Origin of the sequence: Pseudomonas sp. FSL R10-2964 (assembly GCF_009600035.1) — a bacterium.
In the GTDB taxonomy this organism is placed as follows: Bacteria; Pseudomonadota; Gammaproteobacteria; order Pseudomonadales; family Pseudomonadaceae; genus Aquipseudomonas; species Aquipseudomonas bubulae.
Genome location: NZ_WIWH01000012.1, coordinates 1 through 115343 on the forward strand (window position 1 = coordinate 1; position 115343 = coordinate 115343).

The 115343-nt window shown below is 57.8% G+C and carries 101 protein-coding genes, 4 tRNA genes, 1 pseudogene and 1 riboswitch (1 of these 107 running past the window's edge); of the genes and pseudogenes, 49 read left to right on the top strand and 57 right to left on the bottom strand.

Annotation, left to right across the window (positions count from 1 at the left end; genetic code table 11):
- Positions 1-17: 17 nt before the first annotated feature.
- The 8 genes from GHN92_RS08585 to ltaE all read right to left on the bottom strand — a co-directional run bounded on the left by GHN92_RS08585 (position 18) and on the right by ltaE (position 6112).
- Positions 18-94: transfer RNA gene (locus GHN92_RS08585), tRNA-Arg, on the bottom strand.
- Positions 95-165: 71 nt separating this feature from the next.
- A tRNA-Arg gene (locus GHN92_RS08590) sits at positions 166-242 on the bottom strand.
- Positions 243-313: 71 nt separating this feature from the next.
- Positions 314-390, bottom strand: a tRNA-Arg gene (locus tag GHN92_RS08595).
- 108 nt (positions 391-498) lie between these two features.
- Positions 499-589: transfer RNA gene (locus GHN92_RS08600), tRNA-Ser, on the bottom strand.
- 61 nt (positions 590-650) lie between these two features.
- The gene (gene csrA / locus GHN92_RS08605; protein WP_095003370.1) at positions 651-839 is read right to left on the bottom strand and encodes a carbon storage regulator CsrA; all 189 of its coding nucleotides are present in this window, start codon (positions 837-839) and stop codon (positions 651-653) included.
- A gap of 184 nt (positions 840-1023) precedes the next feature.
- The gene (locus tag GHN92_RS08610; protein ID WP_095003369.1) at positions 1024-2259 is read right to left on the bottom strand and encodes an aspartate kinase; all 1236 of its coding nucleotides are present in this window, start codon (positions 2257-2259) and stop codon (positions 1024-1026) included.
- An 83-nt stretch (positions 2260-2342) separates the two neighbouring features.
- The gene (gene alaS / locus GHN92_RS08615; RefSeq protein WP_095019219.1) at positions 2343-4961 is read right to left on the bottom strand and encodes an alanine--tRNA ligase; all 2619 of its coding nucleotides are present in this window, start codon (positions 4959-4961) and stop codon (positions 2343-2345) included.
- 146 nt (positions 4962-5107) lie between these two features.
- Positions 5108-6112, bottom strand: coding sequence for a low-specificity L-threonine aldolase (ltaE, locus tag GHN92_RS08620; RefSeq protein WP_133144243.1), 1005 nt, complete (start codon positions 6110-6112; stop codon positions 5108-5110).
- 215 nt (positions 6113-6327) lie between these two features.
- Positions 6328-6498: riboswitch (FMN riboswitch) on the top strand.
- A gap of 131 nt (positions 6499-6629) precedes the next feature.
- On the opposite strand from ltaE, the gene GHN92_RS08625 reads away from it, so the two are divergent.
- Both GHN92_RS08625 and GHN92_RS08630 read left to right on the top strand, forming a co-directional pair.
- Positions 6630-7124: a 6,7-dimethyl-8-ribityllumazine synthase gene (locus GHN92_RS08625; RefSeq protein WP_095003366.1), complete on the top strand. Its 495-nt coding sequence runs from the start codon at positions 6630-6632 to the stop codon at positions 7122-7124.
- A gap of 152 nt (positions 7125-7276) precedes the next feature.
- Positions 7277-8758: a M91 family zinc metallopeptidase gene (locus tag GHN92_RS08630; protein ID WP_133144244.1), complete on the top strand. Its 1482-nt coding sequence runs from the start codon at positions 7277-7279 to the stop codon at positions 8756-8758.
- On the opposite strand, the gene astE is transcribed toward GHN92_RS08630, so the two are convergent.
- The 7 genes from astE to GHN92_RS08665 all read right to left on the bottom strand — a co-directional run bounded on the left by astE (position 8755) and on the right by GHN92_RS08665 (position 16636).
- Complete coding sequence (gene astE, locus GHN92_RS08635; protein WP_095003229.1) at positions 8755-9765, bottom strand: succinylglutamate desuccinylase; 1011 nt, start codon at positions 9763-9765, stop codon at positions 8755-8757. The two genes, GHN92_RS08630 and astE, sit on opposite strands and share 4 nt — an antisense overlap.
- Before the next feature lie 12 nt (positions 9766-9777).
- Entirely contained in the window at positions 9778-10065 is a 288-nt protein-coding gene (locus GHN92_RS08640) for a hypothetical protein (protein ID WP_003440880.1), read from the bottom strand.
- Positions 10066-10132: 67 nt separating this feature from the next.
- Complete coding sequence (gene astB / locus GHN92_RS08645; RefSeq protein WP_095003230.1) at positions 10133-11479, bottom strand: N-succinylarginine dihydrolase; 1347 nt, start codon at positions 11477-11479, stop codon at positions 10133-10135.
- A 117-nt stretch (positions 11480-11596) separates the two neighbouring features.
- Positions 11597-13066 carry a succinylglutamate-semialdehyde dehydrogenase gene (astD, locus tag GHN92_RS08650; protein ID WP_169916948.1) on the bottom strand — a complete coding sequence of 490 codons (1470 nt, stop codon included), beginning with the start codon at positions 13064-13066 and terminating at the stop codon, positions 11597-11599.
- A complete protein-coding gene (gene astA, locus GHN92_RS08655) occupies positions 13063-14100 on the bottom strand; it encodes an arginine N-succinyltransferase (protein WP_153379896.1) in 1038 nt (345 codons plus the stop codon). Before astA ends, astD begins: the two co-directional genes overlap by 4 nt.
- Before the next feature lie 55 nt (positions 14101-14155).
- Positions 14156-15175, bottom strand: a complete 1020-nt coding sequence (gene aruF, locus GHN92_RS08660; RefSeq protein ID WP_095003233.1) for an arginine/ornithine succinyltransferase subunit alpha — start codon at positions 15173-15175, stop codon at positions 14156-14158.
- A gap of 240 nt (positions 15176-15415) precedes the next feature.
- Positions 15416-16636, bottom strand: a complete 1221-nt coding sequence (locus GHN92_RS08665) for an aspartate aminotransferase family protein (protein WP_095020866.1) — start codon at positions 16634-16636, stop codon at positions 15416-15418.
- Between the two features lie 615 nt (positions 16637-17251).
- On the opposite strand from GHN92_RS08665, the gene GHN92_RS08670 reads away from it, so the two are divergent.
- Positions 17252-22156 (top strand): NEL-type E3 ubiquitin ligase domain-containing protein, encoded by a 4905-nt coding sequence (locus GHN92_RS08670; protein ID WP_165484565.1) that lies wholly within the window; start codon positions 17252-17254, stop codon positions 22154-22156.
- A gap of 2 nt (positions 22157-22158) precedes the next feature.
- Here the strand turns inward: GHN92_RS08670 and argR are convergent, their stop codons facing one another.
- The 7 genes from argR to acs form a co-directional block, all read right to left on the bottom strand.
- Complete coding sequence (gene argR / locus GHN92_RS08675) at positions 22159-23139, bottom strand: transcriptional regulator ArgR (protein WP_095003236.1); 981 nt, start codon at positions 23137-23139, stop codon at positions 22159-22161.
- Positions 23140-23254: 115 nt separating this feature from the next.
- The gene (locus GHN92_RS08680; protein WP_095003237.1) at positions 23255-24019 is read right to left on the bottom strand and encodes an ABC transporter ATP-binding protein; all 765 of its coding nucleotides are present in this window, start codon (positions 24017-24019) and stop codon (positions 23255-23257) included.
- 23 nt (positions 24020-24042) lie between these two features.
- The gene (locus tag GHN92_RS08685) at positions 24043-25155 is read right to left on the bottom strand and encodes a succinylglutamate desuccinylase/aspartoacylase family protein (protein WP_095003238.1); all 1113 of its coding nucleotides are present in this window, start codon (positions 25153-25155) and stop codon (positions 24043-24045) included.
- Between the two features lie 3 nt (positions 25156-25158).
- Positions 25159-25857, bottom strand: coding sequence for an ABC transporter permease (locus GHN92_RS08690; protein ID WP_095003239.1), 699 nt, complete (start codon positions 25855-25857; stop codon positions 25159-25161).
- A complete protein-coding gene (locus tag GHN92_RS08695; RefSeq protein ID WP_095003240.1) occupies positions 25854-26543 on the bottom strand; it encodes an ABC transporter permease in 690 nt (229 codons plus the stop codon). The genes GHN92_RS08690 and GHN92_RS08695 overlap by 4 nt, the downstream gene beginning before the upstream one ends.
- Positions 26544-26648: 105 nt before the next feature.
- On the bottom strand, positions 26649-27422 hold the full coding sequence (locus tag GHN92_RS08700; protein ID WP_095003241.1) for an ABC transporter substrate-binding protein: 774 nt from the start codon (positions 27420-27422) through the stop codon (positions 26649-26651).
- Between the two features lie 512 nt (positions 27423-27934).
- Complete coding sequence (gene acs, locus GHN92_RS08705; RefSeq protein ID WP_086798394.1) at positions 27935-29890, bottom strand: acetate--CoA ligase; 1956 nt, start codon at positions 29888-29890, stop codon at positions 27935-27937.
- A gap of 415 nt (positions 29891-30305) precedes the next feature.
- Between acs and GHN92_RS08710 the strand changes: the two genes are divergently transcribed.
- The 3 genes from GHN92_RS08710 (at position 30306) to GHN92_RS08720 (ending at position 32722) form a co-directional block, all read left to right on the top strand.
- Positions 30306-30569: a DUF2790 domain-containing protein gene (locus tag GHN92_RS08710; RefSeq protein WP_095003243.1), complete on the top strand. Its 264-nt coding sequence runs from the start codon at positions 30306-30308 to the stop codon at positions 30567-30569.
- A gap of 141 nt (positions 30570-30710) precedes the next feature.
- A complete protein-coding gene (locus GHN92_RS08715; protein ID WP_133144246.1) occupies positions 30711-30968 on the top strand; it encodes a heme utilization protein in 258 nt (85 codons plus the stop codon).
- Between the two features lie 503 nt (positions 30969-31471).
- Entirely contained in the window at positions 31472-32722 is a 1251-nt protein-coding gene (locus GHN92_RS08720) for a ribonucleotide-diphosphate reductase subunit beta (protein WP_016782118.1), read from the top strand.
- A 79-nt stretch (positions 32723-32801) separates the two neighbouring features.
- Here the strand turns inward: GHN92_RS08720 and GHN92_RS08725 are convergent, their stop codons facing one another.
- Positions 32802-33848, bottom strand: a complete 1047-nt coding sequence (locus GHN92_RS08725; RefSeq protein ID WP_153379898.1) for a hypothetical protein — start codon at positions 33846-33848, stop codon at positions 32802-32804.
- A 608-nt stretch (positions 33849-34456) separates the two neighbouring features.
- On the opposite strand from GHN92_RS08725, the gene GHN92_RS08730 reads away from it, so the two are divergent.
- A complete protein-coding gene (locus GHN92_RS08730; protein ID WP_095003246.1) occupies positions 34457-34774 on the top strand; it encodes a helix-turn-helix transcriptional regulator in 318 nt (105 codons plus the stop codon).
- Between the two features lie 9 nt (positions 34775-34783).
- Here the strand turns inward: GHN92_RS08730 and GHN92_RS08735 are convergent, their stop codons facing one another.
- Positions 34784-35812 carry an MBL fold metallo-hydrolase gene (locus GHN92_RS08735; RefSeq protein WP_095003247.1) on the bottom strand — a complete coding sequence of 343 codons (1029 nt, stop codon included), beginning with the start codon at positions 35810-35812 and terminating at the stop codon, positions 34784-34786.
- A gap of 256 nt (positions 35813-36068) precedes the next feature.
- Here GHN92_RS08735 and GHN92_RS08740 point away from each other — a divergent pair, with 256 nt between their 5' ends.
- Complete coding sequence (locus GHN92_RS08740; RefSeq protein WP_095020862.1) at positions 36069-37148, top strand: diguanylate cyclase; 1080 nt, start codon at positions 36069-36071, stop codon at positions 37146-37148.
- A gap of 23 nt (positions 37149-37171) precedes the next feature.
- Here GHN92_RS08740 and GHN92_RS08745 read toward each other — a convergent pair whose 3' ends face one another.
- Positions 37172-37495, bottom strand: coding sequence for a DUF2025 family protein (locus GHN92_RS08745; RefSeq protein ID WP_095003249.1), 324 nt, complete (start codon positions 37493-37495; stop codon positions 37172-37174).
- 168 nt (positions 37496-37663) lie between these two features.
- Between GHN92_RS08745 and GHN92_RS08750 the strand changes: the two genes are divergently transcribed.
- The 5 genes from GHN92_RS08750 to GHN92_RS08770 all read left to right on the top strand — a co-directional run bounded on the left by GHN92_RS08750 (position 37664) and on the right by GHN92_RS08770 (position 42057).
- Positions 37664-38797 carry a glycerophosphodiester phosphodiesterase gene (locus GHN92_RS08750; protein ID WP_095019702.1) on the top strand — a complete coding sequence of 378 codons (1134 nt, stop codon included), beginning with the start codon at positions 37664-37666 and terminating at the stop codon, positions 38795-38797.
- 95 nt (positions 38798-38892) lie between these two features.
- The gene (locus GHN92_RS08755; RefSeq protein ID WP_095003251.1) at positions 38893-39198 is read left to right on the top strand and encodes a PepSY domain-containing protein; all 306 of its coding nucleotides are present in this window, start codon (positions 38893-38895) and stop codon (positions 39196-39198) included.
- A gap of 130 nt (positions 39199-39328) precedes the next feature.
- Positions 39329-40507 (top strand): GAF domain-containing sensor histidine kinase, encoded by a 1179-nt coding sequence (locus tag GHN92_RS08760; RefSeq protein ID WP_153379900.1) that lies wholly within the window; start codon positions 39329-39331, stop codon positions 40505-40507.
- A gap of 141 nt (positions 40508-40648) precedes the next feature.
- Positions 40649-41437: a methanethiol S-methyltransferase gene (gene mddA, locus GHN92_RS08765; RefSeq protein WP_095019700.1), complete on the top strand. Its 789-nt coding sequence runs from the start codon at positions 40649-40651 to the stop codon at positions 41435-41437.
- A 113-nt stretch (positions 41438-41550) separates the two neighbouring features.
- Positions 41551-42057, top strand: a complete 507-nt coding sequence (locus GHN92_RS08770; protein WP_095019699.1) for an N-acetyltransferase — start codon at positions 41551-41553, stop codon at positions 42055-42057.
- On the opposite strand, the gene GHN92_RS08775 is transcribed toward GHN92_RS08770, so the two are convergent.
- Entirely contained in the window at positions 42054-42545 is a 492-nt protein-coding gene (locus tag GHN92_RS08775; protein WP_095019698.1) for a GyrI-like domain-containing protein, read from the bottom strand. The two genes, GHN92_RS08770 and GHN92_RS08775, sit on opposite strands and share 4 nt — an antisense overlap.
- Before the next feature lie 198 nt (positions 42546-42743).
- Here GHN92_RS08775 and alaC point away from each other — a divergent pair, with 198 nt between their 5' ends.
- Complete coding sequence (alaC, locus tag GHN92_RS08780; protein ID WP_095003256.1) at positions 42744-43952, top strand: alanine transaminase; 1209 nt, start codon at positions 42744-42746, stop codon at positions 43950-43952.
- 48 nt (positions 43953-44000) lie between these two features.
- On the opposite strand, the gene GHN92_RS08785 is transcribed toward alaC, so the two are convergent.
- Both GHN92_RS08785 and GHN92_RS08790 read right to left on the bottom strand, forming a co-directional pair.
- Positions 44001-45353: a GntP family permease gene (locus tag GHN92_RS08785; RefSeq protein ID WP_095003257.1), complete on the bottom strand. Its 1353-nt coding sequence runs from the start codon at positions 45351-45353 to the stop codon at positions 44001-44003.
- Positions 45354-45438: 85 nt separating this feature from the next.
- Entirely contained in the window at positions 45439-45972 is a 534-nt protein-coding gene (locus GHN92_RS08790; protein ID WP_095003258.1) for a gluconokinase, read from the bottom strand.
- A 229-nt stretch (positions 45973-46201) separates the two neighbouring features.
- Between GHN92_RS08790 and GHN92_RS08795 the strand changes: the two genes are divergently transcribed.
- Positions 46202-47233, top strand: a complete 1032-nt coding sequence (locus GHN92_RS08795) for a LacI family DNA-binding transcriptional regulator (RefSeq protein WP_095003278.1) — start codon at positions 46202-46204, stop codon at positions 47231-47233.
- A gap of 34 nt (positions 47234-47267) precedes the next feature.
- Here the strand turns inward: GHN92_RS08795 and GHN92_RS24425 are convergent, their stop codons facing one another.
- Both GHN92_RS24425 and GHN92_RS24430 read right to left on the bottom strand, forming a co-directional pair.
- Complete coding sequence (locus tag GHN92_RS24425) at positions 47268-47840, bottom strand: methyl-accepting chemotaxis protein (RefSeq protein WP_372239736.1); 573 nt, start codon at positions 47838-47840, stop codon at positions 47268-47270.
- Positions 47817-48587: pseudogene (locus GHN92_RS24430) on the bottom strand (PAS domain-containing protein); the annotation flags it as partial. The pseudogene GHN92_RS24430 and the gene GHN92_RS24425, both read right to left, overlap by 24 nt.
- A gap of 604 nt (positions 48588-49191) precedes the next feature.
- Here GHN92_RS24430 and GHN92_RS08805 point away from each other — a divergent pair.
- Positions 49192-49638, top strand: coding sequence for a GNAT family N-acetyltransferase (locus GHN92_RS08805; RefSeq protein ID WP_133144250.1), 447 nt, complete (start codon positions 49192-49194; stop codon positions 49636-49638).
- On the opposite strand, the gene def is transcribed toward GHN92_RS08805, so the two are convergent.
- Together def and GHN92_RS08815 are read right to left on the bottom strand one after the other, a co-directional pair.
- Positions 49592-50131: a peptide deformylase gene (def, locus tag GHN92_RS08810; protein WP_095003261.1), complete on the bottom strand. Its 540-nt coding sequence runs from the start codon at positions 50129-50131 to the stop codon at positions 49592-49594. The two genes, GHN92_RS08805 and def, sit on opposite strands and share 47 nt — an antisense overlap.
- Positions 50132-50133: 2 nt before the next feature.
- Positions 50134-51087 (bottom strand): YihY/virulence factor BrkB family protein, encoded by a 954-nt coding sequence (locus GHN92_RS08815; protein WP_095003262.1) that lies wholly within the window; start codon positions 51085-51087, stop codon positions 50134-50136.
- A 281-nt stretch (positions 51088-51368) separates the two neighbouring features.
- On the opposite strand from GHN92_RS08815, the gene GHN92_RS08820 reads away from it, so the two are divergent.
- Positions 51369-51749, top strand: coding sequence for a hypothetical protein (locus GHN92_RS08820; protein WP_016782092.1), 381 nt, complete (start codon positions 51369-51371; stop codon positions 51747-51749).
- A gap of 206 nt (positions 51750-51955) precedes the next feature.
- Here GHN92_RS08820 and fadD1 read toward each other — a convergent pair whose 3' ends face one another.
- The gene (fadD1, locus tag GHN92_RS08825) at positions 51956-53647 is read right to left on the bottom strand and encodes a long-chain-fatty-acid--CoA ligase FadD1 (RefSeq protein ID WP_095003263.1); all 1692 of its coding nucleotides are present in this window, start codon (positions 53645-53647) and stop codon (positions 51956-51958) included.
- Positions 53648-53976: 329 nt separating this feature from the next.
- Positions 53977-55665, bottom strand: coding sequence for a long-chain-fatty-acid--CoA ligase FadD2 (gene fadD2 / locus GHN92_RS08830; RefSeq protein WP_133144251.1), 1689 nt, complete (start codon positions 55663-55665; stop codon positions 53977-53979).
- 209 nt (positions 55666-55874) lie between these two features.
- Between fadD2 and GHN92_RS08835 the strand changes: the two genes are divergently transcribed.
- Both GHN92_RS08835 and GHN92_RS08840 read left to right on the top strand, forming a co-directional pair.
- Complete coding sequence (locus GHN92_RS08835) at positions 55875-56819, top strand: alpha/beta hydrolase (RefSeq protein ID WP_133144252.1); 945 nt, start codon at positions 55875-55877, stop codon at positions 56817-56819.
- A 79-nt stretch (positions 56820-56898) separates the two neighbouring features.
- Positions 56899-57369: a MaoC family dehydratase gene (locus GHN92_RS08840; protein ID WP_019829146.1), complete on the top strand. Its 471-nt coding sequence runs from the start codon at positions 56899-56901 to the stop codon at positions 57367-57369.
- 119 nt (positions 57370-57488) lie between these two features.
- On the opposite strand, the gene GHN92_RS08845 is transcribed toward GHN92_RS08840, so the two are convergent.
- Entirely contained in the window at positions 57489-57956 is a 468-nt protein-coding gene (locus tag GHN92_RS08845; protein WP_095003266.1) for a PA2169 family four-helix-bundle protein, read from the bottom strand.
- A gap of 208 nt (positions 57957-58164) precedes the next feature.
- Here GHN92_RS08845 and GHN92_RS08850 point away from each other — a divergent pair, with 208 nt between their 5' ends.
- The gene (locus GHN92_RS08850; RefSeq protein WP_019693207.1) at positions 58165-58401 is read left to right on the top strand and encodes a DUF3820 family protein; all 237 of its coding nucleotides are present in this window, start codon (positions 58165-58167) and stop codon (positions 58399-58401) included.
- Between the two features lie 12 nt (positions 58402-58413).
- Positions 58414-59607: an aminotransferase class V-fold PLP-dependent enzyme gene (locus GHN92_RS08855; protein ID WP_095019696.1), complete on the top strand. Its 1194-nt coding sequence runs from the start codon at positions 58414-58416 to the stop codon at positions 59605-59607.
- A gap of 95 nt (positions 59608-59702) precedes the next feature.
- Here GHN92_RS08855 and GHN92_RS08860 read toward each other — a convergent pair whose 3' ends face one another.
- The 3 genes from GHN92_RS08860 to zwf are packed head-to-tail and all read right to left on the bottom strand — an operon-like array spanning position 59703 to position 62555.
- A complete protein-coding gene (locus tag GHN92_RS08860; protein ID WP_095003268.1) occupies positions 59703-60368 on the bottom strand; it encodes a bifunctional 4-hydroxy-2-oxoglutarate aldolase/2-dehydro-3-deoxy-phosphogluconate aldolase in 666 nt (221 codons plus the stop codon).
- Between the two features lie 17 nt (positions 60369-60385).
- Positions 60386-61099 carry a 6-phosphogluconolactonase gene (pgl, locus tag GHN92_RS08865; RefSeq protein WP_095019695.1) on the bottom strand — a complete coding sequence of 238 codons (714 nt, stop codon included), beginning with the start codon at positions 61097-61099 and terminating at the stop codon, positions 60386-60388.
- Complete coding sequence (gene zwf, locus GHN92_RS08870; protein ID WP_095003270.1) at positions 61086-62555, bottom strand: glucose-6-phosphate dehydrogenase; 1470 nt, start codon at positions 62553-62555, stop codon at positions 61086-61088. Before zwf ends, pgl begins: the two co-directional genes overlap by 14 nt.
- Positions 62556-62760: 205 nt before the next feature.
- Here zwf and GHN92_RS08875 point away from each other — a divergent pair, with 205 nt between their 5' ends.
- Positions 62761-63621, top strand: a complete 861-nt coding sequence (locus GHN92_RS08875) for a MurR/RpiR family transcriptional regulator (protein WP_169845242.1) — start codon at positions 62761-62763, stop codon at positions 63619-63621.
- A gap of 22 nt (positions 63622-63643) precedes the next feature.
- On the opposite strand, the gene GHN92_RS08880 is transcribed toward GHN92_RS08875, so the two are convergent.
- The 6 genes from GHN92_RS08880 to GHN92_RS08905 all read right to left on the bottom strand — a co-directional run bounded on the left by GHN92_RS08880 (position 63644) and on the right by GHN92_RS08905 (position 70325).
- Positions 63644-64507, bottom strand: a complete 864-nt coding sequence (locus GHN92_RS08880) for a D-hexose-6-phosphate mutarotase (protein ID WP_095003271.1) — start codon at positions 64505-64507, stop codon at positions 63644-63646.
- A gap of 97 nt (positions 64508-64604) precedes the next feature.
- Positions 64605-65942 (bottom strand): carbohydrate porin, encoded by a 1338-nt coding sequence (locus GHN92_RS08885; RefSeq protein WP_153379904.1) that lies wholly within the window; start codon positions 65940-65942, stop codon positions 64605-64607.
- 84 nt (positions 65943-66026) lie between these two features.
- Positions 66027-67187 (bottom strand): ABC transporter ATP-binding protein, encoded by a 1161-nt coding sequence (locus GHN92_RS08890; RefSeq protein ID WP_095003273.1) that lies wholly within the window; start codon positions 67185-67187, stop codon positions 66027-66029.
- A gap of 3 nt (positions 67188-67190) precedes the next feature.
- Positions 67191-68027 (bottom strand): carbohydrate ABC transporter permease, encoded by an 837-nt coding sequence (locus tag GHN92_RS08895; protein ID WP_095003274.1) that lies wholly within the window; start codon positions 68025-68027, stop codon positions 67191-67193.
- Positions 68020-68928, bottom strand: a complete 909-nt coding sequence (locus GHN92_RS08900; protein ID WP_095003275.1) for a carbohydrate ABC transporter permease — start codon at positions 68926-68928, stop codon at positions 68020-68022. The genes GHN92_RS08895 and GHN92_RS08900 overlap by 8 nt, the downstream gene beginning before the upstream one ends.
- A 107-nt stretch (positions 68929-69035) precedes the next feature.
- Positions 69036-70325, bottom strand: a complete 1290-nt coding sequence (locus GHN92_RS08905; RefSeq protein ID WP_095019694.1) for an ABC transporter substrate-binding protein — start codon at positions 70323-70325, stop codon at positions 69036-69038.
- A gap of 354 nt (positions 70326-70679) precedes the next feature.
- On the opposite strand from GHN92_RS08905, the gene GHN92_RS08910 reads away from it, so the two are divergent.
- The gene (locus GHN92_RS08910; protein WP_095020852.1) at positions 70680-71327 is read left to right on the top strand and encodes an AP2 domain-containing protein; all 648 of its coding nucleotides are present in this window, start codon (positions 70680-70682) and stop codon (positions 71325-71327) included.
- On the opposite strand, the gene GHN92_RS08915 is transcribed toward GHN92_RS08910, so the two are convergent.
- The 4 genes from GHN92_RS08915 to edd form a co-directional block, all read right to left on the bottom strand.
- Entirely contained in the window at positions 71296-72756 is a 1461-nt protein-coding gene (locus tag GHN92_RS08915) for a HAMP domain-containing sensor histidine kinase (RefSeq protein WP_095020851.1), read from the bottom strand. The two genes, GHN92_RS08910 and GHN92_RS08915, sit on opposite strands and share 32 nt — an antisense overlap.
- Positions 72746-73477 carry a response regulator gene (locus GHN92_RS08920; protein ID WP_095019828.1) on the bottom strand — a complete coding sequence of 244 codons (732 nt, stop codon included), beginning with the start codon at positions 73475-73477 and terminating at the stop codon, positions 72746-72748. The genes GHN92_RS08915 and GHN92_RS08920 overlap by 11 nt, the downstream gene beginning before the upstream one ends.
- Positions 73478-73566: 89 nt before the next feature.
- Positions 73567-74523, bottom strand: coding sequence for a glucokinase (locus GHN92_RS08925; protein WP_095001385.1), 957 nt, complete (start codon positions 74521-74523; stop codon positions 73567-73569).
- Positions 74520-76346, bottom strand: a complete 1827-nt coding sequence (edd, locus tag GHN92_RS08930; protein WP_153379906.1) for a phosphogluconate dehydratase — start codon at positions 76344-76346, stop codon at positions 74520-74522. Before edd ends, GHN92_RS08925 begins: the two co-directional genes overlap by 4 nt.
- Before the next feature lie 209 nt (positions 76347-76555).
- On the opposite strand from edd, the gene gap reads away from it, so the two are divergent.
- The 7 genes from gap to GHN92_RS08965 all read left to right on the top strand — a co-directional run bounded on the left by gap (position 76556) and on the right by GHN92_RS08965 (position 83626).
- Complete coding sequence (gene gap / locus GHN92_RS08935; protein WP_095001383.1) at positions 76556-77557, top strand: type I glyceraldehyde-3-phosphate dehydrogenase; 1002 nt, start codon at positions 76556-76558, stop codon at positions 77555-77557.
- Between the two features lie 4 nt (positions 77558-77561).
- Positions 77562-78026 (top strand): methylglyoxal synthase, encoded by a 465-nt coding sequence (locus tag GHN92_RS08940; protein WP_095001382.1) that lies wholly within the window; start codon positions 77562-77564, stop codon positions 78024-78026.
- 165 nt (positions 78027-78191) lie between these two features.
- A complete protein-coding gene (locus GHN92_RS08945) occupies positions 78192-78710 on the top strand; it encodes an RNA polymerase sigma factor (protein ID WP_095001381.1) in 519 nt (172 codons plus the stop codon).
- A 51-nt stretch (positions 78711-78761) separates the two neighbouring features.
- Positions 78762-79730 carry a FecR domain-containing protein gene (locus GHN92_RS08950; RefSeq protein ID WP_133144255.1) on the top strand — a complete coding sequence of 323 codons (969 nt, stop codon included), beginning with the start codon at positions 78762-78764 and terminating at the stop codon, positions 79728-79730.
- A 118-nt stretch (positions 79731-79848) separates the two neighbouring features.
- Entirely contained in the window at positions 79849-82446 is a 2598-nt protein-coding gene (locus GHN92_RS08955; protein WP_153379908.1) for a TonB-dependent receptor, read from the top strand.
- A gap of 112 nt (positions 82447-82558) precedes the next feature.
- Positions 82559-83167 (top strand): biliverdin-producing heme oxygenase, encoded by a 609-nt coding sequence (locus tag GHN92_RS08960; protein ID WP_095001378.1) that lies wholly within the window; start codon positions 82559-82561, stop codon positions 83165-83167.
- Between the two features lie 57 nt (positions 83168-83224).
- The gene (locus GHN92_RS08965) at positions 83225-83626 is read left to right on the top strand and encodes a YbaN family protein (protein WP_095001397.1); all 402 of its coding nucleotides are present in this window, start codon (positions 83225-83227) and stop codon (positions 83624-83626) included.
- A gap of 171 nt (positions 83627-83797) precedes the next feature.
- On the opposite strand, the gene arcD (GHN92_RS08970) is transcribed toward GHN92_RS08965, so the two are convergent.
- A complete protein-coding gene (gene arcD / locus GHN92_RS08970; protein ID WP_095001377.1) occupies positions 83798-85225 on the bottom strand; it encodes an arginine-ornithine antiporter in 1428 nt (475 codons plus the stop codon).
- Positions 85226-85679: 454 nt separating this feature from the next.
- Here arcD (GHN92_RS08970) and arcD (GHN92_RS08975) point away from each other — a divergent pair, with 454 nt between their 5' ends.
- From arcD (GHN92_RS08975) to GHN92_RS09030, 12 genes are all read left to right on the top strand, one after another.
- On the top strand, positions 85680-87107 hold the full coding sequence (arcD, locus tag GHN92_RS08975; RefSeq protein WP_029611554.1) for an arginine-ornithine antiporter: 1428 nt from the start codon (positions 85680-85682) through the stop codon (positions 87105-87107).
- A 33-nt stretch (positions 87108-87140) separates the two neighbouring features.
- The gene (gene arcA / locus GHN92_RS08980) at positions 87141-88397 is read left to right on the top strand and encodes an arginine deiminase (protein ID WP_088377977.1); all 1257 of its coding nucleotides are present in this window, start codon (positions 87141-87143) and stop codon (positions 88395-88397) included.
- 78 nt (positions 88398-88475) lie between these two features.
- On the top strand, positions 88476-89486 hold the full coding sequence (locus tag GHN92_RS08985; RefSeq protein ID WP_095001376.1) for an ornithine carbamoyltransferase: 1011 nt from the start codon (positions 88476-88478) through the stop codon (positions 89484-89486).
- Positions 89487-89610: 124 nt separating this feature from the next.
- Positions 89611-90540 (top strand): carbamate kinase, encoded by a 930-nt coding sequence (gene arcC, locus GHN92_RS08990; RefSeq protein WP_095001375.1) that lies wholly within the window; start codon positions 89611-89613, stop codon positions 90538-90540.
- Between the two features lie 54 nt (positions 90541-90594).
- Positions 90595-90954, top strand: coding sequence for a DUF5064 family protein (locus tag GHN92_RS08995; RefSeq protein ID WP_095001374.1), 360 nt, complete (start codon positions 90595-90597; stop codon positions 90952-90954).
- 184 nt (positions 90955-91138) lie between these two features.
- Positions 91139-92647, top strand: a complete 1509-nt coding sequence (locus GHN92_RS09000; RefSeq protein WP_095019742.1) for a sigma-54-dependent transcriptional regulator — start codon at positions 91139-91141, stop codon at positions 92645-92647.
- A 464-nt stretch (positions 92648-93111) separates the two neighbouring features.
- Entirely contained in the window at positions 93112-93495 is a 384-nt protein-coding gene (gene gcvH, locus GHN92_RS09005; protein WP_133144258.1) for a glycine cleavage system protein GcvH, read from the top strand.
- A 10-nt stretch (positions 93496-93505) separates the two neighbouring features.
- Positions 93506-96364: an aminomethyl-transferring glycine dehydrogenase gene (gcvP, locus tag GHN92_RS09010; protein ID WP_095019741.1), complete on the top strand. Its 2859-nt coding sequence runs from the start codon at positions 93506-93508 to the stop codon at positions 96362-96364.
- Positions 96365-96518: 154 nt separating this feature from the next.
- Positions 96519-97895: an L-serine ammonia-lyase gene (locus tag GHN92_RS09015; protein ID WP_095019740.1), complete on the top strand. Its 1377-nt coding sequence runs from the start codon at positions 96519-96521 to the stop codon at positions 97893-97895.
- Positions 97896-97912: 17 nt separating this feature from the next.
- Positions 97913-99037, top strand: a complete 1125-nt coding sequence (gene gcvT / locus GHN92_RS09020) for a glycine cleavage system aminomethyltransferase GcvT (protein WP_095001369.1) — start codon at positions 97913-97915, stop codon at positions 99035-99037.
- A gap of 380 nt (positions 99038-99417) precedes the next feature.
- Positions 99418-99630, top strand: coding sequence for a cold-shock protein (locus GHN92_RS09025; RefSeq protein WP_016782052.1), 213 nt, complete (start codon positions 99418-99420; stop codon positions 99628-99630).
- A gap of 93 nt (positions 99631-99723) precedes the next feature.
- Complete coding sequence (locus GHN92_RS09030; protein WP_095001368.1) at positions 99724-100212, top strand: RDD family protein; 489 nt, start codon at positions 99724-99726, stop codon at positions 100210-100212.
- Positions 100213-100353: 141 nt separating this feature from the next.
- Here GHN92_RS09030 and GHN92_RS09035 read toward each other — a convergent pair whose 3' ends face one another.
- The 4 genes from GHN92_RS09035 to rpoE form a co-directional block, all read right to left on the bottom strand.
- Positions 100354-101775, bottom strand: coding sequence for a DegQ family serine endoprotease (locus GHN92_RS09035; protein WP_372239735.1), 1422 nt, complete (start codon positions 101773-101775; stop codon positions 100354-100356).
- Positions 101776-101960: 185 nt separating this feature from the next.
- Positions 101961-102923, bottom strand: coding sequence for a MucB/RseB C-terminal domain-containing protein (locus GHN92_RS09040; RefSeq protein WP_095001366.1), 963 nt, complete (start codon positions 102921-102923; stop codon positions 101961-101963).
- Between the two features lie 8 nt (positions 102924-102931).
- Positions 102932-103522, bottom strand: a complete 591-nt coding sequence (locus GHN92_RS09045; protein WP_153379910.1) for a sigma-E factor negative regulatory protein — start codon at positions 103520-103522, stop codon at positions 102932-102934.
- Positions 103523-103553: 31 nt separating this feature from the next.
- Positions 103554-104135: an RNA polymerase sigma factor RpoE gene (gene rpoE / locus GHN92_RS09050; protein WP_016782046.1), complete on the bottom strand. Its 582-nt coding sequence runs from the start codon at positions 104133-104135 to the stop codon at positions 103554-103556.
- Between the two features lie 524 nt (positions 104136-104659).
- Here rpoE and nadB point away from each other — a divergent pair.
- The gene (gene nadB / locus GHN92_RS09055; RefSeq protein ID WP_095024516.1) at positions 104660-106276 is read left to right on the top strand and encodes an L-aspartate oxidase; all 1617 of its coding nucleotides are present in this window, start codon (positions 104660-104662) and stop codon (positions 106274-106276) included.
- Here nadB and GHN92_RS09060 read toward each other — a convergent pair.
- Both GHN92_RS09060 and GHN92_RS09065 read right to left on the bottom strand, forming a co-directional pair.
- Positions 106245-106697, bottom strand: coding sequence for a protein YgfX (locus GHN92_RS09060; protein WP_095019725.1), 453 nt, complete (start codon positions 106695-106697; stop codon positions 106245-106247). The two genes, nadB and GHN92_RS09060, sit on opposite strands and share 32 nt — an antisense overlap.
- On the bottom strand, positions 106681-106935 hold the full coding sequence (locus GHN92_RS09065) for a succinate dehydrogenase assembly factor 2 (protein WP_048363403.1): 255 nt from the start codon (positions 106933-106935) through the stop codon (positions 106681-106683). Before GHN92_RS09065 ends, GHN92_RS09060 begins: the two co-directional genes overlap by 17 nt.
- 148 nt (positions 106936-107083) lie before the next feature.
- Between GHN92_RS09065 and GHN92_RS09070 the strand changes: the two genes are divergently transcribed.
- The gene (locus GHN92_RS09070; RefSeq protein WP_095001355.1) at positions 107084-108028 is read left to right on the top strand and encodes a folate-binding protein YgfZ; all 945 of its coding nucleotides are present in this window, start codon (positions 107084-107086) and stop codon (positions 108026-108028) included.
- A gap of 32 nt (positions 108029-108060) precedes the next feature.
- Positions 108061-108864 carry an HDOD domain-containing protein gene (locus GHN92_RS09075; protein WP_095001354.1) on the top strand — a complete coding sequence of 268 codons (804 nt, stop codon included), beginning with the start codon at positions 108061-108063 and terminating at the stop codon, positions 108862-108864.
- Between the two features lie 153 nt (positions 108865-109017).
- Here the strand turns inward: GHN92_RS09075 and GHN92_RS09080 are convergent, their stop codons facing one another.
- Positions 109018-110412 (bottom strand): sensor histidine kinase, encoded by a 1395-nt coding sequence (locus GHN92_RS09080; RefSeq protein WP_095001353.1) that lies wholly within the window; start codon positions 110410-110412, stop codon positions 109018-109020.
- Positions 110405-111076, bottom strand: coding sequence for a response regulator (locus tag GHN92_RS09085; RefSeq protein WP_095001352.1), 672 nt, complete (start codon positions 111074-111076; stop codon positions 110405-110407). Before GHN92_RS09085 ends, GHN92_RS09080 begins: the two co-directional genes overlap by 8 nt.
- A 354-nt stretch (positions 111077-111430) precedes the next feature.
- Between GHN92_RS09085 and GHN92_RS09090 the strand changes: the two genes are divergently transcribed.
- The 4 genes in view from GHN92_RS09090 to GHN92_RS09105 are tightly spaced (at most 57 nt apart) and all read left to right on the top strand, a layout consistent with a single transcriptional unit that may run on beyond the window.
- Positions 111431-112408: a tripartite tricarboxylate transporter substrate binding protein gene (locus tag GHN92_RS09090; protein ID WP_095020843.1), complete on the top strand. Its 978-nt coding sequence runs from the start codon at positions 111431-111433 to the stop codon at positions 112406-112408.
- A gap of 57 nt (positions 112409-112465) precedes the next feature.
- On the top strand, positions 112466-112924 hold the full coding sequence (locus GHN92_RS09095) for a tripartite tricarboxylate transporter TctB family protein (protein ID WP_095001350.1): 459 nt from the start codon (positions 112466-112468) through the stop codon (positions 112922-112924).
- Between the two features lies 1 nt (position 112925).
- A complete protein-coding gene (locus tag GHN92_RS09100; RefSeq protein WP_095001349.1) occupies positions 112926-114440 on the top strand; it encodes a tripartite tricarboxylate transporter permease in 1515 nt (504 codons plus the stop codon).
- Positions 114433-115343 carry the 5' portion of an AbrB family transcriptional regulator gene (locus GHN92_RS09105; protein WP_133144262.1) on the top strand. 133 nt of this gene lie beyond the right edge of the window, so only the first 911 of its 1044 coding nucleotides appear in the window; it begins with the start codon at positions 114433-114435; the stop codon falls past the right edge of the window. Before GHN92_RS09100 ends, GHN92_RS09105 begins: the two co-directional genes overlap by 8 nt.

A 115343-nucleotide genomic window follows, 5' to 3' on the forward strand; every position in this document is an offset into this window, starting at 1 on the left:
GGCAATTGACTCTTAAATGGTGCACTCGACAGGATTCGAACCTGTGACCGCTCGGTTCGTAGCCGAGTACTCTATCCAGCTGAGCTACGAGTGCAAGTTGTGTTTGATAAACCAGACCACCGCTGGTTGAAGCAAAGCCAACCGCCTGGGCGATTGACTCTTAAATGGTGCACTCGACAGGATTCGAACCTGTGACCGCTCGGTTCGTAGCCGAGTACTCTATCCAGCTGAGCTACGAGTGCAAGTTGTGTTTGATAGACCAGACCACCGCTGGTTGAAGCAAAACCAATCGCCTTGGCAATTGACTCTTAAATGGTGCACTCGACAGGATTCGAACCTGTGACCGCTCGGTTCGTAGCCGAGTACTCTATCCAGCTGAGCTACGAGTGCATTTGAATGCGGCGCATTATAGACCGTTGAATCTCTCTGGCAAGATTTTTTTTCAGTATTTTCAACAACTTACTGAACTGCCTAGATTACAACGTGCTACATGAATAATGGCGGAGAAGGGGGGATTCGAACCCCCGACACCCTTTTGAGATGTACTCCCTTAGCAGGGGAGCGCCTTCGGCCACTCGGCCACCTCTCCGCAACACGGGGCGTATAATAACCAGCCTTTTCCCCGCATGCAACTAAAAACTTAAATAAAATTAAAGACTTGGTTCTTCATCCTTTTCATTCTTGATCCGCAGGTAGATCTCTTCACGGTGTACGGCCACTTCCTTGGGAGCATTGACGCCAATGCGCACCTGGTTGCCTTTGACGCCCAATACGGTCACGGTAATTTCGCCATCGCCTATGATCAGGCTTTCCGCACAACGGCGAGTCAGAATCAGCATACGTTTCTCCTCACACTTATCTTTTCAGGGACAACAGTCTGCAAAAAAAAAGAGCCCGAGCCTACTAGCGACTAGTAGCACTCTGCGCTCCTTAGTATTGACCAACATGACAAAACGGGTGGACTTCGTGCATGCCTGCCAAAAAACAAAGGGCGCGGATTAACCGCGCCCTTCTGGCGACGCCTTACTCGCCCTGTCGGGCTGGCGCATCCAGATCAAAAGCGGTGTGCAGGGAACGCACGGCCAGCTCCAGGTACTTTTCTTCGATCACAACAGACACTTTGATCTCGGAAGTCGAGATCATCAGGATGTTGATGTTCTCCTTGGCCAGCGATTCAAACATGCGGCTGGCAACGCCTGCATGAGAGCGCATGCCCACACCCACAATCGAAACCTTGGCAATGTTGGTGTCGCCCACCACTTCACGGGCACCGATCTCGCGAGCGGTATTTTCCAGCACGCTTTGCGCCGCATTGTAGTCATTGCGGTGTACGGTGAAGGTGAAGTCGGTGGTGTTATCGTGCGCAACGTTCTGCACGATCATGTCGACTTCGATGTTGGCCGCGCTGATCGGGCCCAGAATCTTGAACGCCACGCCCGGGGTGTCCGGCACGCCACGGATGGTCAGCTTGGCTTCGTCGCGATTGAACGCGATACCAGAAATGATCGGCTGTTCCATGGATTCCTCTTCATCAATAGTAATGAGGGTACCTGGACCCTCCTTGAAGCTGTGCAAAACGCGCAGCGGAACGTTGTACTTGCCGGCGAACTCGACTGCGCGGATCTGCAACACCTTGGAACCCAGGCTGGCCATTTCCAGCATTTCTTCGAAGGTGATCTTTTCCAGACGCTGCGCCTTGGCCACAACCCGCGGGTCAGTGGTGTAGACGCCGTCAACATCGGTGTAGATCTGGCATTCATCAGCCTTGAGGGCCGCTGCCAGCGCCACACCCGTGGTGTCGGAACCGCCACGGCCCAGCGTGGTGATATTGCCGAGCTCATCAACGCCCTGGAAACCGGCAACCACAACCACACGACCGGCCTTGAGATCAGCGCGAATCTTCTGATCGTCAATTTTCAGGATACGGGCCTTGGTGTGCGAGCTGTCCGTGAGGATGCGCACCTGGCTGCCGGTGTAGGACACGGCCGGCACACCACGCTTGTTCAGCGCCATGGACAGCAGACCAATAGTCACCTGCTCGCCCGTGGATACAATCATATCCAGCTCACGCGGCAACGGCTGATCGCTGATTTGCTTGGCCAGGTCGATCAGGCGATTGGTTTCGCCGCTCATGGCCGATAGCACGATCACCAGATCATTGCCGGCTTCGCGGAACTTCTTAACTTTATCGGCGACCTGCTCGATTCTCTCGACAGTGCCGACCGAGGTGCCTCCGAATTTCTGTACGATCAAAGCCATTTCAAAGCAGCCTCAGCCCATAAAGGGCGCCCATTTATCATTCAAACGACGCGCCGTTACTAGACAACGGCGCGTTCTGGACCTCAGATACCCTGCTCGACAAATGGCACGGTCAGAGCCAGCGCGGCGTCCAGGGCTGCAGCATCAACACCGCCACCTTGCGCCATGTCCGGACGACCACCGCCCTTCCCGCCCACTGCCGCAGCAGCCTGCTTCATCAAATCACCGGCTTTGAGTTGGCCAGTCAGGTCTTTGGTTACGCCTGCAACCAGTACAACCTTGTCTTCATGGACACTGCCGAGCAGGATCACCGCACGGCCGAGCTTGTTCTTCAGCTGATCTACCAGCGCCAGAAGCGCTTTGCCGTCTTGACCGTCCAGGCGGGCGGTCAACACTTTCACGCCTTTTACGTCCACCGCCGACGATGACAGATCATCACCCGCTGCGCTTGCGGCCTTGGCCTGCAACTGCTCAAGCTGTTTTTCCAGCTGACGGTTGCGCTCAAGTACCGCCGACAATTTGTCGACCAGGTTCTCGCGCGAGCCCTTGACCAGGCTGGCGGCTTCCTTGAGCTGCTCTTCGGCAGCATTGAGGTAAGCCAGTGCGGCTGCGCCGGTCACCGCTTCAATACGACGGATACCGGAGGCTACACCGCCTTCGCTGATGATTTTCATCAGGCCGATATCACCGGTGCGCTTGGCGTGGATACCACCACACAGCTCAACCGAGAAATCACCACCCATGCTCAGCACGCGCACGCTGTCGCCGTACTTCTCGCCAAACAGCGCCATGGCGCCTTTTTCCTTGGCGGTTTCGATGTCGGTTTCTTCAGTCTCGACCGGGGTATTCTTGCGAATCTCGGCGTTGACGATATCTTCCAGCGCCTTGATCTGCTCAGGCTTGATCGCTTCGAAGTGACTGAAGTCAAAACGCATGCGCTGGCTGTCAACCAGAGAGCCTTTCTGCTGAACGTGCTCGCCCAGAACCTGGCGCAAGGCGGCGTGCAGCAAGTGGGTGGCCGAGTGGTTCAGCGCCGTGGCGTGACGCACATCGGCGTCCACCTGGGCTTCAACGGTTTCGCCCACTTTCAGGCCGCCCGCAGCAACCACGCCGTGGTGCAGGAAAGCGCCACCGGTCTTGGTGGTGTCGCGCACGTCAAAGCGGGCAGCACCCGCCTGCAGGTAACCGCAATCGCCGACCTGACCGCCCGATTCGGCATAGAACGGGGTCTGGTCGAGAATCACCACACCCTCGTCGCCTTCGTTCAGGCTGGCAACCGACTGCCCTTCTTTATACAGCGCAACCACCTTGGCCGAGGCCTGGGTAGCGTTGTAACCGACAAACTCAGTCGGCACGTCGACTTTGACCAGGGTGTTGTAGTCCAGGCCAAACGAGCTGGCCGAACGGGCACGCACACGCTGGGCTTCCATCTCGCGTTCGAAGCCTTCTTCGTCCACGGTCAGGTTGCGCTCGCGGGCGATATCGGCCGTCAGGTCCATCGGGAAGCCGTAGGTGTCGTAGAGCTTGAACACTACGTCGCCAGGCACCACGGTGCCCTTGAGCTCAGCCAGATCCAGCTCGAGGATTTTCAGACCCTGCTCCAGGGTCTTGGAGAACTGCTCTTCTTCAGCCTTGAGCACGCGCTCGATATTGGCCTGCTCGCGCACCAGCTCCGGGAAGCTGGCACCCATCTCGGCCACCAGGGCCGCGACGATCTTGTAGAAGAAATTGCCAGTAGCACCCAGCTTGTTGCCATGACGGCAGGCGCGACGAATGATGCGGCGCAGCACGTAGCCGCGACCTTCGTTCGATGGCAGTACACCGTCGGCGATCAGGAAGCTGCACGAACGGATATGGTCCGCTACCACCTTGAGCGATGCCTGGCCTTCGTTGGCGCAGCCGATCGCGTCCGCCGCTGCGGTCAGCAGGCTCTGGAACAGGTCGATATCGTAGTTGGAGTTGACGTGCTGCATCACCGCACTGATCCGCTCCAGGCCCATGCCGGTGTCTACCGACGGCGCTGGCAACGGATGCAACACGCCATCGGCGGTGCGGTTGAACTGCATGAAAACGTTGTTCCAGATTTCGATGTAACGGTCGCCGTCTTCGTCTGGCGAGCCCGGCGGGCCACCCCAGATTTCCGGGCCGTGATCGTAGAAAATCTCGGTGCACGGGCCGCACGGGCCGGTATCGCCCATGGTCCAGAAGTTGTCCGATGCATACGGCGCGCCCTTGTTGTCGCCGATACGGATCATGCGCTCGGCAGGCACGCCGACGTCCTGGGTCCAGATGTCGTAGGCTTCGTCATCGCTGGCGTAGACGGTCACCCACAGCTTGTCTTTGGGCAGCTTGAGAACACCGGTCAGGAAGGTCCAGGCGAAATTGATCGCATCTTTCTTGAAGTAATCGCCAAAGCTGAAATTGCCGAGCATTTCAAAGAAGGTGTGGTGACGGGCGGTGTAACCGACGTTTTCCAGGTCGCTGTTCTTGCCGCCGGCACGCACGCACTTCTGGCTGCTGGTCGCTCGGGTGTAGGCACGTTTTTCTTGACCCAGGAAACAGTCCTTGAACTGGTTCATCCCCGCGTTGGTGAACAGCAGGGTCGGGTCGTTATTAGGGACCAAGGAGCTGGAAGGGACACGGGTGTGACCTTGCTCCTCGAAGAAGCGAAGGAAGGCTTCACGGATTTCTGCGCTTTTCATAGGTTCTTCCACGGAGGCTGCGGCCAGAGGCAAGTAAATCACGTCAATCGACAGTGCGACTCGCAAAGGGCCGCATTATATCGGCCCTTCGCCCCGGGTACAGCGTGTTTATACGATAGCGACAAGCAATTGGACGGATTGAACGCTTATTGAAGGGAAAACTCGGCAAAAACCGCTATCACCTGCTCAATCTGGCTGCGACTGACATCCATGTGCGTCACCATTCGCAAGCGCGGCGCGGCACTGAGCCTGATCCCCTGGCCGGCCGCAAAGGCCTTGAGTGCCTCGGCACGCTCACCGATCTGGACGTAGACCATATTGGTCTGCACCGGCTCAACCTCATAACCGGCAGCACGCAGGCCCTCGGCCAGCAACTGGGCATTGGCATGGTCATCGGCCAGACGCGCCACCTGATGATCCAGTGCATACAGCCCGGCAGCCGCCAGTTGACCGGCCTGGCGCATGCCGCCCCCGACCATCTTGCGCAGGCGTCGGGCGCGGGAGACAAGCTCGGCGGTGCCGCACAGCACCGACCCCACGGGCGCGCCCAGGCCTTTGGACAGGCAGACCGATACCGAATCGAAATGGCGGGTGATATCACCGGCGTCAACGCCCAGTTTGACCGCCGCGTTGTACAACCGCGCGCCATCAAGATGCAGCGCCAGGCCGTGCTCGCGGGTCAGGCGGCCGGCAGCTGCCAGGTACTCGGTGGGCAGCACCTTGCCTTGCATGGTGTTTTCCAGCGCAAGCAGGCGGGTGCGGGCAAAGTGGAAGTCATCCGGTTTGATCGCGGCAGCCACCTGTTTCAGATCAAGCGAGCCATCGGCCTGCACCTCCAGCGGTTGCGGCTGAATGGACCCCAGGACCGCCGCCCCGCCACCTTCATACTTATAGGTGTGAGCCTGCTGACCGACGATGTATTCATCACCGCGCTCGCAATGCGCCATCAAGGCCAGCAGGTTGCTCATGGTGCCCGTAGGCACAAACAGCCCCCTGGCAAAGCCCAGGCGCAATGCCAGCTCGGATTCCAGTTTGTTCACCGAAGGATCTTCGCCATACACATCATCGCCCATAGGCGCATTTGCCATGGCTTCACGCATGCCTGGGGTGGGTTGGGTCACGGTGTCACTACGAAGATCGATAACAGTCATGGGAGCGGCCTCAACAAGAAGTGATCATCTCTGGATGCTAATCGGGGTATTCCCTTTCAAACAAGTGCAGTACGCACAGGATTAGCCATATTCAAGGGTTGATCCGGGAATCTGCAGGTAACACAGCAAAAATATTGATAGCTATTAGCAAAAAGCAGCCATGCATCTGCGAAAAAATTGTGATACAAAATGCCCGTCGCCAGAAAGGCTGGCGGCAACGTTCTCAGGGCGGGGTGCGACTCCCCACCGGCGGTAATTGCGCGCAAAGCGCATAGCCCGCGAGCGCTTGGCACATTCTTGAGCTTCGGCCAGGAATAAACCAAGGTCAGCAGACCCGGTGTGATCCCGGGGCCGACGGTCATAGTCCGGATGAAGAGAGAACGGGATTGGCGCCAAAGGGCCGTCAACCAGGCGGGATAGTGGCGATGCCGTATGGCCGTGCGCTGCCCTCCTGAACGCACCCTTTAATCCCATTCGATTCATATGCCCTGTTTTTCACACAAACAGGAATCTGAACATGCAACCTACAGCTATTCACCACAACGAACGTGTCGCATTTATCCAGGCTTCCTGGCACAAAGAGATTGTCGACCAGAGCCGCAAGGGCTTCCTGGCCGAAATGCTGGTGCTGGGCTATCAGGAAAGCGACATCGATTTCTTCGAAGTCGGCGGCGCATTCGAGATCCCGCTGCACGCCAAACTGCTGGCCAAGACCGGTCGTTACGCCGGAATTGTCGGCGCCGCACTGGTCGTGGATGGCGGCATCTACCGTCACGACTTTGTTGCCCAGACGGTCGTCAGCGGCCTGATGCAAGTACAGCTGGAAACCGAAGTGCCGGTGTTCTCCGTCAGCCTCACGCCGCACCACTTCCACGCCGGTGAGGAGCATCAGAAGTTTTTCTTTGAGCACTTCGTGCACAAAGGCCAGGAAGCCGCCCGGACGTGCGTAGACACACTGCAGAAAATCCGCACCATCAAGCGCATGGATACCCAGCAAAAACGCGCGGTGTAATGCCTGATTCCCCGGCCAGCCCTGAAACCAGGCTCGCCGGGGAGCACACCATAAACATGTAACGCACACATAAGCCATCCAGGCGTTTCAATTGTCGACACAGGTGCCCGGTCACCGATGACATTTGAACTTGACGCCCAGGAGCATCTCTTATGTGCCCAACCCCGCCCCCAGTAACAACTACCCCTCTGCCAGCCCCTCATCATTTCGAGTTTGACGGCGGTGCCCAGGCCCCGCTCGAAAGAACCGAAACAACGGTTTCACACCCCCTGCCCCATGTGACAGAGAGCACCACACAAAGCATTCTTCATATTGGCGATAACGCCACCCTCGTGCGCTACGTCACTGAAGGCGTCCTGTACCCCCGCCCCATTGACCGCCTGGTCTTCCGCGCCTCGGTGGCGCGGGCATCCATTTGCGTCACCAAGGGCGACAACGACTCTCTGCTGATCGACCTGAACCATGAGCGCTATCGGATAAAGCCTGCAAGTGCAAAGCAGATCATCGAAATTCATACCTTGAACGGCAACGATACGGTTTACATCGCCGACACCCTGAAAAACACCTTTCATATCGAAACCGGCCCCGGCAATGACACCGTCGTGACCAGCAGCGGCAAGTCCACGGTGCTGACCGGTACTGGCGATGACATGGTGATGACCCGTGGGGGTGCCAGCTACGTAGACACTGGAGATGGCAATGACATCGTCAACGCCAATGGCACGGGCACAACCGTTGCCTACACGGGCAAAGGGGCAGACTTTTTTCGTGGCGGGGCCGGCATGGCCTTTATCGACGCAGGAGAAGGTGACGATGTAGCCGTCGGAGGCCAGGGCCACAGCATTCTATGCGGGGGCGACGGCGATGACCTTATTACAGCCGGAGCGGGCTCCAATGTGATCTATACCGGCCAGGGCCAGGACATCCTCAATCAAATAAAAGACAGGGACAAAGTATTCACCGACAGCGAGCCCACCTATATCGCCGAAGGCAGAATCACCCCGCACAAAAAGGTCGCCAATACATTTATTGGCAGCCCAATCCCCCTGCCGGAATCAGGGCTGATTATTCAAGGCAGCGAAGAGTTTATCGTAAGGGTTCAGGATGACTTGAAACTGTTGCTGAGCTCCGGCAACGGGAGCCAGCTACTGCGCGAACTGACAAAAAGTATTCGTAAAAGCCAGAAACCCATCACCATCGCCGAACTCAAGCAGGTAAATAACGGCCTATACATACCCAATCTGGGTGATGGCCGGTCTTTTATTCAGGTCGGGATGGCAGGTCTGCCTGATTTCGGAGGAACGGTGTACTACAACCCGGCATTTTCCACACCCGGCGCGATACCGCTTACCTCTCTGTACCACGAGCTATGCCACGCCTACAACTTTGTCACGGGCACACGATTTTTAGGCGCAAGCCCCGACGGGCATCAGGGAACCAAGCAAGCTGCGCTGGTGAAAAATGATGAACTGCAGGCCGTGGGCTTACCTTGCAACACAGAGCCCTTTGACTTCGATAAAGACCCTGCAACCCCTGCCCTCCCCACGAACCCGGCACAGTTCAGCGAAAACGGCATACGCGAAGAACTGGGGCTGCCCCTGCGCAAAACCTATATCTATTACTCGGATGATTAACCCTGTGGGGCCAGGGTTGTCGGTTCGATAATGATACCGGCGCGCAGGCCATTTTTGACTTTAGGGTTGGGAAAGATGATCCGCGCACCCTCTTCTTCAATAATCCAGCGGGTTTTGCCGGCGTCTTGCGCCAGCAGATAGCCCTTGGGCAACTCGCTGAAATTTTCGATATCGGCAGGCAAGTGCAGGATAAAGGCATCACTGTGCTTGATGACTTCACGCGCCACACTGAACAACTGCAAACCCTCGAGCGAAGCATCGGCCAGTGCTGGCTCGCTACCCTCGATCATCTGCTGCAAACGCTGCTCCAGACGTTCGACATTGACTCCGCCGTTCTGCCCGAAAGGCCGGGCCTTGCCCAACTCAAGGGTAAACGCCTCGGCGCCCAAGCGATCGTAGGTATAGGCACTGAACACAATGGAGGGCTTGTTTTGCAACAGCACCGCTTCCATCCCGGCCGCACGCAAGCGCGACAGCTCTTCGCGAGAGTGGCTACGGCCCTCCTTGAAGGGATACAACGCAAACTGCTCGATCTTCGACCCTCGAATGGCCGTGTGCAAGTCGTAGTGCAGACGAGTACGCCCGGGAGGGCTGAAAAAGGTTTCAGCCAGGTGTTCAAGCTCGCAAGCACGCAGGGCTTCGGGGCCACTGCTGCTTTCGTGACGGCCGTTGAACAGCCGGTTGAGGTCTTCCTCGACAAAACGTGCGCCAGTACGCATGGCGCCGGGGTTGCCGAACAGGAACAGAATTCGCGCACGGGGCTTGATAGTACCCCGTGCAATGGCCTGCAACAGGCGATCAAGCAACTCGATCGGCGCTGTTTCATTGCCATGGATGCCGGCTGACAACAACAGATCCATACCGTTGTCACGAGCCTCGGGCGGGCGCACTTCAAGCGCGCCTTCGGTCAGCCAGCGCATCCGCACGCCGTCGACAGTCAGTTGAGTTTTCTCGGCCGGTTCACGTCCGGCCAAGGTCAGTTCAAGCAGTTTGCCGAGAGCGAGCATAGAACTTCCTTATCAGTGGTTGCAGTCCGGACCGTGTACGTGACCGTCTTCATCATCGCCCAGATCAGCCGGTTCCATTTCCAGTTGCAGGCTCACAAGGTTAGTCGCCAATGGGCGCAGCAGCAGGTTGGCGTATTCGGCATCGCCTTCTTCAACGTCTACACCGATCAGCAACTGGCCACGGCCGTCCTGCTGGATCCACAATTCCTTGCCCTGCCACATGACGGCAACGCGCGTGCAGGACGTTTCCAGCTGGGTACCGTCGGTGTCTTCAAGGATCAGCTTCAGGGTATCAGTCATTTCATCGCTCTCATTGGGGTGTGAAGGTGCGTGCCCGGCGTCAACTATCACCCAGGCACAGCGCCTTTCAATTGATCTGGAAGGGGTAAACCGCGCCCAGTTTAAGGATTTGCGTCAGTTCATCCAATGCCGTGCGGCATTCAAGCAGCAATTGTGGATCAGCCAGGTCACTTTCGCGCAAAGCATCACGATAATGTTTGTTCACCCAGACCGTCAGGGTGTCGTACAGCGCCGGGGTCATGATCACGCCGGGGTTGACGGCCGCCAGCTCGGTTTCGTTGAGCGCGACCCGCAGGCGCAGGCACGCCGGACCACCGCCATTCTGCATGCTCTGCTTGAGGTCGAACACCTTGACCTCACGGATCGGCCCGCCAGCGGCCGTCAGCCCTTGCAGGTACTGCCACACGCGCGGGTTGGCACGACACTCTTCAGGCACGATCAATAGCATCGAGCCATCGGCGCGGCTCAGCAGTTGGCTGTTGAACAGATAAGAGCGCACGGCATCTTCCACGGCCACCTGATCACGGGGCACGCTGATCGACTGGAAGTTGGCGCCGCGGGTCGCCAGCTTGGCCTGCAACTCGGCCAGCATCTGCTCGGTATTGAGGAAAGCATCCTGGTGATGGAACAACAGTTCACCATTACCCACGGCGATCACGTCGTTATGAAACACACCCTGGTCAATGACCGCAGGATTTTGCTGGGCAAACACCACACCCTCCTCGCTCAGGCCATGCAGGCGAGCCACTGCCTGCGAAGCCTCGAGGGTCTGGCGCGCCGGGTATTTTTGCGGTGCCGGGTAACGACTGTCGAACGCACTGCGGCCGAACACAAAAAACTCGACACCGGCCTCACCATAATCGCGGCAAAAACGCGTGTGGTTGGCTGCACCTTCATCGCCAAATTGCGCCACTGCCGGCAAAGCCGCGTGGTGGGCAAAATGCTCCTGATCGGCAAACATCGCGCCCAGCACGCGACTGGTGGTCGGGTGCTCGATACTGCGATGGTATTTGCAATTGAGGTTGGCAGCGGTGAAGTGCACGCGACCGTCAGCGGTGTCGGCACTGGGGCTGACTGTGGCCGCATTGGCTACCCACATGCTAGAGGCCGAGCAGCTGGCGACCAGCAATGGCATGGCCTCTTTGGCGGCGCGCTCGATCACCTGAGCATCAGTCCCGGCAAAACCCAGGCTGCGCAAGGCAGCAACGTCCGGACGCTCTTGCGGGGCCAGCACGCCCTGGACAAAGCCCATGTCCATCAACGCTTTCATTTTTTCCAGGCCTTGCAGCGCAGCTTCCTTAGGGTTGGAAGCCTGCTGGCTGTTGCTCTGGGAAGCGACGTTGCCAAACGACAAACCGCCATAGTTATGGGTCGGCCCCACTAAACCGTCAAAATTGACTTCAAAGGACTTCATCAGCGAGGCTCCGGAAAACGGTTATAAGTCATACAGCACCTGTGGGAGCGAGCCAGCTCGCGAATGGCCTTTAAGGTTTTCGCGAGCAGGCTCGCTCCCACAGGGTTGAGATAAGCGTTACGACATCCGCACGCCCGGGGTCAGCGCTGCTGGCAAAGCCAGAGTCGGCGTTTCAAGGGAAGCCACCGGGTATGCGCAATAATCCGCCGCGTAGTAGGCACTGGCGCGATGATTGCCCGACGCCCCGATACCACCAAATGGCGCACTGCTCGCCGCGCCGGTCAATTGTTTGTTCCAGTTGACGATACCGGCGCGGCTTTCGAGCCAGAACTGCTGGTAACGCGCTTCGGAATCCGACAGCAACCCGGCCGCCAGACCAAACGCCGTGTTGTTGGCTTCAGCAATCGCCGCATCAAAGTCAGCGTAGCGAATCACTTGCAGCAATGGCCCGAACAGTTCTTCGTCCAAACGATCGCCAACCTCTGTCACATCGATAATGCCCGGCGTCAGCAAGGCGGCATTACTGTCTGGCTGGTGCATTTCCAGCAAGGCCACAGCCCCCGACCCCAGCAACACTTCCTGGGCATCCATCAAGGCGCGCGCTGCGCCAAGGGAAATCACCGACCCCATGAATGGCGCCGGCTGCTGATCGAAAGCACCCACTTCGATGCTCTGACTCACTTCAACCAGGCGCGTCAGCAGGCTGTCGCCCCATGCGCCTTGCGGCACCAGCAAGCGGCGGGCACAGGTGCAACGCTGCCCGGCGGAGATAAAGGCCGACTGGATGATGGTGTACACCGCTGCGTCCAGGTCCTCTACCTGATCGACCACCAGCGGGTTGTTGCCACCCATTTCCAGAGCCAGGATTTTGTCCGGGCGCCCGGCAAATTGCTGGTGCAGGGCATTGCCGGTGCGGCTCGAACCGGTGAAGAACAACCCGTCGATACCCGTGTGCGCCGCCAGGGCGATACCGGTGTCGCGTGCGCCCTGCAGCAGGTTGAGCACGCCCGCAGGCAGACCCGCTTCGATCCAGCACTTGACCGTCAGCTCGGCGACTTTAGGGGTCAGCTCGCTCGGTTTGAATACCACGCTGTTACCCGCCAGCAACGCCGGAACAATGTGCCCGTTGGGCAAATGACCGGGGAAGTTGTACGGGCCGAAAACAGCCACTACACCATGAGGCTTGTGACGCAAAACGGCCGTGGCATCGCCCAGCGGTCCGCTTTTTTCACCCGTGCGCTCGCGGTAGCTCTGCACCGAAATCGCCACTTTATTGATCATGCTGGTGACTTCGGTGGCCGACTCCCAGAGGGGTTTGCCGGTTTCTTCACCGATGCAGCGCGACAGTTCGTCGGCGTGGTTTTTAAGGCTTGCGGCAAACGCTTCGAGCACGCTCAGGCGCTGCTCGAAAGTCTGTTTGGCCCACTGCGGGAAAGCCTGGCGCGCAGCCTTCACGGCGGCATCCACTTGCCCGGCATCGGCGCCCTTGCCAGCCCAAAGCACGTGTTGGGTAACCGGGTTCAGCGACTCCAAAGCCTCGCCCTGCCCGCTCTGCCAGGTACCTGCGATATACAACGTACTCATTATTTTGACTCCCGTGGGACCACTGACTGGGCGGACAAGGCAACGGCGCGCACCTGGTCGCCCGCGCTCAGTTGCAGGCGTTTGGCGGTCAGCGGGTCGACCACCAGGGTGCCAGCAGCCAGCCGCGCAGGGGCGGCCGTGATGCGGCAATTTTCTCGTTTGCGGTTGTGCATCAGGTAAGGCGTTGCGTCGTCACCCGGTGTGCCAATAGCCAGTACCAGCGCTTCGCTGTCGCGCACTGCGCGGATCTTGCTGGTTTCACACTCAACCGCCGGGCCTGCGTCAAAAATATCGACGTAGCCCTGATAACTGAAGCCTTCGCTTTTAAGCATGTTCAAGGCCGGTTCGGTGTGGGTATGCACCTTGCCGATCACCGCTCGGGCATCTTCGGACAGGAAACAGGTGTACACCGGGAACTTGGGCATCAACTCGGCGATAAAGGCTTTGTTGCCCACGCCGGTCAGGTAGTCGGCCTGGCTGAACTCCATTTTGAAAAAGTGCCGGCCCAGGCTTTCCCAAAAGGGCGAGCGGCCACTTTCATCGGACATGCCACGCATTTCGGCAATGATCTTGCTGCCAAACAGCTCCGGGAACTCGGCGATAAACAGCATCCGCGCCTTGGCCAGCAGGCGGCCATTGAGCCCGGTACGGTAATCGGCACTGAGGAACAACGAGCACAGCTCGGAGTTACCGGTCAGGTCATTGGCCAGAAACAGGGTCGGGATTTCGCGGTAAATATTCAACTCTTGAGAGGCGCTGACCGTCAGGCCCACACGGAAGTTGTACCAGGGTTCACGCAGACCGACGGCACCGGCAATGGCAGAAATACCCACCACTTTGCCATCGTCGTTTTCGAGCACAAACAGATAGTCCGCATCGCCACGCTCGGCTTCGCCACGGAAGGTTTTCTCAGCCCAGGTGACCCGATGCAGCAAGCGCTCTTCGTTGGCCGGCAAGGTGGTCAGGCCGGTGCCGGTGCTGCGTGCCAGCTCAATCAGGGCCGGTAAATCGCTGTTGCGTACAGGACGAACGATCATGCTATCTCCTTGGACGGGGCTCGCTGACGACCCCCGCGAAACTCGCTCAAACGCGTTATACCGCTACCACTCGTACGCTGGCACCTTCGCCAACACCAAGTGCTTCGGCCGCTTCCAGATCCAGCGTGACCGGTTTGCCCGGCGCCCAATCCAGCTCCAGCAATACGGCGCGGTAATCCTGTAGCTGGGCATTGGCCACCAGATACTGACGTCCACCGCCTGTGCTCAGTGCGCCGATCTTGACCGGAACCACGCGGCTCTGGGCGATTGAGCGGATGCCCGAAACCCGGGCATGCAAGGTCGGGCCACCGTCGAAAATATCGATGTAGTGATCGGTCTCGAAACCTTCGCGCATCAGGATGTCAAAGGTGATCTGCGCACGCGGGTGGACTTGCCCCATGGCCTCTTGGGCGGTGTCAGGCAGCAGCGGCACGTAAATCGGGTAATGCGGCATCAGCTCGGCAAGGAAGGTGCGGCTTTTAAGCCCGCACAGACGCTCGGCGGCGGCATAGTTCAAGTCGAAGAAGTTGCGGCCAATGGCGTCCCAGAACGGCGAGTCGCCATTTTCATCGCTGTAGCCAACGATCTCGGTGACCACGGAGTCGGCAAAACGCTCCGGGTGGTTGGCCACAAACAGCAGGCGGCCACGGGAGTTGAGTTCGGACCAGGCCGACCCCACCAGTTCCGGGACCACATAAAAACTGGTCAGCAGGCTGTTACCGGTCAGATCATGGCACTGCGACAGGACGTGAATCTTGTTGTGAATCTTAAGTTCGCGGGAGGCGTGCACGAACGTCTCGTTACGGAAGCTGTAAAACGGCTCCGAATAACCGGCCGAGGCCACGATCGCCGAGCACCCCACCAACTTGCCGGCAGCGGTGTCTTCAAGGACGAAAAAATAGCTTTCTTCGCCATTGAAGCTCACTTCGGCAGCGAACGAGGTTTCAGACGCGGCGATCTTGTCGCGCAGGCGTTCGATATCGTCCGGCAATGAAGTGACACCAATCGGGCTGTCCGCAGCCAGACGCTGTACCTCGCCCAGATCAGCCATTTGCGCAGGGCGCATCACCAGCATGGTGTCACTCCTTAATCCTTGAATTGCATAGAGGGGTATAGGCCGAACAGTCGAGTGCACCCGGGATTTCAACTGTGGGAGCGGGCTTGCTCGCGATGACGTCACTGCGGCGTGACTGACACACCGCGCTGCCTGTATCGCGAGCAAGCCCGCTCCGACATTGAAAGCCCTGTGCATTGAGCCTGGCCCGGCACATTAAATTCGGTTCGACGCCCGGCAAGCCGGGCGTCGAGGTCACACTCAGGCTTGCGTCAGATTCTTTACGGCACGTTCGAAGCGGTTCAGACCTTCTTCGATATCGGCCTCGTCAACCACCAGGCTTGGCGCGAAACGCACAACGTCGGGGCCGGCCTGCAGAATCATCAGGTTTTCTTTTTCAGCAGCATTGAAAATGTCCTTGGCGCGGCCCTTCCAGGCATCGTTCAGCACACAACCCAGCAGCAGGCCCATGCCACGCACTTGAGTGAACAGGCCGTATTGCTGGCCGATTTGCTCAAGGCGGGTCTTGAACAGGTCATGCCTGGCCTTGACGCCTTGCAGTACCTCTGGCGTGTTGATCACATCGATTACCGCATTGCCGACTGCACACGCCAGCGGGTTACCGCCGTAGGTGGTGCCGTGGGTGCCGACAACCAGATGCTTGGCCAGCGCTTCGGTGGTCAGCATGGCTGCGATCGGGAAACCGCCGCCCAGGCTCTTGGCGCTGGTCAAAATATCCGGGGTCACGCCGTAATGCATGTAGGCAAACAGCTCGCCGGTACGACCCATGCCGGTTTGAACTTCGTCAAACACCAGCAACGCATTGTGCTGGTCGCACAGTTCGCGGGCGCCTTGCAGGTAAGCCTGCTCGGCCGGCAGCACGCCGCCTTCGCCCTGGATCGGCTCCAGCACCACTGCGCAGGTCTTGTCCGAAATCGCCGCTTTCAGCGCATCAAGGTCGTTGAACGGAACATGGGTAATGCCGGTGATTTTCGGACCAAAACCGTCGGAGTACTTCGACTGCCCGCCCACGTTCACGGTGAATAGCGTGCGGCCGTGAAAGCTGTTGAGCGCGGCGATGATTTCGTACTTCTCGCTGCCGAAACGGTCATGGGCGACACGACGGGCCAGCTTGAAAGCGGCTTCGTTGGCTTCAGCGCCCGAGTTGCAGAAGAACACACGCTCGGCAAAGGTCGAGTCCACCAGTTTTTTCGCCAGGCGCAACGCCGGCTCGTTGGTGAACACGTTGGACACATGCCAAAGAGTATTCGCCTGCTCAGTCAAGGCACCGACCAATGCCGGATGCGCATGGCCAAGAACGTTAACGGCAATGCCGCCCGCGAAGTCGATCAGCTCCCGACCGGCCTGATCCCACACTCGGGAACCGGCACCACGCACAGGAATAAAGGCTGCAGGCGCGTAGTTGGGAACCATGACCTGGTCGAAATCGGCGCGTTGCACCGGGGCTTGCTCAACGGACATCGGAGTCTCCTGAAGAGGAACGCCTGCCTAAACTGGCGAGCGATGGGGGAATTGTAGGGACACATCGGGAGCACGCCTTGTCGCCAAGCGACAACTTCTTATAGCGCCAAACCACGATTTACAAAGGCATTACGACAATGCGACATATTCCGTCACAAAGGCGCAGTTTAAACGCTGGGGCGTCTTTGCGGCAGCACTCTGGCGCGCTGATTTGCCCGGAAAACGCGAGTTTTTGCCGATCACCGCCGGATCTGTACGTATGGGTGCTAAATATGTATGGATTGATCGCTGATTGTTGATGCAAAGCCTCCGCCAGCCAGCAAATATTTGCGCTTTTTAACGGGCTCGTACTGGCGGATCTTGAAGGTACTCCATCAGGACATACGAGTACCGGACATGCCAGATCCAACACCTCTTGCGCCCCTGAAACCGCCCCCTGAAAAAGGGTTAACAGCGGCGAACCGACTCCAGACCATCCCCCACTTCACGACCATTGTCGAGGCCATGCCGCCCTGGGCCACGTCCCTTGGCCGACCGACCCTGAACGCATTGAAAGGGACGTCCCCCAGCCTTCACCCAACCTTGAGGACCCTCACGCCCGCTCAGGGCGACACCTTGCGCAAAACGTTTGCAGCGCGATGGGCCGCCCGCAACGATGTTGAAAAAGACCTGGCAAGGGTCGTAGATGTTCACGGGTTTGCGGCGCCCTTGCTGAACAACCTTATTAAACGCCAATATCAGCTGGACCTGGATGTACACAACACCTTTATCAATCTGTATATCCCGAACTACCTGCCTGTCATCGGCCTGCGCGAAAGCGGTACCACGACCTGGCGCGTGTCCCTGCTAGACGCGGCCCTGCACAACTTTGAACTGCATGAAACCCTGCCCTATGCCTACCTCTCAGGCTCGGGGTATATCAGCCGCCCCGATGCCCAGGGGCATTTCAAGCAGCTCAATCACATCACCGAGCACATGCCCGTGCAGGCGTTCACGGCCTTGTGCCGAACACTGAATCTGGGCGCCCGCTACAAGGACCATCTCACGCGCCATCTGGGTCTTGACGATCATGGCAGGCAGTTAAGGCTGAAAAACAAAATACTGGACAGTCAACGCGCCGACCTGAAGGCCGATCTGACCTACGCCGTGATGACCAGACAGATCGGCCTGCCCCTGTATGAGTCACTGGATGCCTTTCTCATAGGCCTGGACAACCGTTGGCTGACCTATCGCCTGACAGTGCTCTCCCTCGACATCGAAAGCCCGCTGATCTTCATGCCGGTACATCAACGATCGGTAGTTGCGTACATACCCCACGACCCCCTGCATCCGGTCAAGGAATACTCATCGATCGGCGAGTGCATGGCGCATCTGACCGAACGCCTGAAAAGCACTTCCTACCAGCATTTCTTCAGCCGCTTCGTCGCCCACGACCGATTGGGGGCTTTTCTGGAGGGTCTTAAAAGAACCTACTGGCAGGTCATCCCCGACACCCCCATCGCACCGGGCGCAACGCTACCAGACGCACTGGTTGCGCAAACCCTGATACCGATCGAAAAACCCGCAATTGAATACCTGCTGGTGCCGATACCTGATGACCTCTGGGAAACGCTTTACAGCAGGCAACTGGCAAAAATTTTCAACGATGCCAAAAGCCTCGCCGTGTCGACCGATGCCGAAGACCGCAAAACCCGTGAGGCACGCCTTGAACGCCTGAAAGGCATTGGCATGGCACTGCTGAATGCCGCAGCCTTTGTCATCGCGCCTTTTGTACCTGTCGTCGGCGAACTGATGCTGCTGCAAATGGCCTGGCAACTGCTGGACGACACCTATGAGGGTATCCACGACTGGGTGCAAGGCAAGACCACTGAAGCATTCGAACACCTGTTCGGGGTGCTGGAGAGCGGTATCCAGGCAGGTTTTTTTGCGGCGGGCACAAAAGTGCTGGGAGGCTTGCTGCCCAAGCCATCCGCCTTTGTACAAGGCATGAAACCTGTCACCTGCAACGATGGCGCCACTCGATTGTGGAACCCTGACATCAGCGCCTACCACCACGACCTGGCCCTGCCCGAACACCTCGCGTCCGACGAACTGGGCCTGCAGTACCACCAGGACAAAACACTGCTGACCCTCAGTTCCGGGCAGCAAGCCCGACACACGCTGGTACTGGACAAGACCGAAAGCGCCGGCCCTTATACCTTGCGTCACCCGACACGGCCCCACGCCTACGGCCCCCGGATGCAGCACAACGGTGAAGGCGCCTGGCTGATGGAGGGTGAGCGCCCGCAAACCTGGCAAGGCTCGATCCTTATGCGTCGGCTCGGCCCTGTCGCCGAGGGCTTCAGCGATGCCGAGCTGGAGAAGCTGCGAATTATCAGCGGCACCGATGAAGGCGTGTTGCGAAGGGTTCACCTGCATAACGAACCGACTCCGCCTCTGCTCAAAGACTGTATGGCACGACTGAGGATCCAAAAACAAAATATCGAGGACATCACCCGTATTCGCCAAGGGCGAGCCCTTTCAACCAAGGGGAACTGGCTGGAAAGCCTGCCCACCGAATTACCCGGCTGGCCGCCAGACAAAGCCCTGAATGTCTTTGTCGATGAAACCCTCAGTGGCATGGCCCATGTCTACGGTGCCCCCGAGGCACTCCCCGAGGACTCTCTCAGGATTTCTCAGCAGGACATCAAGAACGGCAAACTGTGGCCCCTGATTGTCGACAACTTCAACACGCCTCAACTCGATGCCCTGCTGGGCCCGCGCGCAACAAAGACAGAAGCCGTCAACACCCTGCAGGCCAAGGTGTCCGACTACGCCCGGCAACGACGGGAAGACATCTTCGACCATCAGTACGCCAGGGAGCGCCAGACAAAAAACCCGGCAGCGCGATTGATAGAAAGCACCTTTGCGCACCTGCCCGCCCCTATCACCCAAGCGCTGCTTGAGACCACCAGCACGCTCGAGAAAACCACCCTCCTCGAGAATGGCAGAATCCCCCTGAGGGTAAAAAATCTGGCCACCGAGCTGGAACACCAAACCCGCATAGCTCACGCCCAGGAGGGACTGCTTGAAGATGACCTGCTGACTCCAGACGGCGAAAAACTGGCCATAAACACCCTGAAAACCTACACCGATGCGATCCACGACCTTCATCTCGAGGTGCGCGATCTGGTCGTTGACGGCACCTTGCGCTGCAGCCATGCCCCCAAGGACGCCAGGCACACCCGAATACTGGTTCGTAAAGGTCCGGACGCCTATGAGACCTACGATGGCGAGCATGCCCTGCTGCATCCAGCCTCGCGCTTTCACGGTGCGCTGATGAAGGCGCTCCCCGAACGCAACAGCGAGCACCTGAAATCCAGGTTCGCCATTGGCCAGAACTTCAAACAATGGCTGGCAGATAAGTACAGCGCCCCCGATGAAATCCGAACGGCACTTGATCTGCCATCCCCGGCAGCTTGCGTGGCAACCGAAAGCGAAACCCTGTTGCGCGGCGCCGCCAGCAGCCGGGTCAATACCACGCCTGCAGCCAATCCCTTGCAGGAACGGGTCAAGGCGCTCTACCCCTATCGAAATAACGACGAGATAGCGTTGATCACGGCGCGAATCGACAGCGAGCAGGCCCTTGAACACCTGCGCGCCACCGAGGAGGAAAAAGACCAGCTTTTCGAGACACTGGACAACTGGATCAGCGCTGCGATCGGCGTCACCACCGACAACGCATTGCCACCCAACCTTCATGGTTTAAGGCGCCTGATAGGCTCCAGAATAAAGAACTCCTGGCTATCGGCCGACAAGGTCCATATCAACAAAACAGGACAGGCTGCCATAGTGGCCGAACTGGACTTCAGCAGCACCCTGTTCGGCCATGCCGGCACCGACAGCCTGGTTTTAAGCCGCCCCCTGAGCCATGTAGGCCTGCTGAGACTCGACGATTGCAGCTTTTCCCCAAACCAGGGCGACTTCCTGACCTACTTTCCCAATCTGAAGGTACTTTCGCTCAACGCCAACGACCTTGAAACCCTGCCCGAGACACTCGATACACTGCCGCACCTCAGGTCGCTGCACCTTGCCCATAACCGCCTGACCCTGAACGCCGGGATGCAGAGTCAGCTCAAGCACCTTACCCGTCTTCAACACCTTGATCTGGGCCACAACCCTCTTGGCAGCCCTTTGGCCGTGGGGCATATGCCCGAACTCAGGACACTGGTACTTGAGAACACCCGCATCACTCAATGGCCCCCGGGGTTGTTCGACCAGCCACGACCGAAGGCTTTCAAATTGAACCTGCTGGGCAACGAGATCCATACCGTGCCCGACTACCCCGATCAATCGGCCGAATCCTGGTTGATTGCCAATGCCCGCCTTGAACGCCAGAAGCTCGACCTGGAGAGTCAGGACCGTGTCACTCAGTATCGCCGCGCCCTTGGCCTAGACCCTCATCGCACTTATCCGCCACGAGGGTCAGAGCAAAGCTCATTCTGGTTGTTCGGCCCTCCCGGGTCACAGGTATCCATGCAGGAACTCTGGGAGACTCTAGAGCACGAGCACGGCTCACAGGGTTTTTTTGAAGTCATCGCCCGAATGGAAATCCCCCCGGACGTATTTGAAACACCCTCTGACCAAATTGCCTATCAGGAAGGCCTGGGAGATTTGACGCAGAAAGTCTGGCGCTTGATCGATGCTGCCAGTAACGACACCCGCATGCGCGAGCTACTGTTCACCATGGCCAGTTCGCCCACCAATTGCGCCGACGCCGGCGCCCAGATATTCAATGCCATGGGCCTGGAAACCATGGCCCATGAGTTCTATAACGCCCGAAGCACACCACTGGAACTGGAAAAAAACCTGATAACGCTGGCACGCGGCAAGGCCCGGCTGGCCAAGATCGGTGACATTGCCCGGGCTGATGTGGCGCAACGTGTCAGGCCTGTGAGTGAGGGCGGCCAGGGCTTGAGGTTTACCAGCGAAGTGATCGATGGTGCGCCCGGAACGGTCGACGAAGTCGAAGTCCACACCGGCTACCAGACCCGGCTGAGCACAAGCCTCGAACTGCCCTGGGTACCCAACTACATGGTCTACAGGATGACTGCCCAGGTGGGCGATACGGAGTTTGTCAGGGCCTATCGCCTGATTCATGAGGGCGAGGCCGGTGATGGGCTGGTCAATCAGATCCTTGATGTGCCCTTTTGGGAGACCTACCTGAACAAAACTTACGCCTCGGAACTGGACGCCAACGCCAGCCTCTTCGAACAGAAGGCCGAGTGGCTCGAGCAGCTCAGGGAGCTACAGGATAATTGGGTTCGCTCGGATACGCGCCTGGAGCAGCGCCATGCAGGGCAGCGTGTCGAGCTGCAGGAACTCGCCCTAAAACTGGCAGTGCCTGAGCCTCAGGTATTCACCTCCGAGCCCATGAATGACAGGTTCTACTACCGGATCTACAGCCAGATCGCCGATGAACGCAAAGAGCTCAGCCGGCAGTTGACCCGTCAGGCTCTGACCAAAGCCAGGCTGACCTGACCTCAGCCGCGCTCGGCCGGGGCCGAAGACAACTCGAAAGGGCTGCTGCTACGGCGCTGATTGCGATCTTCACGGGGAGTCGCACCAAAGAAGTTGCGATAGGCGCTGGAGAAATGCGGCCCCGACGAGAAACCGCAGGACAAGCCGATCTGGATGATCGACTTGCTGGTTTGCATCAACATCTGCCGGGCTTTATTCAGGCGCAGTTCGAGGTAGTACTGACTCGGCACGCGATTGAGGTACTGCTTGAAGATACGCTCCAACTGACGACGGGAAACGCACACATGCTGGGCGATTTCGTCGGTGGTCAGGGGCTCTTCAATATTGGCCTCCATCAGCAACACAGCCTGGGTCAGCTTGGGATGGCTGGAGCCAAGACGGTTCTGCAGCGGGATACGCTGACGCTCACCGCCTTCACGGATGCGCTCGACCACCAGCTCCTCGGACACCGCACCGGCCAGTTCGGCACCATGATCGCGAGCCAGCACCGCCAGCAACAAATCGAGTACCGACAGCCCGCCGCAAGCGCTCAGGCGATCACGATCCCAGTCGAACAAATGACTGGTGGCGATTACTTTGGGGAAGCGCTCGGCGAAATCGTCCTGCCAGCGCCAGTGCACGGCCGCACGGTAGCCATCCAGCAAACCCAATTGCGCCAGCGGGTAGACACCCGCCGACAGCCCGCCAATCACGCACCCTGCCCGCACCAGTTGCTTGAGCGCACTGCTCAGGGCCGAGGTCAGGGCGGCAGGCGGCTCATCCGCCAGCAAAAACAGCTTTTGGCAACCTTCAAGCTTGCCGTTCCAGGGCTCACCCGGCAATTGCCAGGCTCCTTCAAGCGGTGCCTCGGCCTGCAAGAACAACAACTCGTAGACGACTTCAGGATGCACGCGCTGGGCAACACGCAACGCTTCCTCGGCCAGCGCCAGAGTCAAGGCTTTGGTGCTGGGCCAAATGAGGAAACCAATTCGATGGGCGGTCATGGCGTGCTATCCGGAACGAAAACGGGAATAAAACCTGTGCACCCAGCCTGGGCCAGCTACGCGGGATGCGGAGCATGACCTATTTTGGTGCACAGCGGCAGTCTTAAAATTGCAGTTATTTCAAGCTGCCCGACAGAAACTGCTGCAACCGCTCGCACTGCGGGTTAACCAGCACTTCACGCGGGTCACCGCTTTCTTCGACAATACCTTTATGCAGAAACACCAACTGGTTCGACACTTCACGGGCAAAACCCATTTCGTGGGTCACCACCACCATGGTGCGGCCTTCCTGGGCCAGATCCTGCATCACCTTGAGTACATCACCCACCAGCTCAGGGTCAAGGGCCGAGGTCGGCTCGTCAAACAGCATGACCTCAGGCTCCATCGCCAGGGCACGGGCAATTGCCACACGCTGCTGCTCGCCACCGGACATATGCCCCGGGTAAGCATCCTTGCGGTGCGACACGCCTACTTTCTGCAGGTAATGCTCAGCCTTGTCACGGGCTTCGGCCTTGGACATGCCCAGTACATGCACCGGCGCTTCCATGATGTTTTCCAGCGCGGTCATGTGCGACCACAGGTTGAAATGCTGGAACACCATCGACAGGCGCGAGCGCATGCGCTGCAACTGCTTGGGATCGGCGGCCTTGAGCGCGCCGTCCTTGTTGGCAATCAGCTTGAGCTCTTCACCATTGAGCAGGATCTTGCCTGCATGGGGTTGCTCGAGCAGGTTGATGCAACGCAAAAAGGTACTTTTGCCGGAGCCACTGGAACCGATGATGCTGATCACATCACCTGCCTTGGCGGCCAGCGAAACGCCTTTGAGCACTTCATGACTGCCATAGCGTTTATGCAGGTCTTGGACTTCAAGTTTGTACATGCTGTCGGTTCTCACAAAAACAGTCAGTCGTTGAGCAAGCGCCCGTGACGCAAAGGCTTGCGCCCCGCCACTTTAGCCAGCCAGAAACCGGGTTGGGCATAGCGCAGTCGCTCAACGGCAAATAACACACCGGCGGTGCCCGCGCATACCGTACTGACCCGGTCAGATAAAGGATCAATCACTTCAAACAGCGGCTCGCCGGGCTCAACCCAGGCGCCCACCGGACGTAAAAAACTCACCACACCGGGGTGCGGTGCAAACAACAACTCAGTGCCTTCAAATGGCATGCCTTCACATGCCTCATGCTGCGCTGCAGGCCAGTCACCTGTGATCAGGCCCTGTTCGGCCAGAAACGCCAGAATGCCCTCGGCATAAGCCTCGGCCTGCGGGCGGCCGGTGTCCGCCTGCCCGCCCAGCTCCAGAGTGGTCGACATGCAGGCCAAAGGGATCTGCGCATCGGCAAACTGGCGCTGCAAACGCAGCCAGGGCACTGAGCAGGCTTCATCGAAGGAGCTGCCACCCGAGTCTTCAGCCAACAGCCCAACCCGCACACCCAGATGCGCAGCCAGCGAACGCCACTGCGGCCAATGCTGGGGCAAGGCGTACAGATGCAGTGCGGCATCGGTCTCGCAGTGCAGATCCAGGACAATGTCTGCATCACAGGCATGACTCAATAAAACACGCTGCATACCTTGCAACTGACTGACCGGATCTGGCAACTCGGACAATATATCAAGCATTGTCTGACGGATCAGTCGGGTGTTGGCGTGAGGATCATCCCCCAGACGACCTGCCAGCCTCTGCGCTACCGGCTCACTCAACTCGACGAAATCGCGGTTGAAGTTTTTGCCGCTGCCAAACTCGAAACGTCCCTGATGACTGCCTTGCAGCAACTGGCCGAGCCCCAGGGGGTTGGCCACGGGCACCAGTTCGATCACGCCATTCAAAGCACCCCGGGCTTCAAGTTCGCTCAGGCGCTTTTTCAGTTCCCAGGCACAACGCATGCCCGGCAGTTCGTCTGCATGCAGGCTGGCCTGGATATAGGCTTTGCGCTCACCTTCACCGAAACGGAACACCGTCAAGTGACGCTCGGAACCCAGGCTGCTCCAGGGCAGCAGGTGATCGATACGCTCCATGACTCAGGCCTTGCGCGGGGCCATATAGCCCAGCCAGCGGCGCTCGGCCAGTTTGAACAGGCGCACCAGAATGAAGGTCAGGCACAGGTAGAAAGCACCGGCCGTGATGTAGGCCTCAAACGGCAGGTAGTACTGGGCATTGACGGTACGCGCAGCGCCCGTAATGTCGATCAGGGTCACGATGGAGGCCAGACTGGTGGTCTGCAACATCATGATCACTTCATTGCTGTATTGCGGCAGAGCCCGGCGCATGGCCGACGGCAGCAAAATGCGGCGATACATCTTGGAACGGGACATGCCCATTGCCTTGGCCGCTTCAATCTCACCATTGGGCGTGGCCCGCAGGCTGCCGGCTATGATTTCGGCGGTATAGGCGCTGGTATTGATGGCAAACGCCAGGCAGGCACAGAAGGTGGCACTGGACAACAGCGGCCACATAAAGCTGTCACGAATCACTTCGAACTGGGCCAGCCCGTAGTAGATCAAGAACAGCTGCACCAGCATCGGCGTGCCGCGAATCACGTAGGTGAACAGCCAGGCCGGAAAGTTGACCCAGGCCTGCTTGGAGACCCGCATCAACCCCAGCGGCACGGCTGCCAGCAGGCCGAAAAACAGCGAAATACCCAGCAGTTTCACGGTTTCCAGCATGCCGCTCAAGTACAGCGGCATGCTGGCCCAGATGACGTTGTAGTCAAAGATCATAGATCAGCCGCCCTTACGCCTACCGAGTAGCGCTTCTCAAGTTGTCGCAATGCCAGCAGCGAAACACTGGTCAATACCAGGTACATCGCCGCAACGGCCAGGAAGAAGGTGAACGGCTCGCGGGTGGCATCAGCCGCCTGCTTGGCCTTGAACATCATGTCTTGCAGGCCCACCACCGAAATCAGTGCAGTCGCCTTGGTCAACACCAGCCAGTTATTGGTAAAGCCAGGGATCGCCAGGCGAATCATCTGTGGCACCAATACCCGGAAAAAAACCTGAAACGGGCTCATGCCATAAGCCATGCCGGCTTCAGCCTGCCCCTTGGGAATGGCCATGAAGGCCCCACGAAAGGTCTCGGACAGGTAGGCACCAAAAATGAAGCCCAGGGTGCCGATACCGGCCGCCAACGGATTCAAGTCAATGTAATCGTCGTAGCCCAGCATCGGCGCAACGCGATTGAGCAGGTCCTGACCGCCGTAGAAAATCAGCAAAATCAGCACAAGGTCGGGAATCCCGCGGATTACCGTTGAATACAGATCGCCCATCCAAGCCAGCCAACGTACCGGCGACAAGCGCAACGAAACACCGATCAGACCTAGAACAATGGCCAGGGCCATGGACGACAAGGCGAGCTGAAGCGTCAGCCAAGCGCCATCGAGGATGACAGCCCCGTAGCCTTTCAACATGATTCCGGCCCTCTAAAAAATAGCTCGAAAATGGGGGAATAAAAAATGGCGCAAACTTCAGAGATTCTGTCGCTTGCGCCATTTCGGACGTACCGCTGCGATGTATTACTGACCGTAAATATCGAAGTTGAAGTACTTGTCCTGGATTTGCTTGTACTTGCCGTTTTCACGCAGAGCCGTGATAGCAGCGTTGATCTTGTCTTTCAGGGCGTCGCCCTTGCGTACGGCGATACCCACGCCATCACCAAAGTACTTGACGTCGGTGAATGCCGGGCCCGCGAATGCGTAGCCTTTGCCAGCTGGGGTCTTCAGGAAACCGTCTTCCAGCAGGGTGGCGTCTGCAACGGTGCCGTCGAGACGACCCGCTTCCACGTCCAGGTAGATTTCGTTCTGCGAGCCGTAAGGAACGACAACGGCACCTTTAGGCGCCAGAACTTCCTTGGCGAAACGGTCGTGAATCGAGCCGCGCTGTACGCCGATTTTCTTGCCTTTGAGTTCATCAAGGCTGTCGCTGACCACAGTACCTTCCTTCATCACCAGGCGCGCTGGCGTCAGGTAGTACTTGTTGGTGAAATCAACGGACTTCTTGCGGTCTTCGGTGATGGACATCGAGGACAGGATTGCGTCGATTTTGCGCACTTTAAGTGCCGGGATCAGGCCATCGAATTCTTGCTCGACCCACACGCACTTGACCTGCATCTGCTCGCACAGTGCATTACCGATGTCGTAGTCAAAACCCACGATACTGCCATCCGGGGCTTTGGAAGCGAACGGAGGGTAAGCCGCTTCAATACCAATTTTCAGAGGTTTGTCAGCAGCAAAAGCCTGCAGGGACAGCACGGACAGTGCCAGGGCGCCAAGAAGCACGAGTTTCTTCATCTTAGGACTCCATCGGTAAAGGCAATAAAAGCAGAGTGAGCCTGAGCCCAATATGCGGAGGTTAAACCGGGAATGCGGCGCCACGTCCTACTGGCGTTGCACTGTGACCAGCACAACAACGACGAGCGGGTGATCGGCATTCTAACGACAGGCTTCAAGCCGTTATTTCTTCAATGCGACAACTAGTTACAGATGCACCGAAAAAAGCGACTCCAGGCATTGACAGCTCTTCAAGTTTATGCAAGAGCAAAAGACATAGAACCTATGTGAGTTGCAAATAGCGGGCCTATTATTCGCAAAGCCTTCTATTCCGGCAAGTGCAGCGTTTCATCTTATTTTTTCAGGAGCCGAAAAGGACTCTAAAACGGTGCTTTGAGTATCAGAAGGCCCCGCTAACGGGCAACCGGTTACATCTGCGGTAACACATAGTCGGCTCCCACAGGATCTGCAGTTGCCCAATAAAAAGCCCCGCCAGGTTATGCCGGACGGGGCTTGGTGACCTTCAGGCCGTGTTACGCGACCTTCATGCCTTTATGGGTATCGATCAAGTGCTGCACCACACCCGGGTCAGCCAGAGTAGAAATATCACCCAGACCGTCGTATTCACCGGTAGCTATCTTGCGAAGGATACGACGCATGATTTTGCCCGAACGGGTTTTCGGCAGGCCGGGCGCCCACTGGATGACATCCGGCGAAGCGATCGGACCGATCTCTTTGCGCACCCAGTTTTTCAATTCAAGGCGCAACGCCTCACTTGGCTCTTCGCCACCATTGAGGGTGACATAGACATAAATCCCCTGCCCTTTGATGTCATGGGGCACGCCAACCACTGCAGCCTCTGCCACTTTAGGGTGGGCCACCATTGCGCTTTCGATTTCAGCAGTCCCCATCCGGTGGCCGGACACGTTGAGCACGTCATCTACACGACCGGTGATCCAGTAGTAACCGTCTTCGTCACGACGCGCGCCGTCGCCGGTGAAGTACATGCCACGGAAGGTCTTGAAGTAGGTATCGACGAACCGGTCGTGATCGCCATACAAGGTGCGCGCCTGTCCAGGCCAGGAGTCCAGAATCACCAGGTTACCTTCAGCGGCCCCTTCTATAAGGTTGCCAAGGTTATCCACCAGCCCCGGCACCACACCAAAGAACGGACGCGCTGCAGAGCCTGGCTTGAGTGCATGCGCCCCAGGCAGCGGGCTCATCATGCAAGCGCCGGTTTCGGTCTGCCACCAGGTATCCACAATCGGGCAACGCTCTTTGCCGACCGTAGTGTAGTACCAGTTCCAGGCCTCAGGGTTGATCGGCTCACCCACCGAACCCAGCAAGCGCAAGCTGGAGCCATCGGCATCCTTAACCGCCGCCTGACCTTCGGCCATCATCGCGCGAATGGCTGTAGGCGCGGTGTAGAGAATATTGACCTTGTGCTTGTCGACAATTTTCGAAACGCGGGTAATGTCCGGGTAGTTCGGCACACCTTCGAACAGCACGGTGGTTGCGCCGTTGGCCAATGGCCCGTAGACGATATACGTGTGACCGGTCACCCAGCCGACGTCCGCCGTGCACCAGTACACCTCGCCCGGGCGGTAGTCGAACACGCGTTCGTGGGTCAACGCCGCATAGAGCAGATAGCCACCCGTGGTGTGCTGCACACCTTTGGGCTTGCCGGTAGAGCCGGAGGTATAAAGGATAAACAAGGCTTCTTCTGCGCCCATTTCTTTCGGGGCGCAGTGAGTCGAGGCCACGGCCATCAGGTCGTGGTACCAGATATCACGATGCTTGTACCAGGCGATGTCCCCGCCGGTACGCTTGAACACGATGATCTTCTGAACGCTGGAGGTATCCGGGTTGGTCAGTGCCACATCGACATTGGCCTTGAGCGCGGTACGCTTGCCGCCACGCAGGCCTTCGTCAGCGGTGATCACTACCTTGGATTTGCAGTCGATGATCCGGCCGGCCAGCGCCTCTGGCGAGAACCCACCAAATACAACCGAGTGGATTGCACCGATCCGGGTACACGCCAGCATGGCGACCACAGCCTCAGGCACCATCGGCATATAGATGGTGACTACGTCACCCCGGTGCACATCCTGACCGCGCAAGGCGTTGGCCAGCTTGCACACCTCTTCGTGCAGCTCACGGTAGGTAATGTTGCGCTGCTCGGAAGGATCATCCCCTTCCCAAATGATGGCCACTTGATCGCCGCGCTCGGCAAGGTGACGGTCCAGGCAGTTGTAGGAAACGTTGAGAGTGCCGTCCGCGAACCATTTGATATCGACATGATGATCGTCGAAAGAGGTCTGTTTGACGGTGGTAAAAGGCTTGATCCAGTCGAGGCGCTTTGCTTGTTCGCGCCAGAAGCCATCCGGGTTGACGACGGACTGCTGGTACATCGCCTTGTAGGTCGCCTCGTCAGTCAGCGTATTGGCAGCGACTTCAGGGCGTACGGGATACAGGGAAGCGGCACTCATGTTTCATACCTCAATGCTTGTAGTTGTTGTTTTATGACCCTGTTTTAGCCGGGCCAGGCCGTGAGATCCATTCGACGTTGGTAGTAAGAAACACGCAGAAAAGTCATGGTTTTTCTGCGCAAGGCTCAAACACAGTACTTACAGCGATTTCCTGCTCGTCACGCGCCTTGTAAACGTCAGAAATGAGCTCTGTTTTCGACGATTGTTGCAGAAACTGTCAACAGTCTTTATCAAAACTCCCTCTATATGCCCGCACGGCACAGGCCTAAAATTCATCTCGCCAACCAAGGCACCGCGATTAACCCAAGTTACAGCCCCCACGAAGGCAAGTTAAGTCGCTCTTCAATACTCAGTTTCACGCACAGCCTCACAAGGGCTGTGTGACCCCACTCGACCTAAAACAGGTAACTCTGAAATGAAAGCGTTGTTAGTTCTGGCCCTGAGCAGTGTGTGTCTGACCGCCATGGCTGAGGAAGTGAACACACAAGCTGCGCACCCGCAACCTGCCGTCGAACAGTATTCCTACTCATCCGAACTGGACATCGCCAAAGTGATTTCCATGAGCGAAATCCCCAGCGTTTGCGAAGTTGTGCCGGCCCAGATGGTCTACGAAGACTCGCAGGGCAAGCAGCACACCCTTGAATACCGTGTCATGGGCAACGGCTGCTCCAACGGCTGATTAATAACCTGCGATTTATTCCAGCGTTAATCAACTCACTTATTCACGCGAACCAACGCGGTGTTTAATTGCAACTTTCAACCTGACTTATATAACTTTGAAACGTTGCCCGCCGCGCATGTATCGCCCGGGAATTATCTAATGAAACGTTCTTTGATAGTGGCTTTCAGTTTGTCTGTTCTGGCCAGTTCAGCTTTTGCCGCTGACGGTTATGACCGTACCCACGCCGCCACTTTTACTGAAGATGGCTACAACAGCACCCGCTCGGCCAATTTTGCCGAAGACGGCTATGACAGCACCCGCTCGGCCAGCTTTGCCGAAGACGGCTATGACAGCACCCGCTCGGCCAGCTTTGCTGAAGACGACTATGACCGTACCAACGGCCATCGTCTCAGCTAACACCGCTTCGACCTGACGCCCGGTAGCTGCCGGGCGTGGTCTGCCTTGCAACAAATCTCCCTTCCCTCCCGCTCATGCCACAGGTCATTTGGTCGCCCAGACCCATGACAAAAAAACTTCTGCCCCGGCAAACCCTCGCCCAGCCGCAGCCTTGCTTAAGCCCTGGACAAATTTAGGGCGTTTCGTCGCATCTCCAGCAAAAAAACTGGCTGAAATACCTTGTGCAAAAGCCTTATACTGCGGCCATCAAAAAGGCTTGGCATATCCCCTTCGCGGGCTAAAAAACCACGCTGCTACGGCCTCAAGGCCCAGGGCAAGTGCAGGCACGACCTCCTTCCCTGAACGACAGCGGTACAAGCCAACGTACACATTCATGTTTTTGCGTGAGCACAACGCTACTGCAAGCAACATTTCTTAGATCCAAGTGGCCTATGGCCGCGTAAAAACCAAATCATAAGTGTTTTCACGCAGCTATCAGGCCCTCACGCAGGAGACGACACGTCATGCTGAGCTGGGACGAATTCGACAAAGAAGACGAAGGCGAAGTCGCTGTTAAAGGCGCCAACGCAGGCCACGCAACCGAAGCCAACATGGACCGCCTCGACGCCGCTGGCGGCGTAGCTGCCCAGGAAGCCCGCGCAGTCACGGCTACCGACTCGGCCGCAATCATTCGTGCCAAAGCCGCGCTGGACAACCTCGACATTGCTGAAGGTCTGGCCGAACTCGAAGGCGCTTCCGCCCGTGTAGCGGTTGACGAAAAAATGATGATCAACTGCCGCGCCGACCTGAACCAGCTCGTACCGTTCAAGTACGACTGGGCGTGGCAGAAATACCTGGACGGTTGCGCAAACCACTGGATGCCGCAAGAAGTCAACATGACCGCCGACATCGCCCTCTGGAAAAACCCGGAAGGCCTGACCGACGACGAGCGCCGCATCGTGATGCGCAACCTGGGCTTCTTCTCGACTGCCGACTCCCTGGTAGCCAACAACCTGGTACTGGCCGTATACCGCCTGATCACCAACCCGGAGTGCCGCCAGTACATCCTGCGCCAGGCTTTCGAAGAGGCGATCCATACCCACGCCTACCAGTACTGCATCGAATCGCTGGCCATGGATGAAGGCGAGATCTTCAACATGTACCACGAGATCCCGTCGGTTGCTAAAAAAGCTACCTGGGGCCTGAAATACACCCGTTCGATCTCTGATCCGAAGTTCGAAACCGGTACTGTCGAAACCGACAAAGAGCTGCTGCGCAACCTGATCGCCTACTACTGCGTTCTGGAAGGCATCTTCTTCTACTGCGGCTTTACGCAGATCCTGTCGATGGGTCGTCGCAACAAAATGACCGGGGTTGCCGAGCAGTTCCAGTACATCCTGCGCGACGAATCCATGCACCTGAACTTCGGCATCGACGTGATCAACCAGATCAAAATCGAAAACCCGCACTTGTGGGACGCTGAAATGAAGGAAGAAGCTTCGCAGATGATTCTGCAAGGCACCCAGCTGGAAATCGAATACGCACGTGACACCATGCCACGCGGCGTATTGGGCATGAACGCAGCGATGATGGAAGACTACCTCAAGTTCATCGCCAACCGCCGCCTGTCGCAAATCGGCCTGAAAGAAGAATACCCGGGCACGACTAACCCGTTCCCATGGATGAGCGAAATCATGGATTTGAAGAAAGAGAAAAACTTCTTCGAAACACGGGTCATCGAATACCAAACCGGCGGTGCATTGAGCTGGGATTGATACACCGGGTTGGTTAAAGCCACACCGGGTAAATAAAAAGGGCCAACCATGTTGGCCCTTTTTATTGGCATCGAAATTTTCAATTACCCTTTATTAAACTCAAAAAGCCGGAATCCGCCTGCCATAGTGCGGCGAGTTTCGTGTGAGACTTCCCAGCAGCTTCCAGATTTCTCAGCTCCTCAACGGCTACAGCCCACCAAAGAGGCTTACACGCCTCAAGATAGGGTAATTGGCTACCCGCCTTACCCAGCAGATAGAGTTTGGCAATTTTTCGAGAGGTACTGCATTGCCCCCTCAATTTCCACCTCAGCTGTAAACGATGACGCAGCGAGACCCTGGGAAGACGGTCAGGAACGGCAAATGATGCTTGCGGTAAACCCTCACGATAGCCCTCACCCTGCTTATTAAAAAAAACCCGGTACATTGCATGGTGATAGTGCTTCACCGAGAAGTAATGATTAATGCAGTCATTGGCCGCAATCACTTTTCGACCATGCAGCATAAACGATATAGCAATTTGCTCAATCGTAAGAAGTGTTGCTCCATGATGAGCCCATTGATCAATCAAACTAATTACACCTTCAAAAATATGACCGTTGGTTTTGGTCATCCCGCAAACCCCGCTATTGAACAGCTTCAACCACGGTGCGGGGGCTTTATTTTCAGCGTCGAGCTGTGTAACCAGTTTACGAAACCCCAGACGCCGGGAAGCATCTGCCCAACTCAACTCAAACTTATCCATCAAAAAATTATTATCAGAGACCCGTTTAAACAACTGGGCCGGGTCTTTGAAAAAAACCGTATCGGTATCAACGAAAATGGTTTTGCCAGACAGCGCAACGCCCGCCTGGGTAGCGCAAGCCTTACGCCGGTGATAATAACCGCCTGCCCCTTGCCAGGCGTCCAGCACCTCAACGCTCAGAGGCAACACGCTCACAGGCCAGCCATCAAATGCCTCAGGCTGATCAGTCATCAGTGTGATCGTAAAGTCAGCCGGATCTTTTCTGTAGCGCAACGCCGACAAAATACTGAATTTTGCTTCAAGCCGATAAACTTCTTTGCCGCCATACAGCAAATACAGGAGTTGATTGATACTGTTGGTGGGCTCACCTATGGCTTCCATCATATTTTTATACCGTTCTTGCAGATAAGGGTAAACGTTTAAACAGTCATCATCCGACCACTGAAAAACTGTTTAAAAGTTCTCTTTTACATTAACCGCACACACCCAGCGACAGAGAAAACCCCAGATACCTTTTGCAACTGACTTATTGCTGATTTTCGCCGCAAGGCTCCCACCCTGAACACAACGTGGGTGTCTTCGTAGAAGGTGATGGCTGCTTCAACAGTTACAAATGTGCAAACTGTATGGGCATTATATTTTGATAGCGTCAATGTGCAGGCTAAGCACTGGGACATCCCTGATATGGGAACCAGTCTTAAGCTTATTTAAAATAAAAGAGTTAGGACTTTTCTGATTTCAACGAAGAAAGCTCTGCTAACCGCGCCCCCGCGATGACGTGAGCAACATGGGCGTTTTCCGCGAAAAGATTACACACACCCCACTATCGAAATTTTCGACCCATGCTCTTCGCGCAAAAGCTCATAAAAATGCAGCCAGACAACAGATTTCGCCCCTCGGCACTTATCAAAAAATGAGTTTGTTCCGGCACCAAGATAGCTGTATAAAAACACAGTACATTTTCAAGCACTGACTCAGCCCTGGAGAAACCCATGCCTCATTCAGCCACGCGCAGTACGTTTGAACGTATCGTCATCAATCAATTTACCCCGCTGCACTGCTCGCAGGCCCGCGAAATGCTGGGCTGGAATCGCGAGTACCTGAGTGAGCAGTCCGGGGTTTCAGTCTCGGCCATTGAACGCTTCGAGTCACAAGCCCCCGTTCGTGACGTAACCCGGCTGGCCCTGGCCTATAGCCTTGAGGCGCAGGGCCTGGTGTTCTTTCCCGGCTTTACCCCCGGTCGCGGGGGAAATGTTCGCGGCACAACACCAGACCCGATGGGGCGCGAAGATTTTGCTCTGATCGAGTGAAATACGGCCCTATTGCCCTGGGGTTTCTACCTCAAGCCACCAGGCACGGCCCCGGTGAGGGGTTAGCAGATTGAAAGCCTCACCCATTTGTGGCGTTGTAATCAGCACTTTGCGTTGCTCTGCCAACGCCACAATGCGCTCAAACGGCTCGAACCAGGCATGAAAAGCCAGATCAAAGGTGCCGTTGTGAATAGGTAACAACCAACGCCCGTTGAGGTCGTTGTGCGCTTGCAGGCTGTGTTCGGGCTGCATATGCACATCGGGCCAGTCGGTGTTGTAGGCACCCGTCTCCATCAGGGTCAGATCAAATGGCCCAAACTGCTCGCCGATCAGCTTGAAACCGTCGAAGTAACCTGAGTCTCCACTGAAGAAGATTCGCACGTCATCAATGATCATGACCCAGGATGCCCAAAGCGTCTGGTTATGATCAAACAGGCCGCGGCCTGAAAAGTGCTGGGAAGGCGTCGCGATAAAGCGGATACCTGCAAGTTGGGTGCCCTGCCACCAATCCAGTTGCTGAACCTTGCTGGCTGGTACTCCCCATTTGACCAGCAAGTCGCCCACACCCAGCGGCGCCAAAAACTGCTGTGTTTTGGCGGCCAGTTGCAATACGGTTTTTTGGTCCAGGTGATCGTAATGATTGTGGGAAAGAATCACTGCTTCCAGTGGCGGGAGCTCATCAAGGCTGATGGGCGGCGCATGGAAGCGCTTGGGGCCAGCCCACTGGAACGGCGATGCACGCTCAGCATAGACCGGGTCGGTCAACCAGTACTTTCCCTTGAGCTTGAGCAGCAGAGTCGAGTGACCCAACCGGTACACACTGAAATCCGCAGCCTCGTCCAATTGCTCACGGGTCAGCGGTTTGACCGGGATCACACCTGCAGGGCGAGTGCTCGCAGGCTTTTGGAATATCATTCTCCAAAAAATGCCCAAGGTTTTGCCGATACTGGAAGGCGGCCTGACGCCAGCATTTTGAAATGCACCTTTATGACGCTCAGCGGGCTTAGGCCCCTCTGCACTGCTTGAGTCGAGTGCCATGGCTTGAAGGCTCCAGTCAAAAGTGATTAATACTCTGTTTACAGGCCTGTTAGAGGATGATCGACATTCTACTGGCATCCTTCTGCGCCGCAGCTTGCCCTCGACTTAATAAGCTAATCTAGTCCCCATAACTGTTTCAGAATTTTCGGAACAGATGGGGTGTATTCTCGACAAGGCTGACCGACCAGCCAACAATCGATAATGCAGTACCCGGCAGTTGCCAGAAACTCCGCCCGCACATCTTGCGCAGATAGACATGGACAATAAAAGAGGCAAAGGGTTGTCGTTCGCCAAGCGTATTTATGCGCCGCGAGTGATTGGCTCAGGGTTTGGCAGTATCGGGCTAATGGCCGCCCTCTACCCCCTCGACAGATCCATATGGGTTTGGCCACTACTGCTGCTAAACGCGTTCGTATGGCCTCACCTGGCCTATCAATTGTCATCGCGTGCAACCTATCCCTACCGGGCTGAACGTCGAAATATTTTGATTGATTCCATGTGCGGAGGGTTTTGGGCGGCGGCTATCGAGTTCAATCCGCTGCCTACGGTGATCATCGTGTCGATGATGACCATGCACAACGTGGCTGCCGGAGGGCCAAAACTGCTGGTTCGCGGAGCGCTGGCGCAGCTGGCAGGCGCCCTGGTCGCGTTGCTGCTGTTCGGCTTTGCGTTTACACCCCATACCACCAGCCTGCAGGTCTATGCCTGCGTACCCGTGCTGATTCTTTACCCTTTTGCTGTAGGCATGGTCAGCTATGGTCTGGCAATCACCCTGGCCGAGCATAAACGCACCCTCAGTACCCTCAGCCGCACCGATAGCCTGACCGGGCTGCTTAATCACGGCTCATGGAAAGACCTGCTGCAACTCAGTTTCCAGCAAAGTCTGGAGCGCAATTCTCCGGCGACTCTGGCGCTGATTGATATCGATCACTTCAAACAGATCAACGACACCTACGGGCATATTGTCGGCGACAGTGTATTGCGCCAGCTCAGCAAGGAGCTCAAGGACAATTTGCGTACTGAAGACCTTGCAGGCCGCTACGGCGGTGATGAATTCTGCGTCATCCTGCCCAATCGCACCCTGGACCAGGCCCGGGAAATCATGGAACGGCTGCGCCACGTGATTGACAACTATCAACACGCCGACGAGCCCGGCCTGTGCGTTAGCCTGAGTATCGGGCTTGCCACTTGCCGCCCCGAACTCCTCCAGGCCAGCACGTGGCTGAACGAGGCAGACAAAGCGCTATATATCGCAAAGAATACGGGGCGCAACAAAATCAGTGTTGGCGCAGCAGACACCCTTGCTGAATCACAGCTGAGCAATGATCCGGTATAGAAACAGGGCCCGGGCAGCGCTATTCAACTGATGCAGCGACGCAAGGCCGAAATCTCGGGCACATCCTGGCGCTGCATATACACCCTCAAGGGCTCGGTGATGTTCAGGCGGTCATCGATATTCTGATCCAGCAACAACTGAATCAACTCGCGCTTGAGAGTCATGGTGCCAGCACCATCGGCCTGCCAGACAAACTCGCTGGTGGGCGTGATGTTGTCGTCGGCGACATCCATTCCAAATGAATCTTCACTGAAACGGACAATGTGCTGGCCTGTCTTACGATTGAAACCAACAAAGCCGCTAAGTAGGTCAGCGGCCTGACAGATGAGTTGCGAAGTGATACGCATGGTAAACCTCACTGATGAGCCTGAAAGGCTCCGGGACGGTGGTTTACACGCAAGTTCGATTGCCTGCCCCTCTGCCGGGGACGTTGATGTGGCCAAGAATACTGCACATCTTCACGAAAAACCGCTAAAAAACACCCTCTGTTTTTCTGATTGAAAGGAACTCAACCAATGCCTGACACTTTTGGCAAAAACGCCCTGCTGCTGAGCCTGCTCCTGGGCTTGGGTGGCGTACAGAATGCTGGCGCATCCAATGCGACCGAGGCGGCACTGGCCAACGCTCACGGCATACCGCGCCCGGCGGTGATCGCCCATCGCGGTGCGTCCTTCGATGCTCCGGAATCAACCGCTGCCGCCTACACCCTTGCCAGGGATCTGGGGGCTGACTATCTGGAAATGGACCTGCAACGTAGCAAGGACGGCGTTCTGTTTGCGCTGCATGACAACAGCCTGTTGCGCACCACTGACGTCGCCAAAAAGTTTCCGCAACGCAAGGACAGCCCGGCCAGCGCCTTTACCCTGGCCGAGCTTAAAACCCTGGATGCCGGCAGTTGGTTCAACCAGGCTTATCCGGATCGCGCGCGCCCGTCCTATGTCGGGCTGCCGATCCTGACCCTGGACGAAATTATCGATATCGCCCAGGGCAATCCACAGTACAAACCGGGCCTCTACATCGAAACCAAAGAGCCCAGGCAGTTCCCGGGCCTTGAACACGATCTGAAAAACAAGTTGAGCGAACGCGGCTGGCTTGAGCCCGTTGCCTCGGCAGAGGCGGAAGGCAAACCACTGGTCGGCCAGGGCAAAGGCCGGGTCATGTTGCAAACCTTCGACAAAAACAGCCTTGAGCTGCTGCAAAAAGAAATGCCCAACACGCCGAAGATCCTGCTGTTATGGGTAGGTGAAGGCGGCATGAAGCCCAACACCTCAGTCAGTTTCGCCGACTCCGGCGAAAAGGATAAAGCCGCGTACTACGCCAAACAGCAACCCAAGGACAAAGCCGAATTCATCCAGTGGCTCGACTTTGCCAAGGCCAACGGTGCCATCGGTACAGGCCCTTCGGCAGCCTTGACCCACGGGGGTGACCAGAGCTACTTCGACCTGATCCAGCCCTGGATGAACAGCGCCGCCCATGACCGGGGCATGCTGGTACATGTTTACACCCTCGATGCCCCCGTTGACTTCAAAAAGGCAATGGACGCAGGTGTCGACGGCATCTTCACCAACCGCGCCAGCGAGTTGCTCACGTATTACCAGCGCCCGGTGCCACAAAGCGTCAATCAGTTGCTGGAGAAAAATGGCTTTTAAACCTGCAAGCCGGCAAGGGGCGAAAATTAAGGGTGAGTTAAGTTGCGCCGGTTAATCTGATCCCACTTGAACAGATCAACCCAAAGGGACTCAACATGAAAAAACTTAATCTGGTATTTGCAACTGTTGCCCTGGCTCTGACTGCCGGTATTGCTCAGGCCGATGTACGCCCGGACCATATCCCGGGCCTGATCAAATCGGGTGAAATCACCTCGTTTGAAAAGTTGAATCAAGCAGCACTGGACAAACACCCTGGCGCGACCATTCTCGATACCGAGCTTGATCACTCCTACGGCAAGCTGGTGTATGAAGTTGAATTGCGCGATACCAAAGGCATCAAATGGGACGTAGATCTCGACGCAAAAACCGGCGAAGTGCTGCAAGACAAACAAGACACCTAAGTTGATTTGAATAAAAGGCTGCGCCACTCTTCATGGGTGGCGCGGCCTTTTTATTTAGCGCTTGCTTAGGAATAAGTGCCGCGCTCAAGTGTTCTGGCTAGAATCATCTTTTTGAGCTCGAGCATTTACCATGACGTACGGCACGGCTGACGATATCGCGACAATTAACCGGATCAGTGCCGTACCTGCAATGTTGCAGGTGATTACGGAAATGACCGGTATGCGCTTTGCTGCCGTTGCCCGTGTCACCCAGACCACCTGGACCGCCTGCGCGGTACTCGACAAGCTGGGTTTCGGTTTGCAGTCCGGTGGCGAGCTGGACCTGGTCAGCACCCTGTGCTTTGAAAGCATGAACTCGCACCTGCCTATCATCATTGATAAAGCCAGCGCCGATCCGCTGTACCAACACCATCACACGCCGCGGATTTATCGCTTCGAAAGCTACATCACGATTCCGGTATGGCGCACTGACGGTAGTTTTTTCGGCACCCTGTGCGCACTCGACCCCGAGCCTGCAAGCCTGAGGAACAGTACGATCCAGTCCACAATGGAGTCATTCGCACGCCTGCTGTCGCTGCAAATTGACGCCGAAGAAAACCTGCAACGTACAGAAACCGCGTTGGAGCAGGAGCGTGAAACCGCAGAGCTGCGCGAGCAATTTATCGCTGTTATAGGCCATGACCTGCGCAACTCGTTATTCGCCATCACCACAGCCGCAGAGCGCTTGCTACGGGTGCACCCAGACCCCTCCACCGATGTCCTGGTCAAGCATATCCTGAGCTGCGGCAACCGTGCCTCGCAGCTGGTTGAGGACGTTATGGACTTTGCCCGCGGACGGCTCGGTAGCGGCATCCCGCTGACGCTGCGCGAGTGCCCCGATCTCGACCAGGTCTTCATCCATGTCATCTCGGAACTGCAAAACGTTCATGCGCAACGTTCCATCCGCTCAGACATAGGGCCACTTGAGGGCATCCGCTGTGACAGCGGCCGCCTGGCCCAACTGCTCTCCAACCTGTTGACCAATGCCATCACCCATGGCTGCCCCGACGGGCCCGTTGACATCTCGGCACTGGTACTCAATGGGGTATTCACCCTGAGGATCTGCAACCAGGGCGAGCCCATCCCGGCCGAACAACTGCCGCATTTGTTCAAACCCTACTCACGCCCGGCCACCGACACTCCCCAGGCCGGACTTGGCCTTGGGCTGTATATTGCCAGCCAGATCGCCCTGTCCCACGGCGGCCATATGGAAGTCACCTCGGACCAGGACCAAGGCACAGTCTTCACCTTCAGCATGGCGCTGCCCTGATGCTCTGACGCCCTCGACTGGTATGTGAGACGACATCTTATGACCGCCCGGCCGCGACGCTAGCCATTTGCCATATAGGGGCTAAGGTACTGGCTGTAGACGTTTTAATTGAAATTTCGCCATGTTCGAAAGGAGTCGTTCATGCACACCAAAATTGAGCTGAAACCGCGTTCAACCAGCCGTACTGAAAAACTCGCAGCGCTGCTCTATAGCCTGTTCAGCTATCTGTTTTTTCTACTGACATTTGTTTATCTGATAGGTTTTCTGGGGAATGTCGCCGTCCCGAAAAGTATCGATTCGGGGCCAGGCCTGGCATGGCCCTGGGCGCTTGTGGTCGATGTGCTGCTGATCACCGTATTTGCCCTGCAACACAGCATCATGGCGCGCAAAAGCTTCAAGCGCAGGTGGTGTCATGTCATACCGCCAGTTATTGAACGAGCCACTTATGTCCTGGCCTCCAGTGCGGTGCTGGCGCTTATATGCTGGCTGTGGCAGCCGATCGATATCAGTGTCTGGAGTGTACAGTCGCCCTTGTTTGCGGGGTTACTTGTCACGCTGTACTGGTTCGGATGGGGGTTGGTGCTGCTGGCCTCTTTCATGATCAGCCACTTCGAATTGTTTGGCGTCAAACAGCCCTTGGACACCCTGCGCCAACCAAAACCCGTAAACAACGCATTCAGAACCCCGGCGCTCTACAAGCTCGTGCGTCACCCGTTGTATCTGGGATTCCTGATCGCTTTCTGGGTAACGCCCGAGATGAGTGTCGGGCACCTGGTGTTTGCACTGACAAGCACCCTTTACATTCTGATCGGCACCCAACTGGAAGAGAAAGATCTGGTTGAGCTGTTTGGAGACAAGTACCGGGTTTATCAAAAAAACGTCGGCATGTTGCTGCCCTCTCTACGCCGCAAGTCCGGCACCGGGCGCTGACCCACGAATAAATCTGTATTTAGAACCGTGATGGGTAGAAACTGACGCGCTGTTCAGCGGCTACTGACACTGCCTGTCAGATGCCTCCTATTGCGCCTCGATAGAACCCCGACATGAACACCCGCCTATGCGCTTATGAAGACCTGACACCCCGCCAGCGCGAGCAACTGCGCGAGATAGAAGTTCGCCCTGAGCAGATTGCTTTTTGCGGCACCATCGAGTCTGCCCTGCACTCGTTGCCGGTCCAGCCGCAGGCGGGCATCAAAGGGCTGGTGCTGCTCAACGACGAGTTGCCAGTGGCATTTTTGCTTCTCAAGCGCGAGCCGCTTCTGGCCCACTGGGCTGAGCCGGGCTGCGCCACCTTGCACGCACTACAGGTCGACAGCCGTGCTCAGGGCCAGGGATTGGGCAAGGCCTGTTTGCGCGAGCTGGCCAGGGCCATTGAACAGATATGGCCCGAGATTCGCCAATTGATGCTCTCGGTCAGCCCGTTCAATACCAGCGCCATGGCTTTTTATCTGAGCCAGGGCTGGGTCGAGCAAGGCGAGGCCTATCGTGGTGAGCGACGGTTGGTGCTGTCGCTGGCCCCCATGCTGCCCCTGCAGTTGCAGGCAAGCTAAGCAGGCTTTTTGATCGGCAGCCAGATTTCCAGCAGCCCCGTACCGGTGTCCGCATTGAAATCTGCGCTGTAGCGCTCGAACTCGGGCGCATCAGCGGCTTGGTAGCCCGAATTTGGCAACCAGTCTTTCCAGATCGCCTGAAAGGTCTGACCAAGCGTGTCCAATGCCCCGTGATGCTCAAAGACCGCGTAAGACTGCTCCTGCAGTTCAATCCAGCGATACCGCTCAGGCAGATCATCAAGCTTGCTGATAGCCACGCCAGCAATGTATTCAAAACCACCCTCGCCATCAGGATTACAACAAACACCGTAGGTTTCATCGCCAATTTGGCTTGGTACTTTGCCGATTTCGGGAATGAATTTTTCCCATAACAGCGGGATTCGATCAACGCTCTCCTCAGTGAAACGGCCACCCAAACCCGCGATCAATTGAAACTGGCCTTTGGCAAATCGCGGCGCTGACAGCTCGAACTTTTTTAGTTGGTCCATGGGGCATGCTCGATGGAGGAAGTAGGAAACCTAGCATCTGAGTATAGGAACAAAACCACATACAGGTCGGATCAGCGAAAAATAGACGCTGACAGCACCTAGACAAAAGGTCATCAGCTCCCGTATTGTTTCGTCCAGACCACCGCAGTGGTCAACGTCGCTCGGACGGTTCCGGGCGCTTACGTATCAGAGGCACACATGGCAGACCAAGGTTCGCCGCGACGCTTTGCGCGCATAGATCGACTCCCCCCCTATGTTTTCAATATCACTGCCGAGCTGAAGATGGCCGCCCGTCGTCGCGGCGAAGACATCATCGACTTCAGCATGGGTAACCCTGACGGCCCGACACCTCCCCACATCGTCGAAAAACTCTGCACCGTCGCGCAGCGTGAAGACACTCACGGCTACTCGACTTCGCGGGGAATTCCACGCCTGCGCCGGGCCATTTCGCGCTGGTATGCCGACCGTTATAACGTTGAGATCGATCCCGAGCACGAAGCCATTGTCACCATCGGCTCCAAGGAAGGCCTGGCGCACTTGATGCTTGCCACCCTGGATCAGGGCGACACCGTGCTGGTGCCCAACCCCAGCTACCCGATTCATATCTACGGTGCCGTGATTGCCGGTGCCCAGGTGCGTTCGGTACCGCTGATCCCCGGCGTGGACTTTTTTGCCGAGCTGGAAAAAGCTATCCGCGGCTCCATCCCCAAACCGAAAATGATGATCCTGGGCTTCCCGTCCAACCCGACGGCGCAGTGTGTCGAACTGGATTTCTTCGAGCGCGTGGTGGCCCTGGCCAAGCAATATGATGTGCTGGTTGTGCACGATCTGGCCTACGCCGATATCGTCTATGACGGCTGGAAAGCGCCTTCGATCATGCAAGTACCGGGCGCCAAGGACATCGCCGTGGAGTTCTTCACGCTGTCCAAAAGCTACAACATGGCAGGCTGGCGTATCGGTTTTATGGTGGGCAATCCTGAGCTGGTCAATGCTCTGGCGCGAATCAAGAGTTACCACGACTACGGCACCTTTACCCCGCTGCAAGTGGCGGCAATTGCTGCACTTGAGGGTGACCAGCAATGTGTGAAGGATATTGCCGAACAGTATCGTCAGCGCCGTAACGTGATCGTCAAAGGGCTGCACGAACTGGGCTGGATGGTCGAAAATCCGAAGGCTTCGATGTATATCTGGGCCAAGATTCCCGAACACTACGCCCACCTGGGCTCACTGGAATTCGCCAAGAAGCTGCTAGCAGATGCCAAGGTCTGTGTTTCACCGGGGGTAGGCTTTGGGGAATACGGTGACGACCATGTGCGCTTTGCCCTGATTGAAAATCAGGATCGCATTCGTCAGGCGCTGCGTGGAATTCGCGCCATGTTCCGCGCTGATGGCTTTAACGCTGGCTAAAACGACTGTGGGAGCTGGTAAACCAGCTCCCACAGGTTTATTGGTGCTTTAAACCACCAACGACAGCAGCAGAATAAAGATCAAACCTACAACCGAGAGGATGGTTTCCATCGCGGTCCAGGTCTTGAAGGTTTCAGCCACGGTCATATTGAAGTACTGCTTCACCAGCCAGAAACCTGCGTCGTTGACGTGAGACAGGATCAACGAGCCTGCGCCGGTTGCCAATACCAGCAGCTCACGGTTCACACCCGGAATCATGTCCACCACCGGCAACACAATCCCCGCCCCGGTAATGGTCGCTACGGTCGCAGAACCCGTCGCGATACGAATCACTGCAGCCACCAGCCAGGCCAGCAAAATCGGCGAAATTTGCGCGTTTACCGCCATATGGCCGATCACGTCACCCACACCGCTGGCTACCAGCATCTGCTTGAAACCGCCGCCCGCACCAATGATCAGAATGATCGCTGCGGTAGGAGCCAGGCTCGCGTCCAGCAGCTTGAGGATGCGTTTGGAGTCGATACCCTGGCGGGCGCCAAAGGTGTACAGCGCCAGCAGCAATGCCAGCAACAGCGCACTGATCGGGTGGCCGATCATGTCCATCCACACACGGAAGAAGTTGCCATCGGGCAGCGCCACGTCGGCGAACGTCTTGAGCAGCATCAGGAATACCGGCAACAGCACGGTGATCAGGGTGATGGAAAAACTCGGCAAGGTGCTGGATTCCGGCTCACTGGCCAGTTGATCCATGAGGTCCTGGGATGCATGGCCCGGGATGTACTTGGCGATAAACGTACCGTAAATCGGTCCGGCAATGATCGCGGTAGGCAGAGCAACAATCAGTCCGTACAGAATGGTCTTGCCGATGTCGGCACCAAACACGCCAATGGCCAGCAGCGGGCCCGGGTGCGGCGGTACCAGCCCGTGAACAGCCGACAAGCCGGCGAGCAGCGGGATACCGATCTTGATGATCGACACGCCAGTACGTCGCGCAACGATAAACACCAGCGGAATCAGCAGTACAAAGCCGATTTCGAAGAACAATGGAATACCGACCAGAAAGGCGGCAAACATCATTGCCCACTGCACCTTGTCCTTGCCGAAGGCACGGATCAGGGTACGGGCGATCTGGTCAGCACCACCGGAGTCGGCCATCATTTTACCAAGCATGGTGCCCAGCGCCAGGATGATCCCGACAAAGCCCAACACGCCGCCAAAACCATCCTGGAACGACTTGATGATCAGGTTGGCAGGCATGCCGGCCGTCAGCCCCAGAAACGCAGAGGCGATGATCAAGGCAATAAAGGGGTGCAGTTTGAATCGGGTGATCAGTACGATCAGGCCGATAATGGTCACCACTGCATCAAGCAGCAGAAACGTATTATGGGACATGCCTAGCATGGGGCGTCTCCTGCCTTTTTGTTGTTATCAAGTACGGGGGTGCCGCTACAGCCGAGGCAGATAGCGCTATCTGTTTGAAACAACATCATGAAGTTGCCATTACCGTCTGCTCGCACCACCAGTCTCGGGCGGCGCTTGCTAATTGCTTAACGTTCATCTGGGCTGCATTCAGAGTCAGCACCAAGGATTCATTGGTCGGTGATTCAAGCGCAGCGAACTGGCTGTCGATCAGGGTCTTGGGCATAAAGTGCCCCGGACGATCGGCCACCCGGGCAGCCGCCACCTCAGGGGTCAGCTCCAGAAACACAAAACCCAGACCATCTACCGCACTGCGTAAACGCTCGCGATAACGCAGCTTGAGTGCCGAACAGGTCAGCACCGGGCGCTGACCACTGGCAACCGCACGACGCAATTCGTCGCACAGGCTGTCAAGCCAGCCGGCACGGTCTTCATCGGTCAGGGGAATACCGGCGCTCATCTTGGCAATGTTGGCCGCCGGGTGAAACGCATCGCCTTCAATCGGGGTCGCGCCATTGAGCTGGCACAATGCCTGGCTAACGCTGGATTTGCCGCAGCCGGCAACACCCATGATGACCAGAGCAGTGATAGGTTGACTCATGAAACACCTCAGTCCGTAGACAGCGCTGTCTTTGTTCATGCGTTCAATACTTGAAAGCAAAGCACAAAGCTTAGGCTACCGACGTCTATTTCTCATTTTTATGGGGAGACGCGGAGACGCTCTCGACATACAAAGCTGGGGTAACTGATTTACACGCAATCAGGCAATTGCGGGTCCGCCAGGACAGCGCTACCTTAGTGACTTGTTTTTTGTTTGGCAAGCCGCCCTGATGACCACCTCCAAAAACGATAAAAACACCCGGACCACGGGTCGCCCCACCCTTAACGAAGTTGCCCGCCTTGCGGGGGTCAGCCCCATCACCGCCTCGCGAGCCCTGCGCGGTATCAGCAGCGTTGCCACGGAGCTGGCCGAAAAGGTCCGTGTTGCTGCCGACGAGCTGAACTATGTGGTCAATCCCGCCGCCCGCGCGCTAGCTTCGGCGCAGAGTCATTCTGTCGTGGTGCTGGTACCTTCGCTGTCCAACCTGCTTTTTATAGACACCCTCGAAGCCATCCATGACGTGTTGCGCCCCCGTGGCTTTGAAGTATTGATCGGCAACTTCCACTATTCCCGTGACGAAGAAGAAAATTTGCTGCGCAACTATATGGCCTACCAACCCCGAGGCCTGCTGCTGACCGGTTTTGATCGTTCGGAAAGCTCACGGCGGATGATCGAGACCAGCAATGTACCCTGCGTGTACATGATGGAGCTGGATGCCGCCGAGGGCTTGAACTGCGTCGGCTTTTCACAGCTGCAGGCCGGTGAAACAGCTGCCCGGCACTTGATCTCCCGTGGCCGCAGACATCTGGCCTATATCGGCGCCCAGCTCGATCAACGCACGTTGCTGCGCGGTGAGGGTTATCGCCGCACTTTGCAGGAAGCCGGACTGTACAACCCTGATCTTGAAGTACTGACGCCACGTCCGTCTTCGGTTGGCCTGGGGGGCGAATTGTTCCTGCAATTGCTCGCCAGCCATCCACAAGTGGATGCGATCTTTTTCGGCAACGACGACCTGGCCCAGGGCGCCTTGCTTGAGGCTGCACGCATCGGCATCAAAATCCCGGAGCAAATCGCCGTACTGGGCTTTAACGACCTCCCGTCTTCAGAGTTTATGGTGCCTCGCCTGAGCAGTATTCGTACGCCCCGGGAAGCCATTGGCCGTCGCGCAGCCGAGCAGATGCTGACACTGATGGCAGGCAATAAAGTTGCCAACCCTGTTCAGGACATGGGCTTTGAACTCATGGTGCGTGAAAGCAGTTAAAGCCCCTCACCCTCATCATGTACACAGTACAGCTTTAATGCAGTTGCAACGTCGAGTTGAACTGGCTGATGGCATCGACCACATGCCGGGAGCCTTGCTGGATTTCCAGAATCGCTTCCCCGGCCTCATTTGCCAGCTTAACACCAAGCCCTGTGCGGCTAAGGCTCGACTGCATGCTGGTCACAGCGCTCAGCGACAGATCATGATTTCGACGCACCACTTCGACAATTTCCAGGGTGGCAGCACTGGTGCGCGCCGCAAGGCTTCTGACCTCATCGGCCACCACGGCAAAGCCGCGCCCGTGCTCCCTCGCCCGCGCTGCCTCGATCGCGGCATTGAGCGCCAGTAAATTGGTTTGATCCGCAATACCACGAATGGTCTGCACGATCTTGCCGATACTGTCCGACTGTTTGCTTACCGCATCAATGCTCTGCGCTGCTTCATTAAGGTCTTTGGAAATGGCCTCGATGATTTGCACGGTTTGCTGCACCACCTGCGAGCCCTTCTGCGCGCAGGCATCGTTTTGCACCGAAGTGCTGTGGGCCGATTCGGCGGCAGTCTGCAGGTTGGTGACCTGAGCAGTGATATCACTGGCGAATTTCACCACTTTGTACAGGCGCCCCCTGGCATCGAAGATGGGGTTATAGGAGGCCTCGAGAAACACCGTATGACCGTGTTTGTCGACCCGCTCAAATCTTCTGGAATGGTACTCGCCGCGATTGAGCGAGGCCCAGAAAGCCTTGTAGCCGGCTGACTCGGCCTCGCTTCGACGACAGAACATGCCGTGATGCTGGCCGACAATTTCGCTCAGCGAGTAATGCATTGTGTCGAGGAAGTTCTGGTTGGCATTGATTACCCGCCCATCCGGTGAAAACTCGATCACCGCCATCGACCGGCTCAGGGCGTTTACGATGCTCTGGGTTTCGTGTTCTTTATTGATTCGATCTGTGACATCCGAAGCCACCTTGATGACACGCACAACGTGCTGGTCAGCGCCGACGATGGGCATGTAGCTGGCTTCCAGCCACACCTCACGCCCCGCCTTGTCGAGCCGTGAAAAGGTGCCGCTCAAAGGTTCGCCTCGGGCCAGGTCCCGCCAGAAATTGTTGTACTCACTGGATTTAACGTAAGCCGCTTCGCAAAATAGCCGATGGTGCTTGCCCCGAATCTCGTCAGCGGAATAACCCACAACCCGACAAAAATTCTCGTTGGCATCCAGAATGGTGCCGTCAGGGGCGAACTCAATAATTGCCATGGAACGGCTGATAGCCTGCACTTTAGCGGCCATGTCATTTAATAAGCCGCTAAGACGTTGATTTTCGAGCAGATCGGCTTTGCGATGCGAATTAAACATGGCTCAATCCCTGGAGGTGCTGTCTATTGATAATTCAAAAGTTTCAAGACGCAGCCAATCAGCTGGGTATCTCACTCTTAACGTTAGAGCTGTACGCACTTCGAGGGTTTGAGCACTTATGGCTACGACCCCGTAAACATGGAGCATAGCTAGCCAAATGACGCGCGCAAACAAATGGCCATCAACCTGCGACGGAACGCTCACGCTTTAAAAATTTACCAAATGGATGATGCAGTATTAAAAGTGACAGGGCCCCGAGGAGCGAGCCCCGGTAAATCCACTTAATGACCAAACAATCCGGTGTCAGTTTTTTTGGCTTTCTTGTCAGCGCGTTTTTCATCGGCTGTTTTAGCCGGCTTTTTCTTCGCTGCTTTCTTTGAATCCATACCTTTGGACATGTTATGCACTCCAGTAACCAGGGTTGTTCACTGAGGTATAGCACTGATCCATGGTGAACTTTCATTTAAAGTGGGTTATTTCGAAATGAATGCGTATGTGTACCCTTTAATTCCGAATACAGATCACCCACACTATTCAGATAACCCGCAGAAATCTGCCTTTTAGTTATTTATACTGCGCGCCCCTCCCCCGAGCCTGTGGACTTATGACTGCCATTATTTACGCCCCGCTTGAAGCGGCTTTATGGCCACTGATGAACAAGTTTTATCGCACACATCAATCATCGATGAAGGCGGTCAGGGAAGCGCAGTTATGGGTCGCCCGCAAAGAGGGGATTATTGCCGGTTTATGTTTGCGGCCAATGGCTCACGGCCACTGGCTGACCGGGCTTTTTGTCGCGCCAGCGCTACGCGGCCAAGGGGTGGCTGGCGATCTGGTCAGCCAGGCAATAGCTGCCGTCGATGGCCCGATCTGGTTGTTCTGCGACCCGCAGTTGCAGGGGTTTTATGAAAAGCTGGGGTTTAGCCTGGACGTGGAATTGCCCCATGCCCTAAATGAGCGGCTGGTTCGCTATCAACGCAACAAAGCGATGATAGCGATGGGCCTTACTCCTTGGTGTGCGGATCCAGATCAGGAAACAGCACCTCAATAAAACCGAACTTGCTGAAGTCCTTGATCCGTGACGGATACAGACGACCGATCAAGTGATCGCACTCATGCTGCACGACCCGCGCATGAAACCCCTCTGCAATCCGTACGATTGGCTCACCCTTGGGGGTGAAACCTTCGTAGCGGATCTTGTGGAAGCGCTCGACGACCCCACGTAGACCCGGCACCGACAGGCAACCCTCCCAGTCCTCTTCAACTGCCGGGCTCAGCGGCGTGATCAGCGGGTTGATCAGAATGGTCTGCGGCACGGCTTCGGCATCCGGGTAACGCTCGCTGTGCTCGAAACCGAACACCACCAGCTGCAGGTCAACGCCAATCTGCGGCGCTGCCAGGCCCACGCCGCCAGCGTGTTCCATGGTCTGCAACATATCGTCGAGCAGTTGCCAGAGTTCTGGCGTGTCGAACATCTCATCCGGCACCGGTTGGGCCACACGTAATAAACGCTCATCACCCATTTTCAGGATTTCACGAATCATGGTCAGGTTTCATCAGAAGTGGATTTAAGGGAGTGGTCGCGGCCAAGGCCGGAGACATGCTGCTTTGGATCAGGGTCGGCAGACTCATCGAATGTCTTCTCGCCCGGATTTTTGCCTTCAGCCGACATATGTTCGATCACAGCATTCATTTCAGCGCCCAGCAACAGCACCGCGGCCGAAATGTAGAAGTAAAGCAACAGCACGATGATTGCACCGATACTGCCATACATGGCGTTGTAGTCCGCGAAGGTTTTGACATAAAAGGCAAACCCCAAGGAAGCCACAATCCAGACCACTACCGCCAGCACCGAGCCCGGGGTAATAAAACGGAATTTCTGCTCAACATCGGGCATCACGTAATACATCAACGCCACTGCCACCATCATCAGCAAAATAATCGCCGGCCAGCGCAGGATGGTCCACAGCGTGACCACAAAGTCTTCAAGCCCCACCTGCCCCGCCAGCCAGCTCATCACCTGCGGTCCGAGCACCATCAGTGCGGCGGCGACCAGCAGCATGCCGGCAATGCCGATCGTGTAGAAAATCGACAGCGGAAAACGTTTCCAGACAGGGCGCCCTTCAACCACGTCGTAAGCAGCATTCATTGCGCTCATCATCAGGCGCACACCCGCAGAAGCCGTCCATAGCGCAATGACGATACCTACCGAAAGCAATCCGCCCTTGGATTGCTGCAACTGGTCGATCACCGGGTTGACCTGCTCCAGCGCTTGCGGCGGCAGTACCAGTTCGGACTGCAGGCGCAACCAGGTAAAGAAGTCTGGCAGATGCAAAAAACCGATCAATGCAATCAGGAACAGAATGAAAGGGAATAACGAAAACAGCATTTGATAGGCCAGCGCCGAGGCGTAGGTCGACATTTCATCGTCGATAAATTCCTTGACCGTTCGGATCAAGACTTTGCCCAAAGGCAGGCCGTTCAAGCCTGGGAATAACATAGCGTCTCCTTTCGCCGCACCGTTAATGAGGTCAACACGCCTCCAAGCGAAGGGTTTTACCTAAAAGTAGCCCAATTGGCGACTTTGAAAATACCGGATCGCCAAACCCGTAAAAAGGCCAACCCAACATTGACCTTGTGGTCCGGCATCGAGTTTCATTTATTTTCTGCCCATCATTTCGTCGATCAGCGCAGGTTGGGCTTTATGTTTGCCCGCTAACCCCCGAGAATACGCGACGTATTCAGGCTATGGCGCTGAAGATCCGCAATTGTAGGAAGGTTATGAAACTCGATAAAAAGCTGGCTATTGCCCGCAGGAACCAGGAACTCGGCGGCGCGGTACTCGGCGTCAACAACTGCCATTTCGCCGCACTGAACACCAACAAGAACATCTGGTGGTTCGATATTCCGCTGGCGCGCCTGGCCGTCGGCCAGTACGAATGGGTGCATCTGCTCCTGCACACCCCAAGCACCGACGAACTGCTGCACCTGAAGGTAACGACTGCATTCCTGCGTGAAAAACGCGAAGGCATGGTAGTACGTGCAACGCACAAGCGTACGCCGACCATGAGCCTGGAGTTGAGTGCAGACAAGGACTCCTATCTGCAGGACGTGCGTCCTACAGGTACTGGCGTCAACTTCGCACAGTTTTTACAGAAATAAACCCAAAGGCCAAAACCTGTGGCCGACCTGTAGATACTCTGTTGCAGGTCAAGCCCTATTGTGGGAGCGAGCCTGCTCGCGAACGACCTTCGCGAGCAGGCTCGCTCCCACAGTTGCAGTGTTCCTTCGGCAGCTGCTACAACAGACCTTCACCGTATCAAAACGAAAAATCCCCGCATTGCGGGGATTTTTCGTATCCAGGCCTGTTACTTCTTGAGGCCCAGCTTTTTCAGTTCTTCGTCTCGCAACTCACGACGCAGGATCTTGCCCACGTTGGTGGTCGGCAAGCTGTCGCGGAACTCGACGAACTTGGGCGCCTTGTAAGCCGTCAGGTTGGCACGCATATGCGTCATGACCTGTTCCTTGGTCAGCGTCATACCCGGCTTGACCACGATAAACACCTTGATCAGCTCACCGGTCTTCTCGTCCGGAATACCGATTGCAGCGCACTGCAATACGCCCGGCAAGGAGGCCATCACGTCTTCCAGCTCGTTGGGGTAAACATTGAAGCCCGACACCAGAATCATGTCTTTTTTGCGATCAACGATACGCATGTAGCCATCAGGCTGAATCACTGCGATATCACCGGATTTCAACCAGCCTTCGCTGTCCATGATCTCGGCGGTGGCGTCAGGACGCTCCCAGTAGCCTTTCATGACCTGCGGGCCCTTGATGCACAGCTCGCCGACTTCACCCAGCGGCAGCTCTTCGCCGGCATCGTTAATCACTTTGCACAGGGTCGAAGGCACCGGAATGCCAATGGTACCGATCTGAATGCTCTGGGCCGGGTTGACCGTGGCTACCGGACTGGTCTCGGTCATGCCATAACCTTCGCAGATCGGGCAACCGGTCACGGTCTTCCAGCGCTCGGCCACCGACAGTTGCAAGGCCATGCCACCCGAGAGCGTCACTTTGAGGGCCGAGAAATCCAGCTTGCGGAACGCCTCGCTGTTGCACAGCGCCACAAACAGGGTATTGAGGCCGACAAAACCGGTGAATTTCCACTTGGACAGCTCTTTGACCATCGCCGGTAAATCACGGGGGTTACTGATCAATACGTTGTGATTGCCCAGTAGCATCATCGCCATGCAGTGAAAGGTAAAGGCGTAGATGTGATACAGCGGCAAAGGCGTAATCAGGATTTCACAACCTTCATCGAGGTTGGAGGCCATCAATGCCTTGCACTGCAACATGTTGGCGATCAGGTTGCGATGGGTCAGCATCGCGCCCTTGGCCACACCGGTAGTGCCGCCCGTGTATTGCAGCACGGCAACATCACTGCTCACCGGGCTGGCTTCCTTGACCGGCTGGCCCTGGCCTTTGCTCAGCACGTCGTTGAACTTGACGGCCTGTGGCAAATGATAAGCAGGGACCATCTTTTTCACGTACTTGATGACGCTATTGATCAGCACCCGCTTGAAAGGCGACAGCATGTCAGCCACTTCGGTGACGATCACATACTTGACCGACGTCTGGGGCACGACTTTTTCAGCCAGATGCGCCATGTTCGCCAGGCACACCAGTGCCTTGGCACCGGAATCCTTGAACTGGTGTTCCATTTCCCGCGCGGTGTACAGCGGGTTGGTGTTGACCACAATCAAACCGGCGCGGATGGCTCCGAACACAGCAATCGGGTATTGCAACAGGTTGGGCAGCTGCACGGCGATGCGATCGCCCGGCTGCAAGTCGGTGTGCTGCTGCAACCAGGCTGCAAAAGCGCCCGACTGCTCATAGAGCTCACCGTAGGTAATGGTTTTGCCGAGGTTACTGAACGCCGGTTTATCGGCGAAACGCTGGCAAGATTCCCGCAGTACCGTCTGAATATTTGGATATTCATCTGGATTGATTTCAGCAGCAATCCCAGCTGGGTACTTATCCTTCCAAAAGCCTTCAATCATGGAAGCCCACTCCTCAGCGTCGCGAATTCTTCACCGCATCGGGTGCGGTTCTTATTTGTTTGATTTTTATAATGGACAGCTCTGACTTTCACTTACCCTGAAGTCACAAAGCGCGCCGAGAGTAGCAGCTTTGCCAAAGGCCGCCTAGAGCCAAAAACCGGGTTTAGAGTAACCAACCTGACTGTAGGACAATCCAAAGTCATCATTAGTGCAAACACTCTATTAACTAAGTAAGCCCTCTATCTCAAGCATTACAACCCCTTATCCTAGACATAAAAAAACGCTCGCGGCCTTTCGGCCAGCGAGCGTCTGTCGCCACAGTGAACGAATCAGGCGGTATCCCGTAACTCACGACGCAGGATTTTTCCAACCGGCGTCATGGGCAAGGCATCACGCAACACGATTTGCTTGGGCACCTTGTAACCGGTGAAATTGTCCTTGCAGTAAGCCGTGAGTTCCTCAACCGTCACCCCGCCTGCGCGCGGCACCACAAACAGTTTAACCGCCTCCCCCGTGCGCTCGTCGGGGACGCCGATAACCGCGCAATTGGCAACTTTGGGATGCGCCATCACGATGTCCTCGATTTCGTTGGGGTACACATTAAAGCCGGAGACAATAATCAGGTCTTTCTTGCGATCGACGATGCGGACAAAACCGTCCGGATCAATCACGGCGATATCACCGGTCTTGAACCAGCCCTCGGCATCCAGTACTTCGGCCGTGGCCTCGGGGTTTTGCCAGTAGCCCTTCATCACTTGCGGGCCTTTGACGCATAACTCGCCGCGCTCACCCAGCCCCAGATCAACCCCCTCATCGCTGATCACCTTCATGGCGGTGCCCGGCACCGGCATGCCCACCGTGCCCAGCCGTGCCAGCTGGCCGCAGGGGTTGGCGCTGGCCACCGGCGAGGTTTCCGTCAGGCCGTAACCTTCGACGATGCGGCACCCGGTGAGTTTCTCCCAGCGTTCAGCCGTCGCCTTGACCAGCGCAGTACCGCCCGAGTTGGTAATTTTGAGCCTGGAAAAATCCACGTCCTTGAAATCCGGGTGGTCCATCAGTGCAACAAACAAGGTGTTGAGCCCCAGGAAGCAGGTGAACTTCCAGTTTTTCAGTTCCTTGATAAAACCCTTGATGTCACGCGGGTTGGTGATCAGCACGTTATGGTTGCCGGTGACCATCATGCCCATGCAATTGGCCGTGAATGCATAGATATGGTACAGCGGCAGCGGGCCGATCATGATCTCGCGGCCGTCCTTGAGCATCGGCTGGCCGTCGGCGCCATGCTGGGACAGGCAGGCGCGCAACTGCTGCATATTGGCGACCAGATTGCCATGGGTGAGCATCGCGCCCTTGGGCAGGCCGGTGGTACCGCCGGTGTACTGCAGGACGGCGATATCATCCAGCGCTACCGCCAGTGGCCGGATCACCTGCCCCGCGCCCCGGCGCAAGACGCTTTTGAAGGCAATGGCCTGGGGCAACTGATAGGCAGGCACCAGTTTTTTCACCTTGTCGACCACCAGGTTGGTGATCCAGCCTTTGGCGGCCGGCATCATGTCGCCCATTCTGGCTTCGATCAGGTAGTCGATTTCGGTGTCTTGCAGCACTTCCTGTACCCGCTTGCCGAACATGTTCAGGTACACCAGCGCCCGAATCCCGGCGCTCTTGAACTGATGGCGCATCTCGCGCGAGGTGTAGAGCGGGTTGGTATTGACCACAATCAGGCCTGCACGCATGGCTCCGAACACGGCAATTGGATATTGCAGGGTGTTGGGCATTTGTACGGCAATACGGTCGCCCGGCTTGAGATCGGTGTACTCCTGCAGATAACCGGCAAACGCGGCACTGTGGCGCTCAAGCTCGGCATAGGTGATGGTCACTCCCAGATTGCTGAAGGCCGGGCGATCCGCAAACTTTTTGCAGGAGCGCTCAAACACGTCAACAACCGATTTAAAAGCCGTCATGTCGATATCCAGCGGTACACCGGCGGGACGTTTGTCATTCCAGAAATCAGGTTGCATTGTTTTTATCCTCGTACCTGAGTGTGCCTGGCCGCGTCTCGTGTCGAATGAAAAGCGGAGCTTGCGGACGTTAACAGTTATAAAGTTGTAGGCAAATACAGCGATCTTCGCCATTTACATCTTGAATCTTATTGCCGGGTAAACGCCCGTTAACTGGCCCCCTTGCAAATGCGCTATACACTGGTACGACAATAATTAAAGGAAATGCCATGACCCCTGAGACTTTCTGGCTGGAAGCGAATGACCGCAGCGGTCTTTTCGTTAACCAGTGGCTGCCGGACAGTACACCCAGGGCTGTTGTCCTGCTGGCTCATGGCATGGCTGAACACAGTGGCCGTTATGCGCACCTGGGCCAGGCCCTGTGTGCTGCCGGCTTTGCCCTGTATGCCCATGATCAGCGCGGTCACGGTAAAACAGCCGAGCGCGGCACCCTGGGCTATTTTGCCGGCAATGATGGCTGGTGCGCGGTGGTCAGCGACGTGGCCAGCCTGAGCCGGCATATCGGCCAGGCCCACCCGGGCATACCGGTTTTTTTGCTCGGGCACAGCATGGGCAGCTATATCGCGCAGGCGTATGTGATGCATCACAGTGCCAGCCTGCAAGGGGTGATTCTGAGTGCTTCGAATTTCCAGCCGGTGGCGCTCTATCGTGCAGCCAGCCTGATCGCCCGATTAGAGCGTTGGCGCCAGGGAGCCAAGGGCCGCAGTGCGCTGATCGAATGGTTGTCGTTCGGCTCGTTCAACAAGGCCTTCAAACCCAATCGCACGCCGTATGACTGGCTCAGCCGCGATCCGGCCCAGGTCGATGCCTACGCCAGCGACCCCCTGTGCGGCTTTCGGTGCACCAACCAACTGTGGATCGACCTGCTCGGCGGGTTGCAGCAAATCAGCAAAGCGTCCAATCTCGCTCAGATCGATCCGGGCCTGCCGCTGCTGATAATCGGCGGCGAATGTGATCCGGTGAGTGAAGGCAAGCGTCTCACTGATCTGGCCAGGGCATTGCGAAATGCCGGCAATCGTCAGTTGCAACTGAATCTGTATCCGCAAGCGCGGCATGAACTCTTCAACGAAACCAACCGCGATGAAGTCATGGCTGATGTAATTAAGTGGCTAAATCAGGCATTGAGCCACTCCCGCCCGTCGCGAAGCGAATGAGCGAAAAACAGATTTACACCTAAAAAGCTTTTAAAATCATAGCTTTAAAACCAAACACTCGTCACAGGACATGCGCTAGATGACTCAGGTTACCAACACCCCGTACGAAGCCCTCGAAGTCGGCCAGACAGCCAGCTACAGCAAAACCGTCGGAGAGCGTGACATTCAGCTTTTTGCGGCCATGTCCGGCGACCACAATCCGGTGCACCTCGACCCCGAGTTCGCCGCCGCCACCATGTTCAAGGAGCGTATTGCCCATGGCATGTTCAGTGGTGCGCTGATAAGTGCTGCCGTAGCCTGCGAGCTGCCTGGCCCGGGCACCATCTATGTCGGCCAGCAAATGAGCTTTCAGAAACCGGTGAAAATCGGTGACACCCTCACCGTGCGCCTGGAAATCCTGGAAAAACTGCCCAAGTTCCGTGTGCGCATTGCTACTCGCGTGTTCAACCAGCGCGATGAAATCGTTGTTGATGGCGAGGCCGAAATCATTGCGCCACGCAAGCAACAAACCGTGACCCTGCCGGTACTGCCTGCGATCAGCATTGGCTAAAACGCAATGTGGGAGCGGGCTCGCTCGCGATAGCATCAACTCGATCATTCTGATCAATCGAGTTTTTGCATCACGAGCAAGCCCGCTCCCACATTTTTGGAACTACAGCTTCAAGCTAATCATGCACGGGCACGGGCCTGATTGCGCAGCGCCTTAACCTGATCGTGGTTGCGTTGCACGCCGTGGTACTGGCGCTCTACCAGATCACGAATGCCGACCAGGTTGTGCTTGCTGATTTTTTCCAGCGCTTCTTTATAAGCCTTCAGCGCATGATCTTCGCCGCGCTCGGCTTCGTTGAGCACCGCTTCTTCGTCTTTGCCGGTAAACACAGACTTCACATCCACCCAACGGCGATGCAAGTCACCGGCCACGCTGGTGCTGGTTTCCGGGTCACCACCCAGAGCTCGAACTTGAGCCTGAAGTTCGGCAGCTGCGGCAGCGCAATCGGCTGAACGCTTGGCAAACAGAGCCTTCAGCTCCGGGTGCTTGATATCTTCGGCACAGCTTTTAAACCCTTCCTGGCCGTCTTTGCTGGTTTCGATCAGATCGTTCAGGATGCTAATGGCTTCTTTATTAAGGTCAGTCATTGTTCAATTCCTTACAAGGTTGAGGATCGTGCAATAGAGGTTGCAGGGCTCGTGCCAGTTTTATAATTAAATAAAATCCTTAAATATCAATGACTTAATAAATATCAAAAAATCTGTATCCGGTTTATATGCATGATCTGTCAATTGGCCTTCATGCAAATTGCCTGTATTTTGATTTCCACAGCTTTACCCATCTAAGGGCCGCTGCATGAACCCCGAAAAACTCGAACTGCTGGTCACTCGTGAAATGCCCTTCGGCAAATACAAGGGCCGAATCATCGCCGACCTGCCCGGCCAGTACCTCAACTGGTTCGCCCGTGAAGGTTTCCCCCACGGAGAACTGGGCGGCTTGCTGGCCCTGATGCAAGAGATTGATCATAACGGCCTGTCGGACCTGCTCGACCCGTTACGCGCCAAACACGGAAAACCCAAACCCCGCCATTGATAGAGCTGCCCCATGCCAAGGATTGAAGATAACGCCCGCGACGAACACTTCTGGCAAGCAATTGCCGAGCGCTACGACCTTGCGCCCGGCCCGATCAATCTGGAGAACGGCTACTTCGGGCGTATGACCCGCGACGTGGCACAGGACTACCAGCGTAATATCGACTTTATTAACCGCAACAACTCGGTGCCTGTGCGCCAGCACTTCGATACCACTCAGGGCCTGGAAATTCGCGACTCGCTGGCGGGGTTGCTTGGTGTAGCCCCTGCCGGCCTGGCGCTGACCTTTTGCGCGTCTGACGGCCTGCAATCATTGATCCGCAACTACAATGGCCTGCAAACGGGCGATCAATTGCTGATCAGCGACCTGGAATACCACAGCGTCGAATACGCCATGCGTGGAGTGGCACGCCAACGCGGCCTGGAAATTATCGAAATCTCCCACACGCACCCAGCCACGTTTGAAAGCCTGGTGGCCAGCTATCGCCAGGCATTTGAACGTAACCCGCGGATCAAGCTGATGGCGCTCACTCACGTTACCCATCGCACTGGCCTGGTCATGCCCGTGGAGGCCATTGTTGCGGCGGCAAAAGAGCATGGGGTTGACGTGATTCTGGACGGTGCCCATGCCCTGGGGCAGATCGAACTGGACCTGCCGGCACTGGGTGTGGCCTTTGCCGGATTCAACCTGCATAAATGGATTGGCGCGCCGCTGACCCTGGGCCTGATGTATATCGATCCCCAGCGCCTGGGCGACATTGACCCCGATATGGGCAATGAGCGCTACCCCGAGCCGGATGTGCGCAACCGCGCCGTTTATGGCACGGTCAACATCCCCGCCTGGCTAACCCTGACCAAGGTGCTGCAGGAACACCATGAGATGGGTGACGCCCGAGGCAAGGGTGCCCGACTCAACTACCTGCGCAACCTGTGGGTCAGCGAGGCGCGCAAGATCGAGGGCATTGAAGTGCTGGTCAACGATGATCCGCGCTTGTATTGCGCAATCACTTCGCTGCGCTTTACCCATGTGCAGGATCAACAACCGATGGTTGATCGCCTGCTCAAGGACTACAACCTGTTCACCGTAGCCCGCAACGGTTCGGCGTGTGGCAGTTGTATCCGGGTAACAGTGGGCTTTGCCACCACGCTGGATGACATCAACCAACTGGTGCGGGCGCTGCGCGAGCTTTCGCAAGCTCACACATAACCTTGTGGGAGCGGGTATTTTTCAGGCAAAAAAAAGGTGCGCCGACCAAGCGCACCAAAAACCGTAGAACACACAACACATTCGTAACTAAAACATCAATCCAGCAGGGCAAGCGCCTCAGCGGTGCATTCCTGGATTCGGGCCCAGTCGCCGTTCTTGATCCATTCGCTGTCCAGCATCCAGCTACCGCCCACGCACATCACGTTTTTCAAGGCCATGTAGTTGCGGATATTGGCCGGACCAACACCGCCGGTCGGGCAGAATTTCACTTCGCCAAAAGGACCGCCCAGGGCCTTGATCGCCGCTACACCGCCGCTGACTTCTGCAGGGAACAGTTTGAAACGGCGGTAACCCAAGCCATAGCCTTCCATGATCCCGGAAGCATTGCTGATGCCCGGCAGCAGCGGAATGTCGCTGGCAACACTGGCCTCGAGCAAGTCACGGGTAATGCCCGGCGTAACAATAAATTGCGAACCGGCGTCTTCCGCCGCCGCCAGCATATGGCGATCCAGTACGGTACCCGCACCTGTCACCAGCTCAGGGCGCTGGTCACGCAGGATACGAATGGCCTTGAGGCCGAACGCCGAACGCAGGGTCACTTCCAGCGCCGTCAGACCACCGGCCGCCAGCGCATCCGCCAAAGGCAGGATGTCTTGTTCGCGGGCAATGGTAATCACCGGCAGAATTCGTGCTCGCTCACACAGGCTGTCGATCAGGGCGACTTTATCCGCCATCGATACGTTCGCAATTGTTGTTGTCATGGCAGCTGATCCTTGGCTCATGGGCACCAGTAAATCTCTAACGTAGGTTGCAGGAAGGCACGAATCGGCAAGGCGGCAACATCTGTGCCCCCCAGCGCTTCGTTGAGGGTGTTCAATTTGGACTGGCCCTGGATCGACAGCACCTTGTGCTTCGCGCTCGCCAACAGGCTGCGACTCATGCTCAGACGCTGGTGCGGCACCGTTGGCGCCAGCATCGCCCAGCAACGACGCGGGTTGTCCAGTTGCAGGGCTTCACTCAGATTCGGGCTATTGGGGAACAGCGACGCGGTATGCCCGTCATCGCCCATACCCAGGATCAGCACATCGATCGGCGGCAACTCGGCCAGCCCCTGATCGGCCTCCAGCGCAGCCTTTTCTACCGTGGCTGCAGCGTTATACAAGCCGACAAAACGGGCTTTGGCCGCCGGGCCTTGGAGCAGATGCTTTTTAAGCAGGCCCGCGTTGCTGTCGGCATGCTCGACCGGCACCCAGCGTTCATCCGCCAGGCTGACAACCACTTTCGACCAATCGACCGGCTGCTTGATCAAGCTTTGGAAAAACGCCACCGGGCTGCGGCCGCCGGACACCACCAGAGTGGCAACGCCCTGCTCGGCGATAGCCTGGTTCAATTGCCCGGCAACTTTTGTTGCCAGCCCTTCGGCCAACAACGCCGGGTTCTTGAAGGTGTGCGAGCTCACACCTTCAGGCAGTTTCAAATCAGATATCGCCATACCAAGACCTCCCGTCCCGCGTAATCAGTGCAATGGAACTCATCGGCCCCCAGGACCCCGCCGCGTAAGGCTTGGGCGCATCACCGGACTTTTTCCAGCCGGCGATCAACTGGTCGCACCATTTCCATGCCGCTTCAATTTCATCTTTGCGTACAAACAGGTTCTGGTTGCCGCGCATGACTTCGAGCAACAGGCGCTCGTAAGCATCCGGAATCCGTGTGCTGCGATAAGTGTCAGAAAAATTCAATTGCAACGGGCCGCTGCGCAGTTGCATGCCTTTATCCAGGCCCTGGTCCTTGGTCATTACCCGCAAGGAAATACCTTCGTCCGGTTGCAGGCGAATAATCAGCTTGTTGCCGATTTGCAGGCGCTGCTCGGGAGCAAAGATGTAGTGCGACGGCTCCTTGAAGTGGATAACGATTTGCGAGAGCTTTTGTGGCATGCGCTTGCCGGTGCGCAGGTAGAACGGCACCCCTGCCCAACGCCAGTTACGAATATCGGCGCGCAGTGCCACAAAGGTCTCGGTGTCACTCTGGGTGTTGGAGTTTTCTTCCTCCAGATAACCCGGCACCGACTGACCTTCGCTGTAACCGGCAATGTACTGGCCGCGTACCACCTGGGTGGTCAGGCCTTCGGCGCTGATCGGGGCCAGGGCCTTGAGCACTTTGACCTTTTCGTCGCGAATGCTGTCGGCCGACAGGTCCGCAGGCGGGTCCATGGCAATCAGGCACAGCAACTGCAGCAGGTGGTTCTGGATCATGTCGCGCAGTTGGCCAGCCTTGTCGAAATAGCCCCAGCGGCCCTCGATGCCGACTTTCTCGGCCACGGTGATTTCAACGTGGGAGATGTAGCGCTGGTTCCACTGGGTCTCGAACAGGCTGTTGGCAAAACGCAGCGCGATCAGGTTTTGTACGGTCTCTTTGCCCAGGTAGTGGTCGATGCGGTAAGTGCGGTTCTCGGGGAAGAACTGCGCCACGGAATCGTTGACCTTGCGCGAAGACTCAAGATCCGAACCGATGGGCTTTTCCAGCACCACACGGGTGTTTTCAGCCAGGCCGACCGCGGACAGGTTCTCGCAAATGGCACCGTACACAGCCGCCGGAGTGGCGAAGTAAGCGATCAGGCGCTGCTCTGTGCCGGCCATTTCAGCCAGCGCCAGGTAATCTTCAGTCTTGAAAAAATCCACATGCAGGTAGCTCAAGCGAGCCAGGAAGCGGTTCAATGCTTCGACTTCGATTTCCTTCTCGCCCAGATACTGGCGCAACTGGCTGTCGATATGCGCCAGGTGCGTGGAGGCCTCGCCCGGCTCTCGGGCCAGCGCGAGAATGCGTGTGTCGGCATGCAGCAGACCGGCGCGATCCAGTTGGTACAAGGCAGGAAACAGCTTGCGCAGGGCCAGATCGCCAAGGGCGCCGAACAAGGCAAAGGTGCACGGTTCAACCGTAATCGAAGGCATGATGTTTGTTCTTTTATCAAGTTAAGCTACAAATACCTTTTTTCAAGGTATCACTCAAGGAAAAATGTAGTAATAAACACAACATTTTCTCAAAATACAGATTCCTGCTAGTGGTCGTCACAGGCCACCAGTAGGATAGGCCACCTTCCAGAACCGCTTTAGTCCGGTTCTTGCATCGCTGACCCAAGGACCATAAATGGACCGCGTGCGAAATTTACTCGAACAGATCAAGGGCCGCCTCGAAGACCTGAACAAGGCCGAGCGCAAAGTGGCCGAAATCATTTTGCAGAACCCGCAGCAGGCGACCCGATTCAGCATCGCCGCCCTGGCGCAGGCAGCTTCTGTCAGCGAACCCACGGTTAACCGTTTCTGCCGTTCATTTGGTGTCAGCGGCTACCCCGAGTTAAAGCTGCAACTGGCACAAAGCCTGGCCAGCGGCGCAGCTTACGTGAGCCGCGCGGTAGAGGCAGACGATAATCCGGCCGCGTATACACAAAAAATCTTCGGCAGCGCCATCGCCTCGCTGGACAGTGCCTGCCAGGCACTGGACCCCAACCTTATCAGCCGCGCCGTCGACTTGCTGATCCAGGCCCGGCAGATCCACTTTTTTGGCTTGGGCGCTTCTGCACCGGTGGCACTGGATGCGCAACACAAGTTCTTCCGCTTCAACCTGGCCGTCACCGCCCACGCCGACGTGCTGATGCAGCGCATGATCGCCTCGGTGGCGCACACGGGTGAATTGTTCGTGATTATTTCCTACACCGGTCGCACCCGTGAACTGGTGGAAGTGGCTCGCATTGCGCGCGCCAACGGTGCCTCGGTACTGGGGCTAACTGCGGAAAACTCGCCACTGGCCAAGGCCAGCACCCTGAGCCTGAACATCCCGCTGCCCGAAGACACCGACATCTATATGCCGATGACCTCGCGCATCATCCAGCTGACCGTACTGGATGTACTGGCAACCGGCATGACCCTGCGCCGCGGCGTGGACTTCCAGCCACACCTGCGCAAAATCAAGGAAAGCCTCAACGCCAGCCGCTATCCGGTGGGCGATGAGTTCAACTAGGCAAGCGCTTGGTAATGCCCCATCAGACGCTGCAAAGCCCCGCCCTCGCCTGCAAGCTCAAATGAGCCTGCTCGCCCGGGGCAAGGGCCTGGTTATGGGTACCGCCACTCGTGGACTCCACACACACAAAGCCCATCACTTCGTTCCAGCTCACCCCCAGCAACGGCCGCTTGCCGGGATGCCAGACCACCGTGCTGCCCTGATCACCCGTGTCGATGCTCAAAGCCCGTTGCCAGGCATGGTCATTGAGCTGCATTTCGCCGTCATGCTGGAACACCCGCTGACAACCACCTCCCACCCGTAACTCGCCTTTCTGCTGGCATACCTCACGGTTCAACTGGTCGTAGCCGTGCGCTCCGTCCAGACCGGACAGCGCTACCTCAGCAACATCACCAATTCGCCAGTAAGCGCGCAACGCCTGGCTCACCTGGCAAGGCTCGTCGTCCTGATGTTCGGTGCTCAGGCGCAGCTCCATTTCTTCGCCCAATCGCGCATGCAAATCCACCTGCCAATCGCACAGCTGCAAGCGCCAGTGCAAGGTCACCCCTTCTTCGTCGCTGCTGCTGTCGAGCAGCTTCCAGTCGATCAACCGCGCCCAGCCATGGGATGGCCAGGCGTTTTCACTGGGGTGACGGCCATACCAGGGCCAGAAGATCGGTACCCCACCACGTATCGCACCCACTTGCGGCCACTTGGCAGCGCACCACAGCCAGGGTTTTTGCCCGGTCGGCTGGAAGTGCAGCAACTGCGCGCCCTGACGGCTGAACACCGCCTGGCAATGCGGATGATCGATCACCAGTACGTCGCGCTGCTGAAAGCGCTCCCACTGGAAAACCGGCTGCTCGCGTCTGGATTTGAAAAAACGGTGAAGCGGATGCTCATGCATGTGCCGCAGTCCTGAAAATCATGCGCCGGGGGGTGCACCCCCGAAAAAAAGCGGATAGCCAAGGCTATCCGCTGGAAAAACAAGGAGCTTAGCGCATTTAGAACGTCGACTGAATTTTCAGTCCGGCCACCAATGCGTTGTCTACCTGGTCCACACCACCCGGGTGAGTGATGTACTGCAGGTTTGGACGCACCGTCAGCCAGTTGGTCACGTGGAAGCCGTAGTTGAGTTCGTAGTTGTACTCGGTATTGCGCAGCGGCGTGTACAAGGGGTCGCTGTAGTCGGTGGCACCGATGGACGCATTGATCAGCTCGGCGCTTTTCTTCACGTCATCGTTGACATGAATACGGGCGGCGCCAATGCCGATGTCATCCTTGGGCCGGGCATCGAACGGCCCTTTGTACACAAACATCAGCGACTGATAGTTGTCGACGATGTTGGTCTGCTTGTCATGGAAAGTGGCGTTGGCCGCGATATGCAGGCCGCGCGAAGCGTCACCGTTGTGGCTAGTGAGCTGCTGCTGCACGACAAACCAGTAGCCGTGTTTGCTGTCACGTACGCGATAGTCCTGACCATCATTGGTGATATTGACCTTCACGTCATCGGCAGACGCCGTGCTCTTGTAGTAACCCACACGGTATTCGCCCGGCAGGTCGTTGACCTTGGGCGACCACACCAACTCAACCGGCAACACAGTGCCCTTGGTACCGCTGCCGCTGAGCTTGAAGCCGTTGCCGTGCTCCAGTTGCGACGGGTTCTGGTTGTACGCACCGATTTGCGCGTACAACTCAGGCGTGATGTTGTACTTCACGCGCAGCGCCGCCTGGCTGACCGGCCAGTTGTACCAGAGGTTGGTGGCCCAGTTACCCACCTGCGAGCCACAGAACGCCAGGTTCTGGAATTCGCACGGGAAGGTGTTGAAGTCCTCGCCTTCACCGAAATAACCGGCCTTGACGTCCAGCTTGCCATCGAGGAACTGGTGCTGGATCCACAATTGGGTCAGACGCACCATATGGCCACGGCCATAGACTTCCTGGGAGGAACTCAAGGTCCCTGCACGCGGATCACCGACACGGTCATTGGAGATATTCTGACCATTACGGTTGGTCAGCTGGATCTTCGCCTGGGTGTTGTCCCAGCCCCACAGCTTTTGCAGGTCCAGCGCCACACCCAGACCAAACTGGTCGCTGTAGCGTGCGGTCTTGTCGTCGTTGTAGCCACCGTGCAGGTTGGCGCCCACTTCACCGACATAATCGGCCTTGATGTCGATACCCTGCTCGATCAGTCTGGTGCGCTCGCCGCCCCAGTCGCCCGTCATCCATTTCGAATCGGCACTGAAGGCTTCGTCGGCGTAGACACTGCTTGCACCCAGACCTAGCGCGACAATTGCCGATAGCTGGCAGGCCAGACGGGTGCGGGTCATTCTGTTAGTCATCCCTTTAATCCTCGTTGTCTTCTTATTGGCTTTGTTTAACGCGGCACAACTGCAAGGAGGCCCGGTAACAGGCTCCCTGTTGACTTAACGACCCTTGAATTGCGCCACGTTATCAGCCCGGCCTTGAGCCTGAGGCGAACTCATCGCCCCCAGACGCTCCCCCGTATTCGCATCAAACAGTAGCACTTTGGCAGGATCGAACTGCAAATTGAGGCTCTGACCGACCGCAGGGGCATCATCCGGAGCCATGCGGCAGCACACTTTGATGCCGTTGAGGCTGACAAAAACCAGGGTATCGGGGCCGGTGGGTTCGACAACCTGCACCTCGGCGCGAATAACCGGCAGGCCATTGGGTTCGGCTGGCGCCAGCACAATTTGCTCGGCGCGGATGCCCACGATCACATCGCGGTCTTCCAGCCCGGCGTCCTGCATGCCCAGCGGCAGCTCGCAACGCGCCTGGCCGCTGTCGAGCAAGGCCAGCAAGCGCCCGTCGCGACGCTGCAAACGCAGGGGGATAAAGTTCATCGGTGGCGAGCCAATAAAACTGGCGACAAACAGGTTGGCCGGGTCGTTGTAGATCTGTTTCGGCGTACCGAACTGCTGAATGATGCCGTCTTTCATCACCGCCACTTTGTCGCCCAGGGTCATGGCTTCGATCTGGTCGTGGGTAACGTAGACGGTGGTGGTTTTCAGGCGCTGGTGCATCAGCTTCATTTCGGTGCGCATCTCGACCCGCAGCTTGGCATCGAGGTTGGACAGCGGCTCGTCGAACAGGTAGATCTTCGGCCGCCGCGCCAGCGCCCGGCCCATGGCCACGCGCTGCTGCTGGCCACCGGACAGCTGGCCGGGCTTGCGCGTCAGCAGGTGCTCGATCTGCAGCAGTTTGGACACCCGCGCCACTTCTTCGTCAATGGCTGCCGCACTCATCTTGCGGATCTTCAGGCCGAAGGCAATGTTGTCGCGGACATTCATGGTCGGGTACAGCGCGTAAGACTGAAACACCATGGCGATGTCACGGTCCTTGGGGCTCATGCCGCTGATATCGGCATCGTCCACCAGAATCGCCCCGCCACTGATGCTCTCAAGACCGGCGATGCAGTTCATCAGGGTTGATTTGCCGCAGCCCGAAGGGCCCACCAGAATCAGGAACTCGCCGTCATCGATTTTCAGCTCGATGTTTTTCAGCGTGTCGGGCAAACCCTTGCCGTAGGATTTATTTACGTTGCGTAATTCTAGAGTCGCCATGCCTTACCCCTTGACCGCGCCGGACGTCAGCCCGCGCAGAAAATACTTGCCCGCAAAGATGTAGACCAGCAGCGTCGGCAGCCCCGCGATCATGGCCGCAGCCATGTCCACGTTGTATTCCTTGGCGCCGGTGCTGGTATTGACTAGGTTGTTGAGCGCCACCGTAATCGGCTGCGCATCGCCACTGGCAAACACCACACCAAACAGAAAGTCGTTCCAGATTTGAGTGAACTGCCAGATCAGGCAGACCATGACGATGGGCACCGACATCGGCAGCAGGATGCGCCCGAAAATAGTGAAAAAGCCCGCACCGTCCAGACGCGCAGCCTTGACCAGCGCATCCGGGATACTCACGTAGTAGTTGCGGAAAAACAGCGTGGTAAAGGCCAGACCGTAGACCACATGAACCAGCACCAGGCCGGTGGTGGTGTTGGCCAGCCCCAGTTTGCCGATGGTGAACGAGGCCGGCAGCAACACCGTCTGAAACGGCAGGAAGCAGCCAAACAACAGCAGGCCGAAAAACAGCTGCGAACCGCGAAAACGCCACATCGACAAGACATAACCGTTCATGGCGCCGATAAAGGTCGAAATCAGGACCGCTGGCACGGTGATTTTCACCGAGTTCCAGAAATACCCGCCCACCGTGTCCCAGGCCTTGATCCAGCCGATACCGTCGATCACTTGCGGCCAGCTCAGCAGGTTGCCGGTGCGGATGTCTTCCGGGGTTTTGAAACTGGTAAGCAGCATCACCACCAGCGGCACCAGATACACCGCCGCCGCAAGGATCAGGGTGGCGTAGATCGCCACACGGCTGAAGGTAAAACGCTGAGCATTAATCATGGCGTTTGTTCCTCAGCTCGGAATACAGATACGGCACGAGAATGGCCAGAATCGCGCCCAGCATCATGATCGCGCTGGCAGAACCGATGCCCATTTGCCCACGGCTGAAAGTAAAGGAGTACATGAACATCGCAGGCAGATCCGAGGAGTAGCCAGGGCCACCGGCAGTCATCGCTGACACCAGGTCGAAGCTCTTGATGGCAATGTGCGCCAGGATCATGAAGGCGCTGAAAAACACCGGTCGCAGGCTCGGCAGGACAATGCGCAAGTAGATGGTCGGCAAGTTTGCGCCGTCGACCTGAGCGGCACGAATGATCGACTGATCAACCCCGCGCAACCCGGCCAGAAACATCGCCATGACAAATCCGGAGGCCTGCCATACCGCCGCGATCACCAGGCAGTACACCACCCGGTCCTGATCCAGCAGCCAGTCAAAGCGAAAGCCTTCCCAGCCCCAGTCACGAAGCATTTTATCCAGCCCCAGGCCCGGGTTGAGCAGCCATTTCCAGGCCGTACCGGTGACGATCATGGAGAGCGCCATCGGGTACAGGTAGATGGTGCGGATAAAACCTTCCTTGCGAATCCGCTGGTCGAGCAGAATCGCCAGGAACACGCCAATCACCAGGCTGATGACGATAAACATGCCACCAAACACCGCCAGGTTCTTGCTCGCAACCCACCAGCGGTCATTGGCCATCAAGCGCGCATATTGCTGCAGGCCGACCCACTGGTAGCTGGGCATAAAACTGGAGTTGGTGAACGACAGCAGGAACGTCCAAAAAATGTAGCCATAAAAGCCCACCAATACGATCAGCATGCTCGGCGCCAAAACCAGCTTGGGCAACCAGCGCTGCAGCGCATCAAAGGGCGAGGCCTTGCTGAACACAGCCACGGAACTCATCGAAATACTCCCGGCAGGGTATGCCGGCATCCGCCAATGCAGATGCCGCACAACCAGGGACAAGGGGGGGGAGCCACGCACAAGGCGTGGCGGGTCAGCTCAACGAATTACTGTGCCGACTTGATGGCCGAATAGAGCTTTTTCCCGGCAGTGGCCGGATCAGCACTCTTGTCGCTCATAAAGTTGCTTACCGTGTCGAAAATAGCGCCCTGTACCGCCAGCGAGGTGGCCATGTTATGCGCCATGCTCGGCAACTGACCGTGGGTTTTGCCCGCTTCGGCAAAATCCTTGGCCGAGGCCTGGGCACAGCTGTCGAACTTGCTCATGTCCAGGTCACTGCGTACCGGGATCGAGCCTTTGTTCTGGTTGAACACGTACTGGAATTCGGGTTCAAGGGCGACTTTGGCCACGTCGTTTTGCGCGGCGATATTGCCCGGCGTGTTGTTTTTCGCCGAGAGTTTGAACATCGCCAGCGAGTCGATGTTGTAGGTAAAGCTGCCCTGGGTGCCCGGAAACGGCACGCATTCGAAATCAGTACCGGCCTTTTTGCCCGCAGCAGCCCATTCGCTTTTCGCCCAGTCACCCATGATCTGCATGCCGGCCTTGCCGTTGATCACCTTGGCCGCTTCCAGGTTCCAGTCCTGGCCGGTGCCGTCAGGGTCCATATAGCCCTGGAGTTTTTTCAGTTTGCTGAACACTTCAGCCATCTGCGGGCCGGTGAGGGTTTTCTCATCAAGATCGACGAACGCTTTTTTATAGCCTTGCGGGCCCATGACGCTCAGCACCAGGTCTTCAAAGACCGTGCTGTCCTGCCACGGCTGGCCGCCGTGGGCCAGGGGAATAAAGCCCGCTGCCTTGAGCTTGTCGCCCGCAGCAAAAAGTTCGTCAAGGGTAGTGGGCGCCTTGTCGATACCGGCCTTTTTGAAGACTTCAGGGTTGATCCACAACCAGTTCACCCGGTGAATATTCACCGGTACCGCCACGTAATGGCCGTCGTACTTCATGGTGTCGGATACGGTCTTGGACAGCATGCCATCCCAGTTGTTGGCCTTGGACACCTCATCGAGGTTGGTCAACAAACCCAGTGCGCCCCACTCCTGCAAGTCCGGGCCCTTGATCTGCGCCGCTGATGGTGGGTTGCCGGAGACGGCGCGGGTTTTCAGCACGGTCATGGCCGCAGCACCGCCACCGCCTGCTACAGCGCTGTCCTGCCAGGTATAACCGTCTTTTTCGATCAGTTTTTTCAGCACATCAACCGCTTTGGCTTCACCGCCGGAGGTCCACCAATGCACCACTTCAACCGTGCCTTTGGAATCGGCAGGGGCGGCAGCATAAGCACCCAGGGGGAACAGTGTGGCAAGCGAAATGACAACGGCGAGGCGATTGAATGAATTCATGTCGAGACCTTTCTTGTTGTTATAGCTGTGCAAGTCTTTTGCTTGCGCTGCTAGAGAGTGTATCCATCGCAAACTGCCTGCACGTAACGAACAGACGCCGAAATGTCACAACCTGGTGACATGGCGGCCGAGGTGATTGTTCTGTTCCAAAGATCTTTCAACAGCGCTAAACCCCGTATTCCTCTGGGCACTTAAGCTGCGCCTATCGATACATAAGGTATTTTCTGCGTTGCATGTAGGACGGATCCCGAAGTCGTTTTCCCACGTTGAACCTGCAAAAAACTTCAGCGAGGCTGCAACACTTCGCCACAATTCAAGAACGGATGCCGGCCCCCCCATCAGGAGATGAGTTTCATGCCAAAACAGCGCGCAACGCCCCAGAATCACTGTTTTATCAGCCAGCTACTGGATCCGGACGGCACCCCCTGCGCCTGGAAGCTGGACATTCGGCGCTCGGGGAAAGTACATGTCCACTGTTTCAATTTCACCGACTACGCGGATCAGGCTGCTGCCCTGGAGGCCGCTGAGACCATGCGTAACCAATTGGTTCTCAAAATGCCCCTGGCGTTTTCTTATGAAAACCGTCAGCGCCTTATGCCGCACAACACCAGCGGTCATCCAGGGGTGTACCGGGTCCGCTCCAACCAGATCGACTACTGGCGTGCAACAACCCGCATTCACGGCTACAACCTGAGCAAGAGCTTTCGCGTTGACCGGCATGGCGATGACGAGGCCAAACGCCTGGCGCTACAAGAGCGTCAGAGGCAACTGACTCTGTGCAATGAGCCCTACGACGTGGCCATGGAAAAACTGCAACAGCACTTCGGCCAGACCAGCAGGCGCGTGCGTGAGAACCGTATCAACGCCGCCATGAACAGCGACCACCCGCCCAGCCCCACCCTTGCAAAGCCTTCGGACAGCAACCTGGAACCCCTGTTGCCCATCAGCCCCGAGCAGGCGACCCTGTCGATCAATCGCCATTTCGCGGCAAGTGCAAAGTAACCCGCAGGCCGCCGGCCCGCAGGTTCTGCAAACTGACTTCACCGCCATGGCTATGGGCGATGCTGCGTGCAATCCCCAATCCGAGCCCGTAGCCCTGCTGCTGCCCGGCCAGGCGAAAGTGCGGTTCGAATACCTGCTCAAGACGCTGCTCGGGTACGCCCGGCCCCTCATCGTCAACCGTGAGGACAAAGGCCTGCTCATTGTCATCAATACGCAAATGCGCGTAGTGGCCGTACTTGAGCGCGTTATCGATCAGGTTGCCCATGCAGCGCCGCAGCGCCAGGGGTTTACCATAGTAAGGTCTGACAGCCCGGCCCTGCAGCGTTACGCGGCCGTTACCCTGGGGCAGCAGGTAAGGCTCGATCAGGCAGTCAAGCAACTGGTTCAAGTCCACGGCTTCGATGTTTTCGTGAATATCGGTGTCTTTCACACATTGCAGCGCCCCTTTGACCAGCATTTCCAGCTCGTCCAGATCACGGCCGAATTTGTATTGCAGTTGTTCGTCTTCGAGCAGCTCGACCCGCAGGCGCAAGCGGGTAATGGGCGTGCGCAAATCATGGGAGATGGCACTGAACAACTGGCCGCGCTCGGTCAGATAACGACTGATGCGGGCACGCATGGTATTGAGGGCGCGCGCCACCTCGACCACTTCACTGCCGCCGCCCACCTCGACCGGCTTGACCTCGTCCTCACCCAGCGACATGTCCCGGGCCGCTCGCGCCAGACGCTTGAGCGGACGGCTTTGCCAGTGCATCAACAGGCCGATGAACAACAACAGAAAAATACTGCTGAGCACGATAAACCACACCTGCAGGGCCGGCAGCCCCTCCTCTTCGAGACTGGTGTAGGGCTGGGGCAACAAGGAGGCGATATACAGCCATTCACCGGGCACCATCTGGATTTGTGTGACCAGGATCGGCGGATCGACCGGCTCCAGCGTCAGTGCAAAATGCGCCCAGGAGCGCGGTAGCTCGTCGAGTTTGAGACCGGCATTGAAAATACGCAGATCCTGGGGGCTGACAAACTGCACCGACATCTCGACATTGGGCCCCACGGCCTCGCGCAATACCTGATCCACGGCATCCAGTACCGCCTGCTTGCGCTGGGTGGGCGGCAACACCTGCATATCCAGTGGTTTGTCGTTGAGGCTCACGACAAAACGCGTACCGCCCATGCTGCGCAGTTGATCCAGTACCAATGGGCGATAGGCCAGCGGCAGGGAACGCAGGTAGGCGACGGTGGCGTTCATCGAGTGGGCCAGGCTACGCGCGCTGTTGACCAGGCCTTCGAGTTGCGTGGTACGCAACTGCGACAACCAGATAGCACTGGACAGGGTTTGCGCCAGCAGGATGGCGAGCAAGGTCAGCAACAACATGCGTCCCAGCAGCGAACGGGGCATATGCCATTTGCCCAGGCGCTTAAAGGTCATTGCCGGACATGACCTGAGCCGCCAGCTGATAACCGCTGCCGCGGATGGTGCGGATCAGCCGTGGCGGCTTGTCAGTGTCACGCAGGCGCTGGCGCAGGCGGCTGACCGCCATGTCGACAATGCGATCAAGCGGCATCAGCTCACGCCCGCGGGTTGCATTGCCAATAGTGTCGCGGTCGAGAATCTGCTGCGGGTTATCCAGAAACAATTTGAGCAAGGCAAAATCTGCCCCCGACAAAATCACCTCTTCTCCATCGGTATGAAACAGCCGATGAGTCACGGTGTTCAGCCGCCACTCTTCAAATGCCAGCACCTCGTTGCCCGAGGTGGTAGCGACAAATTGTGCCCTGCGTAACAACGCCTTGATCCGCGCCAGCAGCTCACGGGGGCTGAAGGGTTTACCCAGGTAATCGTCGGCGCCCAGCTCAAGACCAATGATGCGATCGGCCTCGTCGGAACTGGCAGTGAGCATGATGATCGGGATCTGGGCAAAGCGCGGATGCTGACGCACCCAGCGGCACAGGCTGAAGCCGTCTTCATCGGGTAACATGACATCGAGGATCAACAGATCACTCGCCGCGCTGTCCAGCGTTTCGCGAAAACCGGCGCCATCTCCCACGGCACGCACCTGGAAACCGGCGCGGGTGAGATACAGATCAAGCAGGTCGCGAATTTCCTGGTCGTCATCGACCAGCAAAATGGATTTGCCGGGTGTGCTCACAGTGGTGTTCCTTATTGTTTTTATACGGCGATCCAAACTCTGTGGGAGCGGGCTTGCTCGCTCCCACAACAAGCCCACTCACGGAGCTTTCAGCCAAACGCCTGCTGCAACGCCACCCCGGCACCGATCAAACCCGGGTACGGCGCCGTCACCAGCCACACCGGGATACCCTTGAGGTAGTCGCTCATGCAGCCTTTGTCGGCAAAGCTGCGGGCAAAGCCGCTGGCCAGGAAGATATCGGCAAAGCGCGGAATCACCCCGCCGACGATATACACCCCGCCACGGCCACCGATGGTCAGCACATTGTTGCCCGCCACACGGCCCAGCCAGCAACTGAAATGCTCCAGCACTTGCAGCGCCACAGGGTCGCCCGCCAAAGCAGCCGCGGTAATGGCCCGGTCGCTGTCCAGTACCGGTGCATGGCCATCCACCGCACAAATCGCCCGATAGACCCGCGGCAAACCGCTGCCGCTCAAAATGCTCTCGGCGCTCACATGGCCGATTTCATTGTAGATGTGCTGCCACAACTGCACTTCACGCGGGTTGCTCATGGGCAGGTCGACATGCCCGCCCTCCCCCGGCAAGGCCATGAATTGACCCTCGCCGAGATTGAGTAAAGTGCCCACACCCAGCCCGGTGCCCGGCCCGATAACCACCGCCGGGCGCGTCGGGTCAACAACCCCCGGGCAAACCTGGCGCACATCTTCGGGTTGCAGCCGGGTCATGCCCAAGGCCATCGCGCTGAAGTCGTTGATCAGCAGCAGATTGTCGACCTGCAGCGCACGGCAGAAGGCCGAGCGGCTCAAGCGCCAATGGTTGTTGGTAAAACGAAATTCATCGCCACTCACCGGCCCGGCCACTGACAGACATACCGAGCCTACAGAGCCCGGAGCCAGTTCCAGCGTATCCAGGTAAAGCTTGATGGCATCTTCCGGGCAGGCGAAGTCTGCTGTGGGCAATACGCTGACCGAACGCAACTGGTCGTTTTCCCACAACGCAAAACGTGCGTTGGTACCGCCTATATCACCGACCAGTGCGAGCTTCATTTCAGATTTTCCAGAGACGAGGTAAAGGTGCTCGCGCCCTGCTCGGCCGAACTGAAGGCCTGACGCATAAACGCAAACAACTCACGCCCGGTGCCGACGGCATTATCCAGAGTGCCGACAGCCGGGGTGCGCGCGGCAAATTCTGCCTCATCCACCAGCAGTTGCAACGTACCTTTTACCCCATCGACACGAATTATGTCGCCGTCCTGCACCCGCGCCAGGGCGCCGCCAATCGAAGCCTCGGGGCTCACATGAATTGCTGCCGGGATCTTCCCCGACGCGCCTGACATCCGCCCGTCGGTAATCAGCGCCACCTTGAAGCCCCGATCCTGCAACACACCCAGAAACGGCGTCATCTTGTGCAGCTCGGGCATACCGTTGGAGCGCGGCCCCTGAAAACGCATCACGGCCACGAAGTCGTGTTCCAGCTCACCGGCCTTGAACGCATCGGCCAGTTGTTGCTGGTCCTGGAACACCCGCGCCGGGGCTTCGACGATCTGATGTTCCGGGGCTACCGCCGAGACCTTCATCACGCCACGGCCCAGGTTGCCTTCCATCACCCGCAGGCCACCCTCGCCGGAGAATGCACGGGCAACCGGGCGCAGGATCGACTCGTCGAGGCTTTCAATCGGACCTTCACGCCATACCAGCTCGCCATCCACCAGGAACGGTTCGCGGGTGTAGCGGCTCAGGCCATAGCCCGCCACGGTGTTGACGTTTTCGTGAAGCAGACCGGCTTCCAGCAGCTCCCGAATCAGGAACGCCATACCACCGGCGGCCTGGAAGTGGTTGATATCGGCCTTGCCGTTTGGATACACGTGGGACAGGGTCGGTACCACCTCGGAGAGGTCGGCCATGTCTTGCCAGGTCAGCTGGATACCCGCCGACATGGCAATCGCCGGCATGTGCAAGGTGTGGTTGGTCGAACCGCCGGTGGCGTGCAGCGCAACGATGGAGTTGACCAGCGAACGCTCGTCAACGATCTCGCCCAGCGGCATGAAATCGCCGTTTTGCTTGGTCAGACGAGTGACTTGATGAGCCGCTTCGCGAGTCAGGGCATCGCGCAAAGGCGTGTAGGGGTTAACGAAAGAGGCGCCTGGCAAATGCAGGCCCATCACTTCCATCAGCAACTGGTTGGTGTTCGCGGTGCCGTAGAACGTGCAGGTGCCAGGGCTGTGGTAGGACTTCATCTCCGATTCCAGCAACTCTTCGCGGCTGGCCTTGCCTTCGGCGTAGCGCTGGCGCACATCGGCTTTTTCCTTGTTGGAAATGCCCGACGGCATCGGCCCACCCGGTACAAAGATGGTCGGCAAGTGACCAAAACGCAGCGCCCCCATCAGCAGGCCCGGCACGATCTTGTCGCAAATGCCCAGCATCAGCGCCGCGTCGAACATATTGTGGGACAGCGCCACGGCTGTGGACAAGGCAATCACTTCGCGGCTCAGCAAACTGAGTTCCATGCCCGGCTCGCCCTGGGTCACGCCGTCACACATGGCCGGGGTGCCGCCTGCGAACTGGCCCACCGAGCCAATTTCACGCAGGGCTTTTTTGATTTGCTCAGGAAAGTGCTCGTACGGCTGGTGCGCCGAGAGCATGTCGTTATATGACGAAACAATTGCCACGTTGACCGCGTTCATCATCCGCAGGCTGTTTTTATCTTCAGTGCCACACCCTGCCACGCCGTGGGCGAAGTTCGCGCATTGCAGCTTGCCGCGTTGCGGGCCGTCGCCGGCAGCGCCACGAATAAGCGTCAGATACGCCTCGCGGGTTGCACGACTGCGGGCAATAAGACGCTCGGTGACTTCAAGAACGCGGGGATGCATGTGTTGAACTCCAGGCTAACGGATGTGGCGACCTGTGCGTGTCCTATGCTGACCGAAGGGCTCCGGGGAGCGACTTCAATCATTCGGACCCGTTGATTCAGGTCACTCGTTGTAGATAAAACAAAATATTGCCACTTAAATGGCTTGTTTTCTATTTTTATGCGAATAATCTTGTAATTCCAACAACAAATCGATGGCAGGCGCTTTCCATGACTCTACGAATCGCAATCAATGGTTTTGGCCGTATCGGCCGTAACGTCCTGCGCGCACTGTATACCCAAGGCTACCGTCAGGACCTGCAGATCGTCGCCATCAACGATCTGGGTGACAGTTCGATCAATGCCCATCTGCTCAAGTACGACACGGTTCACGGCACGTTCGACGCCAATGTCGAACACGATCAGGAAAGCCTAACCGTCAATGGTGACCGCATCAGCGTGACCGCCATTCGCAATCCGGCCGAACTGCCGTGGGCGGCACTGAACATCGATGTGGTGTTTGAATGCACAGGTTTGTTCACCGAGCGCAGCAAGGCACAAGCACATATTACTGCTGGCGCCCGCAAGGTGATTATCTCTGCTCCCGGCAAAAATGCCGATGCGACGGTGGTCTACGGTGTCAACCACGACATTTTGCGTCAATCCCACCACATTATTTCCAATGCTTCCTGCACGACCAACTGCCTGGCACCGGTGGCGCAAATCCTGCACCGCGAATTCGGCATTGAAAACGGCCTGATGACCACCATCCACGCCTACACCAATGACCAGAACCTGACCGACGTCTACCACTCGGACCCCTACCGCGCACGTTCGGCCACCCAGAACATGATCCCGAGCAAAACCGGCGCAGCCGAAGCCGTGGGCCTGGTATTGCCGGAACTCGCCGGCAAGCTCACCGGCATGGCCGTGCGGGTGCCGGTGATCAACGTGTCGCTGGTCGACCTGACCATTGAACTCAAGCGCGAAACCACCGCAGCTGAAGTCAACGCGCTGTTCAAGGAAGCCAGCCAGCACTCCAAAGTACTGGGTTACAACACCCTGCCGCTGGTATCGAGCGACTTCAACCACAACCCGCTATCGTCGATCTTCGATGCCAATCACACCAAAGTCAGCGGCAAACTGCTAAAAGTGCTGGCCTGGTACGACAACGAGTGGGGCTTCTCCAACCGCATGCTCGATAACTGCCTGGCGCTGCACAACGCGGAGTAACGCGATGATCGGTATCAGCTTCACCACGGCCACCCTGGCGGCGCGCAAGCGTATCGCCCTGGTGGCCCACGATCATTGCAAGGGCTTTTTGCTGGACTGGGCCGAACGCCACAAGGCAGCCCTCAGCCAGCATGACCTGTGCGCCACCGGCACCACCGGGCTGCTGCTGAGCCAGCGCCTGGGCCTGCCGATCGAAAGCATGATCAGCGGGCCGTTGGGCGGCGATCAACAGGTGGGGGCACGGATCGCCGAGCAACGGGTCGACATGCTGGTGTTCTTCTGGGACCCGTTCGAGCCCCAGCCCCACGACCCGGACATCAAGGCACTGCTGCGGGTTGCGGCAGTATGGAACATCCCCGTGGCGTGCAATGAATGCAGCGCCGACTACCTGCTCAGCAGCCCGCTGATGAGCCAGCCCCATGAACACCGCATTCCTGATTACAGTGCGTATTTGAAGGGTCGGGTTTAGGTTTATGGTGGGAGCGAGCCTGCTCGCGAAGACGCACTATCGTCTACGACCTTCGCGAGCAGGCTCACTCCCACCAGAACGATTTCAAACCATTTCAAAACAGCACTTGACCAATAGCACAGATGATAAGCATTATCATTCGCTCAAAATCGGTCGGGTAGCACTGTGAGTCAGTCCCACTTCAATCAAGTCTTCCTTACCCAACGGGTAACCCTGCTGCGCACCCTGGAGCGGATGGTCAACAACCACAGCACCGCCGAAGACCTGCTGCAGGAGACCTACCTGCGCGTAACCCGCGCCTTGAGCGAACGCAGCGTCGAGCACCTTGAGCCCTTTGTGTTCCAGACCGCACGCAATCTGGCGCTTGACCACCTGCGCGCCCGGCGGATCCAGTCACGCACCGTGGTCGAAGATGTGCCCACTGAAGTGATCGAAGGCGTTGCCTCCCCTCTCAGCACCCCTGAAGAAGCCCATCAAGCCGCGCAACTACTGGAGCGTCTGAGTGTGAGCCTGAGCCAGTTAAGTGCCCGTCAACAACGGATTTTCATCCTCAGCCGCCTGCATGGCTGCAGTTATCAGGAGATTGCCGAAGAGCTTGACGTTTCCTTGAGCACCGTTCAGAAGGAACTCAAATTGATCATGGCAATCTGCATCGGGGTAGCCGACAGACTCAATCGCCCTTAACCTTGACCGGCGATGCCTGCTAGAACGCTCTGAAACTGCCAAGGAACATCCGTGACGAACACTCACAAATCTGCCGTGCCAGAACTGGCGCAAGACGTGCTGCAGGACAGCGCCATGGATCAGGCACTGGAATGGCTGATTACTCTTGAGTGTGCGAGCGACGAACAAAAAGCCGCTTTCGAAAACTGGCTCAATGCCGACCCCGCCCATGCCCAGGCCTTTGCCAAGGCCAATGCGATCTGGAACGGCGAACCGCTGCTGGCCGCCGCGCAAACCCTGCAAGCCCGCCGTAGCCCCGGCCTGTTGCGGCGCATAGGACGACACTGGAAACACCTGGCAACTGCGGCGGTGGTGATTATCAGCGTCGGCAGCTACAGCAATGTACCGTTACGCCTGCAAGCCGATCACCTGACCGTGGTGGGCGAGCGCCAGCGCCTGCAACTCGAGGACGGCTCAAAAGTGCTGCTTAACACCAACTCGGCGTTTTCCAGCAAGGTGGTCAATGCCCAAAGCAGCGCCCGCCTGTATCAGGGCGAAGCGTATTTCGAAATTCCCGCCGACCTGGAGTTCCCGCTGGTGCTTGATGCTGGCCCCGTGCGCGTCAGCGTGCGCGACACCGCCTTCGCCGTGAGCTACCTCAATGGTGAAACACAGGTGCGGGTGCAGCGCGGCGACGTCGATTTGCGGGTCAACAGTGCCGGTGCGCAAATGCGCCTGTCGGCTGGCAACAGCGTGCGCATTGGCCCTGACGGCTTCAGCAAGACCGCCCGGCTCAACCCCCAGACCGACCTGGCCTGGGTGCAGGGGCGCCTGGTGTTCGAAAACTGCCCGATGGGCAAGGTGCTGGATGAAGTACGCCGCTACTACCCAGGCTGGATCGTCAACAACAACGACAAACTCGCCAACGTGGCAGTGACCGGCAACTACCGGCTGGATCAGCCTCTGGATATCGTCCGCTCACTGGCCCATATCACCTCAAGTAGCCTTTCAGAATTCCCGGCGTTGGTAATTCTCAATTAAAAGTAGGTTTTTTTACTCGATAGCCTAAGGTCATACGTCTCGTTGTAGTCAATGCAACTGATTCGCATTTTGAGTCAGCTTCGCAACTATAAGATTCGTTCACCACGGAGCGCTATCAATGCCCACTCGTTTCAACAGCCGGTCCTCATCCAACGCCCGCAAGGGTGGTTTGCAGCAGTGCACGTTGTCGTTGTTGACCGCCGCCATGCTTTTGGCCGGTGTGCAGGCGGCTCCAGCCCTGGCGGCGACCGATGAGCAGCCGGCGACCCGCTCCGTGGGCAATTACAAGTTTGCGATCTCCCAGCAGCCATTGGCCTCCGCGCTTAACGATTTCAGCACGGTGACCGGCTGGCAGGTCGGCCTGCCGGCAGAGCTGGCGCAGAATGTGTCCTCGCCCGGCGTGCGCGGTTCACTCACCCCGGAAAAAGCCCTGGAGCGCCTGTTGATCGGCACCAACCTGGGCTACCGCAAGCTGGCCAGCAACAATATCGTGCTGGAAAAGCGCAGCAGCTCCACCGGCACCCTGGCCCTGCAACAAGTCACCATCAGCGCCACTCGCCAGGAGCAGGACGTGAACTCGGTGCCCAGCACAATTACCGTCCATGACCGCCAGGATATGGACCGCGATAACGTCAATACCATCAAGGACCTGGTGCGCTATGAGCCGGGTGTCTCGGTAGGCGGCGCCGGCCAGCGTGGCGGCATCAGCAACTACAACATCCGCGGCATCGACGGCGACCGGATCCTGACCCAGGTGGACGGCGTCGAGATCCCCAACTCGTTCTTCAACGGCCCGTACGCCAAGACCCAGCGCAACTACGTCGACCCGGAAATCATCAAGCGCGTCGAAATCCTCCGTGGCCCGGCGTCGGTACTTTATGGCAGCAACGCCATTGGCGGTGCCGTCAGCTACTTCACCCTCGACCCCAATGACATCATCAAGCCGGGCCAGGATGTTGGCGCCCGCCTCAAGGCCGGCTACAGCTCGGCCGATCGCAGTTGGTTGAAATCCGGCACCGTCGCCGGCCGCTCGGGCGACTTCGACGGCTTGTTGCACCTGAGCCAGCGCGACGGTCACGAAACCGAATCCTACGGTGACCACGGCGGCACCGGGCTGTCCCGTACCGCGGCCAACCCTGAAGATACCAAAACCACCAACGTACTGGCCAAGCTGGGCTGGAACTACAACGATGACGACCGTCTTGGCTTCACTTATGAGAAGTACAAGGACCGCCTCGACATCAATGAAAAAAGCGCGGTCGGCGGACCGTTCAACAACGGCCAGCCGCTGGGCATGTACCTGACGCGTAACGGCAAGGACACCATCAGCCGCGAGCGTTTCGGCCTGGAAAACAGCATGGCGCTGGATACCGCCGTGGCTGACCACTTCAAGTGGAGCCTGAACTACCAGATCGCCAAAACCGACCAGAACACCCTGGAAGACTACTTCCCCTACAGCCGTCATGTGATGCGTTCGCGCAACACCACCTACGAAGAAAAAACCTGGGTACTGGACGCCCAGGCAGACAAAGCCTTCCATATTGCTGACACCGATCACCTGCTGACCTACGGTGCCACTATCAAGCACCAGAAAGTCACCGGTTCGCGCAGTGGCTCGGGCACCTGCCTGGCAGTAGGCAATGGTTGCACCGCCGTGGGCGCCGACAGCCCGAAAGATTACCTGGTCAAATCCAGCGACTTCCCGGACCCGACCATCAACACCTACAGCCTGTTCGCCCAGGACCAGATCAGCTGGAATGACTGGACCTTCATGCCCGGCCTGCGCTACGACTACACCAAGCTGACGCCGCATATCACCCAGGAATTCCTCAACACCGTCAACAGCGACCAGAAAGGCACCGTAAGCGATGCAGACAAGGTCTGGCACCGCCTGTCGCCAAAACTGGGCGTCACTTACGCGTTCAACGACAACTACACCTGGTACGGCCAGTACGCCGAAGGCTTCCGCACCCCGACCGCCAAGGCGCTATACGGTCGATTTGACAACCTGCAGGCAGGCTACTCGGTAGAGCCGAACCCGGATCTGGAACCGGAAAAAAGCAAAAGCTACGAGACCGGCCTGCGCGGCAATTTCGATGCTGGCTCATTCGACGTAGCCGTGTTCTATAACAAGTACCGCGACTTCATTAACGAAGATGCCATCACCCCCGGCTACGACGACCTCAAGTTCCAGGCCAACAACATCAAGCACGCCACCATCAAGGGTGCCGAGGTCAAAGGCCGCCTGAACCTGGACGCTTTCGGCGCGCCACAGGGCCTCTATACCCGTGGTTCCGTGGCATATGCCCACGGTCGCAACGAAGACACCGGCCAGCCGATCAACAGCGTCAACCCGCTGACCGCCGTGATGGGCCTGGGCTACGAGCAGCAGAACTATGGCGCCCTGGTGAGCTGGACACTGGTCAAGAGCAAGGATCAGGTCGACGACACCAGCTACTTCGCCCCCGATGGCACCAGCAAGCAGTTCAAGTCGCCTGGCTATGGTGTGCTCGACCTGACCGGTTTCTACAAGGTCACCAAGGACGTCACCGTCAATGCCGGCCTGTACAACCTGACCGACAAGAAATACTGGAACTGGGATGACGTGCGCGGCTACGACAGCGTGGGTGAGGCCGGCGTGCTGAACCCGGCCAATATGGAGCGACTGACCGCGCCGGGCCGCAACTTCTCGATCAATCTGGTCTGGGATATCTGATCAGCCACGCTCACTGCGCAGAATTTTGCTCTGCGCAGTGAGGATTTTTTACTGTGATGCGTCTTCCTGATCGTCTAGTTACAAAGCGCATCTCATTCTCAAGGATTTTTTCATGACCACTGCTGATTCCGCATCACGTCCGGCCTTGCGTTCCCAACGTCTGAACCAGATCACCAACGAGCCGCATCAAAAGCTCGACGCTTTGGTCAAGGCGCACAAGCCATTTGATGACGTGGCCAGCTTCGCCCGCTTTGTCGTCGCCCAGTACCTGTTCCAGTCGGAGCTCAAGGCGCTGTACACCGACCCGGCCCTGAAAGAAATCGTCCCTGACCTGCCAGAGCGCTGCCGCGCCGAGCAAGCCAAGGCCGACCTGGCCGACCTCAACACCGAAGTGCCTGCCCCGGTTGCCGGCGCGGTCAACTCGCCAAGCAAGGCTGAAGCACTGGGCTGGATCTTCGTTTCCGAAGGCTCCAAGCTGGGCGCTGCATTCCTGATCAAGCGTGCTGTGGGCCTGGGCCTGAGCGACAGCTTCGGCGCCCGCCACCTGGGCGAGCCTGCCGGTGGCCGTGCCGAAGGCTGGAAAAGCTTTATCCGCACCCTCGACGGCCTGGAACTGACGGCTGAAGAAGAAGCCGACCTCGACAAAGGTGCAGTAGCGGCCTTTGAGCGTTTTACCGTATTACTGGAACACGCCTACGCTGCTCAGCCAGAACTGGCTTAAGCTGACAGGCCCGACCAGCGCACGCTGGTCGGGTGTCCTTTTATGCGTCCTGAGCTTATGACCCGCCAAACCCGATCCACGTCGAAAATCGCCCGAATCCTGTTCGGCTTGCTGGCCTATGTGAGCCTGGGCATTGGCCTGATTGCGATTGTGATTCCTGGCCTGCCGACCACCGAATTTATTTTGCTCGCCGCCTGGGCCGCGACCAAAAGCTCCCCGCGCTTGAGTGCCTGGCTGGAAAACCACCGGTTGTTTGGTCCGATCCTGAGCAACTGGCGCAACGGCAAGATCATCAAGCGCAACGCCAAAATCAGCGCCACTGTCAGCATGTTGTTGTGCGCAGGGCTGATGCTTTATGTGCTGGATCACAACTGGCCGGTGTTTCTGGCGATTGCCGGCATGAGCATGGGCAATCTGTGGATCTGGTCGCGACCGGAGCGCTTGCCAAGCCCTTCGTAGCAGCTGACGAGCGGAGCACTCATAAGGCTTTTTACAGGAACTGGCCCCCCTCGGAATTTATGAGCGCCGCACACCTGTGGGAGCTGGCTTGCCTGCGATACTGACACCCCGGTGTATCAGGCAAACGGCGGCGATGCCATCGCGAGCAAGCCCGCTCCCACAAATCGCCACTTACAACGCCAACGCCCCGCTATACAGCGCATAAGCTGCCGCCAGTGCGGTTATCACCACCATCGCGAATATCACCTTCTCCCAGGGCTTGAACAGCAGCTCACCCTGCTCGCGCTTGGCCTTGGCGAAAAAGAACACCCCCGGTGCATACAGCAACGCCGAGAGCAGCAGGTATTTGGGCCCCGCCGCATATAACAGCCACATCGCATAAATCAGCGCCACCGCCCCTACCAGCAGGTCCTTGACCCTCCGCCGCCCCGCTCGCTCGTAAGTCTCGCCCCTCACGCACAGCAGCACCGCGTAAGCTGCCGACCACAGGTAAGGCACCAGGATCATCGATGAAGCCAGATAGATCAGGCTGGTGTAAGTACCGGCGGACACCAGGGTGATCACCAGGAAAATCTGGATCATCGAGTTGGTCAGCCACAGGGCATTGACCGGCACATGGTTGGCGTTTTCCTTTTTCAGGAACGCCGGCATGGTGTTGTCCCGGGCTGTGGCATAGAGGATCTCGGCGCACAGCAACGCCCACGACAACAACGCCCCCAACAGCGAGATCGCCAGCCCGATACTGATCAGTATCGCGCCCCACTCTCCCACCACATGCTTGAGCACCCCGGCCATCGACGGGTTTTGCAGACTGGCCAGTTCCGGCTGGCTCATGATCCCCAGCGACAGCACGTTCACCAGCACCAGCAGGGCCAGCACGCCGAGAAAGCCAATGACCGTAGCCTTGCCCACATCCGAACGTTTCTCGGCACGGCCCGAGTAGACACTGGCACCTTCAATACCGATAAACACGAAGACCGTCACCAGCATCATGTTGCGCACCTGATCCATCACGCTGCCCAGGCTGGGTGTTTGTGTGCCCCAAAAATCCCGGGTGAAAATATCGGCCTTGAACGCCACGGCGGTGAGCACGATAAACATCACAATGGGGACGATTTTGGCCACGGTGGTCAGCTGGTTGATAAACGCCGCTTCCTTGATCCCGCGCAGCACCAGAAAATGCACCCCCCACAGCAGCAACGATGCGCAACCTATGGCGATCGGCGTGTTGCCCTGGCCAAACACCGGGAAAAAATAGCCCAGGGTGCTGAACAGCAATACGAAGTAACCGACGTTGCCCATCCAGGCGCTGATCCAGTAGCCCCAGGCTGACGAGAAACCCATGTAGTCGCCAAACCCGGCCTTGGCGTAGGCATACACCCCCGAATCCAGCTGCGGCTTGCGATTGGCCAGGGTCTGGAACACAAAGGCCAGCGCCAGCATGCCCACTGCCGTGATTGCCCAGCCGATCAACACGGCACCACCGGCAGCATGCTCGGCGATATTTTGTGGCAACGAAAAAATCCCGCCACCAATCATCGAGCCGACAACCAACGCGATCAGGGCGTTGAGCCTAAGCTTTTGCGTCTGTTGCGACATCGTCACCTCGCTGTACTACTTGGTTAAAACTTATGAATATCAGGCTACAGACGTTCACTGACTAAATATATGCAGTGCCCAAACGTTTAATAGATCCCCGCAATAAGCCGTGCTTCCCTGATAACCATTGCGCCTATTGAAACCTAAAAAACCGTTCATATATAGATGACGATTTAATTTCATGGAGGGGTTCATGAAACTTGAAGATGACATTTGCAAATCTGGAAATACTGGCTAGCTTCAATCCCCACGACACCGTGGGTAACGAACGTATTAATACCTGAAAACATCTCTGGAGTAAGGCTTTCAGGAAGCGTCATAAAAATGCGTGATCGCGACCTTCCCCGCTCTATCAACAATGGAATGTAGTAATGCCCTGATCTATGTCAAACGGCTTGAATATCAATGGACTTAACTTTGAAGCCTCACTTCTCCTAGATTGGAGTCACTACAAATGTCTGATACTCCTGGAAAACTGCGACTGGGTGCGTTGGTTGCTCTGGTAGTCGGCTCAATGATTGGCGGCGGGATTTTTTCGCTGCCTCAAAACATGGCCGCCAGCGCTGATGTCGGCGCAATCCTGATCGGTTGGGCAATTACCGCTGTCGGTATGTTGACCCTCGCTTTTGTGTTCCAGACCCTCGCCAATCGCAAACCTGACCTTGACGGCGGCGTGTATGCCTACGCCAAAGCAGGCTTCGGCGATTACATGGGTTTCTCGTCAGCCTGGGGCTACTGGATCAGCGCCTGGCTGGGTAACGTCGGCTACTTCGTGTTGCTGTTCAGCACCCTGGGTTACTTCTTCCCGATCTTCGGCGAAGGCAATACCCCCGCCGCCATCATCGGCGCCTCGATCCTGCTCTGGGCCGTGCATTTCCTGGTACTGCGCGGCATCAAGGAAGCAGCGTTCATCAACCTGGTAACCACCGTTGCCAAGGTCGTACCGCTGGTTCTGTTTATCCTGATTGCCCTCTTCGCGTTCAAACTGGACATCTTTACCAGTGACATCTGGGGCGTAAAAAACCCGGACCTGGGCAGCGTGATGGATCAGGTGCGCAACATGATGCTGGTCACCGTTTGGGTGTTCATCGGTATCGAAGGCGCAAGCATCTTCTCTTCCCGTGCCGAAAAACGTTCGGACGTGGGTCGGGCCACCGTGATCGGCTTTATCACCGTGCTGCTGTTGCTGGTACTGGTGAACGTGCTGTCGCTGGGCATCATGACTCAGCCTGAACTGGCAAAACTGCAAAACCCTTCGATGGCGGCCGTGCTTGAGCATGTGGTCGGTCACTGGGGTGCAGTACTGATCAGCGTCGGCTTGATCATCTCCCTGCTGGGTGCCCTGCTCTCCTGGGTACTGCTGTGCGCAGAGATCATGTTCTCGGCGGCCAAGGACCACACCATGCCGGCCTTCCTGAAAAAGGAAAACGCCAACCATGTACCGGTCAACGCCCTGTGGCTGACCAACGCCATGGTGCAGCTGTTCCTGATCATCACCCTGTTCTCGGCCAGTACTTATCTGTCGCTGATCTACCTGGCGACCTCGATGATCCTGGTGCCTTACCTCTGGTCTGCAGCCTACGGCTTCCTGCTGGCGGTACGTGCCGAGACTTACGAGAACGCCCTGGCAGAACGCAAGAAAGATCTGATCATCGGCGGTATCGCGCTGATCTACGCGATCTGGCTGATCTATGCCGGCGGCCTCAAGTACCTGCTGTTGTCGGCCCTGCTCTATGCACCTGGCGCCATTCTGTTCGCCAAGGCCAAGCGTGAAAGCGGCCAGCCCGTGTTTACCAACATCGAGAAAGTGATTTTTGCCGCAGTAGTGATCGGCGCCCTGGTGGCTGCCTATGGTCTCTACGACGGTTTCCTGACCCTGTAACAACCTGTTTGTGTACTTTGGAGGATGACTGTAATGACCACGGAAAAAGTGAAATACGGCGTGCATTCCGAAGCCGGTAAGCTGCATAAGGTTATGGTGTGTTCCCCAGGCCTGGCTCACCAGCGCCTGACCCCAAGCAACTGCGATGAATTGCTGTTCGATGACGTACTGTGGGTCAACCAGGCCAAGCGTGACCACTTCGACTTCGTCACCAAAATGCGCGACCGCGGCATTGATGTGCTGGAAATGCACAACCTGCTGACCGATATCGTTGCCATCCCGGAAGCCCTGGACTGGATTCTGGACCACAAAGTGACCCCCAATCAGGTGGGTGTGGGCCTGGTCAACGAAGTCAAATCCTGGCTTAAAAGCCTTGAGCCACGCCAAATTGCCGAGTACCTGATCGGCGGCGTGTCGGCAGACGATCTGCCAGACAGCTTTGGTGGCAAGACCATCCAGATGTTCCGTGACTTCCTCGGTCACACCAGCTTTATCCTGCCACCGCTGCCCAACACCCAGTTCACCCGTGACACCACTTGCTGGATCTACGGTGGCGTGACGCTGAACCCTATGTACTGGCCGGCGCGTCGTCAGGAAACCCTGCTGACCACCGCGATCTACAAGTTCCACCCTGAGTTCACCAACGCCGACTTCCAGATCTGGTACGGCGACCCGACAGTCGACCATGGCAACGCCAGCCTTGAAGGCGGCGACGTGATGCCAATCGGCAACGGCGTAGTCCTGATCGGTATGGGCGAGCGCACGTCACGTCAGGCCATTGGCCAACTGGCACAAAACCTGTTCAAGAACGGCGCTGTAGAACGAGTGATCGTTGCCGGTATGCCCAAGTCCCGCGCGGCGATGCACCTGGACACCGTGTTCAGCTTCTGCGACCGCGACCTGGTGACCATCTTCCCTGAAGTCGTGAACCAGATCGTTGCGTTCTCGGTGTACCCGGACGACAAGAAACAAGGCGGCGTGGACGTACGACGCGAAGAAGGCCACTTCCTCGACGTAGTGGCCAAGGCCCTGGGCGTGAAAAAACTGCGTGTGGTCGAAACCGGCGGCAACTCGTTCGCAGCAGAACGCGAGCAGTGGGATGACGGTAACAACGTGGTGGCCTTGGAGCCTGGCGTGGTGATCGGTTACGACCGCAACACCTACACCAACACCCTGCTGCGCAAGGCTGGCGTTGAAGTCATCACCATCAGCGCCTCCGAACTGGGCCGCGGCCGTGGCGGCGGTCACTGCATGACCTGCCCGATCGTGCGTGACCCTGTCGACTATTAATCTACCCATTTGATTGCTTGCCCCGGCCCCAACACGGGGCCGGTGCAAGCCGGTTAACCCGAAACCAAGGAGATCACCATGGCTTTTAACATGAAAAACCGCAGCCTTCTGAGCCTGATGCACCACACTCCACGTGAGTTGCATTTCCTGCTCGATCTGTCCCGCGATCTCAAGCGCGCCAAGTACACCGGTACTGAAGAGCCGCACTTGAAAGGCAAAAACATCGCCCTGATCTTCGAAAAAACGTCGACCCGCACCCGTTGCGCATTTGAAGTGGCAGCCCACGACCAGGGCGCGCACGTTACCTACATCGACCCGGTTTCTTCACAGATCGGTCACAAAGAAAGCATGAAAGACACCGCCCGCGTTCTGGGCCGCATGTTTGACGCCATCGAATACCGTGGCTTTGAACAGGCTGTTGTCGAAGAGCTGGCCAAATACGCAGGCGTGCCGGTGTTCAACGGCCTGACCGCTGAGTTCCACCCGACGCAAATGATCGCCGACGTGCTGACCATGCGCGAACACAGCGACAAGCCGCTGCACAACATCAGCTACGCGTACCTGGGCGACGCCCGCAACAACATGGGTAACTCGCTGCTGCTGATCGGTGCCAAACTGGGCATGGACGTGCGTATTGCCGCACCAAAAAGCCTGTGGCCGGAAGAGTCGTTCGTTAAACAGTGCCAGGAATTCGCCAAGGAAAGCGGTGCCAAAATCACCCTGACCGAAGACCCTAAAGCTGCCGTCAAAGGCGTGGACTTTATCCACACCGACGTCTGGGTATCGATGGGCGAGCCGGTTGAAGCCTGGAACGACCGTATCAAGCTGCTGCTGCCTTACCAGGTCAACAGCGACATGATCAAGGCGGCAGAAAACCCACGCGTGAAGTTCATGCACTGTCTGCCTGCGTTCCACAACTGTGAAACCAAGGTCGGCAAAGACGTGGCCGAGCACCATCCAAACCTGAAAAACGGTATTGAAGTGACCGAGGAAGTGTTCGAGTCCCCTGTCAACATCGCCTTTGAGCAAGCTGAAAACCGCATGCACACCATCAAGGCGATTTTGGTCGCGGCATTGGCTGATATCTAAGCCTGGCTCACAGTCGTTATGTGAATGCATAACGACTGTGGGAGCGAGCCTGCTCGCGAACGAGCTTCGCGAGCAGGCTCGCTCCCACACAAGGCGCTCTCATATTTCTAAAAGGACATCTTCTATGCGTATCGTCGTTGCACTGGGCGGTAACGCCCTCTTGCGTCGCGGCCAGCCCATGACCGCCGAGAACCAGCGCGAAAACATCCAGACCGCTACCGCCCAGATTGCCCGCATTGCCCATGGCAACGAGCTGGTAGTGGCCCACGGTAACGGTCCGCAAGTCGGCCTGCTGTCCCTGCAAGCCGCCGCCTACACTGCAGTCGCCCCTTACCCGCTGGACGTGCTCGGTGCTGAAACCGAAGGCATGATCGGCTACATGATCGAGCAGGAACTGGGCAACCTGCTGCCACAGGAGGCCGCGTTTGCCACCCTGCTGACTCAGGTTGAAGTCGACCCCAAGGACCCCGCGTTCCAGAAGCCGACCAAGCCGATCGGCCCGGTCTACACCGAAAGCGAAGCCAAGAGCCTGGCCGCCGAAAAAGGCTGGAGCATTGCTCCGGACGGCGACAAGTTCCGTCGCGTTGTGCCTAGCCCGAAACCCAAACGCATCTTCGAAATTCGCCCGATCAAGTGGCTGCTGGAAAAAGGCACCATCGTGATCTGTGCGGGCGGCGGCGGCATTCCCACCATGTACGGCGAAGACGGCAAGCTGCGCGGCATCGAAGCGGTGATCGACAAGGACCTGGCGTCCTCGCTGCTGGCCCAGCAACTGGACAGCGACCTGCTGGTGATCGCCACTGACGTGAATGCGGCCTTTATCGACTGGGGCAAGCCAACCCAGAAGGGCATTGCTCAGGCCCACCCGGACGAGCTGGAAAAACTCGGCTTTGCCTCGGGCTCCATGGGCCCTAAAGTGGAAGCGGCCTGCGAGTTTGCCCGCAAAACCGGCAAGACTGCCGTGATCGGCGCACTGGCGGATATCGAAGCAATCGTTCAAGGTAAGGCCGGTACTCGGGTCAGCACCGAAAAACCGGGTATCACCTACTTCTGAACCTCGGGGCAGGCCCCGGGGCCTGCCCTTTCCCATAGCCTCAAGGAGTACCCTATGGCCTCGTTCGAACCCGGTCACCTGCATATCCACCGCGAACCGCTGCAACCGAGCGACTTTGGGTATGACATCAAGATCGATTACCAGGTCGTTCAGGATCCCAAGGAAGGCAAGTCGATGCAGTTCGACATGCACGGTCAGATCAACAAGAAGGAGTTCAAGGAGTCCTTCACACTGCCCAAGGACATGGCCTACAACTTTGCCCATGACGCTTTCCAGATTGCCGTGAAGCACGGCATTCCCAAAACCGCCGACATCCGCTCGATGCACGGTTACTACGACAAGATGTTCGCCGACGTCATGGCCCAGCTCAACCACAAGCCGGGCGACCCGATCAAGCTCGACCATCTGGACTGATTCAGCCACTGGCTGAGGGCTGCATTTTTGTGGGAGCGGGCTTGCTCGCGATGCAGGCAACACGGTTTAACGACTAGACCGCGCTGATGCCATCGCGAGCAAGCCCGCTCCCACGGAATTTCACCTATCCCCCCCGCCAAGGCATACTGGCCGTCCCTGCTGGCCAGAAGTGTTTGCCGTTCCCATGCGTATCCATGTCAGTTTTATCGACCGAGTTGGCATCACCCAGGAAGTCCTGGCATTGCTGGGCGGGCGCAACCTCAATCTGGATGCGGTGGAAATGGTTCCGCCCAACGTTTACATCGACGCCCCGACCCTCAGCCCGCAAGTGCTCGACGAGCTGCGCGAGGCCCTGTTTGGTGTCCGCGGTGTGCAAACGGTAACGGTCGTCGATATCCTTCCCGGCCAGCGCCGTCACCTGCAACTGGACGCCTTGCTCGCCGCCATGACCGACCCGGTACTGGCGCTCGACAGCGAAGGCCATGTGCTGCTGGCCAACCCGGCGCTGGTTGCACTGTACGGCCACGAGCCGACCGGCGAAAGTATCGGCCAACTGTTCAGCGACCCCGGGCTGCTCGACGTGCTGCTGGAAAACGGCTTTCGCCTGCCACTGCGCGAAGTCACGCTCAACGGCCATCCGCTGATGCTCGACGCTACGCCGATCACCGATGCCGGCGCCCTGCTCACCCTGTACCAGCCAAGCCGCATCGGCGAGCGCCTGGCAGCCCTGCATCACGATCACGCAGAAGGCTTTGACGCCCTGCTCGGCGACTCACCTGCCATCCGCACGCTGAAAGCCCGGGCGCAGCGCGTGGCGGCCCTGGACGCGCCCTTGCTGATCCAGGGGGAGACCGGCACCGGCAAAGAACTGGTGGCCCGCGCCTGCCATGCCATCAGCGATCGGTTTGGCGCACCGTTCCTGGCCCTGAACTGCGCTGCGCTCCCGGAGAACCTGGCTGAAAGCGAACTGTTCGGCTATGCCCCCGGCGCTTTTACCGGCGCCCAGCGTGGCGGCAAGCCGGGGCTGATGGAACTGGCCAACAACGGCACGGTATTTCTCGACGAAATCGCCGAAATGTCACCCTACCTGCAAGCCAAGCTGCTGCGCTTTCTCAACGACGGCAGCTTTCGCCGGGTGGGCGGCGAACGCGAGGTTAAGGTCAATGTGCGCATCCTCAGCGCCACGCACCGCAACCTCGAAAAAATGGTCAACGAAGGCAGCTTTCGCGAAGACCTGTTCTACCGTCTGAACGTGCTCAATATCGAAGTGCCGCCCCTGCGTGAACGTGGCCAGGATATTTTGTTGCTGGCACGCGCGTTCATGCAGCAGGCCTGTACCCAGATCCAGCGTCCGGCGTGTCGCCTGGCACCCGGTACCTACCCGGCCCTGCTGGGCAACCGCTGGCCCGGCAACGTACGCCAGTTGCAGAACGTGATTTTTCGCGCAGCGGCCATCTGCGAGGGTTCGCTGGTGGACATTGGCGACCTGGATATCGCCGGCACCTCGGTGGCACGCCAAAACGACAGCGAGATCGAGACCCTCGAGCACGCTGTCGAAACATTCGAGAAGGCGCTGCTGGAGAAGCTCTACGTCAGCTACCCCTCCACCCGCCAACTGGCCAGCCGCCTGCAAACCAGTCACACCGCCATCGCCCATCGACTGCGCAAATACGGCATCCCGGGCAAGGCCTGACGGACACAGAGCCCTGTAGATACTCTGTTGCCTGTCAACCCTCCCTGTGGGAGCGAGCCTGCTCGCGAAAGTCGTTCGCGAGCAGGCTCGCTCCCACAGTTAAAATTCCCTTCAGACCTTGCAGCTGCCGAAGGCTGAGTTCGGCAGCCGCCACAGAGTTTGTGCTCCCGCTCATTGGCAACCCAAGCCTTGTATCGAATTCAATCCACCGGAACGAATTCGATACACACCCTCTCTACCCATGCCACGCAAGGCTTTGATCCCCTTGGATTTTTTTATGGCCTTCAGGCTGTATCGAATTCGCTACAGTCTTGCTCTTCGAATACCTCTTTTAAAATCTTAACTCATTGATAAATAAGGATATTTTTAAACTGGCAACCATCTTGCAGAGAACTCCTCATAAGCTCGACCTGCACGAGCATTTACCTGTGACCACCAGACCTGTCTGGCCTTGAGGAGTTTCCATGAGCGAATTGCGTTTTACTGAAGACCACGAATGGCTGCGCGCCGAAGCTGACGGCAGCGTAACCGTGGGGATTACCGCGTTTGCGCAAAACGCTCTGGGTGACGTGGTGTTTGTGCAATTGCCCGAGCTGCAGGCCTACGACAAGGGCGCCGAAGCCGCGACTGTCGAGTCGGTCAAGGCGGCCAGCGGCGTGTATATGCCCCTGGACGGCGAAGTGATCGCAGTCAACCCGGCGCTCGACAGCAGCCCGGAACTGGTCAACGAAGACCCGCTGGGCGAAGGCTGGTTCTTCCGCTTCAAGCCCGCCGACGCCAACGCTGTTGGCCAACTGCTCGATCAGGACGCCTATGACCGCCTGCTCAAAGCCCAAGACGACAACTGAGAGCCCAGCCATGACCATCAATCTCAGCACCGCCAATGAATTTATCGCGCGCCATATCGGCCCGCGTCAGGCCGATGAACAGGCCATGCTCGCCACCCTGGGCTTTGATTCCCTTGAAGGTCTCAGCGCCAGCGTGATCCCGGAAAGCATCAAGGGCACCAGCGTGCTCAACTTGCCGGCCGGGCAAAGTGAAGCCGACGCCCTGGCCTCTATCAAGGCCATCGCAACCAAAAACCAACTATGCAAAACCTATATCGGCCAAGGCTATTACAACTGCCACACGCCTTCGCCAATCCTGCGCAACCTGCTGGAAAACCCGGCCTGGTACACCGCCTACACACCGTACCAGCCGGAAATCTCCCAGGGCCGTCTCGAAGCGCTGCTCAACTTCCAGACCCTGATCAGCGACCTTAGCGGCCTACCGATTGCCAACGCTTCGCTGCTCGACGAAGCCACCGCTGCTGCAGAAGCCATGACCTTCTGCAAACGCCTGAGCAAGAACAAAACCAGCCACCGCTTTTTCGCCTCCAGCCACTGCCACCCGCAAACCCTCGACGTGCTGCGCACCCGTGCCGAGCCGCTGGGCATTGAAGTGTTTGTGGCCGACGAGCGCGAACTGACTGACGTGACAGCCTTCTTCGGCGCGTTGCTGCAATACCCGGCCAGCAACGGCGATGTATTCGACTATCGCGAACTGGTCGAGCGTTTCCACGCCGCCAACGCCCTGGTGGCTGTTGCCGCCGACCTGCTGGCGCTGACCCTGCTGACCCCGCCGGGCGAGTTCGGCGCGGACGTCGCCATCGGCAGCGCCCAGCGCTTTGGCGTACCACTGGGCTTCGGCGGCCCGCACGCGGCCTACTTCGCCACCCGCGATGCGTTCAAGCGCGACATGCCGGGCCGCTTGGTCGGTGTTTCGGTTGACCGTCACGGTAAACCGGCGCTGCGCCTGGCCATGCAAACCCGCGAGCAGCATATCCGCCGCGAGAAGGCCACGAGCAACATCTGTACCGCTCAGGTGCTGCTGGCCAACATCGCCAGCATGTATGCCGTTTACCACGGCCCTAAAGGCCTGACGCAAATCGCCCAACGCACTCACCAGTTGACCGCGATCCTGGCCCGTGGCCTCAGCGATCTGGGGCTGAAGGTCGAGCAGGAACAGTTCTTCGACACCCTGACCCTCAACACCGGCACCCACACCGCCGCGCTGCACGCCAAGGCCCATGCGCAGAACATCAATCTGCGCGTGATCGACGACCAGCGCCTGGGCCTGTCGCTGGATGAAACCAGCAGCCAGTCCGACGTCACTGCACTGTGGGCATTGCTCGCCACAGACGGCCAGGCCCTGCCTGACTTCGACGCACTGGCCACCAGCGTAACGGGCACCCTGCCCGCCGCCCTGCTGCGCCAGTCGCCGATCCTCAGCCACCCGGTGTTCAACCGCTACCACTCTGAAACCGAGCTGATGCGCTACCTGCGTCGCCTGGCCGACAAGGACCTGGCGCTGGACCGCACCATGATCCCGCTGGGCTCGTGCACCATGAAGCTCAACGCCGCCAGCGAAATGATCCCGGTTACCTGGGCCGAGTTCGGCAACCTGCACCCGTTTGCGCCTGCCGAACAAAGCCTGGGCTACCAGCAATTGACCACCGAACTGGAAGCCATGCTCTGCGCGGCTACCGGCTACGATGCTATTTCCCTTCAACCAAACGCCGGTTCCCAAGGCGAATACGCCGGCTTGCTGGCCATTCGTGCCTACCACCAGAGCCGTGGCGACGAGCGCCGCGATATCTGCCTGATCCCGTCCTCGGCCCACGGCACCAACCCGGCCACCGCCAACATGGCCGGCATGCGCGTGGTGGTCACCGCCTGTGACGCCCGCGGCAACGTTGATATCGAAGACTTGCGCGCCAAGGCCATCGAGCACCGCGACCACCTCGCCGCGCTGATGATCACCTACCCCTCCACCCACGGCGTGTTCGAAGAAGGCATCCGCGAAATCTGCGGCATCATTCATGACAACGGCGGCCAGGTGTACATCGACGGCGCCAACATGAACGCGATGGTGGGCCTGTGCGCTCCGGGCAAGTTCGGCGGCGACGTGTCCCACCTCAACCTGCACAAAACCTTCTGCATCCCCCACGGCGGTGGCGGCCCGGGTGTAGGCCCGATTGGCGTCAAATCGCACCTGACGCCGTTCCTGCCGGGTCACGCGGCCATGGAACGCAAGGAAGGCGCAGTCTGCGCGGCGCCGTTTGGCAGCGCCAGCATCCTGCCGATCACCTGGATGTACATCCGCATGATGGGCGGTGAAGGCCTCAAGCGTGCATCGCAACTGGCCATCCTCAACGCCAACTACATCGCCCGCCGTCTCGAAGAGCACTACCCGGTGCTGTACTCGGGCAGCAACGGCCTGGTCGCCCACGAATGCATCCTCGACCTGCGCCCGCTCAAGGAAACCAGCGGTATCAGCGTCGATGACGTGGCCAAGCGCCTGATCGATTTTGGCTTCCACGCCCCGACCATGTCGTTCCCGGTGGCCGGCACGTTGATGATCGAACCGACCGAAAGCGAGTCCAAGGAAGAGCTGGATCGCTTCTGTGACGCGATGATCTGCATCCGCGAAGAAATCCGCGAAGTCGAGAGCGGTGGTCTGGACAAGGAAGACAACCCGCTGAAAAACGCCCCGCACACCGCCGCTGAAATGGTCGGCGAATGGACTCACCCCTACAGCCGCGAACAGGCGGTGTACCCGGTTGCGTCCTTGATCGAAGGCAAGTACTGGCCACCGGTCGGTCGTGTCGACAACGTATTTGGCGACCGCAACCTGGTGTGTGCGTGCCCGTCGATCGAGAACTATCAGGAGGCATAAGTCAAAAACTGTAGCCGCTGCCGAAGGCTGCGATGGGCTGCGAGGCGGCCCCGCTTTCGGGCACAACGGCGAAGGCCCTGCGGGCTTTATCGCAGCCTGCGGCAGCGGCTACAGATGATTTGCCTACCCACACAATAAGAAACCGGAGAACCCCATGTCGTTAAGCGTGTTCGACCTGTTCAAGATTGGCATCGGCCCCTCCAGTTCCCATACCGTCGGCCCCATGCGCGCTGCTGCGCGTTTTGTCGAAGGTCTGCGCCGTGATGAGCTGTTGCAACAAACAGCCTGCGTAAAAGTTGAACTCTACGGTTCCCTCGGCGCCACCGGCAAAGGCCACGGCAGCGACAAAGCCGTGCTGCTGGGGCTGGAAGGTGAACATCCGGATACCGTCAACACCGAAACCGTGGCCGAACGACTGGCCGCGATTCGCAGCAGCGGGCGCCTGAACCTGCTGGGCGAACACCCCATCGAATTCATCGAAAAATCACACCTGGCGATGATTCGCAAACCCCTGCCCTATCACCCCAACGGCATGATTTTTCGGGCACTGGATGCCGCCGGCATTCAGATCCGCAGCCGCGAGTATTACTCGATCGGCGGTGGTTTTGTGGTGGACGAAGGCGCGGCAGGTGCCGACCGAATTGTCGAAGACAGTACTGTGCTGCAATACCCCTTCAAAACCGCCAAGGACCTGTTGCGCCAATGCGTAACCCATCACCTGTCGATCAGTGAAGTGATGATGGCCAATGAAGGCGCCTGGCGCCCGGAAGCCGAGACCCGCAGCGGTCTGTTGAAAATCTGGCAGGTCATGCAGGACTGCGTAAGTGCCGGCTGTCGCAATGAAGGGATTTTACCCGGCGGTTTGAAGGTCAAGCGCCGTGCCCCGGCCTTGCACCGTCAGCTCTGTGCCAACCCGGAAGCCGCGCTGCGCGATGCCTTGTCAGTACTGGACTGGGTGAACCTGTACGCCCTGGCCGTCAATGAAGAAAACGCCAACGGCGGGCGCGTGGTCACAGCGCCTACCAACGGTGCGGCGGGAATTATCCCGGCCGTTTTGCATTACTACATGCGCTTTATCGGCGGCGCCAATGAAGACGGCGTGGTGCGGTTTCTGCTCACTGCCGCCGCCATCGGCATTCTTTATAAGGAAAACGCTTCGATTTCGGGGGCCGAAGTCGGCTGCCAGGGTGAAGTCGGCGTGGCCTGTTCAATGGCGGCCGGCGCGTTGTGTGAAGTGCTGGGCGGCAGCGTGCAGCAAGTCGAGAACGCCGCCGAGATCGGCATGGAGCACAACCTCGGCCTGACCTGCGATCCGATAGGCGGGCTGGTGCAAGTGCCGTGCATCGAACGTAACGCGATGGGCTCGGTCAAGGCCATCAACGCAGTGCGCATGGCCCTGCGAGGTGATGGTCAGCACTTTGTCTCGCTCGACAAGGTGATCCGCACCATGCGCCAGACCGGCGCCGACATGAAAAGCAAATACAAGGAGACCGCCCGCGGCGGTCTCGCCGTCAACATTATTGAGTGCTGATTTTCAAGGAGTCTCGAATGTCCACCGAACAACTGCTTAAAACCCCGCTGCATGCACTGCACCTTGAACTCGGCGCCCGCATGGTGCCGTTTGCCGGCTACGACATGCCCGTGCAGTACCCGCTAGGGGTGATGAAAGAGCACCAGCACACCCGTGAACAGGCCGGGTTATTCGATGTATCGCACATGGGCCAGATCCGTCTGACCGGTGCTGACGCGGCCAAAGCCCTGGAAGCACTGGTGCCGGTGGATATCATCGACCTGCCAGTGGGTATGCAGCGCTATGCCATGTTCACCAACGAACAGGGCGGCATCCTCGATGACCTGATGGTCGCCAACCTGGGTAATGACGAGCTGTTCCTGGTGGTCAACGCCGCCTGCAAGGATCAGGACCTGGCCCACCTGCGCAAGCATTTGAGCGCCCACTGCCAGATCCAGCCGCTGTTTGAAGAGCGCGCCCTGCTTGCCCTGCAAGGCCCGGCTGCAGTCAGCGTACTGCAACGCCTGGCACCGCAAGTGGCGAACATGACCTTTATGCAATTTGCCCCGGTGACCTTACTGGGCGCGGATTGCTACGTCAGCCGCTCGGGTTATACCGGCGAAGACGGTTTTGAGATTTCAGTGCCGGCCGAGCACGCCGAAGCACTGGCCCGCCGCCTGCTGGCCGAGCCAGAGGTTCAGGCCATCGGCCTGGGCGCACGGGATTCGCTGCGCCTGGAAGCGGGCCTGTGCCTGTACGGCCACGACATGAACGACACCACGACGCCTATCGAAGCCAGCCTGCTCTGGGCCATCTCCAAGGCCCGTCGCGCTGACGGCCCGCGGGCCGGTGGTTTCCCGGGTGCCGAGAGCATCTTTGCCCAGCAGCAAAACGGCGTAGCGCGTAAACGAGTGGGCTTGCTGCCCCAGGAACGCACCCCGGTGCGTGAAGGCGCACAAATCGTCGATGCCGACGGCACCGAGATCGGCACCGTATGCAGCGGCGGCTTTGGGCCAACGTTGGGCGCACCCTTGGCAATGGGTTATCTGGATATCGCATTCACGCCTGTGGACACTGAAGTCTGGGCCATCGTGCGGGGCAAGCGCGTGCCGATGAAAGTGTCGAAAATGCCGTTTGTAGCGCAACGTTATTACAGGGGTTAAACAGTAAGTTATACAGTTGCATGTTCACGGTGCGTACGTGTCATGCAACTGCTACATAACAGTGCAAACTTTCGATAGCGAAAACAGTCTTTATTACACGAAAATAATTGAACACCTCTATAACGATCCGCTCTTTGACTCTGCGTTTAGAGTATTAAAAACAGCGGCCCTGCGGCGTATTTAAAGGGGCTTGTTTTTTCAATTACAGTTTCGTAGAGTTTGCCCACTGTGTTTGCATGGGTCGCTGGAATCGTGACCTGGGCAGTAGCTCAATGCTTGCTACATCCCGTTCTGCGTCTCTTACTTTCCTGCAACCCAGCACCAGTACTCTTTCATGTGAAAGAGGCTGTCATTAATTGTTAGCGTCAAGGAATTAAGAAATGTCTCAACGTCAGAGCGGTACGGTCAAGTGGTTCAACGACGAGAAGGGGTTTGGTTTCATCACCCCTGAAAGCGGCCCGGACCTGTTTGTGCACTTCCGTGCCATCCAGGGCAACGGCTTCAAAAGCCTGAAGGAAGGCCAGAAAGTGACCTTCATCTCGGTACAGGGCCAAAAAGGCCTGCAGGCTGACGAAGTTCAAGCAGAAGCTTAAATCTCGTGCACAAAAGCCTCTGATGGTGACATCAGAGGCTTTTTTATGGCCGTTATTCCGTAAGATGGCTGTTTTCCTTCACGAGACCCTGCCATGTCGAAACAACCGCTTAGCCCTCAAGGCGACTTTCCCGCCGTTGGCCTGGGGCGCCGCCTGGCAGCCATGTTCTACGACTTTCTGCTGTGTACCGCCCTGCTGATCGTCACGACCTTTATCTACAAGCTGATCATGATGAGCTTTATTGGCGAAGCCAAAATGCGCGAACTGTCAGAAGCAGGCGCCCTGGATGGTGACCCGCTGCTGTCGACCCTCCTGTTTTTCGTCCTGTTCGGTTTCTTTGCCAAGTTCTGGACCCACTCCGGGCAAACCCTGGGCATGCAGGTCTGGGGAGTTCGCGTACAGAACGCCGACGGCACGGCAATCAGCCTGTGGCAGGCCCTTCTGCGTTTTATCGTGTCCATAGGCTCGTGGTTGTGCCTGGGGCTGGGGTTTGTCTGGTCGATCTTCGACAAGCAAAAACGCACCTGGCATGACATGTATTCCAATACGCAGTTGGTACGCGTCCCCAAGCAGAAGAAATAAAAAAAAGCCCGTATCTCGCGATACGGGCTTTTTTATTGCCCTTGTGGGAGCGGGCTTGCTCTCGATGAAGGCAACGCGGTTTCGCCGTTGAACCGCGCCGATGCTATCGCAAGCAAGCCCTCTCCCTCACGGCTGTGCGGCTTACTCCGCCAGCTTGAACGTGATAAAGCTGGCACGCCCCTGACGCAGAACCCGCATCGACACCGAACGGTTCTTCGGCAATGCCTTGGCGATCTCGGTGAACTCCTTGCCATTGGTGATGGCCTGATTGTTCAAGTGCGTAATCACGTCGCCAGGCTGCAGGCCGATCAAGGCCGCAGGACCGTCCTGAACGTCAGTAATGATCACACCGCCCTTGATGTCGTTGGCTTTCTTCTGCTCTTCACTCAAGTCCGCTACGGACACGCCCAGGCGGTTGCTGCTTTGTTCAGCGCCGCCACCCGAAGCGATGTCTTTTGCATCATCAGGGATAGCGCCCACAGTCAGCTCCAGATTCTGACGCTTGCCGTTACGAATAACTTCAAGGTTGGCCTTGCTGCCGGCCTTGAGTGCGCCAACCAGGTGCGGCAAATCTGCCGACATGACGATCGGCTGACCATTCATGCTCAGAATCACGTCGCCCACTTGCAGACCGCCTTTGGCAGCCGGGCCGTCATCCAGTACCTGCGCCACCAGTGCACCGGCAGGTTTTTCCAGACCGAAAGACTCGGCCAGGTCCTTGTTGACCTCCTGGATCACCACACCCAACCAGCCACGGCTGACTTTGCCGCCAGCCTTGAGCTGATTGGCAACGTCCATCGCCACATCGATCGGGATTGCAAAGGACACACCCATGAAACCGCCCGAACGGGTATAGATTTGCGAGTTGATGCCCACGACTTCGCCCGCCAGGTTGAACAGCGGACCACCCGAGTTGCCCGGGTTGATCGGCACGTCAGTCTGGATAAATGGCACATAGCTTTCATTCGGCAGGCTGCGGCCCATGGCGCTGATGATGCCCTGGGTCACGGTGTGGTCGAAACCAAATGGCGAACCGATCGCAACCACCCACTGGCCGGCCTTGAGGTCCTGGGACTTGCCCAGTTTGAGCACCGGCAGGTTCTTGCCATCGATTTTCAGCAAGGCCACGTCAGAGCGCGGGTCAGTGCCCACCAGCTTGGCTTTCATTTCACTGCGATCGGACAGCCGCACAATGATTTCATCGGCATCTGCAACCACGTGGTTATTGGTCAGGATGTAGCCATCGGGCGAGATGATAAAGCCCGAGCCCAGGGACTGGGCCTCGCGCTGACGCCCGCCTTTGCCACCGGGTGCAGGTGGTAGGCTGCGCTCAAAAAAGTCGCGCAGGCCAGGCGGCAGGCCTTCCAGGTCGGGCATTTGGCCCATGCTGGAAATGCGACGCTCAGGCAGCTTTTGCGTGGTACTGATATTCACTACGGCTGGCGAAGCCTGTTCAACCAGTTGGGTGAAATCAGGCAACTGCGCTTCAGCCATCACCGGCACTGCCTGCCCGAGCATCAGCACGGCTGCAAAAATGGGTAGATAAGATTTCAATCGCGGCATCGACATACAGCTCCCGTTAATAACAGCAGAGTTAAGCGACAGGCACCTAAAAACAAGTCAAAAGCATAGACCGTTTTTCAGACCCCGGAAAACAAACAAGGCCAAAGCCCTTTGGGGCTCTGACCTTTATAAAAAGAGATAAAAATGGCAAATCGAAAATTGTCACCCGCCATGTCGATGCAACCCTATGGTTTGGCCTGAGCATCGTTTTCACCGACACGCATCGACAGGGCAATTCGTTCAGCAGTGCCCATGGGAATTTCACCCACCACCGTGGCCATCATGTCTCCCTGAGGCGTACTCAGGTGGCGTGTGACCGCAGCTGTGGGCCCGAGCTGGACGCGGGCGTCTGGAACAGCAGCGCCCTTGACCGGCTCGATAAACACCGAAAAACGGGCAAGGCCATCGTCATACAGAAGGCTGGTGACTTCGGTTTTGGTCCGCGGATCACGGCGCACCGTACTGCTGACCTGCTCAAAACCGGAGGGCAGCCAGTCAGAGTGCCAGGCCTGAACCGAATTGACCTGCCCGGCCCCTTTGTCGGCAGGGGCAACAGCACGGCACTGCCCCGCAGGCGTGAGCTGGCTGTCATCAGGAGGCGTGGTGGCAAAGGTCGTAAACTGGTAGCGCTCAAGCAACTGCCCCTTGTCATTGAGCAACAAGGACTTGAGAGGCAAACCGGTTTCACGGTCCAGATACAGCTCAAAACCGTAGCGATGCTGATCACGCGGAGCAAACGATATGACCACTACCGGGCGACCGGCGACCCTGGAGTTGCCCTCCATTGCCACGGCATACAGGTCATTGAACTTCTGGACATCGAATTGACGCGCCGCGACAGCCGTGACATCGCCCAACCCGGAGGCCTGTTTGCCAGTGACACATTCAGTGCGCCCATCCGAGCGGATCACCTCTTGCGCAGTGCCATCAAGCTGCATCAAACGCTCACGAACCTTGCCATCCTGCACGCGGTGCCAGATGCTGTGGGTAGAAAAACTACCGTTACGCTCGTAAACGAAAGTACCCTGATAGCTATGCTGTTGCTCGGCCTGCCCAAGACGTTTTAACCAGTCCTGGGCTTCATCGGCGTGGGCCGGTACTGCAAACCAGCCACTGAGCAGAAGAGGTAGCAAAGGTAGGACGCGCATGATGGTCCTTAACGGTTTTCGAGGCTCGCAGCACGAGCATAAGGCAGAGGGCTTTCAGCCCCTTTCAGCGCTGCTTGCTCTGCGTGCTGGCGCAGGTAGCCAAGCAAACGCTGATCTTGCCAGCCCGGCTGACCTTGCAGGACACCGTTGGCCATCGGGCCGGTGGCCTGATCGGCACTCTCGCTGTAGTTGGCCAGTACTGCCGGACCTTTGGCCATCGGTGCACTCAGGCTCTGCGCAGGGTTCTGCTGGGCGAGCTGGTTGCCAACGATGTCATCCTGGTTGTACAGCCGCACACCCGCCAGAACAGCGACGGTAACCGACGCGGCTACGGCCAGGCGACCAATGCTGCGCCACGGCCCACGGACAACCTTGGCCGGGGTTTGCTCTTCAGCCAGCGCGGCCGAAACGGCAGATGCGATGTCCAGGCGCGGAATCAACAGGTCCTTGTGCATCACAGCACGGGCCACCTGATAACGGGACCAGGTGTCACGGGTTTGTGTGTCGTCGAAGGCATTCAATACCCGACGTAGTTCCAGTTCGTCCGCTTCGTTATCCATCACTGCGGACAGCGATTCCTGCAGGGCTTCACGACTCATGGCGGTTCCTCTCTTGGCTGTCGCCGCTGTCTCAGTTTTCCTGCAACAACGGCTGCAGGGCTTTATCTATGGCTTCCCGGGCGCGGAAAATCCGGGAGCGCACGGTACCCACCGGGCATTGCATGACGCTCGCAATGTCCTCGTAACTCAGACCATCAAATTCACGTAAAGTTAAAGCCGTACGCAAATCTTCTGGCAGTAGCTGAATAGTGCGATGAACGGTGCCTTCGATCTCGTCTCGGAGCAAAGCGCGCTCCGGCGACTCGAGGTCCTTGAGACCGTGATCACCATCATAAAACTCGGCATCTTCCGAACTCACATCGCTGTCAGGCGGACGTCGACCGCGTGACACCAGATAGTTTTTCGCCGTGTTAATGGCGATGCGATACAGCCATGTGTAAAAGGCACTGTCGCCGCGAAAATTACCAAGTGCCCGGTACGCCTTGATAAAGGCCTCCTGGGCAACGTCCTGGGCTTCATGGGTGTCGTGCACGAAACGCACGATCAACCCGAGAATTTTGTGTTGATACTTCAACACCAGCAGATCGAACGCGCGCTTGTCGCCACGCTGTACGCGCTCGACCAGCTGCTGATCCTCTTCCTGGGCTAGCATGAATACTCCTCATAAGACCGGGAGGAAGATTGCTGTGCTAATTGATCAGGCTTGCAAACATAGACTCGGGCTTTTCGCAAAAGTTCTCTCCCCCCTGGCAAGTTTCCTGCGTGCCCGGATTTGGCACACACGAAAACGCAGCTCGGGCCTGGCCGGCTGCGTCAATAATCTTGTCGTCAAATTCAGCTGTCGAGTCGAAAAAACAAACCCCGCATCAATCTGGACGCCGTTCCCCTGCATCAAGGGCAGCCCACTATGGAACCCCTGGCTATACGAAAAGTTCAAAAACTTCGTATAAAACAAGCCCTGCAGTACCTTGGAAGCGTATCAGAACCCGCGCCATTCTAGAGCACTGCCCCAGCATGCAGATTAATTGTGCAAATCAACATGCAGACCCTTCGTGTCTGAGGCACACTTTGCGCCCGCTGTAATTTCACAATGCCATAAAGGCCCGGCCATTGTGCCGATCCCCCCCTCTATATACTAGAGATACCAGAGGGCGTTTTTTTGCGGATGTGAGAAGAATGAGCCAACATTTTCAACATGATGTGCTGGTGATTGGCAGCGGCGCTGCCGGCTTGAGCCTTGCGCTCACGTTACCCAGCCATATGCGTATTGCAGTGCTGAGCAAAGGCGATCTGGCCAATGGTTCGACGTTCTGGGCCCAGGGCGGCGTCGCCGCTGTCCTGGATGACACCGACACGGTGCAGTCCCACGTCGAAGACACCCTCAATGCCGGTGGCGGGCTGTGCCACGAAGACGCGGTACGCTTTACCGTCGAGCACAGCCGCGAAGCCATCCAGTGGCTGATCGATCAGGGCGTACCCTTCACCCGCGATGACAGCATCGACCCCGAGCAACAGGGCTTTGAGTTCCACCTCACCCGAGAAGGCGGGCACAGCCACCGGCGCATCATCCATGCGGCCGACGCCACCGGCGCGGCGATTTTCAAGACATTGCTCGAACAGGCCCGCCAGCGCCCCAATATCGAACTGCTCGAACAGCGCGTTGCCGTCGATCTGATTACCGAACGCCGCCTGGGCCTGGAAGGTGATCGCTGCCTCGGTGCCTATGTGCTGGATCGTGCCACGGGTGAAGTCGACACCTTTGGCTCGCGCTTCACCATTTTGGCAACCGGTGGCGCAGCCAAGGTGTACCTCTATACCAGCAACCCGGACGGTGCCTGCGGTGATGGCATCGCCATGGCCTGGCGTTCGGGTTGCCGGGTGGCCAACCTGGAGTTCAACCAGTTCCACCCCACCTGCCTGTATCACCCGCAAGCCAAGAGCTTTTTAATCACTGAAGCCCTGCGGGGCGAAGGCGCGCACCTCAAGCTGCCCAACGGCGAGCGTTTCATGCATCGCTTCGACCCGCGGGGCGAACTGGCCCCGCGGGATATCGTCGCCCGGGCCATCGACCATGAAATGAAGCGTCTGGGCATCGATTGTGTGTACCTGGATATCAGCCATGAGCCCGATAGCTTTATCAAGGCCCACTTCCCGACTGTATATGAGCGCTGCCTGGCATTTGGTATCGACATCACTCAACAGGCCATCCCGGTAGTACCTGCGGCGCATTACACCTGCGGCGGCGTGATGGTCGACGAACATGGCCACACCGATGTGCCGGGCCTGTACGCCATCGGCGAAACCAGCTTCACCGGCCTGCATGGTGCCAACCGCATGGCCAGCAACTCGCTGCTCGAGTGCTTTGTGTACGCCAAGTCGGCAGCGGCAGATATCCTTGCCCAGTCGCCCGAAATCGCCGCCCCCGTCGCACTGCCGAGCTGGGATGCCAGCCAGGTGACCGACTCCGATGAAGACGTAATCATCGCCCACAACTGGGATGAGCTACGGCGCTTTATGTGGGACTACGTGGGCATCGTGCGCACCAACAAGCGCCTGCAGCGGGCCCAGCACCGGGTGCGCCTGCTGCTGGATGAAATTGACGAGTTCTACAGCAACTACAAGGTCAGCCGTGACCTGATCGAGTTGCGCAACCTGGCGCAAGTGGCCGAGTTGATGATCCGCAGTGCCATGACCCGCAAGGAGTCGCGCGGCCTGCACTACACCCTCGACTACCCGCACATGCTGCCCGAAGCGCTGGACACTATTCTGGTGCCAGCCACCTACGCCGACTGAACTTCAGTCGCACGCGCAGGCGCCGGTGCTGATCCGGTGCCAGCGCGGCGGCCGGAATGCACACCGCACGCACCCGCCGCTCACCCGGCAAGCGAAAGCGCACCACTACCACCAGGGGTAGCGCCAGGCTGTCACGGCGCAGTTGCACGGCCTGCCAGCCTTTGTCACGGCTCCACAACTGCCAGCCATCAACATCATGACGCAACCGGGTAATGGCACTGCCATGGGTCAGGCGGATATGCCTTGGCAACACCCAGGCCCCGTGAGCCAGACACAGCAATGCGCCGAGCAGATGTGCCCAGGCAGGGATTGAAAGAAGGCAAATAGATATCAGCGCCAGCGACTGGGCTGCAAGATACGCCGCCAGCAATTGTCCCGAGGCATGCCAGCGGCATTCAAAATAATTACTTGGGCTGGACACGGTCCAGAATCATCCGGACCATGCGCTGCAGCTCAGGGTCCTCGGACTCGCTGCGCTCCATAAACCAGCCAAACATGTCCTGGTCTTCGCACTCCAGCAGCTTGCGATAGCATTCGCGGTCTACGTCATTAAGGGTGGCGTACACCTCCTTGACGAAAGGCACCAGCAACACGTCAAGTTCAAGCATGCCGCGGCGGCTGTGCCAGTAGAGACGATTGAGTTCAACATCTTCGACCATGGAGCGCTCCTCAAATAGAACGCAAGTATACAGGCCGATCCGTCATAGAACAGTCGGCTTTGGTCGGCCCCGTCCATCCTTTGCGAACTACCCATTTGCAGGGCGCACCTCTATGATGTGTTCCAGACTTATTCAACTGCGATGACCCATGGCCGACTCTGCTTTTTTTTGCACCCTGAACCACGAAGGCATCCTTGCTGTGATCGGCAACGACGCCAGCAAGTTTCTGCAAGGGCAGCTGACCTGCAACCTCAACTATTTGAGTGAAACCCGCTCAAGCCTTGGCGCCCGCTGCACGCAAAAAGGCCGTATGCAGTCGAGCTTTCGCATCGTGCTGCAAGACAACGGCTGCCTGCTGGCAATGGCGCGCGAACTGGTTGAACCGCAGTTGGCGGACCTGAAAAAGTACGCGGTGTTCTCCAAGTCCAAACTGACCGATGACAGTGCCAACTGGGTACGCTTTGGCCTGGTAAATGCCGACTCGGTGCTGCAAAGCCTGGGCCTGGACCTGCCAGCTGAAACTGACAGCGTTGCCCGCGCCAGCGACCTGATCGCCATTCGCGCTTCTGAAGGCCGCGCGGAACTCTGGGCCCCTGTCGAACAGACTGAAAGCCTCGTTCAGCACCTCAAGGCACAGCTGCCCGAGGCCGACCTCAACCAATGGCTGCTGGGCCAGGTTCGCGCCGGCATTGGCCAGGTCATGGCCCAAACCCGTGAGTTGTTCATTCCGCAAATGATCAACCTGCAGGCCGTAGGCGGTGTCAGCTTCAAAAAAGGCTGCTACACCGGCCAGGAAATCGTTGCCCGCATGCAATACCTGGGCAAACTCAAACGCCACCTCTACCGCCTGTCCCTTGAGGCGGGGCATGCTGCGCCCGCCCCCGGCACGCCGCTGTTTACCCCGTCCCACGCCAGTTCCGTGGGCGAAGTGGTACTGGCCGCTAACGCCGAAAACGGGGTTGAGCTGCTAGCCGTGCTGACCAGCGATGCTGCGCAAGCCGGAGATATTCACTTGGGTGACCTGCAAGGCCCTGGCCTTTCACTGCTTGAGCTGCCGTATCAACTGGACCGCGATCGCGAAATCCAGCGTTGATTGCCACACATTGAAATGCAGTACCTAGAGAAATGAGCATGCTGGCGCACAGAGTCCAAATGGACTTGCTTAAGGCCATTGATAGAGATGACCTGGTTCTACCCACACTACCGGAAGTAGCGTTAAACATTCGCAAGGCCGCGGAAAACCCTGAAATCAGCGTCAGTAACTTGAGCAAGGTCATAGGTCGTGACACCGCGCTGTCAGCCCGACTGATCAAAGTGGTCAACAGCCCGATGTTGCGCGCCACCCGTGAGGTGACTGACCTGCACACGGCCATCACCCGCCTGGGTGTTAACTACAGCAGCAATCTGGCGATCGGGCTGGTGATGGAGCAGATTTTCCATGCCCGCTCCGAGGTGGTCGAGCAGAAAATGCGCGATGTATGGCGCCAGAGCCTGGAAGTGGCCGGCATCTGCTACACCCTGTGCCGCCGCCATACCTTGCTCAAGCCTGACCAGGCGGCACTGGGCGGCCTGGTGCACCAGATCGGCGTCTTGCCCATCCTGACCTACGCCGAAGAGCACAACGAGCTGCTTTCCGATCCGGTTTCGCTTAACCACGTCATCGACAGCATTCACCCGCTGATTGGTGACAAGCTGCTGGCAGGCTGGGAGTTTCCGGAAATGCTGCTAAAGATTCCCGGGCAGTATCAGGATTTTTCCCGACAAACCAAAGCCATCGACTACATCGATCTGGTGCAAATCGCTACCGTGTTTATGGGGCAAGACATGGAAGCACTGGTCGCCCTGCCCGCTCTCAAGAAGTTGAAGGTACAAGCTGATGACCTGAAGTTTCAGGAGCAACTGCACGAAGCGCGCTGGATGCTTATCTGAGCCTCTGAATCTGTGGGAGCGGGCTTGCTCGCGATGCAGACGACGCGGTCTGTCAGTTACACCGAATCGATTCAATCGCGGGCAAGCCCGCTCCCACAGGGGATTTGACGCCGGGTCGACTGGCCAGGGTATTTATCCATCCATGTCACAGGGCTAGCGCCCATTGGCCGGCACAAAACTCACCCGCACTTTCAACCCGCCCTGCACGCCATCATGCAAACTGATATGGGCAAGGTGGGCGCGACAGATTTCACCCACAATCGCCAGCCCCAGCCCCGACCCGGCCACCTGCTGATTACGTCGATAGAAGCGTTCAAATACCCGTTCGCGATCTTCATGGGGAATGCCCGGACCATCATCTTCGACTTCCAGCACGGCAGGCGCTGTCACGCGCAAAATCACATTGCCACCCACCGGTGTGTGAGCCATGGCGTTGTCCACCAGATTGCTCAGCAGTTCATGCAGCAACGTAGGCTCACCGTATAGCCAGACCGGCTGGTCGGCCTCAAGCGCCAGGGCAAACCCGCGGGCATGGGCCAGTGGCGCCATGGCCATGCCCAGCTCACGGGCCAACTGACTCAGGTCGAGCAACTGCGCACCGCCTTCGGCAATAGCCCGGGCGCCGTTTTCGATGCGCGCCAGCGACAGCAACTGATTGGCCAAATGGGTCAACCGGTCCGTACCCTGGGCCGCTTGCTCAAGGGTATGGCGCAAGGTCTGCGGTTCCTTTGCACGCAAGCCCAATTCAAGCTGGGCCTTGAGGACTGCCAGAGGTGTGCGCAACTCATGGGCAGCGTCAGCAATAAACTGCGCCTGACGAGCGAACTGCCCACGCAAACGCTCGGTAAAATGATTGAGTGCCTGCACCAATGGCCGCAACTCTCTTTGCACGGACACCAGCGGCAAAGGGCGCAGGTCATCCATCTCGCGCTCCTCCACGGCGCTGCGCAAACGCTCCAGCGGGCGCAGTGCGGCGCTTACGGCAAACCACACCACCAGTAATGCCCCCAACCCCAACATGCCCAGGCGCAGCAAGGTGTCCGCCATCAAGCTACGGGCCATGGCCACCCGTGCTTCGTCGGTCTCGGCCACACGAATTTCCGCCATGCCGTTCATGCTGGGTTCGCTCACAGCCTTGAGCAAACTCACAACGCGCACGTTCTGGCCGAGATAAGTGCCATCATAAAAACGCGCCAACGCCGGATAATCATCGGTCCGCGGCGTGCCAGCTGGCGGCGCGGGCAGATTTTCATAACCGGAAATCAGCTTCTGATGAATATCATTGACCTGGTAGTAGATTCGCCCGGCGCTGTCGTAGGCAAAGGTATCAAGGGCAACGTAGGGCACATCCGCACTCAGGCTGCCATCACGCTGCGAGAGCCCGGCGGCAATGGTTCGTGCCGATGCCAGCAGGGTTCGGTCATACGCCGTATCGGCGGCCTCGCGACCGTTGAAGTAAGCGCTCAAGCTGCTCGCCAGCATCAACACAACCAGCAACAGCGTAAGGTGCCACAACAGGCTCCAGCGCAAGCTGTCGAGCTTAAACATCGCGGCCTTCCAGCAAATACCCCAGGCCCCTGAACGTCACGATCGCCACTGCCTGGCCGTCGAGTTTTTTACGCAGTCGGTGAATGTAAATCTCGATGGCGTCCGGGCTTGCCTCCTCATCCAGGCCAAACACCTGAGCGGCCAGTTGCTCCTTGCTCATGACCCTGCCAGGGCGCGCTATCAGCGCTTCCAGTACCGCCTGCTCGCGGGAGGTCAGCACCAGCAGCTCATCACCAAGGGTGAAGCGCCGGGTTCCGAGGTCGTACACCAGGGCGCCGCATTGCTGCAGCCGCTCACCACCCAGCACACTGCGACGCAGCAGCGCCTTGACCCGGGCTTCCAGCTCCGTCAGCTCAAATGGCTTGGCCAGGTAATCATCGGCCCCCAGGTTAAGCCCGTGAACCCGGTCCTTGACGTCACTGCGCGCAGTCAACATCAACACCGGCAAGGTTTTGCCACGGCCTCGCAAACGCGCCAGCACTTCAAAACCATCCATGCGCGGCAAGCCTACATCCAGAATTGCCACGGCATACTCTTCACTGCTCAAGGCCAGGTCGGCGGCTACGCCATCATGCAATACATCCACGGTCAGGCCTGTGCCTTTCAGGGCTTGGGCAACACTCTCGGCCAGCTGTAGCTGATCCTCGACCAAAAGCACACGCATCGGTTTTACCTCGATTTTTTGTCCTGGCCGCAGCCTTTTGTGCGCGGAGTGTACAGACGGCAGGAGTGCTGTGAAGCGCAAAAACAGTGAATCTGTTTTGAAAGGTTAGCGAAAGGTTGGCCGGCTAGCATCACGAGACTGACAGTAATCCCTGTCGCCGTCATGCACTGCATAACGGCCCGAAAAACGCCTTGAAGCGTTTTCGCCAATAAGAACAATAATGGAGCACCTGCATGCTGACTTATCAGCCCGAAGCCCTTCATCCCTGTATTCCCCCCCTACCCGCGCTCTGTCGCGATGATTTCGCACACCCCAAAACTGCCCTATAAAAATAAAAGCTCCTGAGGAGACGATATGAAATTCCCCCTGCGCACTCTGGCTATTGCGGCCGGCTGCATGCTCTTCACTGGCCAACTGCTGGCTGAACCCAAACGCCCCGAATGCATTGCCCCGGCGTCCCCTGGCGGTGGCTTTGACCTGACCTGCAAACTGGCGCAAAGCGCACTGGTCAACGAGAAGCTGCTGAGCAAACCCATGCGTGTGACCTACATGCCGGGTGGCGTGGGGGCTGTTGCCTATAACGCCGTGGTCGCCCAGCGCCCGGCCGATGCCGGCACCCTGGTAGCCTGGTCCAGTGGCTCATTGCTTAACCTGGCCCAGGGCAAGTTCGGCCGCTTCGATGAAAGCGCCGTGCGCTGGCTGGCAGCGGTCGGCACCAGCTACGGGGCCATTGCGGTGAAGAAGGACTCGCCCTACAAAAATCTTGATGATCTGGTCCAGGCCCTGAAAAAAGACCCGAGCAAAGTGGTCATTGGCTCAGGCGGCACCGTGGGCAGCCAGGACTGGATGCAGACCGCCCTGATCGCCAAGGCCGCCGGGATCAACCCCCGTGACCTGCGTTATGTGGCCCTGGAGGGTGGCGGTGAAATCGCTACCGCGCTGCTGGGCGGCCATATTCAGGTAGGCAGTACGGATATTTCCGACTCCATGCCCCATATCCAGAGCGGTGATATGCGCCTGCTCGCCGTATTCGCCAACGAGCGCCTCGATGAGCCGGAGATGAAGGACATCCCGACGGCCAAGGAACAGGGCTACGACATTGTCTGGCCTGTCGTACGCGGCTTCTACCTGGGGCCAAAAGTCAGCGATGCAGAGTACGCCTGGTGGAAAGAGGCTTTTGACAAGCTGCTGGCGTCCGAAGACTTCGCCACATTGCGTGATCAGCGCGAACTGTTCCCCTTCGCCATGACCGGCCCGGAGCTGGACACCTATGTGAAAAAGCAGGTGGCTGACTACAAAGTACTGGCCCAGGAATTCGGCCTGATCCAGTAACCGCCGCCGACCACTGGCTGTGCCCTTGCACCCAGGGGCACAGCCCAGGAGTGAACCATGCTTGCACAACGCGTATTTGCTTCGGCCCTGCTGCTTGTCTGCGCCGGTTTGGCGGCGATGGCCTGGCCTTATCAGGCAGCCTTTTCCTACGAACCCGTTGGTCCTCGCGCTTTCCCTTTGCTGATGCTGGCATTAATGGGATTGGGGCTGGCCTACATGATCTTTCGCCCCTCCCCCGTGGTGCACAGCGAAGATGACCCCAAACTGGATCGTGAAACCCTGACCAAGATCGGCCTGTGTATCGTGCTGTTGCTGATCTTCGCCGGCACCTTCGAACCTCTCGGTTTTATCCTCAGCAGCATCCTGGTCGGCATCCCGCTGGCGCGTCTGTATGGCGGTCGCTGGCTGCCCAGCAGCGTGATCATCAGCTTGGTGAGCGTTGGCCTTTATTTACTCTTTGATAAAGCCATGGACGTTCCGCTGCCGCTTGGCCTGCTCGACGTTCTGGAGGACTGATATGGATACTTTCGGCTATTTGGGCCAGGGCTTCGGCGTCGCGCTCAGCCCGTACAATCTGGTCACAGCCCTGTGCGGCACCTTGATCGGCACCGTGGTCGGCCTGCTGCCGGGGCTTGGCCCAATCAACGGGGTCGCCCTGCTGATCCCCATCGCATTTGCCTTGGGCCTGCCACCGGAATCGGCGCTGATCCTGCTGGCGGCGGTGTATCTGGGCTGTGAATACGGCGGGCGTATCAGCTCGATCCTGCTGAACATCCCTGGCGAAGCTTCGACCGTGATGACCACCCTCGACGGCTACCCGATGGCGCGTAAAGGCCTGGCTGGCGTGGCGTTGTCGCTGTCGGCCTGGAGCTCATTTATTGGCGCCTTTATCGCCACCTGCGGCATGGTGCTGTTTGCTCCGCTACTGGCCAAGTGGGCGATAGCCTTCGGCCCGGCGGAGTATTTCGTGCTGATGGTGTTTGCCATTGTCTGCCTCGGCGGCATGGCCGGGGACCGTCCGCTGAAAACCTTTATCGCTGCGCTTATCGGCCTGTTTCTGGCCTGCGTGGGGATTGATGCCAACAGTGGCGTATACCGCTTCACCGGCGACAACATCCACCTGACTGACGGCATTCAATTTGTCGTGCTGGTACTGGGGTTGTTCTCCATCAGCGAAATCCTGTTGCTGCTGGAAAAAACCCATCGCGGCCAGGAAGCGGTTAAGGCCACCGGGCGCATGATGTTCAATTTCAAGGAAGCGTCTGCGGTATTCGCGGTGAATATCCGTTGCGGGCTGCTCGGTTTTATCATGGGCGTCCTGCCGGGTGCAGGTGCCACACTGGCCAGCGCCGTGTCCTATATGACGGAAAAACGCCTGGCGGGTACTTCCGGCAAATTCGGCGAGGGTGACATGCGCGGTCTGGCGGCCCCCGAAACCGCAATCGGTGCTTCCGCTTGTGGGGCGCTGGTACCCATGCTGACCCTGGGCGTGCCGGGTTCGGGCACCACGGCAGTGATGATCGGCGCCCTCTCGCTGTACAACATCACCCCCGGCCCGCTGTTGTTTCAGCAGCAGCCGGATATCGTCTGGGGTCTGATCGCGTCATTGTTTATCGCCAACGTCATGCTGGTGATCCTCAACATCCCGATGATCCGTATCTTCACCCGGATTCTGTCGGTGCCTAACTGGGCGCTGGTGCCCGCAATCGCCATCATCACGGCCATTGGTGTATACGCCGTGCACGCGACCACCTTCGATCTGTTCCTGATGATCGGTATCGGCATCTTCGGCTATATCCTGCGCAAGCTCGACTTCCCGCTGTCTCCGGTATTGTTGGGGTTCATTCTGGGCGGGCTGATGGAGCAGAACCTGCGTCGCGCACTGTCGATATCCAACGGTGCGCTGGATATCCTGTGGGCGAGCCCGATCACCCTGGGTGTCTGGGTACTGACGACAATCATGTTGTTGCTGCCTGTCATACGTATCTGGCGCAAACGCAGCGCCCAACGTCGCGCTCTGGCCAATGCCTGATTCAGGATTCAAGCACTGGTGGGGCACGCCGCTGGTCGGCCTGGCTGGCGGCTACCTCGCCAGCCAGATCGGCTGGCCGTTACCGTGGATGGTCGGCTCTCTGCTGGCGATCATCCTGGTGCGTTGCCTGACACCCTGGCAACTGGCCGAGATTCCCGGCGGGCGTAAATGCGGGCAGTGGATTGTGGGCATCGGTATCGGCCTGCATTTCACACCTGTGGTGATGGAGCAGGTGCTGGCGCATTTCTGGCTGATCCTGGCGGGCGCCCTGCTCACCAGTGTGTCGAGTGTGATCGGTGTATGGCTGATGCGCCGCAGCGGTGAGGATCGCGCCACTGCGTTCTTCTCCAGCATGCCCGGCGGTTCGGGGGAGATGGTCAACCTCGGCGCACGCAATGGCGCCGTATTGAGCCGCGTCGCTGCTGGGCAGAGCCTGCGCGTACTGACCGTTGTGCTGTGCGTTCCGGCAGCCTTCAAGTACCTGCTGGGCGAAGGTGCTCCTGCCGTACACCCTGCCTCAATTAACTTCTATTGGCTGGCGTTATTGTTTCCGGCAGGTGCCTTGCTGGCCTGGATCTGGCAACGCCTGCGCCAGCCAAACCCGTGGTTGTTCGGGCCGCTGCTGGTCAGTGCCGGCGTGAGTATTTTATGGGATTTGCATATAGGCCTGCCGGACGGCAGCAGCCAGATGGGGCAGTGGCTGATTGGCAGCGGGCTGGGCTGTCATTTCAATCGGGCATTCTTTCGGCGGGCGCCGTCTTTTATCGGTAAAACCCTGCTGGGCACAGCCCTGACCATGTTGATAGCCAGCCTGTGCGCACTGGGCTTGAGTGCCCTTACCCAACTCGATCTGCGCTCGATGACCCTGGGGATGATGCCGGGCGGCATTGCAGAAATGAGCCT

Bases quoted from the DNA above. Each gene is read 5' to 3' on its own strand.
- GHN92_RS08735 (WP_095003247.1), bottom strand. From the start codon at position 35,812: ATGGCACTCGACTCAAGCAGTGCAGAGGGGCCTAAGCCCGCTGAGCGT.
- astA (WP_153379896.1), bottom strand. From the start codon at position 14,100: ATGATCGTTCGTCCTGTACGCAACAGCGATTTACCGGCCCTGATTGAG.
- GHN92_RS08960 (WP_095001378.1), top strand. From the start codon at position 82,559: ATGACCACTGCTGATTCCGCATCACGTCCGGCCTTGCGTTCCCAACGT.
- GHN92_RS08860 (WP_095003268.1), bottom strand. From the start codon at position 60,368: ATGACAACAACAATTGCGAACGTATCGATGGCGGATAAAGTCGCCCTG.
- csrA (WP_095003370.1), bottom strand. From the start codon at position 839: ATGCTGATTCTGACTCGCCGTTGTGCGGAAAGCCTGATCATAGGCGAT.
- alaC (WP_095003256.1), top strand. From the start codon at position 42,744: ATGGCAGACCAAGGTTCGCCGCGACGCTTTGCGCGCATAGATCGACTC.
- fadD2 (WP_133144251.1), bottom strand. From the start codon at position 55,665: ATGCAACCTGATTTCTGGAATGACAAACGTCCCGCCGGTGTACCGCTG.
- GHN92_RS08785 (WP_095003257.1), bottom strand. From the start codon at position 45,353: ATGCTAGGCATGTCCCATAATACGTTTCTGCTGCTTGATGCAGTGGTG.
- gap (WP_095001383.1), top strand. From the start codon at position 76,556: ATGACTCTACGAATCGCAATCAATGGTTTTGGCCGTATCGGCCGTAAC.
- GHN92_RS08770 (WP_095019699.1), top strand. From the start codon at position 41,551: ATGAACACCCGCCTATGCGCTTATGAAGACCTGACACCCCGCCAGCGC.
- GHN92_RS08740 (WP_095020862.1), top strand. From the start codon at position 36,069: ATGGACAATAAAAGAGGCAAAGGGTTGTCGTTCGCCAAGCGTATTTAT.
- GHN92_RS09065 (WP_048363403.1), bottom strand. From the start codon at position 106,935: ATGGTCGAAGATGTTGAACTCAATCGTCTCTACTGGCACAGCCGCCGC.
- GHN92_RS08625 (WP_095003366.1), top strand. From the start codon at position 6,630: ATGCAACCTACAGCTATTCACCACAACGAACGTGTCGCATTTATCCAG.
- alaS (WP_095019219.1), bottom strand. From the start codon at position 4,961: ATGAAAAGCGCAGAAATCCGTGAAGCCTTCCTTCGCTTCTTCGAGGAG.
- arcD (WP_029611554.1), top strand. From the start codon at position 85,680: ATGTCTGATACTCCTGGAAAACTGCGACTGGGTGCGTTGGTTGCTCTG.
- rpoE (WP_016782046.1), bottom strand. From the start codon at position 104,135: ATGCTAGCCCAGGAAGAGGATCAGCAGCTGGTCGAGCGCGTACAGCGT.
- GHN92_RS08750 (WP_095019702.1), top strand. From the start codon at position 37,664: ATGCCTGACACTTTTGGCAAAAACGCCCTGCTGCTGAGCCTGCTCCTG.
- GHN92_RS09100 (WP_095001349.1), top strand. From the start codon at position 112,926: ATGGATACTTTCGGCTATTTGGGCCAGGGCTTCGGCGTCGCGCTCAGC.
- zwf (WP_095003270.1), bottom strand. From the start codon at position 62,555: ATGCCTTCGATTACGGTTGAACCGTGCACCTTTGCCTTGTTCGGCGCC.
- GHN92_RS08715 (WP_133144246.1), top strand. From the start codon at position 30,711: ATGAAACGTTCTTTGATAGTGGCTTTCAGTTTGTCTGTTCTGGCCAGT.
- GHN92_RS08940 (WP_095001382.1), top strand. From the start codon at position 77,562: ATGATCGGTATCAGCTTCACCACGGCCACCCTGGCGGCGCGCAAGCGT.
- GHN92_RS08840 (WP_019829146.1), top strand. From the start codon at position 56,899: ATGACTCAGGTTACCAACACCCCGTACGAAGCCCTCGAAGTCGGCCAG.
- GHN92_RS08995 (WP_095001374.1), top strand. From the start codon at position 90,595: ATGGCCTCGTTCGAACCCGGTCACCTGCATATCCACCGCGAACCGCTG.
- GHN92_RS08965 (WP_095001397.1), top strand. From the start codon at position 83,225: ATGACCCGCCAAACCCGATCCACGTCGAAAATCGCCCGAATCCTGTTC.
- GHN92_RS09015 (WP_095019740.1), top strand. From the start codon at position 96,519: ATGTCGTTAAGCGTGTTCGACCTGTTCAAGATTGGCATCGGCCCCTCC.
- GHN92_RS08955 (WP_153379908.1), top strand. From the start codon at position 79,849: ATGCCCACTCGTTTCAACAGCCGGTCCTCATCCAACGCCCGCAAGGGT.
- GHN92_RS09030 (WP_095001368.1), top strand. From the start codon at position 99,724: ATGTCGAAACAACCGCTTAGCCCTCAAGGCGACTTTCCCGCCGTTGGC.
- GHN92_RS08880 (WP_095003271.1), bottom strand. From the start codon at position 64,507: ATGCATGAGCATCCGCTTCACCGTTTTTTCAAATCCAGACGCGAGCAG.
- GHN92_RS08610 (WP_095003369.1), bottom strand. From the start codon at position 2,259: ATGGCTTTGATCGTACAGAAATTCGGAGGCACCTCGGTCGGCACTGTC.
- GHN92_RS08640 (WP_003440880.1), bottom strand. From the start codon at position 10,065: ATGACTGATACCCTGAAGCTGATCCTTGAAGACACCGACGGTACCCAG.
- GHN92_RS08820 (WP_016782092.1), top strand. From the start codon at position 51,369: ATGAAACTCGATAAAAAGCTGGCTATTGCCCGCAGGAACCAGGAACTC.
- GHN92_RS09080 (WP_095001353.1), bottom strand. From the start codon at position 110,412: ATGTTTAAGCTCGACAGCTTGCGCTGGAGCCTGTTGTGGCACCTTACG.
- GHN92_RS08685 (WP_095003238.1), bottom strand. From the start codon at position 25,155: ATGGAGCGTATCGATCACCTGCTGCCCTGGAGCAGCCTGGGTTCCGAG.
- arcA (WP_088377977.1), top strand. From the start codon at position 87,141: ATGACCACGGAAAAAGTGAAATACGGCGTGCATTCCGAAGCCGGTAAG.
- def (WP_095003261.1), bottom strand. From the start codon at position 50,131: ATGATTCGTGAAATCCTGAAAATGGGTGATGAGCGTTTATTACGTGTG.
- GHN92_RS08665 (WP_095020866.1), bottom strand. From the start codon at position 16,636: ATGTCCGTTGAGCAAGCCCCGGTGCAACGCGCCGATTTCGACCAGGTC.
- GHN92_RS08725 (WP_153379898.1), bottom strand. From the start codon at position 33,848: ATGATGGAAGCCATAGGTGAGCCCACCAACAGTATCAATCAACTCCTG.
- GHN92_RS09040 (WP_095001366.1), bottom strand. From the start codon at position 102,923: ATGCGCGTCCTACCTTTGCTACCTCTTCTGCTCAGTGGCTGGTTTGCA.
- GHN92_RS08755 (WP_095003251.1), top strand. From the start codon at position 38,893: ATGAAAAAACTTAATCTGGTATTTGCAACTGTTGCCCTGGCTCTGACT.
- arcD (WP_095001377.1), bottom strand. From the start codon at position 85,225: ATGTCGCAACAGACGCAAAAGCTTAGGCTCAACGCCCTGATCGCGTTG.
- GHN92_RS08720 (WP_016782118.1), top strand. From the start codon at position 31,472: ATGCTGAGCTGGGACGAATTCGACAAAGAAGACGAAGGCGAAGTCGCT.
- GHN92_RS08805 (WP_133144250.1), top strand. From the start codon at position 49,192: ATGACTGCCATTATTTACGCCCCGCTTGAAGCGGCTTTATGGCCACTG.
- GHN92_RS08815 (WP_095003262.1), bottom strand. From the start codon at position 51,087: ATGTTATTCCCAGGCTTGAACGGCCTGCCTTTGGGCAAAGTCTTGATC.
- argR (WP_095003236.1), bottom strand. From the start codon at position 23,139: ATGACCGCCCATCGAATTGGTTTCCTCATTTGGCCCAGCACCAAAGCC.
- GHN92_RS09095 (WP_095001350.1), top strand. From the start codon at position 112,466: ATGCTTGCACAACGCGTATTTGCTTCGGCCCTGCTGCTTGTCTGCGCC.
- GHN92_RS09075 (WP_095001354.1), top strand. From the start codon at position 108,061: ATGAGCATGCTGGCGCACAGAGTCCAAATGGACTTGCTTAAGGCCATT.
- GHN92_RS08890 (WP_095003273.1), bottom strand. From the start codon at position 67,187: ATGGCGACTCTAGAATTACGCAACGTAAATAAATCCTACGGCAAGGGT.
- ltaE (WP_133144243.1), bottom strand. From the start codon at position 6,112: ATGACTGTTATCGATCTTCGTAGTGACACCGTGACCCAACCCACCCCA.
- GHN92_RS08845 (WP_095003266.1), bottom strand. From the start codon at position 57,956: ATGACTGACCTTAATAAAGAAGCCATTAGCATCCTGAACGATCTGATC.
- arcC (WP_095001375.1), top strand. From the start codon at position 89,611: ATGCGTATCGTCGTTGCACTGGGCGGTAACGCCCTCTTGCGTCGCGGC.
- GHN92_RS09090 (WP_095020843.1), top strand. From the start codon at position 111,431: ATGAAATTCCCCCTGCGCACTCTGGCTATTGCGGCCGGCTGCATGCTC.
- GHN92_RS09000 (WP_095019742.1), top strand. From the start codon at position 91,139: ATGCGTATCCATGTCAGTTTTATCGACCGAGTTGGCATCACCCAGGAA.
- GHN92_RS09070 (WP_095001355.1), top strand. From the start codon at position 107,084: ATGGCCGACTCTGCTTTTTTTTGCACCCTGAACCACGAAGGCATCCTT.
- GHN92_RS08835 (WP_133144252.1), top strand. From the start codon at position 55,875: ATGACCCCTGAGACTTTCTGGCTGGAAGCGAATGACCGCAGCGGTCTT.
- acs (WP_086798394.1), bottom strand. From the start codon at position 29,890: ATGAGTGCCGCTTCCCTGTATCCCGTACGCCCTGAAGTCGCTGCCAAT.
- GHN92_RS08855 (WP_095019696.1), top strand. From the start codon at position 58,414: ATGCCAAGGATTGAAGATAACGCCCGCGACGAACACTTCTGGCAAGCA.
- pgl (WP_095019695.1), bottom strand. From the start codon at position 61,099: ATGGCGATATCTGATTTGAAACTGCCTGAAGGTGTGAGCTCGCACACC.
- GHN92_RS08695 (WP_095003240.1), bottom strand. From the start codon at position 26,543: ATGTTGAAAGGCTACGGGGCTGTCATCCTCGATGGCGCTTGGCTGACG.
- GHN92_RS08795 (WP_095003278.1), top strand. From the start codon at position 46,202: ATGACCACCTCCAAAAACGATAAAAACACCCGGACCACGGGTCGCCCC.
- GHN92_RS09025 (WP_016782052.1), top strand. From the start codon at position 99,418: ATGTCTCAACGTCAGAGCGGTACGGTCAAGTGGTTCAACGACGAGAAG.
- GHN92_RS08775 (WP_095019698.1), bottom strand. From the start codon at position 42,545: ATGGACCAACTAAAAAAGTTCGAGCTGTCAGCGCCGCGATTTGCCAAA.
- astE (WP_095003229.1), bottom strand. From the start codon at position 9,765: ATGCTCGCTCTCGGCAAACTGCTTGAACTGACCTTGGCCGGACGTGAA.
- gcvH (WP_133144258.1), top strand. From the start codon at position 93,112: ATGAGCGAATTGCGTTTTACTGAAGACCACGAATGGCTGCGCGCCGAA.
- GHN92_RS08915 (WP_095020851.1), bottom strand. From the start codon at position 72,756: ATGACCTTTAAGCGCCTGGGCAAATGGCATATGCCCCGTTCGCTGCTG.
- GHN92_RS08885 (WP_153379904.1), bottom strand. From the start codon at position 65,942: ATGACTAACAGAATGACCCGCACCCGTCTGGCCTGCCAGCTATCGGCA.
- GHN92_RS08745 (WP_095003249.1), bottom strand. From the start codon at position 37,495: ATGCGTATCACTTCGCAACTCATCTGTCAGGCCGCTGACCTACTTAGC.
- GHN92_RS08895 (WP_095003274.1), bottom strand. From the start codon at position 68,027: ATGATTAATGCTCAGCGTTTTACCTTCAGCCGTGTGGCGATCTACGCC.
- GHN92_RS08700 (WP_095003241.1), bottom strand. From the start codon at position 27,422: ATGAAGAAACTCGTGCTTCTTGGCGCCCTGGCACTGTCCGTGCTGTCC.
- GHN92_RS08925 (WP_095001385.1), bottom strand. From the start codon at position 74,523: ATGAAGCTCGCACTGGTCGGTGATATAGGCGGTACCAACGCACGTTTT.
- GHN92_RS08790 (WP_095003258.1), bottom strand. From the start codon at position 45,972: ATGAGTCAACCTATCACTGCTCTGGTCATCATGGGTGTTGCCGGCTGC.
- GHN92_RS08680 (WP_095003237.1), bottom strand. From the start codon at position 24,019: ATGTACAAACTTGAAGTCCAAGACCTGCATAAACGCTATGGCAGTCAT.
- GHN92_RS08900 (WP_095003275.1), bottom strand. From the start codon at position 68,928: ATGAGTTCCGTGGCTGTGTTCAGCAAGGCCTCGCCCTTTGATGCGCTG.
- GHN92_RS08905 (WP_095019694.1), bottom strand. From the start codon at position 70,325: ATGAATTCATTCAATCGCCTCGCCGTTGTCATTTCGCTTGCCACACTG.
- GHN92_RS08690 (WP_095003239.1), bottom strand. From the start codon at position 25,857: ATGATCTTTGACTACAACGTCATCTGGGCCAGCATGCCGCTGTACTTG.
- GHN92_RS08730 (WP_095003246.1), top strand. From the start codon at position 34,457: ATGCCTCATTCAGCCACGCGCAGTACGTTTGAACGTATCGTCATCAAT.
- GHN92_RS08760 (WP_153379900.1), top strand. From the start codon at position 39,329: ATGACGTACGGCACGGCTGACGATATCGCGACAATTAACCGGATCAGT.
- GHN92_RS08630 (WP_133144244.1), top strand. From the start codon at position 7,277: ATGTGCCCAACCCCGCCCCCAGTAACAACTACCCCTCTGCCAGCCCCT.
- GHN92_RS09035 (WP_372239735.1), bottom strand. From the start codon at position 101,775: ATGCCGCGATTGAAATCTTATCTACCCATTTTTGCAGCCGTGCTGATG.
- edd (WP_153379906.1), bottom strand. From the start codon at position 76,346: ATGCATCCCCGCGTTCTTGAAGTCACCGAGCGTCTTATTGCCCGCAGT.
- nadB (WP_095024516.1), top strand. From the start codon at position 104,660: ATGAGCCAACATTTTCAACATGATGTGCTGGTGATTGGCAGCGGCGCT.
- astB (WP_095003230.1), bottom strand. From the start codon at position 11,479: ATGAAGTCCTTTGAAGTCAATTTTGACGGTTTAGTGGGGCCGACCCAT.
- GHN92_RS08910 (WP_095020852.1), top strand. From the start codon at position 70,680: ATGCCAAAACAGCGCGCAACGCCCCAGAATCACTGTTTTATCAGCCAG.
- mddA (WP_095019700.1), top strand. From the start codon at position 40,649: ATGCACACCAAAATTGAGCTGAAACCGCGTTCAACCAGCCGTACTGAA.
- aruF (WP_095003233.1), bottom strand. From the start codon at position 15,175: ATGCTGGTGATGCGCCCTGCGCAAATGGCTGATCTGGGCGAGGTACAG.
- GHN92_RS08850 (WP_019693207.1), top strand. From the start codon at position 58,165: ATGAACCCCGAAAAACTCGAACTGCTGGTCACTCGTGAAATGCCCTTC.
- GHN92_RS09085 (WP_095001352.1), bottom strand. From the start codon at position 111,076: ATGCGTGTGCTTTTGGTCGAGGATCAGCTACAGCTGGCCGAGAGTGTT.
- fadD1 (WP_095003263.1), bottom strand. From the start codon at position 53,647: ATGATTGAAGGCTTTTGGAAGGATAAGTACCCAGCTGGGATTGCTGCT.
- gcvP (WP_095019741.1), top strand. From the start codon at position 93,506: ATGACCATCAATCTCAGCACCGCCAATGAATTTATCGCGCGCCATATC.
- GHN92_RS09045 (WP_153379910.1), bottom strand. From the start codon at position 103,522: ATGAGTCGTGAAGCCCTGCAGGAATCGCTGTCCGCAGTGATGGATAAC.
- GHN92_RS08710 (WP_095003243.1), top strand. From the start codon at position 30,306: ATGAAAGCGTTGTTAGTTCTGGCCCTGAGCAGTGTGTGTCTGACCGCC.
- GHN92_RS08985 (WP_095001376.1), top strand. From the start codon at position 88,476: ATGGCTTTTAACATGAAAAACCGCAGCCTTCTGAGCCTGATGCACCAC.
- gcvT (WP_095001369.1), top strand. From the start codon at position 97,913: ATGTCCACCGAACAACTGCTTAAAACCCCGCTGCATGCACTGCACCTT.